At 53.3% G+C, this 115,343-nt stretch carries 88 protein-coding genes, 2 tRNA genes, 3 rRNA genes and 1 pseudogene (2 of these 94 running past the window's edge); 61 read left to right on the top strand and 33 right to left on the bottom strand.

Annotated elements, in window-relative coordinates:
• Nucleotides 1-642 carry the 3' portion of an IclR family transcriptional regulator YiaJ gene (yiaJ, locus tag SK50_RS02465; protein WP_015572751.1) on the top strand. 177 nt of this gene lie to the left of the window's left edge, so only the last 642 of its 819 coding nucleotides appear in the window; its start codon lies off the left edge, out of view; the stop codon is at nucleotides 640-642.
• A 3-nt stretch (nucleotides 643-645) separates the two neighbouring features.
• The gene (locus SK50_RS02470) at nucleotides 646-1,101 is read left to right on the top strand and encodes a 4Fe-4S dicluster domain-containing protein (protein ID WP_023295598.1); all 456 of its coding nucleotides are present in this window, start codon (nucleotides 646-648) and stop codon (nucleotides 1,099-1,101) included.
• Between the two features lie 7 nt (nucleotides 1,102-1,108).
• Here SK50_RS02470 and avtA read toward each other — a convergent pair whose 3' ends face one another.
• Both avtA and SK50_RS02480 read right to left on the bottom strand, forming a co-directional pair.
• Nucleotides 1,109-2,362 carry a valine--pyruvate transaminase gene (avtA, locus tag SK50_RS02475; RefSeq protein ID WP_015572749.1) on the bottom strand — a complete coding sequence of 418 codons (1,254 nt, stop codon included), beginning with the start codon at nucleotides 2,360-2,362 and terminating at the stop codon, nucleotides 1,109-1,111.
• Between the two features lie 624 nt (nucleotides 2,363-2,986).
• Nucleotides 2,987-5,017, bottom strand: a complete 2,031-nt coding sequence (locus SK50_RS02480) for an alpha-amylase (RefSeq protein WP_023304609.1) — start codon at nucleotides 5,015-5,017, stop codon at nucleotides 2,987-2,989.
• A gap of 314 nt (nucleotides 5,018-5,331) precedes the next feature.
• Here SK50_RS02480 and SK50_RS02485 point away from each other — a divergent pair, with 314 nt between their 5' ends.
• Nucleotides 5,332-6,156 carry a protein bax gene (locus SK50_RS02485; RefSeq protein WP_023295596.1) on the top strand — a complete coding sequence of 275 codons (825 nt, stop codon included), beginning with the start codon at nucleotides 5,332-5,334 and terminating at the stop codon, nucleotides 6,154-6,156.
• 35 nt (nucleotides 6,157-6,191) lie between these two features.
• Here SK50_RS02485 and xylR read toward each other — a convergent pair whose 3' ends face one another.
• From xylR to xylF, 4 genes are all read right to left on the bottom strand, one after another.
• Nucleotides 6,192-7,370, bottom strand: a complete 1,179-nt coding sequence (gene xylR, locus SK50_RS02490; protein ID WP_003860152.1) for a D-xylose utilization transcriptional activator XylR — start codon at nucleotides 7,368-7,370, stop codon at nucleotides 6,192-6,194.
• Nucleotides 7,371-7,403: 33 nt separating this feature from the next.
• Nucleotides 7,404-8,585 carry a xylose ABC transporter permease XylH gene (xylH, locus tag SK50_RS02495; RefSeq protein ID WP_003860151.1) on the bottom strand — a complete coding sequence of 394 codons (1,182 nt, stop codon included), beginning with the start codon at nucleotides 8,583-8,585 and terminating at the stop codon, nucleotides 7,404-7,406.
• Nucleotides 8,563-10,104 carry a xylose ABC transporter ATP-binding protein gene (locus tag SK50_RS02500; protein WP_045344796.1) on the bottom strand — a complete coding sequence of 514 codons (1,542 nt, stop codon included), beginning with the start codon at nucleotides 10,102-10,104 and terminating at the stop codon, nucleotides 8,563-8,565. Before SK50_RS02500 ends, xylH begins: the two co-directional genes overlap by 23 nt.
• A 72-nt stretch (nucleotides 10,105-10,176) precedes the next feature.
• Nucleotides 10,177-11,169, bottom strand: a complete 993-nt coding sequence (xylF, locus tag SK50_RS02505; protein WP_006808602.1) for a D-xylose ABC transporter substrate-binding protein — start codon at nucleotides 11,167-11,169, stop codon at nucleotides 10,177-10,179.
• A gap of 371 nt (nucleotides 11,170-11,540) precedes the next feature.
• Here xylF and xylA point away from each other — a divergent pair, with 371 nt between their 5' ends.
• Entirely contained in the window at nucleotides 11,541-12,863 is a 1,323-nt protein-coding gene (gene xylA, locus SK50_RS02510; RefSeq protein ID WP_026080557.1) for a xylose isomerase, read from the top strand.
• A gap of 59 nt (nucleotides 12,864-12,922) precedes the next feature.
• Complete coding sequence (gene xylB / locus SK50_RS02515) at nucleotides 12,923-14,377, top strand: xylulokinase (RefSeq protein ID WP_045344797.1); 1,455 nt, start codon at nucleotides 12,923-12,925, stop codon at nucleotides 14,375-14,377.
• Between the two features lie 52 nt (nucleotides 14,378-14,429).
• Here the strand turns inward: xylB and SK50_RS02520 are convergent, their stop codons facing one another.
• The gene (locus tag SK50_RS02520; RefSeq protein ID WP_045334698.1) at nucleotides 14,430-15,425 is read right to left on the bottom strand and encodes an acyltransferase; all 996 of its coding nucleotides are present in this window, start codon (nucleotides 15,423-15,425) and stop codon (nucleotides 14,430-14,432) included.
• A gap of 184 nt (nucleotides 15,426-15,609) precedes the next feature.
• Here SK50_RS02520 and SK50_RS02525 point away from each other — a divergent pair, with 184 nt between their 5' ends.
• From SK50_RS02525 to glyS, 3 genes are all read left to right on the top strand, one after another.
• Nucleotides 15,610-15,915 (top strand): YsaB family lipoprotein, encoded by a 306-nt coding sequence (locus SK50_RS02525; protein ID WP_017693801.1) that lies wholly within the window; start codon nucleotides 15,610-15,612, stop codon nucleotides 15,913-15,915.
• A gap of 160 nt (nucleotides 15,916-16,075) precedes the next feature.
• On the top strand, nucleotides 16,076-16,987 hold the full coding sequence (gene glyQ, locus SK50_RS02530) for a glycine--tRNA ligase subunit alpha (protein ID WP_003860141.1): 912 nt from the start codon (nucleotides 16,076-16,078) through the stop codon (nucleotides 16,985-16,987).
• 9 nt (nucleotides 16,988-16,996) lie between these two features.
• A complete protein-coding gene (gene glyS, locus SK50_RS02535; protein WP_015572740.1) occupies nucleotides 16,997-19,066 on the top strand; it encodes a glycine--tRNA ligase subunit beta in 2,070 nt (689 codons plus the stop codon).
• 142 nt (nucleotides 19,067-19,208) lie between these two features.
• Here glyS and fadA read toward each other — a convergent pair whose 3' ends face one another.
• Complete coding sequence (fadA, locus tag SK50_RS02540; RefSeq protein WP_000416981.1) at nucleotides 19,209-20,372, bottom strand: acetyl-CoA C-acyltransferase FadA; 1,164 nt, start codon at nucleotides 20,370-20,372, stop codon at nucleotides 19,209-19,211.
• 9 nt (nucleotides 20,373-20,381) lie between these two features.
• Complete coding sequence (gene fadB, locus SK50_RS02545) at nucleotides 20,382-22,571, bottom strand: fatty acid oxidation complex subunit alpha FadB (protein ID WP_048229067.1); 2,190 nt, start codon at nucleotides 22,569-22,571, stop codon at nucleotides 20,382-20,384.
• Nucleotides 22,572-22,761: 190 nt separating this feature from the next.
• On the opposite strand from fadB, the gene pepQ reads away from it, so the two are divergent.
• The 11 genes from pepQ to birA all read left to right on the top strand — a co-directional run bounded on the left by pepQ (nucleotide 22,762) and on the right by birA (nucleotide 34,296).
• On the top strand, nucleotides 22,762-24,093 hold the full coding sequence (pepQ, locus tag SK50_RS02550) for a Xaa-Pro dipeptidase (protein WP_017382602.1): 1,332 nt from the start codon (nucleotides 22,762-22,764) through the stop codon (nucleotides 24,091-24,093).
• Complete coding sequence (locus SK50_RS02555) at nucleotides 24,093-24,707, top strand: IMPACT family protein (RefSeq protein ID WP_015572737.1); 615 nt, start codon at nucleotides 24,093-24,095, stop codon at nucleotides 24,705-24,707. The genes pepQ and SK50_RS02555 overlap by 1 nt, the downstream gene beginning before the upstream one ends.
• Nucleotides 24,708-24,748: 41 nt before the next feature.
• Nucleotides 24,749-26,200 carry a Trk system potassium transporter TrkH gene (trkH, locus tag SK50_RS02560; RefSeq protein ID WP_006808591.1) on the top strand — a complete coding sequence of 484 codons (1,452 nt, stop codon included), beginning with the start codon at nucleotides 24,749-24,751 and terminating at the stop codon, nucleotides 26,198-26,200.
• Between the two features lie 10 nt (nucleotides 26,201-26,210).
• On the top strand, nucleotides 26,211-26,756 hold the full coding sequence (gene hemG, locus SK50_RS02565) for a menaquinone-dependent protoporphyrinogen IX dehydrogenase (RefSeq protein ID WP_017382603.1): 546 nt from the start codon (nucleotides 26,211-26,213) through the stop codon (nucleotides 26,754-26,756).
• Between the two features lie 355 nt (nucleotides 26,757-27,111).
• Nucleotides 27,112-28,653, top strand: a 16S ribosomal RNA gene (locus SK50_RS02570).
• A gap of 70 nt (nucleotides 28,654-28,723) precedes the next feature.
• Nucleotides 28,724-28,800, top strand: a tRNA-Ile gene (locus tag SK50_RS02575).
• A 38-nt stretch (nucleotides 28,801-28,838) separates the two neighbouring features.
• A tRNA-Ala gene (locus SK50_RS02580) sits at nucleotides 28,839-28,914 on the top strand.
• A gap of 170 nt (nucleotides 28,915-29,084) precedes the next feature.
• Nucleotides 29,085-31,989: ribosomal RNA gene (locus SK50_RS02585) — 23S ribosomal RNA — on the top strand.
• 69 nt (nucleotides 31,990-32,058) lie between these two features.
• Nucleotides 32,059-32,174 (top strand): 5S ribosomal RNA (rrf, locus tag SK50_RS02590).
• Together the 16S, 23S and 5S rRNA genes with 2 tRNA genes alongside form the textbook arrangement of a ribosomal RNA operon.
• A gap of 134 nt (nucleotides 32,175-32,308) precedes the next feature.
• A complete protein-coding gene (gene murB, locus SK50_RS02595; protein WP_032655483.1) occupies nucleotides 32,309-33,337 on the top strand; it encodes a UDP-N-acetylmuramate dehydrogenase in 1,029 nt (342 codons plus the stop codon).
• Nucleotides 33,334-34,296, top strand: a complete 963-nt coding sequence (gene birA, locus SK50_RS02600) for a bifunctional biotin--[acetyl-CoA-carboxylase] ligase/biotin operon repressor BirA (protein ID WP_017384195.1) — start codon at nucleotides 33,334-33,336, stop codon at nucleotides 34,294-34,296. Before murB ends, birA begins: the two co-directional genes overlap by 4 nt.
• Nucleotides 34,297-34,331: 35 nt before the next feature.
• Here the strand turns inward: birA and bcsG are convergent, their stop codons facing one another.
• From bcsG to bcsE, 3 genes are read right to left on the bottom strand one after another with little or no spacing between them, the layout of a single operon-like run.
• The gene (gene bcsG, locus SK50_RS02605; protein ID WP_048229068.1) at nucleotides 34,332-36,011 is read right to left on the bottom strand and encodes a cellulose biosynthesis protein BcsG; all 1,680 of its coding nucleotides are present in this window, start codon (nucleotides 36,009-36,011) and stop codon (nucleotides 34,332-34,334) included.
• On the bottom strand, nucleotides 36,004-36,198 hold the full coding sequence (gene bcsF, locus SK50_RS02610) for a cellulose biosynthesis protein BcsF (RefSeq protein WP_017384193.1): 195 nt from the start codon (nucleotides 36,196-36,198) through the stop codon (nucleotides 36,004-36,006). Before bcsF ends, bcsG begins: the two co-directional genes overlap by 8 nt.
• Nucleotides 36,195-37,757, bottom strand: coding sequence for a cellulose biosynthesis c-di-GMP-binding protein BcsE (gene bcsE / locus SK50_RS02615; RefSeq protein ID WP_048229070.1), 1,563 nt, complete (start codon nucleotides 37,755-37,757; stop codon nucleotides 36,195-36,197). The genes bcsF and bcsE overlap by 4 nt, the downstream gene beginning before the upstream one ends.
• Nucleotides 37,758-37,931: 174 nt before the next feature.
• On the opposite strand from bcsE, the gene bcsR reads away from it, so the two are divergent.
• From bcsR to SK50_RS02660, 9 genes are all read left to right on the top strand, one after another.
• On the top strand, nucleotides 37,932-38,120 hold the full coding sequence (bcsR, locus tag SK50_RS02620; protein ID WP_003861175.1) for a cellulose biosynthesis protein BcsR: 189 nt from the start codon (nucleotides 37,932-37,934) through the stop codon (nucleotides 38,118-38,120).
• Between the two features lie 11 nt (nucleotides 38,121-38,131).
• The gene (gene bcsQ, locus SK50_RS02625) at nucleotides 38,132-38,884 is read left to right on the top strand and encodes a cellulose biosynthesis protein BcsQ (protein WP_032669014.1); all 753 of its coding nucleotides are present in this window, start codon (nucleotides 38,132-38,134) and stop codon (nucleotides 38,882-38,884) included.
• Nucleotides 38,881-41,496 (top strand): UDP-forming cellulose synthase catalytic subunit, encoded by a 2,616-nt coding sequence (gene bcsA, locus SK50_RS02630; protein WP_023295581.1) that lies wholly within the window; start codon nucleotides 38,881-38,883, stop codon nucleotides 41,494-41,496. The genes bcsQ and bcsA overlap by 4 nt, the downstream gene beginning before the upstream one ends.
• 10 nt (nucleotides 41,497-41,506) lie before the next feature.
• Entirely contained in the window at nucleotides 41,507-43,930 is a 2,424-nt protein-coding gene (gene bcsB / locus SK50_RS02635) for a cellulose biosynthesis cyclic di-GMP-binding regulatory protein BcsB (RefSeq protein WP_071993128.1), read from the top strand.
• Between the two features lie 6 nt (nucleotides 43,931-43,936).
• On the top strand, nucleotides 43,937-45,043 hold the full coding sequence (gene bcsZ, locus SK50_RS02640) for a cellulose synthase complex periplasmic endoglucanase BcsZ (protein WP_045344805.1): 1,107 nt from the start codon (nucleotides 43,937-43,939) through the stop codon (nucleotides 45,041-45,043).
• Nucleotides 45,025-48,507, top strand: coding sequence for a cellulose synthase complex outer membrane protein BcsC (gene bcsC, locus SK50_RS02645; protein ID WP_048229071.1), 3,483 nt, complete (start codon nucleotides 45,025-45,027; stop codon nucleotides 48,505-48,507). The genes bcsZ and bcsC overlap by 19 nt, the downstream gene beginning before the upstream one ends.
• 120 nt (nucleotides 48,508-48,627) lie before the next feature.
• A complete protein-coding gene (gene hmsP / locus SK50_RS02650; RefSeq protein WP_048229072.1) occupies nucleotides 48,628-50,634 on the top strand; it encodes a biofilm formation regulator HmsP in 2,007 nt (668 codons plus the stop codon).
• Nucleotides 50,635-50,793: 159 nt separating this feature from the next.
• Nucleotides 50,794-52,080 (top strand): C4-dicarboxylate transporter DctC, encoded by a 1,287-nt coding sequence (gene dctA / locus SK50_RS02655; RefSeq protein ID WP_015571524.1) that lies wholly within the window; start codon nucleotides 50,794-50,796, stop codon nucleotides 52,078-52,080.
• Nucleotides 52,081-52,301: 221 nt separating this feature from the next.
• Nucleotides 52,302-53,792, top strand: a complete 1,491-nt coding sequence (locus SK50_RS02660; RefSeq protein ID WP_006808577.1) for a M16 family metallopeptidase — start codon at nucleotides 52,302-52,304, stop codon at nucleotides 53,790-53,792.
• A 62-nt stretch (nucleotides 53,793-53,854) separates the two neighbouring features.
• On the opposite strand, the gene SK50_RS02665 is transcribed toward SK50_RS02660, so the two are convergent.
• Nucleotides 53,855-54,784, bottom strand: a complete 930-nt coding sequence (locus SK50_RS02665) for a 2-dehydro-3-deoxygluconokinase (RefSeq protein WP_017384186.1) — start codon at nucleotides 54,782-54,784, stop codon at nucleotides 53,855-53,857.
• 230 nt (nucleotides 54,785-55,014) lie between these two features.
• Here SK50_RS02665 and pdeH point away from each other — a divergent pair, with 230 nt between their 5' ends.
• Together pdeH and SK50_RS02675 are read left to right on the top strand one after the other, a co-directional pair.
• Nucleotides 55,015-55,788 carry a cyclic-guanylate-specific phosphodiesterase gene (gene pdeH / locus SK50_RS02670; RefSeq protein WP_015571521.1) on the top strand — a complete coding sequence of 258 codons (774 nt, stop codon included), beginning with the start codon at nucleotides 55,015-55,017 and terminating at the stop codon, nucleotides 55,786-55,788.
• Nucleotides 55,789-55,853: 65 nt separating this feature from the next.
• Nucleotides 55,854-57,896 carry an AsmA family protein gene (locus SK50_RS02675; RefSeq protein ID WP_045344801.1) on the top strand — a complete coding sequence of 681 codons (2,043 nt, stop codon included), beginning with the start codon at nucleotides 55,854-55,856 and terminating at the stop codon, nucleotides 57,894-57,896.
• 509 nt (nucleotides 57,897-58,405) lie between these two features.
• On the opposite strand, the gene SK50_RS02680 is transcribed toward SK50_RS02675, so the two are convergent.
• The 3 genes from SK50_RS02680 to SK50_RS02690 all read right to left on the bottom strand — a co-directional run bounded on the left by SK50_RS02680 (nucleotide 58,406) and on the right by SK50_RS02690 (nucleotide 61,964).
• Entirely contained in the window at nucleotides 58,406-59,728 is a 1,323-nt protein-coding gene (locus SK50_RS02680) for an MFS transporter (protein WP_015571519.1), read from the bottom strand.
• 260 nt (nucleotides 59,729-59,988) lie between these two features.
• The gene (gene yhjD, locus SK50_RS02685; protein ID WP_023295574.1) at nucleotides 59,989-61,014 is read right to left on the bottom strand and encodes an inner membrane protein YhjD; all 1,026 of its coding nucleotides are present in this window, start codon (nucleotides 61,012-61,014) and stop codon (nucleotides 59,989-59,991) included.
• 50 nt (nucleotides 61,015-61,064) lie between these two features.
• A complete protein-coding gene (locus SK50_RS02690) occupies nucleotides 61,065-61,964 on the bottom strand; it encodes a LysR family transcriptional regulator (RefSeq protein ID WP_017384184.1) in 900 nt (299 codons plus the stop codon).
• A gap of 119 nt (nucleotides 61,965-62,083) precedes the next feature.
• Between SK50_RS02690 and SK50_RS02695 the strand changes: the two are divergent.
• Nucleotides 62,084-62,842, top strand: a pseudogene (locus SK50_RS02695) (SDR family NAD(P)-dependent oxidoreductase).
• A gap of 174 nt (nucleotides 62,843-63,016) precedes the next feature.
• Nucleotides 63,017-63,619 carry a response regulator transcription factor gene (locus tag SK50_RS02700; protein WP_045344679.1) on the top strand — a complete coding sequence of 201 codons (603 nt, stop codon included), beginning with the start codon at nucleotides 63,017-63,019 and terminating at the stop codon, nucleotides 63,617-63,619.
• On the opposite strand, the gene SK50_RS02705 is transcribed toward SK50_RS02700, so the two are convergent.
• Nucleotides 63,598-63,936, bottom strand: a complete 339-nt coding sequence (locus tag SK50_RS02705; protein WP_015571514.1) for a lysozyme — start codon at nucleotides 63,934-63,936, stop codon at nucleotides 63,598-63,600. The genes SK50_RS02700 and SK50_RS02705 overlap by 22 nt on opposite strands.
• A 71-nt stretch (nucleotides 63,937-64,007) precedes the next feature.
• Nucleotides 64,008-64,547, bottom strand: a complete 540-nt coding sequence (locus SK50_RS02710) for a GNAT family N-acetyltransferase (protein ID WP_017384181.1) — start codon at nucleotides 64,545-64,547, stop codon at nucleotides 64,008-64,010.
• 146 nt (nucleotides 64,548-64,693) lie between these two features.
• Between SK50_RS02710 and SK50_RS02715 the strand changes: the two genes are divergently transcribed.
• Nucleotides 64,694-66,280 (top strand): STY4199 family HEPN domain-containing protein, encoded by a 1,587-nt coding sequence (locus SK50_RS02715; RefSeq protein WP_017384180.1) that lies wholly within the window; start codon nucleotides 64,694-64,696, stop codon nucleotides 66,278-66,280.
• A 57-nt stretch (nucleotides 66,281-66,337) separates the two neighbouring features.
• Here the strand turns inward: SK50_RS02715 and SK50_RS02720 are convergent, their stop codons facing one another.
• The 4 genes from SK50_RS02720 to SK50_RS02735 all read right to left on the bottom strand — a co-directional run bounded on the left by SK50_RS02720 (nucleotide 66,338) and on the right by SK50_RS02735 (nucleotide 70,953).
• Nucleotides 66,338-67,987, bottom strand: a complete 1,650-nt coding sequence (locus SK50_RS02720; protein WP_015571511.1) for an alpha,alpha-trehalase — start codon at nucleotides 67,985-67,987, stop codon at nucleotides 66,338-66,340.
• Between the two features lie 241 nt (nucleotides 67,988-68,228).
• Entirely contained in the window at nucleotides 68,229-68,516 is a 288-nt protein-coding gene (locus SK50_RS02725) for a hypothetical protein (RefSeq protein ID WP_003861213.1), read from the bottom strand.
• A gap of 171 nt (nucleotides 68,517-68,687) precedes the next feature.
• Complete coding sequence (gorA, locus tag SK50_RS02730; protein ID WP_017384179.1) at nucleotides 68,688-70,040, bottom strand: glutathione-disulfide reductase; 1,353 nt, start codon at nucleotides 70,038-70,040, stop codon at nucleotides 68,688-68,690.
• Nucleotides 70,041-70,110: 70 nt separating this feature from the next.
• Nucleotides 70,111-70,953 carry a 23S rRNA (adenine(2030)-N(6))-methyltransferase RlmJ gene (locus SK50_RS02735; RefSeq protein WP_048229074.1) on the bottom strand — a complete coding sequence of 281 codons (843 nt, stop codon included), beginning with the start codon at nucleotides 70,951-70,953 and terminating at the stop codon, nucleotides 70,111-70,113.
• 208 nt (nucleotides 70,954-71,161) lie between these two features.
• Here SK50_RS02735 and prlC point away from each other — a divergent pair, with 208 nt between their 5' ends.
• Entirely contained in the window at nucleotides 71,162-73,204 is a 2,043-nt protein-coding gene (gene prlC / locus SK50_RS02740) for an oligopeptidase A (protein ID WP_048229077.1), read from the top strand.
• Nucleotides 73,205-73,211: 7 nt separating this feature from the next.
• The gene (gene rsmJ / locus SK50_RS02745; protein ID WP_017693818.1) at nucleotides 73,212-73,964 is read left to right on the top strand and encodes a 16S rRNA (guanine(1516)-N(2))-methyltransferase RsmJ; all 753 of its coding nucleotides are present in this window, start codon (nucleotides 73,212-73,214) and stop codon (nucleotides 73,962-73,964) included.
• A 91-nt stretch (nucleotides 73,965-74,055) separates the two neighbouring features.
• Here the strand turns inward: rsmJ and uspA are convergent, their stop codons facing one another.
• Nucleotides 74,056-74,493, bottom strand: a complete 438-nt coding sequence (uspA, locus tag SK50_RS02750) for a universal stress protein UspA (RefSeq protein ID WP_003861223.1) — start codon at nucleotides 74,491-74,493, stop codon at nucleotides 74,056-74,058.
• Between the two features lie 283 nt (nucleotides 74,494-74,776).
• On the opposite strand from uspA, the gene uspB reads away from it, so the two are divergent.
• The gene (uspB, locus tag SK50_RS02755; RefSeq protein ID WP_003861224.1) at nucleotides 74,777-75,112 is read left to right on the top strand and encodes a universal stress protein UspB; all 336 of its coding nucleotides are present in this window, start codon (nucleotides 74,777-74,779) and stop codon (nucleotides 75,110-75,112) included.
• Between the two features lie 54 nt (nucleotides 75,113-75,166).
• Here uspB and pitA read toward each other — a convergent pair whose 3' ends face one another.
• Nucleotides 75,167-76,666, bottom strand: coding sequence for an inorganic phosphate transporter PitA (gene pitA / locus SK50_RS02760; protein ID WP_003861225.1), 1,500 nt, complete (start codon nucleotides 76,664-76,666; stop codon nucleotides 75,167-75,169).
• A 228-nt stretch (nucleotides 76,667-76,894) separates the two neighbouring features.
• Here pitA and SK50_RS02765 point away from each other — a divergent pair, with 228 nt between their 5' ends.
• From SK50_RS02765 to SK50_RS02805, 8 genes are all read left to right on the top strand, one after another.
• On the top strand, nucleotides 76,895-78,097 hold the full coding sequence (locus SK50_RS02765; RefSeq protein WP_045344681.1) for a BaiN/RdsA family NAD(P)/FAD-dependent oxidoreductase: 1,203 nt from the start codon (nucleotides 76,895-76,897) through the stop codon (nucleotides 78,095-78,097).
• A gap of 142 nt (nucleotides 78,098-78,239) precedes the next feature.
• Nucleotides 78,240-79,082: a TnsA endonuclease N-terminal domain-containing protein gene (locus tag SK50_RS02770; RefSeq protein ID WP_000090707.1), complete on the top strand. Its 843-nt coding sequence runs from the start codon at nucleotides 78,240-78,242 to the stop codon at nucleotides 79,080-79,082.
• Nucleotides 79,069-81,192, top strand: coding sequence for a transposase (locus SK50_RS02775; protein ID WP_000351437.1), 2,124 nt, complete (start codon nucleotides 79,069-79,071; stop codon nucleotides 81,190-81,192). Before SK50_RS02770 ends, SK50_RS02775 begins: the two co-directional genes overlap by 14 nt.
• Nucleotides 81,192-82,640, top strand: a complete 1,449-nt coding sequence (locus tag SK50_RS02780) for an ATP-binding protein (RefSeq protein ID WP_048229078.1) — start codon at nucleotides 81,192-81,194, stop codon at nucleotides 82,638-82,640. The genes SK50_RS02775 and SK50_RS02780 overlap by 1 nt, the downstream gene beginning before the upstream one ends.
• A 40-nt stretch (nucleotides 82,641-82,680) precedes the next feature.
• Nucleotides 82,681-84,237, top strand: coding sequence for a TnsD family Tn7-like transposition protein (locus SK50_RS02785; RefSeq protein WP_001324699.1), 1,557 nt, complete (start codon nucleotides 82,681-82,683; stop codon nucleotides 84,235-84,237).
• Between the two features lie 11 nt (nucleotides 84,238-84,248).
• Nucleotides 84,249-85,175 (top strand): hypothetical protein, encoded by a 927-nt coding sequence (locus SK50_RS02790; protein ID WP_048229079.1) that lies wholly within the window; start codon nucleotides 84,249-84,251, stop codon nucleotides 85,173-85,175.
• Nucleotides 85,176-85,527: 352 nt separating this feature from the next.
• Nucleotides 85,528-85,827 carry a helix-turn-helix domain-containing protein gene (locus SK50_RS02795; RefSeq protein WP_001097216.1) on the top strand — a complete coding sequence of 100 codons (300 nt, stop codon included), beginning with the start codon at nucleotides 85,528-85,530 and terminating at the stop codon, nucleotides 85,825-85,827.
• Between the two features lie 563 nt (nucleotides 85,828-86,390).
• Complete coding sequence (locus tag SK50_RS02805; protein WP_001239419.1) at nucleotides 86,391-88,217, top strand: AAA family ATPase; 1,827 nt, start codon at nucleotides 86,391-86,393, stop codon at nucleotides 88,215-88,217.
• Nucleotides 88,218-88,385: 168 nt separating this feature from the next.
• On the opposite strand, the gene SK50_RS02810 is transcribed toward SK50_RS02805, so the two are convergent.
• The 4 genes from SK50_RS02810 to silR all read right to left on the bottom strand — a co-directional run bounded on the left by SK50_RS02810 (nucleotide 88,386) and on the right by silR (nucleotide 91,714).
• Complete coding sequence (locus tag SK50_RS02810) at nucleotides 88,386-88,736, bottom strand: CopM family metallochaperone (protein ID WP_000647571.1); 351 nt, start codon at nucleotides 88,734-88,736, stop codon at nucleotides 88,386-88,388.
• Between the two features lie 147 nt (nucleotides 88,737-88,883).
• Complete coding sequence (gene silE / locus SK50_RS02815; protein WP_000790485.1) at nucleotides 88,884-89,315, bottom strand: silver-binding protein SilE; 432 nt, start codon at nucleotides 89,313-89,315, stop codon at nucleotides 88,884-88,886.
• 244 nt (nucleotides 89,316-89,559) lie between these two features.
• The gene (silS, locus tag SK50_RS02820) at nucleotides 89,560-91,041 is read right to left on the bottom strand and encodes a copper/silver sensor histidine kinase SilS (RefSeq protein ID WP_001377740.1); all 1,482 of its coding nucleotides are present in this window, start codon (nucleotides 91,039-91,041) and stop codon (nucleotides 89,560-89,562) included.
• Nucleotides 91,034-91,714, bottom strand: coding sequence for a copper/silver response regulator transcription factor SilR (gene silR / locus SK50_RS02825; protein ID WP_000697968.1), 681 nt, complete (start codon nucleotides 91,712-91,714; stop codon nucleotides 91,034-91,036). Before silR ends, silS begins: the two co-directional genes overlap by 8 nt.
• A 189-nt stretch (nucleotides 91,715-91,903) precedes the next feature.
• Between silR and silC the strand changes: the two genes are divergently transcribed.
• From silC to SK50_RS02865, 7 genes are all read left to right on the top strand, one after another.
• Nucleotides 91,904-93,289 (top strand): Cu(+)/Ag(+) efflux RND transporter outer membrane channel SilC, encoded by a 1,386-nt coding sequence (silC, locus tag SK50_RS02835; protein ID WP_000475506.1) that lies wholly within the window; start codon nucleotides 91,904-91,906, stop codon nucleotides 93,287-93,289.
• A 27-nt stretch (nucleotides 93,290-93,316) separates the two neighbouring features.
• Nucleotides 93,317-93,670, top strand: a complete 354-nt coding sequence (gene cusF, locus SK50_RS02840; RefSeq protein WP_001246155.1) for a cation efflux system protein CusF — start codon at nucleotides 93,317-93,319, stop codon at nucleotides 93,668-93,670.
• Between the two features lie 113 nt (nucleotides 93,671-93,783).
• The gene (gene silB / locus SK50_RS02845) at nucleotides 93,784-95,076 is read left to right on the top strand and encodes a Cu(+)/Ag(+) efflux RND transporter periplasmic adaptor subunit SilB (protein ID WP_000157620.1); all 1,293 of its coding nucleotides are present in this window, start codon (nucleotides 93,784-93,786) and stop codon (nucleotides 95,074-95,076) included.
• Nucleotides 95,077-95,086: 10 nt separating this feature from the next.
• Entirely contained in the window at nucleotides 95,087-98,233 is a 3,147-nt protein-coding gene (gene silA, locus SK50_RS02850) for a Cu(+)/Ag(+) efflux RND transporter permease subunit SilA (RefSeq protein ID WP_000574029.1), read from the top strand.
• Between the two features lie 86 nt (nucleotides 98,234-98,319).
• Nucleotides 98,320-98,760 carry a DUF411 domain-containing protein gene (locus SK50_RS02855; RefSeq protein ID WP_000758228.1) on the top strand — a complete coding sequence of 147 codons (441 nt, stop codon included), beginning with the start codon at nucleotides 98,320-98,322 and terminating at the stop codon, nucleotides 98,758-98,760.
• Nucleotides 98,761-98,886: 126 nt separating this feature from the next.
• Nucleotides 98,887-101,334, top strand: coding sequence for an Ag(+)-translocating P-type ATPase SilP (gene silP / locus SK50_RS02860; protein WP_001353604.1), 2,448 nt, complete (start codon nucleotides 98,887-98,889; stop codon nucleotides 101,332-101,334).
• Nucleotides 101,335-101,374: 40 nt separating this feature from the next.
• Nucleotides 101,375-101,572, top strand: coding sequence for a DUF2933 domain-containing protein (locus tag SK50_RS02865; RefSeq protein ID WP_000843494.1), 198 nt, complete (start codon nucleotides 101,375-101,377; stop codon nucleotides 101,570-101,572).
• Between the two features lie 33 nt (nucleotides 101,573-101,605).
• Here SK50_RS02865 and SK50_RS02870 read toward each other — a convergent pair whose 3' ends face one another.
• On the bottom strand, nucleotides 101,606-102,343 hold the full coding sequence (locus SK50_RS02870; protein ID WP_000287501.1) for a peptidoglycan DD-metalloendopeptidase family protein: 738 nt from the start codon (nucleotides 102,341-102,343) through the stop codon (nucleotides 101,606-101,608).
• Between the two features lie 288 nt (nucleotides 102,344-102,631).
• Entirely contained in the window at nucleotides 102,632-103,081 is a 450-nt protein-coding gene (locus SK50_RS02875; RefSeq protein ID WP_048229081.1) for a copper resistance protein, read from the bottom strand.
• A gap of 234 nt (nucleotides 103,082-103,315) precedes the next feature.
• Here SK50_RS02875 and pcoA point away from each other — a divergent pair, with 234 nt between their 5' ends.
• From pcoA to SK50_RS02920, 8 genes are all read left to right on the top strand, one after another.
• Nucleotides 103,316-105,133, top strand: coding sequence for a multicopper oxidase PcoA (gene pcoA / locus SK50_RS02880; RefSeq protein WP_000925240.1), 1,818 nt, complete (start codon nucleotides 103,316-103,318; stop codon nucleotides 105,131-105,133).
• Between the two features lie 5 nt (nucleotides 105,134-105,138).
• Nucleotides 105,139-106,029 (top strand): copper resistance outer membrane transporter PcoB, encoded by an 891-nt coding sequence (pcoB, locus tag SK50_RS02885; protein ID WP_001378118.1) that lies wholly within the window; start codon nucleotides 105,139-105,141, stop codon nucleotides 106,027-106,029.
• 39 nt (nucleotides 106,030-106,068) lie between these two features.
• Nucleotides 106,069-106,449 carry a copper resistance system metallochaperone PcoC gene (gene pcoC / locus SK50_RS02890; protein ID WP_000025662.1) on the top strand — a complete coding sequence of 127 codons (381 nt, stop codon included), beginning with the start codon at nucleotides 106,069-106,071 and terminating at the stop codon, nucleotides 106,447-106,449.
• A 55-nt stretch (nucleotides 106,450-106,504) separates the two neighbouring features.
• On the top strand, nucleotides 106,505-107,383 hold the full coding sequence (gene pcoD, locus SK50_RS02895) for a copper resistance inner membrane protein PcoD (protein ID WP_229692861.1): 879 nt from the start codon (nucleotides 106,505-106,507) through the stop codon (nucleotides 107,381-107,383).
• A gap of 54 nt (nucleotides 107,384-107,437) precedes the next feature.
• Entirely contained in the window at nucleotides 107,438-108,118 is a 681-nt protein-coding gene (gene pcoR, locus SK50_RS02900; RefSeq protein ID WP_001188930.1) for a copper response regulator transcription factor PcoR, read from the top strand.
• Nucleotides 108,115-109,515, top strand: a complete 1,401-nt coding sequence (pcoS, locus tag SK50_RS02905) for a copper resistance membrane spanning protein PcoS (protein WP_001211180.1) — start codon at nucleotides 108,115-108,117, stop codon at nucleotides 109,513-109,515. Before pcoR ends, pcoS begins: the two co-directional genes overlap by 4 nt.
• A gap of 217 nt (nucleotides 109,516-109,732) precedes the next feature.
• A complete protein-coding gene (pcoE, locus tag SK50_RS02910) occupies nucleotides 109,733-110,167 on the top strand; it encodes a copper resistance system metallochaperone PcoE (protein ID WP_000723069.1) in 435 nt (144 codons plus the stop codon).
• A 428-nt stretch (nucleotides 110,168-110,595) separates the two neighbouring features.
• A complete protein-coding gene (locus SK50_RS02920) occupies nucleotides 110,596-111,621 on the top strand; it encodes a TerC/Alx family metal homeostasis membrane protein (protein ID WP_015571505.1) in 1,026 nt (341 codons plus the stop codon).
• Nucleotides 111,622-111,681: 60 nt separating this feature from the next.
• Here the strand turns inward: SK50_RS02920 and SK50_RS02925 are convergent, their stop codons facing one another.
• The 3 genes from SK50_RS02925 to SK50_RS02935 all read right to left on the bottom strand — a co-directional run bounded on the left by SK50_RS02925 (nucleotide 111,682) and on the right by SK50_RS02935 (nucleotide 114,159).
• Nucleotides 111,682-112,344: an HAD family hydrolase gene (locus SK50_RS02925; RefSeq protein WP_003861228.1), complete on the bottom strand. Its 663-nt coding sequence runs from the start codon at nucleotides 112,342-112,344 to the stop codon at nucleotides 111,682-111,684.
• Between the two features lie 106 nt (nucleotides 112,345-112,450).
• Nucleotides 112,451-113,245, bottom strand: coding sequence for an SDR family NAD(P)-dependent oxidoreductase (locus SK50_RS02930; RefSeq protein WP_032649780.1), 795 nt, complete (start codon nucleotides 113,243-113,245; stop codon nucleotides 112,451-112,453).
• Between the two features lie 32 nt (nucleotides 113,246-113,277).
• Nucleotides 113,278-114,159, bottom strand: a complete 882-nt coding sequence (locus tag SK50_RS02935) for a LysR family transcriptional regulator (protein WP_017693822.1) — start codon at nucleotides 114,157-114,159, stop codon at nucleotides 113,278-113,280.
• A 99-nt stretch (nucleotides 114,160-114,258) separates the two neighbouring features.
• Here SK50_RS02935 and SK50_RS02940 point away from each other — a divergent pair, with 99 nt between their 5' ends.
• Together SK50_RS02940 and arnB are read left to right on the top strand one after the other, a co-directional pair.
• The gene (locus tag SK50_RS02940) at nucleotides 114,259-114,765 is read left to right on the top strand and encodes a phenolic acid decarboxylase (protein ID WP_017384099.1); all 507 of its coding nucleotides are present in this window, start codon (nucleotides 114,259-114,261) and stop codon (nucleotides 114,763-114,765) included.
• Nucleotides 114,766-115,089: 324 nt separating this feature from the next.
• On the top strand, nucleotides 115,090-115,343 hold the 5' portion of the coding sequence (gene arnB / locus SK50_RS02945; protein ID WP_047642291.1) for a UDP-4-amino-4-deoxy-L-arabinose aminotransferase. The gene runs 886 nt beyond the window's last position; 254 of the gene's 1,140 nt are visible here — the first part of the coding sequence; the start codon lies at nucleotides 115,090-115,092; the stop codon falls past the right edge of the window.

Genomic DNA, 115,343 nt, shown 5'->3' on the forward strand with positions numbered 1-115,343 from the left:
GGGTTGCAGTCGTGCGGGTACGTGACGCCGGCACCGGCGGCAGGGAGCTATCGTCTGACCACCAAATTTATCGCCGTCGGGCAAAAGGCGCTTTCATCGCTCAATATTATTCACGTGGCGGCGCCGCACCTCGAGGCGCTGAACATTGCCACCGGCGAAACGGTCAACTTCTCCAGCCGTGAAGATGACCACGCGATCCTGATTTATAAGCTTGAGCCGACAACCGGTATGCTGCGCACGCGCGCATATATCGGCCAGCATATGCCGCTCTATTGTTCTGCGATGGGCAAAATCTATATGGCGTTTGGTCATCAGGATTACGTGGCGAGCTACTGGGAAAGCCACCAGGAACAGATCCAACCTTTGACCCGCAACACCATCACCGAACTGAGCGCGATGTATGATGAGCTGGCGGAAATTCGCGATCACAGTATGGCGATGGATAAAGAAGAGAACGAACTGGGTGTGTCATGTATCGCCGTGCCGGTCTTTGATATTCACGGGCGCGTGCCCTATGCCATCTCCATTTCGCTGTCGACGTCGCGCATGAAGCAGGTGGGTGAGAAAAACTTGCTAAAACCGCTGCGTGACACGGCGGAAGCTATCTCGAAAGAACTGGGGTTTAACGTGCGCGAGGCGTAACTGATGAACCGATTTATTCTGACGGATCCAGAAAAATGTATCGGGTGCCGCACCTGTGAGGTGGCGTGCATGATGTCGCATCAAAGCAGCGCCACGCCAGAAGCGCTTACGTCACGGATCCGCGTGGTTAAGGGGGGTACCTTCACCACGGCCGTGGGCTGCCACCAGTGTGAAGATGCGCCCTGCGCGAATGTCTGCCCGACGGGGGCCATTCACCGTGCTGCGGGAGCCTGGCTCGTTGAGCAGGCTCGCTGTATCGGCTGCAAAAGCTGTATGGTGGCGTGCCCGTTCGGGGCAATGCAGGTTCGGGTCGTGGAAGATCGCGTTCAGGCGCTGAAATGTGATTTGTGCGCGCATCGCGAGGGCGGTCCCGCCTGCGTCGAAGCCTGTCCCACCCACGCGCTGCGCTGCATAGACCCCGCCAGATTACGCGCGGAACGGCTGCGTAATCTGGCCTGAGGTTTTATTAACCGGCCTCGCGCCAGGCGTTCTCAATCTCTTCGGCGAGAATTTTCACACCCGCTTCGATTTTTTCCGGGTCCGGGACGTAGTTCATGCGCATGCACTGGTGCGTGTGCGGCCACGGCTTATCCAGCCCCGGGAAGAAGTAATCCCCTGGCACCATCAGTACGCCACGTTTTTTCAGACGCTGATAAAGCAGCTCTGTCGTAATGGGCAGATCCTTGAACCACAGCCACAGGAAAATTGCCCCTTCCGGTTTATGGATCAGGCAGCGTTCTTCGGGTAAGTAGCGGCGAAGGATGGCGATAGTTTCCTGAACGCGCTGAGAGTAAAACGGCTTAATCACCTCATTCGACAGGCGCAGCAGGTCGTTACGCCTGATCATCTCGCACATCATCGCCGGGCCGATGCCGCCAGGGGAAAGGCTGATAATGCCGTTCATGTTGGTAATGGCGGTGATGATTTTCTCGTTAGCAATGATAATGCCGCAACGACTGCCCGGCAGGCCCAGCTTGGAGAGGCTCATGCAGAGGATGATATTCGGGTTCCATAGCGGACGCGCTTCGCTGAAGATGATCCCCGGGAACGGTACGCCATAGGCGTTATCGATCACCAGCGGGATGCCGTGCTGATTCGCCAGCGCATCCAGCTTCATCAGCTCGTCGTCGGTGATCACGTTGCCCGTCGGGTTGGTGGGACGTGATACGCAGATCATGCCCGTCTCTTCACCGATATGCAGATGTTCAAAATCGACGTGATATTTGAACTGGCCCTCTGGCAGCAACTCGATATTCGGACGTGCGGAAACAAACAGGTCTTCTTCGAGGCCGGCATCGGCATAGCCGATATACTCCGGTGCCAGCGGGAACAGCACTTTTTTCGTGGTGCCGTCGGCGCGGCGTCCGGCGAACAGATTGAATAAGTAGAAAAACGCGCTCTGACTGCCGTTTGTCAGTGCAATATTCTGTGGTTCGATATCCCAACCCAGCGCTTCCCGCAGCATTGCCGCCAGAAGCGTCAGTAGTTCTGTTTTACCCTGAGGGCCGTCGTAATTACATAGCGCATCGGTTGCTTTACCGTTTTCCAGCATCTCTGCCAGCAGCGTCTGGAAGTAGGTGTTCATCTCCGGAATTTGAGCCGGGTTTCCGCCACCAAGCATGATAGCGCCTGGGGTGCGCAGCCCGTCGTTGAGGTCCTCCATCAGGCGGGTAATGCCTGAATGGCGGGTAAATTTGTCGCCGAATAGTGAAAACGTCATAGCAGGTGATCTGTCGGGCTTAATATGAAAGGCAGTAACCATAACGCCAGCACCGTGTTGGTGCAAATCGGCGAATGTGGTCGGATTTGTTGTTTTATGTGGTAGGTTTGTATTTGTGTGGTGAATTGTTCTGGTGAATGCCCCTCACCCTAACCCTCTCCCCCTGGGGCTGAGAGTTCCCCACAAAATAATGCCTGCACAGACGGCCCCCTCTCCCTTGAGGGAGAGGGCTGGGGTGAGGGGGAACATACGGCTCTGGTGGTCATTCCGTTCACGTTATGTTCCTTGCTACTCTGTCACGACATAACCGGTGAACGTGCCAGGGTGGCTCAGTCGCCACCACCCTGGCGACCCGGGCTTCCGGCGGAAAATCGCCGCTTCGCGGTGCCTTCGGCTTATTCCTTCCGGCTTATCGGGGACGGGCGGAGGTAACATCCCTGTAAAGCCCGCCCTCTCGGCGCATCCCTGCGCCTCGCCCCGGCCTACAGGAAACGCCTCAGCGATTTACAGCCGGACCGAGGCATCGCTGAAAGCCCTCAGTTATTCTGAGGCAACGTTATAGCTTTTGCTTTCAAATTACTGGGGATCCCTCAGCCCCTGAGGAGAGGGTTAGGGTGAGGGGGTCTATTGATTACCCGCCCACACCACCATCACCTTATCGCCCTTGTGCTCGCGCACAAAGCCGTAGCCCTCTTTCATTGACAGCGTTGTTTGCTTGCCTTCACCCACCGCCGGATGACGGGCGCGGAACTGCCCCAGAAGCTGCCAGTGGGCGACAGTTAACGCCTGTTTACCCGTGACGTCCTGCCAGTTCATATCCGAACGGGTTCCCTGTAGCGGATCGGAGCCCGTCGGGCCGAATGGACGCTCTGATTCATCGCCGTAATAGATCTGGACGCTTCCCGGTGCCAGCAGCAGTAACTCAGCGGCGCGCTGGCCCCCTTCACGGAACAGACGCGTATCATGGGAGGAGAGATAGCTCAGCACATTAAAACTTTGCAGCTTTTCTGCCATTTGCTGCCAGGTCAAATCCATATCGGCCAGACAGTCCACCGCTTTCGCCGCCTGCTCCTGATAGTCAAAGTTGATCATCGCATCGAAACCGTGGCGGTAATAATCGCTCTGCATCACGCCGTGGCCCCAGGATTCACCGGTCATCCAGAATGGCGCATTGTCGAGTTTTTTGTCCGGGTTGGCGGCTTTCCACGCGGCCAGCGCCTGGCTGGCCTGGTTTTTCAGTTGCTGCCAGGCTTCAGGCTCAACGTGCTTAGCGGTATCGACCCGGAAGCCGTCGATGCCGTAGTCACGTACCCACTGGCTGAGCCAGTGGGTCAGGTAATCTCGCGGCGTGAAATTCGTCATCACTTTCGCGTTGGTGTCGGGCTTGTGTTGATAAAAGTTCGGCAAACCTGACGGGATCTTAGATTCCGTTTTCAGATCCGGCAGGAAGGCCAGCGACATGGTCAGATCGTCAAAGCCCGGGTTGTCATAATCACCGATATCGGTACGGATCCATTTTTTACCCCACCATTTTTCCCATGCGGCTTTGTCACTGAAGTTGATGTAATCGTTGAAGCTGTGCCAGCTTTGACCGGCGCCTGGCTTCCAGTCAGTCCAGCGCTCGCCGAGGGTTTTTTTCAGCTCATCGCCCTGCAAATAGAGCGCGCCAAACTGATACTCCTGCATATCTGCAAGCGTCGCATAACCCGCGTGGTTCATGACAATGTCAAACAGGACGCGGATACCGCGCCTGTGCGCGTCGTCGACAAGCTGGCGTAAATCATCTTCGCTGCCCATGTTGGCGTCGAGTTTCGTCCAGTCCTGAGTGTAATAGCCGTGATAGGCGTAGTGGGGGAAATCCCCTTTGGTGCCGCCGCCAACCCAGCCGTGGATTTGCTCCAGCGGTGAGCTTATCCAGAGCGCATTCACGCCCAGTTGCTGAAGGTAATCCAGTTTGCTGGTAAGCCCTTTCAGATCGCCGCCGTGGAAAGTACCAATCTCCTGCATACCGTCTTTATGGCGGCCATAGCTGTTGTCGTTGGTGGGGTCGCCATTTACGAAGCGATCGGTCAGCACGAAATAGACGGTGGCGTTTTGCCAGCTGAATGGCGCGGGTTTGTCCGTCTCGGCGCGCTCAAGCAGCAGCAGGCCATTGCTGTTGGCGGCTGGCTGAAGAATTACTTTGCCGTTTTGAACGGTCGCGGTCTGTTTGCTGTAAAAATCACGCACCACCGTGCCTTCCGGAAAGGTGTTAACGACATCGATCGTGAGCGGTTTGCCGTCCCACTTCGGGCACTGGCGGGTAACGTTTGCGACAGGCTGTGGCGCCGCACTTTGTACCGTCAACATCAGCGTCGGCGTTCCCGAGCGCGTATCAATACGCATCTGATAAACGCCGTCACGGAATAACCGCCACTGCGGTGGGGTCCCTTCGCAGGGTTTGAGCGACAGCATCTCGTTGAGTTTAATGGCACCTGTCGGCTGCCAGCACGCGTTATCAAGACTCAACGTCAGCGGGCGGGTACCCTTCGCAAGCGTTGCCTGGCTGGTAAAGACGCCGGTACCTTCAGCGCTAAACGCGTTAAATTCCGGCGATGACCAGTCGGCATGCGCGAATGCGGGTAACATCAGAACAGCTAATGCAGTGCGTTTCATTCCATTTTCCTGTCGCGGCATTTTTGACCAGTGTGCCACTCGGCTCAGGGGAAAAACTCCTCCTCTGAGGCTTTCTGCCAGGAGGACGCGAAGGGATGAGTGATCCCGCGCAAAATTAGGCAGTTATCTGCGATATCGCGCACATTTTTCCAGTGCTGGTGATTTAATGAGCATGTTCCGGATGACATAGTTTCGGAATTGGACTATTTGTATACGTGCTCTTGAGGACTATTTTTGGTATGATTTGAGATTCCGCTCTCAAATTTTTGAAGAAAATAAGGTGTTGGAATGTTTATATCCGACCAGGAGACCTAATGATATCGACTCCCATTCGACGATATGGGGCCGCGATACTCATGTTACTCACCATGGCATTTTCAGGTGAGGTGCTTGCAAAGACGCACGCGGATACAACGAGTAAGAAAGCCCACGTAATAAAGACGACAAGCAGTAAGGTTAGCAGTAAACAAGAGTATTCTCGCAATAGTGCAAAGAGTAGTTCACTTCCTGATTTGCGAAAATACCCTTCCGGGACACCAAGGAAAAAAGCGTTTCTCCGGACGGTAATGCCTTACATTAAAAGTCAAAATGCCGCGATTACTGCGGATCGTAACTGGCTGATCTCCAAACAGTACGATAGCCGCTGGTCGCCGTCTGAGCGCACTCGCCTGAAAGACATCGCCAAACGCTATAAAGTGAAGTGGAGCGGGAACACGCGTCGTGTGCCGTGGAACACTCTGTTAGAGCGTGTGGACATTATTCCAGGCAGTATGGTCGCGACAATGGCCGCCGCCGAAAGCGGTTGGGGCACCTCGAAGCTGGCGCGCAACAACAACAATCTGTTTGGCATGAAATGCGCAAAAGGTCGTTGTACTAATGCACCCGGCAAGGTGAAGGGCTATTCACAGTTTGAATCGGTGAAAGATTCCGTGAATGCCTATGTGGTGAACCTGAACACCCATCCGGCCTACTCCTCGTTCCGTAAGTCACGCGCTCAGCTGCGTAAGGCGGATCAGGAAGTAACGGCTACGGCGATGATCCACAAGCTGAAAGGTTATTCCACTCAGGGACAGCGTTATAACAATTACCTGTTCTCCATGTACCAGGATAACCAGCGTCTGATTGCCGCACATATGTAATGAAAAACGCCTTCCACTTGAAGGCGTTCTTTTTTCTAGAGCAGGACTTCACTGTACCGTTCCCGGTACTCCTTCGGCGTGGTGTCATACTCTTTTCTGAACACCGAATAGAAATACTGAAGCGACGGATAGCCGCACATCTGTGAAATCTCGTTGATCGACAGCGAGGTGGAGATCAGCAGACTGCGCGCTTTCTCCAGCTTTTCCGCATGGATCACGGCGTGAATCGTCTCACCGACTTCCTCTTTGAACCGCTTCTCCAGATTCGAACGTGAAATGCCGACCGAATCGAGCACCTGATCGACCTTAATCCCTTTGCAGGCATGATTGCGAATGTAGTGCATCGCCTGAATCACGGCCGGATCGTTTAAGGAGCGGTAGTCAGTTGAGCGACGCTCGACCACGCGAACGGGCGGAACCAGCAGACGCTGGAGCGGCAGGGATTCGTTGTCTAACAGTCTGTGCAGCAGCTTTGCGGCCTGATAGCCCATCTGACGGGTACCCTGAGCCACGGATGAGAGCGCCACGCGCGACAGATAGCGCGTAAGCTCTTCGTTATCAATACCAATCACGCACAGCTTTTCAGGCACCGGAATATGCAAATGTTCGCACACCTGTAATACGTGGCGGGCGCGGGCGTCCGTCACGGCGATAATCCCTGTCTGGGGCGGCAGAGTTTGCAGCCAGTCAGCCAGGCGATTTTGTGCGTGCTGCCAGTTTTCTGGCGCGGTTTCCAGCCCCTGATAAACGACGCCGCGATACTTCTCCTGGGCAACCAGCTGGCAGAAGGCATATTCACGCTCCATCGCCCAGCGCTTTCCGCTGGTGGCGGGCAATCCGTAAAACGCAAAACGATGTACGCCTTTCTCCTTTAAATGGAGGAAGGCGGTCTCGACCAGAGCATGGTTATCCGTGGCGATGTAGTGAACGGGGGGGTAATGTTCCGGTGTATGGTAAGAGCCGCCAACGCCCACGATAGGCACGTCGACGCCACTCAGCAACTGTTCAATCACGGGGTCGTCAAAGTCAGCGATGACCCCATCTCCCAGCCAGTCTTTGATGTTCTCCAGACGGGTACGAAAATCTTCTTCGATGAAAATATCCCATTCGGATTGCGACGCCTGCAAATATTCGCCAACCCCTTCAACCACCTGCCGGTCATAGGCTTTGTTGGCATTGAATAACAACGTAATGCGGTGACGCTTTTCAAACATGGCTCATTTCCCAAATTAGTCACGATAGTGTTATCAGGCGCGCCGCTTGGTGGCAGAGTCCATCCAGACTGCCAGCAAAAGAATGGCACCCTTGACGATATACTGCCAAAACGTCGGCACGTCCATCATACTCATCCCGTTATCCAGCGAAGCCATAATAAATGCGCCCATCACCGCCCCCGCCACGCTGCCAATGCCCCCGGCGAGGCTGGTCCCGCCAATCACGCAGGCGGCGATGGCGTCCAGCTCGGCAATGTTACCCGCAGACGGGGAGCCCGCCCCCAGTCGCGAACTGAGGATCAGCCCCGCGATGGCCACCATCAGGCCGTTGATGGCAAAGACGGCGAGTTTGGTGCGTTCTACGTTGATACCAGATAAACGCGCGGCTTCCAGATTGCCGCCGATGGCATAAATACGGCGACCGAATGCGGTACGTGTGGCCATAAACATCCCACCTAACAGCAACAGCGCCAGCAGCAGAACGGGCGTTGGGACGCCGCGATAATCGTTTAACAGCCAGATGGCCCCCAGCACAATCACCGCAGTAAGCGCCTGACGGCCGACAACCGAGGTTGAGGCAGGCGAGGCCAGCCCCAGCGCCTGGCGACGCATACGTCCTCGCCATTGCCACGCGACAAACGCCATCAGCCCAACCACGCCGATCGTAAAACCGACGCCATCAGAGAGGTAGCTTTGGCCAATCTGGGACATCGAGGCGCTGGTCGGGGAGACGGTGGTGCCGTTGGTGATCCCAATCAGAATGCCGCGGAAGGCCAGCATCCCCGCTAAGGTGACGATAAACGACGGGACTTTACGGTAGGCCACCCACCAGCCATTCCACGCCCCCAGCAGCAGACCCAGCACCAGCGTGACCGCAATCGTCAGCGGCAGCGGCCAGCCGAGCCAGACGTCAAAAATTGCCGCCACGCCGCCGAGCAGACCCATCATCGACCCTACCGACAGGTCAATTTCCGCTGAGATAATCACAAAGACCATCCCCACCGCCAGGATCCCGGTGATGGCGGTCTGACGCAGCAGGTTAGAGACGTTACGTGCGCTCAAATAGGAGCCATCGGTCATCCAGGTAAAGAACAACATGATCACGATAATGGCGGCAATCATTACAAAAACTTGCAGATTCAGCGATTTAAGTCCTGCGAACGCACCGGGCGTCGGAACAGCGACTTTGATATCAGACGGGTTGCTTTTCGACATGGCGTTCGCTCCTTAAGGCAGCTTCCATCACCTGCTCTTGCGTCAGGTTCTGGTTGTTCAGGTTGGCTTTGAGTTTCCCTTCATGCATGACCAGCACGCGGTCGCTCAGCCCCAGCACTTCAGGCAATTCGGACGAGATAACAATGACGGCAATCCCTTGCTGCACAAGCTGGTTGATCAGCTTGTAGATTTCATACTTCGCGCCGATATCGATCCCGCGGGTGGGTTCGTCCAGAATTAAAATGCGCGGATTAAGCAGCAGGCAGCGCGCCAGAATCGCTTTCTGCTGGTTGCCGCCGCTCAGGCGTCCTATCGCCAGCTCCGGCGAGGAGGTTTTCACCTTAAGCCGGGCAAGCGACTGGAGAATACACTGCTGTTCTGCGGCATCATCCAGGCTGCTCAGCGCGCCGGTAAACTGGCTGAGCGCCGCCAGCGTGATATTTTTTCCCACCGCCATTACCGGCACGATGCCGTCTTTTTTGCGGTCTTCTGGCACCATGGCAATGCCCTTAGCAATAGCCTGCTGGCAGTTGTCGATTTTTACCGGCTGACCGTCGATATAAATTTTGCCTTCCCAGCGCCCCGGCCAGACGCCAAAGAGACACTGCACGGCCTCGGTTCTTCCCGCACCCACTAAACCCGCAATGCCGAGAATTTCGCCGCGGTGCAGCGAGAAGGAGAGGTTATCCACGCGCTTGATATGGCGGTTAACGGGATGCCACGCCGTCAGGTTTTCCACGCGCAGGAGCTCTTCGCCGATGGTGTGCGGTTCGTTGGGATACAGCGCGGTGAGTTCGCGACCCACCATCATGGTGATGATGTCATCCTCGCTCATGCCTTCTGCTTCACGCGTGCCGATGTGCTGCCCGTCGCGGATGACGCAGATGGTGTCGGAAATGGCTTTCACCTCATTGAGCTTGTGCGAAATATAGATGCAGGCGATACCGTGGTTTTGCAGATCGCGGATGATATTGAGCAGTACGGCGGTTTCCTGTTCGGTGAGTGAGGCGGTTGGTTCGTCGAGGATCAGCAGGCGCACCTGTTTGTTCAGCGCCTTGGCGATCTCGACCAGCTGCTGCTGGCCTAAACCTAAGTCGCCCACGCGCGTATCCGGTGAGATAGCCAGGCTCACCTGAGCCAGCAGTTTTTCGCAGCGCAGCGTCATGGTGTCGTAATCCAGTACGCCGTGGCGTGAGAGTTCGGCACCGAGAAAGATATTTTCCAGCACGGTAAGGTGCTTCACCAGCGCCAGCTCCTGGTGAATGATAGCGATGCCTTTACGTTCGGTATCGCGAATGTGCGTGGCCTGGAGCACCTCACCGGCAAAAACGATTTCGCCCTCGTAGCTGCCGTGCGGGTAGATCCCGCACAACACTTTCATCAGCGTGGATTTTCCCGAGCCATTTTCGCCGCACAGCGACATCACTTCGCCGGGATTCAGCCGCAGGCTTACGTTATCGACTGCTTTCACCGCTCCGAAGGCTTTGGTGATGCTTTTCATTTCAAGTAAATAAGACATAACTGCTCCGCATAGCCCAACAGATGAACAGGGCAGGTCAATGCGCCCCTGCCGGGCAGGGGCTGCGCTGGATTACAGTTCACTCTTCTTATGGAAACCGTCTTTCACCACGGTGGCGTCAATATTCTCTTTGTTGACTTCGATAGGGGTAAGCAGGCGAGCAGGTACGTCTTTCAGGCCGTTATTTAACGTCGCGTCTGCTTTAGGTTGCTGGCCATTGCCCAGCTCAACGGCAATTTCGGCGGCCGTATTAGCAAGCTCGGTAATGGGCTTATACACCGTCATGGTCTGGGTACCCGCGATGATGCGTTTTACACCCGCAAGGTCGGCGTCCTGTCCGGAAATAGCGACTTTCCCGGCCAGTCCCTGCGCGCTCAGCGCCTGAATGGCGCCACCCGCAGTGGCATCGTTAGAGGCCACCACCGCATCGATTTTGTTGTTATTTGCGGTCAACGCGTTTTCCATAATTTTCAGCGCGTTTTCCGGTAACCAGCCGTCAGCCCACTGGTCGCCGACGACTTTAATTTTGCCCTCGTCGATATACGGCTTCAGCACTTTCATTTGTCCCTGGCGGAACAGTTTGGCGTTGTTATCCACAGGCGAGCCGCCCATCAGGAAATAATTACCCTGAGGCACTTTTGCGACCAGGCTTTTAGCCTGTAATTCGCCCACCTTTTCATTGTCGAACGAAATATAATAATCAATATCGGCATTATTAATCATGCGGTCATAAGCCAGGACTTTTATCCCTTCCTGTTTCGCTTCTTTCACCACGTTGCTTAATACCTGGCCGTTATACGGGATAATGACCAGCACATCGACGCCACGGTTGATCATATTCTCGATTTGCGACATTTGCGTCTCTTCGTTGCCGTTAGCGGACTGAACGAACACCTCCGCGCCGAGAGATTCCGCTTTTTTAACAAAGATATCGCGATCTTTTTGCCAGCGCTCCAGGCGTAAGTCATCAATCGCCATGCCGATTTTGACCTCTTTGGCATGTCCGGCAAAGCTTGCAAGCAGGAGAGTAGTGCAGAGCGTTAGGGTCAGGTTCTTTATCTTCATAATTATTAGGCCTTTTTGTAGGGGTATGTGTAGCTGAGATAAAAGAAACGTTCACTGCTGAGACGCAGCAAATTTTTAACGTGGAAAGGCCTGCTGGCAATTACAGATTTTTATCTTCTCATTACGATATTTGGTTTATTTCTGAATTTATGACCGCGATCGGATTTTAAAAAGCGTAACCTATTAATTACATTTGATTCTGGAATGCGCGCCGAAAAATAGTTTGTCTGCGCATTATTTTGCGAGCCAGCGCACAATTGCGCATTATCTCAATAGCAGTGTGAAATAACGTAATTGAGCAACCTCCAATGTCTATTCACTATTACTCCAGAAGCAAGACCACGCCGCATACCCTGATTATGGAGCTCAATATGCAAGCTTATTTCGACCAACTCGATCGCGTTCGTTTCGAAGGCACGAAAACGACCAATCCTTTAGCATTTCGTCACTACAACCCGGATGAGCTGGTGCTGGGTAAGCGCATGGAAGATCACTTGCGCTTTGCCGCCTGCTACTGGCACACCTTCTGCTGGAACGGTGCCGATATGTTCGGCGTGGGCTCTTTTGACCGTCCATGGCAACAGCCGGGCGAGGCCATTGAGCTGGCGAAGCGTAAAGCCGACGTCGCGTTCGAGTTCTTCCATAAGCTGAACGTGCCGTACTACTGTTTCCACGATGTGGACGTGTCGCCGGAAGGGGCATCGCTGAAAGAGTATCTGAACAATTTCGCGCAGATGGTCGACGTACTGGCTGAAAAACAGCAGCAAAGCGGCGTGAAGCTGCTCTGGGGTACGGCTAACTGCTTTACCAATCCTCGCTATGGCGCGGGTGCGGCAACCAACCCGGACCCGGAAGTCTTCAGCTGGGCGGCAACCCAGGTCGTGACCGCGATGAACGCCACGCATCAGCTGGGCGGTGAGAACTATGTACTCTGGGGCGGTCGTGAAGGCTATGAAACGCTGCTGAATACCGACCTGCGTCAGGAGCGTGAGCAGATTGGTCGCTTTATGCAGATGGTTGTGGACCACAAACACAAAATCGGTTTCCGCGGCACGCTGCTGATTGAGCCAAAACCACAGGAGCCAACCAAACATCAGTACGACTACGATGTCGCCACCGTGTATGGCTTCCTGAAGCAGTTTGGTCTGGAAAAAGAGATCAAAGTCAATATTGAGGCTAACCACGCTACCCTGGCGGGCCACTCGTTCCATCACGAAATTGCCTCTGCGATTGCACTGGGCATCTTCGGCTCTGTCGATGCTAACCGTGGTGATCCACAGCTGGGCTGGGATACCGACCAGTTCCCGAACAGCGTGGAAGAGAATGCGCTGGTGATGTACGAGATCATCAAAGCGGGCGGTTTCACCACCGGCGGCCTGAACTTCGACGCCAAAGTGCGTCGCCAGAGCACCGACAAATACGATCTGTTCTACGGGCATATTGGCGCGATGGACACCATGGCGCTGGCGCTGAAAGTGGCGGCCCGTATGATTGAAGACGGTGAGCTGGATAAGCGCGTGGCGAAGCGCTACAGCGGCTGGAACAGTGAGCTGGGCCAGCAAATTTTGAAAGGTCAGTTATCGCTTGCGGAGATCGCGAAGTACGCTGAACAGCATCAGCTTGCGCCGCAGCATCAGAGTGGCCATCAGGAGCTGCTGGAAAACCTGGTCAATCACTACCTGTTCGATAAATAACAGCATCCAGGCCCGGTAAGCGCAGCGCCACCGGGCATTTTCGTCAAAGGAGCCACCACATGTATATCGGGATCGATCTTGGCACGTCGGGGGTGAAAGCCATCCTGTTAAGCGAGCAGGGCGATGTATTAGCCACGCAGACTGAAAAGTTGCAGGTTTCACGTCCGTATCCGCTTTGGTCGGAACAAGATCCGGAGCAGTGGTGGCAGGCGACAGAGCGTGCGATGAAAGCCTTAGGCGAGCAGCATAGCCTGCGCGACGTGAAAGCGCTGGGCATTGCCGGGCAAATGCATGGCGCAACGTTGCTGGATAGTCAGCATCGCGTTCTGCGCCCGGCTATTCTCTGGAACGATGGCCGCTGTGCGGAAGAGTGCGCGATCCTTGAGGAGCGTGTGCCTGCATCCCGTGAAATTACGGGCAACCTGATGATGCCCGGTTTTACCGCGCCAAAACTCCTGTGGGTGCAGCGCCATGAGCCTGAGATTTTTCGTCAGGTGGCGAAGGTTCTGTTGCCGAAAGACTACCTGCGTTTTCGCATGACGGGGGATTTTGCCAGCGACATGTCTGACGCCGCGGGTACGATGTGGCTCGACGTGGCGAAACGGGACTGGAGCGAGGCGATGCTGGATGCCTGCCAGCTGACGCGCGACCATATGCCTGCGCTGTTTGAAGGCAGTGAAATCACGGGGGCTTTGCAGCCTTCTGTTGCTGAACGCTGGAACATGCCAGCCGTACCTGTCGTCGCCGGCGGCGGCGATAATGCGGCGGGTGCGGTCGGCGTGGGGATGGTCGAGGCAGGGCAGGCCATGCTCTCACTCGGTACCTCCGGCGTCTATTTTGCCGTCAGTGACGGGTATCGTAGTAACCCTGAAAGCGCCATACACAGTTTCTGCCACGCGTTGCCGGGTAAATGGCATTTGATGTCGGTGATGCTGAGCGCGGCTTCCTGCCTTGACTGGGCGGCAAAGCTAACCGGAATGGCGGACGTCCCGGCGCTTATAACAGCGGCACAGCAGGCAGATGATAATGCCGGTGCGGTCTGGTTTTTACCGTACCTTTCCGGCGAGCGGACGCCGCATAACAACCCGGAAGCGAAAGGGGTGTTCTTCGGCCTTACCCATCAGCACGGCCCGGCAGAGCTGGCGCGCGCGGTGCTTGAAGGCGTTGGCTATGCTCTGGCGGACGGAATGGATGTCGTGCATGACTGTGGACTGACGCCATCCAGCATTACGTTAATTGGCGGCGGTGCACGAAGCAGCTACTGGCGGCAAATGCTTTCCGATATCAGCGGGTTGCAGCTGGACTATCGTACGGGAGGCGATGTCGGCCCGGCGCTCGGTGCGGCACGGCTGGCGCAAATTGCGCTGAACGCGGATAAACCACTGCACCAGCTTTTGCCCCAGCTGCCGCTTGAACGGCAGCATCGTCCTGATGCGAAAAATCATGCTCGCTATGCTGAAAGACGAGACGTGTTCCGCAAAATCTATCAGCAGCTTTTGCCGCTAATGTCATAAACAGGAGCCGGGTGGCGCTAACGCTTACCCGGCCTACCAGCCTTCAACCGGGTTAGCTTACAAACCTGCGCGCATCGATTCTTTGCAGCAACATTGACAGCAGCAGGCTGACAACCAGCGTAACGGTAAATATCCAGACAATATCCAGCACCGGCCAGCTTTTAAGCTCAACGCCGCGGGTGCGCAGGGCGTGGATCACCAGCGCGTGAAAACCGTAAATGCCCAGCGAGTGGCGAGAGATAAACCCCAGCACCGGAAGCGGGCGGGCATTCAGGGTGTTTTTAACCAGCGTCAGCAGAGAGATCGCGCAGATAAAGACCATCGGCCCGCAGTAGAGATACCAGGTATCGGCAAAGTTGCCGCGCCATTGCAGCTCATGCAGCGTCCCGCGAGAGATAATAAACACACCGACGAGAAACGCGGCCGCGCATAGCCAGTTTATTCCTCGCTTTTGCGTCTCCATCATGCCAATGGCGCGCCCCAGCATGCCGTACAGCACGTAATAAAACGTATCCCCGGTGATATAAAGGTTAACGGGCAGCCATTCAAAGCCATCAATTTTCTGTGAAACGGTATTCGGGTTGGCCACGATCCCGATTATTACCATCAAGGCCAGCAGCATTTTACCGCTGACGTTTTTTACCTGAATTAACGGTGACACCAGATAGATAACGATTATCGCGAAGAAAAACCACAGATGATAGAACACCGGTTTTTGCAACAAATTGAGCAGGGAACGTTCAGCGTTAATTGAAGTGAACAGGATGATATAGAGCAGCGAAATGGCGCTGTAAAACAGCAGACAGGAGACAATACGGATGAAATGTCTTGGCTGCGCGCTACGCTCGCCAAAAAAGAGAAAACCGGAAATCATAAAGAACAGCGGGACGCTCACGCGGGAGGCCGAGTTCAGAATATTGGCGACATCCCAGTTAACAGGGCTGATACTGTGCGCGTTCGTGACATACCAGGTCGTTGTGTGGATCATCACCACCATCAGACAGGCTATTCCCCGCAGGTTATCAATCCAGTTAATTTTTGACTGCATCAGTTCCTCTGTATTCCTGATAAAAAAAGTGTGACTGCGATTGTGTAAAACTTTTCCCTTGGAAAATTCTGAGTTTAGCCAGGCTAACTTGTAGGGAGCTGGCGAGATTCGCAGAATGACGGACTTTAATCTATAAACGTGTTGCTACTAAAAATAACAGCCACTGACCAGGGCGGTAATAAAAATGATGATGAAGCGTGGGGTGTCACTCTTTCTGCTGCTCTTATTAACAGGATGCAGTGCTTCTGAGGAGATACCTGTCCAAAAAGCGCAGCAGGGGAAAATGAGCCCGGAGCGTTCCCTGAATATGGAACAGCTGTGCAGGGATCAGGCGGCTCACCGCTATAATTCCGAAGCACAGAAAATTCATATAAACGGCTTCGAGCGCTTTCAGGGCAGCTATGAACTGAAAGGCTATACGGCGCGTAAAGAGGGCTTTGTCTGCTCTTTTGATGCAGACGGCCAGTTTTTACATCTCTCAATGCGTTAAATTGCTCGTATAAGCAGCAACCAGAGCCTTCGCAGGTTCTGGCTGTAGGGCTTATTCCCCAATTTTCCCTAAACAACCCCGTTTCGTACTGTATATCTTGCAGCCAGCGGGTATACTGATCCCTTCCATTTAAAACCACACGTATCCAGCACGAAATACTATGCAAAAGTTTGATACCAAGACCTTCCAGGGCCTGATCCTGACCTTACAGGATTACTGGGCTCGTCAGGGCTGCACCATTGTTCAACCTTTGGACATGGAAGTTGGCGCAGGCACCTCACACCCGATGACCAGCCTGCGCGCGTTAGGGCCAGAGCCAATGGCGACCGCCTATGTGCAGCCATCCCGTCGTCCGACCGATGGCCGTTACGGCGAAAACCCGAACCGTTTGCAGCACTACTATCAGTTCCAGGTGGTGATTAAGCCATCACCCGACAACATTCAGGAACTGTACCTCGGGTCACTGAAAGAGCTGGGTATGGATCCAACCATTCACGACATTCGTTTCGTGGAAGATAACTGGGAAAACCCAACGCTGGGTGCCTGGGGTCTGGGTTGGGAAGTGTGGCTGAACGGCATGGAAGTGACCCAGTTCACTTACTTCCAGCAGGTTGGCGGTCTGGAATGTAAACCGATTACCGGCGAAATCACCTATGGTCTGGAACGTCTGGCCATGTACATTCAGGGCGTAGACAGCGTTTACGACCTGGTCTGGAGCGACGGCCCGCTGGGTAAAACCACCTACGGCGACGTGTTCCATCAGAACGAAGTGGAGCAATCCACCTATAACTTCGAATACGCGGACGTGGACTTCCTGTTCACCTGCTTCGAGCAGTACGAGAAAGAAGCCCAGCAGCTGCTGGCGCTGGAGACTCCGCTGCCGCTGCCTGCCTACGAGCGTATTCTGAAGGCTGCCCACAGCTTCAACCTGCTGGATGCCCGCAAAGCGATCTCCGTGACTGAACGTCAGCGCTACATTCTGCGTATTCGTACCCTGACCAAAGCCGTTGCAGAAGCTTACTACGCGTCCCGTGAAGCCCTTGGCTTCCCGATGTGCAACCGAAACAAATAAGAGGCGGCCATGTCTGAGAAAACTTTCCTGGTGGAAATCGGCACTGAAGAGCTGCCACCAAAAGCCCTGCGCAGCCTGGCTGAATCTTTCGCTGCGAACGTCACTGCTGAGCTGGATAACGCTGGCCTGGCGCACGGTAAAATTGAGTGGTTTGCTGCGCCGCGTCGTCTGGCGCTGAAAGTGGCAAACCTGGCGGCGTCCCAGCCGGATCGCGAAGTTGAAAAACGTGGCCCGGCCATTGCTCAGGCGTTCGACGCGGAAGGCAAGCCGAGCAAAGCGGCAGAAGGCTGGGCGCGCGGCTGCGGCATCACCGTTGATCAGGCTGAGCGTCTGACCACCGACAAAGGTGAGTGGCTGCTGTACCGTGCCCATGTGAAAGGCGAAAGCGCCGAAGCGCTGCTGCCTGACATGATCGCGACCTCGCTGGCAAAATTGCCGATTCCTAAGCTGATGCGCTGGGGCGCGTCCGACGTACACTTTGTGCGTCCGGTTCACACCGTGACCCTGCTGCTGGGCGATACCGTTATCCCGGCGACCATTCTGGGCGTGGCGTCCGATCGCGTGATCCGCGGCCATCGCTTTATGGGCGAGTCGGAGTTCACTATCGACAATGCTGACCAGTACCCGCAGATCCTGCTGGAGCGCGGCAAGGTCATTGCTGACTACGAACAGCGTAAAGCCAAAATCAAAGCGGACGCAGAAGACGCGGCGCGCAAAATTGGCGGTAATGCCGATCTGAGCGACAGCCTGCTGGAAGAGGTGACTTCGCTGGTCGAATGGCCGGTTGTACTGACCGCGAAATTCGAAGAGAAATTCCTGGCCGTTCCGGCAGAAGCGCTGGTTTACACCATGAAGGGTGACCAGAAGTACTTCCCGGTTTACGCCAACGACGGCAAGCTGCTGCCAAACTTCATCTTCGTGGCGAACATCGAATCGAAAGATCCGAGCCAGATTATCTCCGGTAACGAGAAAGTGGTGCGTCCGCGTCTGGCGGATGCCGAGTTCTTCTTCAACACCGACCGTAAAAAACGTCTGGAAGATAACCTGCCGCGTCTGCAAACCGTACTGTTCCAGCAGCAGCTGGGTACGCTGCGCGACAAAACCGACCGTATCGCGGAGCTGTCCGGCTGGATTGCCCGTGAAATTGGCGCCGACGTTAATCACGCTACCCGTGCGGGCCTGCTCTCCAAGTGCGACCTGATGACCAACATGGTGTTCGAATTTACCGACACCCAGGGCGTGATGGGCATGCACTACGCGCGTCACGATGGCGAAGCGGAAGACGTGGCGGTAGCCCTGAACGAGCAGTATCAGCCGCGCTTTGCCGGTGACGATCTGCCGTCTAACCCGGTTGCCTGCGCCGTGGCGATTGCCGATAAGATGGACACCCTGGCGGGTATCTTCGGTATCGGTCAGCATCCGAAAGGCGATAAAGACCCGTTCGCGCTGCGTCGTGCTGCGCTGGGCGTGCTGCGAATCATCGTAGAGAAGAACCTTAACCTCGATCTGCAAACGCTGACCGAAGAAGCGGTACGTCTGTATGGCGATAAGCTGACCAACGCGAAGGTTGTGGATGATGTTATCGACTTTATGCTCGGTCGTTTCCGCGCGTGGTATCAGGACGAAGGTTACTCCGTTGATACCATTCAGGCGGTGCTGGCGCGTCGTCCGACCCGTCCGGCAGATTTCGATGCGCGTATGAAAGCGGTATCCCACTTCCGTACGCTGGAAGCGGCGTCTGCGCTGGCCGCGGCCAACAAGCGTGTATCCAACATCCTCGCGAAATCCGACGAAACGCTGAACGAGCGCGTCAACGCTGCAACCCTGAAAGAGCCGGAAGAGATTTCTCTGGCGATGCAGGTTGTGGTGCTGCGCGACAAGCTGGAGCCGTATTTCGCGGAAGGTCGCTACCAGGAAGCGCTGGTGGAGCTGGCAGAGCTGCGTGACGTCATCGACGCCTTCTTCGAGAAGGTGATGGTGAACGTGGAAGATAAAGAGCTGCGGATTAACCGTCTCTCGATGCTTGAGAAACTGCGTGAGCTGTTCCTGCGCGTGGCGGATATTTCGCTGCTGCAATAACGTAAAAAACCCGCCCCTGACAGGCGGGAAGAACGGCAACTAAACTTTTTCTCTTCGTAGGCCGGGAAAGCGTAGCGCCTCCCGGCAAAAGCCCGATGGCGCGATGCTTATCGGGCCTACGTTACTTTGAGATACTTTTTCTTTACACCCTCTCAAACACCGTCGCGATACCCTGACCCAACCCGATACACATCGTTGCCAGTCCGAACTGGGCATCTTTGCGTTCCATCAGGTTAATCAGCGTGGTACTGATACGCGCCCCGGAACAGCCCAGCGGGTGACCGAGGGCGATCGCGCCGCCGTTGAGGTTAATCTTCTCGTCGATCTGATCCATCAGTCCCAGATCTTTAATGCACGGCAGGATCTGCGCGGCGAACGCTTCGTTCATCTCAAAGAGGTCGATATCACTTGCGCTCAGCCCCGCTTTTTTCAGCGCCAGTTTTGATGCCGGAACCGGGCCGTAGCCCATGATGGAAGGATCGCAGCCCACGACCGCCATCGAACGCACGCGGGCGCGTGGCGTCAGGCCTAATTCGCGGGCGCGGCTTTCGCTCATTACCAGCATCGCGGCGGCACCGTCGGACAGGGCAGACGAGGTGCCCGCCGTTACCGTGCCGGTGACCGGATCAAATGCCGGACGCAGGGTAGAAAGCGCTTCGACCGTGGTTTCCGGGCGGATAACTTCGTCGTAGCTGAACTGCTTCAGTACGCCGTCTGCGTCGTGACCGCCGGTTGGGATGATCTCATTCTTAAAGGCACCAGACTGCGTGGCGGCCCAGGCGCGGGCATGCGAGCGTGCGGCAAACGCATCCTGCATCTCACGGCTGATGCCGTGCAGACGGGAGAGCATCTCGGCGGTCAGGCCCATCATACCGGCGGCTTTCGCCACGTTGCGGCTCATGCCAGGATGGAAATCGACCCCGTGGCTCATTGGCACGTGGCCCATGTGCTCCACGCCGCCCACCAGACAGGCCTGCGCATCGCCGGTCATGATCATCCGCGCCGCGTCGTGCAGCGCCTGCATCGACGAACCGCAAAGACGGTTGACGGTGACGGCCGGAACCGAATGCGGGATCTCCGCCAGCAGGGACGCGTTACGGGCAATGTTGAAGCCCTGCTCCAGCGTCTGCTGCACGCAGCCCCAGTAGATATCGTCCAGCGCTGCTGGGTCCAGCGCCGGGTTACGCGCCAGCAGGCTACGCATCAGGTGCGCGGAGAGATCTTCCGCGCGCACGTTACGGAACGCACCGCCTTTTGAACGGCCCATCGGGGTGCGAATCGCATCAACAATGACAACCTTTTCCATTGTGACTCCTTAAGCCGTTTTCAGTTCGCCAACCGGACGGGCTGGCTCAACTGCTGGGTAGTAGGGTTCGTTATGGCGCGCTTTGTTACGCAGCCCTTCCGGCACCTCATAAAGCGGGCCGAGGTGCTGGTACTGCTGAGCCATATCGAGATAGCGGGCGCTGCCGAGCGTATCCAGCCAGCGGAACGCGCCTCCGTGGAACGGAGGGAAGCCGAGGCCGTACACCAGCGCCATATCCGCTTCTGCCGGGCTGGCGATAATGCCTTCTTCGAGGCAGCGCACCACTTCGTTGACCATTGGGATCATCATCCGTGCGATGATCTCATCGTCGGTGAAGTCGCGTTTTGGCTGACTGACGTTGGCCAGCAGGCCATCCACCGCCGGATCTTCTTCTTTCTTCGGTTTGCCTTTGCTGTCTTCTTTATAGCGCCAGAAGCCCAGACCGTTTTTCTGCCCGAAGCGGTTGGCGTCGAACAGGGCATCAATGGCGTCGCGATAATCTTTCTGCATGCGCTGCGGGAAGCCCGCCGCCATCACCGCCTGCGCGTGATGGGCAGTGTCGATGCCGACAACGTCCAGCAGATACGCCGGGCCCATCGGCCAGCCGAACTGTTTTTCCATCACTTTGTCGATTTTGCGGAAGTCTGCGCCGTCGCGCAGCAGCTGGCTGAAACCGGCGAAGTACGGGAACAGCACGCGGTTAACGAAGAAGCCCGGGCAGTCGTTAACCACGATCGGCGTTTTGCCCATCTTGCTCGCCCACGCCACCACTTTGGCGATGGTTTCGTCGGAGGTTTTTTCCCCTCGGATCACTTCGACCAGCGGCATGCGGTGCACCGGGTTAAAGAAGTGCATCCCGCAGAAGTTTTCCGGACGCTTCAGCACGCTCGCCAGTTCGCTGATAGGAATGGTGGAGGTGTTAGAGGCCAGCACGGTTTCCGGACGCACCTTGTCTTCGGTTTCGGCCAGCACCGCTTTTTTCACTTTCGGGTTCTCGACGACCGCTTCAACCACCACGTCCATACGGTCGAAACCGCTGTATTCCAGCACTGGCTGGATGGTGGAGATCACGCCTGCAAGCTTCAGACCATCAATTTTGCCGCGCTCAAGCTGTTTATTCAGCAGCTTGGCCGCTTCGGTCATGCCCAGCGTCAGGGATTTCTCGTTGATGTCCTTCATCACCACCGGCACGCCTTTCCAGGCAGACTGGTAGGCGATGCCGCCCCCCATAATGCCCGCGCCGAGTACCGCCGCGTGTTTTGGCGTTTCAACGTTTTTGGTGAGTTGTTTGGCTTTGCCTTTCACGAACTGATCGTTAAGGAAGATACCAACCAGCGCGCGGGCTTCGTTGGTGTGCGCCAGCGGGACAAAGCTCTGGTTTTCAAGCTTCAGAGCGTCATCACGGCCCAGACGGGCTGCCGCTTCAATGGTTTTCACCGCCGTGATCGGCGCCGGGTAGTGTTTACCCGCCGTCTGCATCACCATGCCTTTGGCGATGGTGAAGCTCATGGTGGCTTCAATTTTGCTGAGCTTTAATGGCTCCAGCTTTGGCTGACGTTTGGCTTTCCAGTCGAGATCGCCGTTAATCGTCTGACGCAGAATGGCGATAGCACCCTCAATCAGTTTTTCAGGCTTAACCACGCCGTCCACCAGGCCGATTTTCTGCGCCTGTTCTGCGCCGACATCTTTACCCGCGGCAATGATCTCCAGCGCGCTGTCGGCACCCAGCATGCGCGGCATACGCACGGAACCGCCAAAGCCCGGCATGATGCCCAGCTTGGTTTCCGGCAGGCCGATGCGCAGGTCCGGCGTCGCCAGACGGTAGTCGGTCGCCAGCACGCACTCGCAGCCACCGCCCAGCGCGTAGCCGTTAACGGCGGAAAGGGTCGGGACAGGCAGATCTTCCAGACGATTAAAAACGCTGTTGGCAAAGTGCAGCCACTGGCTCAGCTGTTCTTCGGGCACCAGGAACAGCGACAGGAATTCGGTGATATCCGCGCCAACGATAAAGGCCGCTTTGTTGGAGCGCAGCAGCAGCCCTTTCAAATCTGATTGCTTTTCAAGTACATCCAGCGCCTGGCCAAGACTGGCCACCGTCGCGGTATCAAGCTTGTTCACTGAGCCGGGGGCATCGAACACCAGTTCGGCAATGCCATCTTCCAGCCAGTCTACGTACAGGGTGTCGCCTTTGTAGAGCATGTCGGTCTCCTGAATCCAGCAATTGGATCTGGTCATACCAGATGAAACGGAGTGTGGAATTTATGTTAATAAAATGCAAATTAGTCATTAAGAAATTGCTGCGCTGATCACGGTCGGTGGAAATCACGCAGCCGGAGTGAGGTGTGCTAAGATGCGATGACTTGAGGTCAAAAAAACGAAAGGAAGAATGATGGACTCACTGGCTTCGCTTTATAAAAATCATATCGTTACCCTACAGGAACGTACCCGCGATGTACTGGCCCGCTTCAAGCTGGATGCCCTGCTGATCCACTCCGGCGAGCTGATGAATACTTTTCTTGATGACCATGCTTATCCCTTCAAGGTTAACCCGCAGTTTAAAGCCTGGGTGCCTGTCACGCAGGTTCCAAATTGCTGGCTGCTGGTGGATGGCGTGAACAAGCCGAAACTGTGGTTCTACCTGCCGGTCGATTACTGGCACAACGTGGAGCCGCTGCCGACCTCATTCTGGACCGAAGAAATTGACGTGATTGCGCTGCCAAAAGCAGACGGTATTGGCAGCCAGCTGCCAGCGGCGCGCGGCAACATCGGCTACATTGGTCCGGTTCCTGAGCGTGCGCTGGGTCTGGATATTCCGGCAGATAAACTCAACCCGAAAGGCGTGCTGGATTATCTGCACTACTATCGCGCCTACAAGACCGACTACGAACTTTACTGCATGCGTGAAGCGCAAAAAACGGCGGTGAATGGCCACCGTGCGGCGCACGAAGCGTTCCAGTCCGGTATGAGCGAGTTCGATATTAATCAGGCCTACCTGACGGCGACCGGCCACCGCGATACCGACGTGCCGTACAGCAACATCGTGGCGCTGAATGAACATGCCTCGGTTCTGCACTACACCAAACTGGATCATCAGGTTCCGGCTGAGATGCGCAGCTTCCTGCTGGACGCGGGGGCTGAGTACAATGGTTATGCGGCAGACCTGACCCGTACCTGGGCGGCGAATGCGGACACCGATTTTGCGCAATTGATCAAAGACGTGAACGACGAACAGCTGGCGCTGATTGGCACCATGAAGGCCGGAACCAGCTACGTGGATTATCACATCCAGTTCCATCAGCGCATCGCTAAACTGCTGCGTAAGCATCAGATTGTCAAAGACATGAGCGAAGAGGCGATGGTTGAGAACGATCTGACCGGGCCATTTATGCCGCATGGTATCGGTCACCCGCTGGGTTTGCAGGTTCATGACGTCGCGGGCTTTATGCAGGATGATACCGGTACGCACCTGGCGGCACCGTCTAAATATCCTTATCTGCGCTGCACCCGCGTTCTGGCGCCGCGTATGGTATTGACCATCGAGCCGGGCATCTACTTTATTGAATCCCTGCTGGCACCGTGGCGCGAAGGGCAATTCAGCAAGCACTTCAACTGGGAGAAAATTGAAGCGCTGAAGCCGTATGGCGGCATTCGTATCGAGGATAACGTGGTTATTCACGAGAACAGCATTGAGAACATGACGCGAGATCTGAAGCTGGCCTGATGGAAAGCTGGCTGATACCGGCCGAGCCGGTCACCTTTGTTGAGGAAATCAAGAAAAGCCGCTTTATCACGCTGCTGGCGCATACCGACGGCGTGGAGGCGGCGAAGGCGTTCGTCGAGTCCGTCCGCGCGCAGCACCCCGATGCCCGCCATCACTGTGTGGCGTGGGTCGCAGGGCCGCCAGACGACTCACAGCAGCTCGGGTTTTCTGACGACGGTGAACCGGCGGGTACGGCCGGAAAACCGATGCTATCCCAGTTAATGGGCAGCGGCGTGGGTGAAATCACCGCCGTTGTTGTCCGCTACTACGGGGGCATTTTGTTAGGCACCGGAGGGCTGGTTAAAGCCTACGGAGGTGGTGTCCAGCAGGCGCTTAATCTGCTGATAACAACCCGCAAAACGCCACTTACGGAATATACTTTGTTATGCGATTACGCCCAGCTATCGGGTATCGAAGCACTGCTTAAACAGTTTAACGGTGTCATCGCACACAGTGATTATCAGGCAATGGTGCAATTACGCGTGGCGCTTCCTCAGGCGGAACTGGCTGCTTTTTCAGCAAAACTCGCTGATTTTAGTCGCGGTTCATTGCAATTACTGCCGATTGAAGAATAATCCCCACCTCACAATTTTGAATACCTAAGGAAGCGGCAGAGATGCATTTTCGTGCCATTACCCGAATCGTTGGATTGCTGGTCATACTTTTCTCCGGGACAATGATCATTCCCGGACTGGTGGCGCTCATCTACCGGGACGGCGCGGGGCGTGCATTTACGCAAACCTTTTTTGTCGCGCTGACGATTGGCTCCCTGCTGTGGTGGCCAAACCGCCGTGAGAAAGGTGAACTGAAATCCCGGGAGGGGTTTCTGATTGTGGTCCTGTTCTGGACGGTACTGGGAAGCGTGGGTGCGCTGCCGTTTATCTTCTCCGAACAACCGAATCTCACCGTCACGGATGCGTTTTTTGAATCGTTCTCCGGATTAACGACCACCGGGGCTACCACGCTGGTGGGGCTGGATTCGCTCCCGCATGCGATTCTCTTTTACCGGCAGATGCTCCAGTGGTTCGGCGGTATGGGGATCATCGTCCTGGCGGTAGCTATCCTGCCGATTCTGGGCGTCGGGGGGATGCAGCTTTACCGGGCGGAGATGCCCGGCCCGCTGAAAGATAACAAGATGCGCCCGCGTATTGCGGAGACGGCGAAGACCCTGTGGCTTATCTATGTCCTGCTGACGGTGGCCTGCGCGCTGGCGCTGTGGTTTGCCGGGATGCCTGCGTTTGATGCCATCGGGCACAGCTTTGCGACTATTGCTATCGGCGGGTTCTCCACCCACGATGCCAGCGTCGGCTACTTCGACAGCCCGACAATCAATACCATCATTGCCATCTTTTTGCTGATCTCAGGCTGTAACTACGGTCTACACTTCTCGTTGCTTAGCGGACGGAGCCTGAAGGTGTACTGGCGCGACCCGGAGTTCCGGATGTTTATTGGCGTCCAGCTGACCCTGGTGGTTATCTGTACCCTGGTACTGTGGTTCCACGATGTTTATAACTCGGCGGTCACGACCCTGAACCAGGCCTTCTTCCAGGTGGTATCGATGGCGACAACCGCTGGTTTCACCACGGACAGTATTGCGCGTTGGCCACTGTTCCTGCCGGTGCTGCTGTTGTGCTCTGCGTTTATCGGCGGTTGCGCCGGGTCAACGGGCGGCGGTCTGAAGGTGATCCGCATTCTGCTGCTGTTCAAGCAGGGGAACCGTGAGCTGAAACGTCTGGTCCACCCGAATGCGGTTTACAGTATTAAGCTGGGGAACCGCGCGTTGCCGGAGCGCATCCTCGAAGCGGTGTGGGGATTCTTCTCCGCTTATGCGCTGGTCTTTATTGTCAGTATGCTGGCGATTATCGCCACGGGCGTGGATGATTTCTCTGCCTTCGCCTCTGTGGTGGCAACGTTAAACAACCTGGGGCCGGGGCTGGGCGTCGTGGCGGATAACTTCGCCAGTATGAACCCGGTGGCGAAGTGGATCTTAATCGCCAATATGCTGTTTGGGCGTCTTGAGGTCTTTACGCTGCTGGTGCTGTTTACCCCAACATTCTGGCGTGAGTAAGGAGACATTGGTGAAAACGTTAATTCTTTTCTCAACGCGTGACGGGCAAACGCGTGAGATTGCTTCATATCTGGCTTCCGAACTCAAAGAGCTGGGCATTTATTCTGATGTGGTGAACCTGAATCGCACAGAGCAGATTGCCTGGCAGGATTACGACCGCGTGGTCATTGGCGCTTCAATTCGTTACGGCCATTTCCATCCGGCGCTGGATCGCTTTGTGAAAAAGCATACGGCGGAGCTCGCTCAACTGCCTGGCGCGTTTTACTCGGTCAACCTGGTTGCCCGTAAAGCGGAGAAGCGTACGCCGCAGACCAACAGCTATACGCGCAAGTTTTTGCTAAGTTCGCCATGGCAGCCCGATATCTGTTCTGTCTTTGCTGGCGCGCTGCGTTACCCGCGTTACCGCTGGTATGACCGCTTTATGATCCGCCTGATCATGAAAATGACGGGCGGGGAAACGGATACGCGTAAAGAAGTGGTTTATACCGACTGGGCCCAGGTCGCCAGTTTTGCCCGTGAAATTGCGCGTTTAACGGACGATGCGCGGGATAAATAAGCGTTGAGTTTGAAAAGTGAGCGAACGAAATTTTTTTTGTATTTAGTGCTTGTCACTTCAGAAGAACTCCCTATAATGCGCCTCCACTGACACGGAACAACGGCACGCAAGCCGCCGGGTCAGCAGAGAAAAGCAAAACAAACGCTTGACTCTGAAGCGGGAAAGCGTAATATGCACACCCCGCGCCGCAGCGAAAACGAAGCGGCACTGCTCTTTAACAATTTATCAGACAATCTGTGTGGGCACTCAAAGTGACATGGATTCTTAATGTCCTCGGACACTAAATGAATACCAAGTCTCAACGAGTGAACACGTAATTCATTACGAAGTTTAATTCATTGAGCATCAAACTTTTAAATTGAAGAGTTTGATCATGGCTCAGATTGAACGCTGGCGGCAGGCCTAACACATGCAAGTCGAACGGTAACAGGAAGCAGCTTGCTGCTTCGCTGACGAGTGGCGGACGGGTGAGTAATGTCTGGGAAACTGCCTGATGGAGGGGGATAACTACTGGAAACGGTAGCTAATACCGCATAATGTCGCAAGACCAAAGAGGGGGACCTTCGGGCCTCTTGCCATCGGATGTGCCCAGATGGGATTAGCTAGTAGGTGGGGTAACGGCTCACCTAGGCGACGATCCCTAGCTGGTCTGAGAGGATGACCAGCCACACTGGAACTGAGACACGGTCCAGACTCCTACGGGAGGCAGCAGTGGGGAATATTGCACAATGGGCGCAAGCCTGATGCAGCCATGCCGCGTGTATGAAGAAGGCCTTCGGGTTGTAAAGTACTTTCAGCGGGGAGGAAGGCGATAAGGTTAATAACCTTGTCGATTGACGTTACCCGCAGAAGAAGCACCGGCTAACTCCGTGCCAGCAGCCGCGGTAATACGGAGGGTGCAAGCGTTAATCGGAATTACTGGGCGTAAAGCGCACGCAGGCGGTCTGTCAAGTCGGATGTGAAATCCCCGGGCTCAACCTGGGAACTGCATTCGAAACTGGCAGGCTAGAGTCTTGTAGAGGGGGGTAGAATTCCAGGTGTAGCGGTGAAATGCGTAGAGATCTGGAGGAATACCGGTGGCGAAGGCGGCCCCCTGGACAAAGACTGACGCTCAGGTGCGAAAGCGTGGGGAGCAAACAGGATTAGATACCCTGGTAGTCCACGCCGTAAACGATGTCGACTTGGAGGTTGTGCCCTTGAGGCGTGGCTTCCGGAGCTAACGCGTTAAGTCGACCGCCTGGGGAGTACGGCCGCAAGGTTAAAACTCAAATGAATTGACGGGGGCCCGCACAAGCGGTGGAGCATGTGGTTTAATTCGATGCAACGCGAAGAACCTTACCTACTCTTGACATCCAGAGAACTTTGCAGAGATGGTTTGGTGCCTTCGGGAACTCTGAGACAGGTGCTGCATGGCTGTCGTCAGCTCGTGTTGTGAAATGTTGGGTTAAGTCCCGCAACGAGCGCAACCCTTATCCTTTGTTGCCAGCGGTTAGGCCGGGAACTCAAAGGAGACTGCCAGTGATAAACTGGAGGAAGGTGGGGATGACGTCAAGTCATCATGGCCCTTACGAGTAGGGCTACACACGTGCTACAATGGCGCATACAAAGAGAAGCGACCTCGCGAGAGCAAGCGGACCTCATAAAGTGCGTCGTAGTCCGGATTGGAGTCTGCAACTCGACTCCATGAAGTCGGAATCGCTAGTAATCGTGGATCAGAATGCCACGGTGAATACGTTCCCGGGCCTTGTACACACCGCCCGTCACACCATGGGAGTGGGTTGCAAAAGAAGTAGGTAGCTTAACCTTCGGGAGGGCGCTTACCACTTTGTGATTCATGACTGGGGTGAAGTCGTAACAAGGTAACCGTAGGGGAACCTGCGGTTGGATCACCTCCTTACCTTAAAGAACCTGCCTTTGCAGTGCTCACACAGATTGTCTGATGAAAAACAGCAGTAAAAAACCTCTACAGGCTTGTAGCTCAGGTGGTTAGAGCGCACCCCTGATAAGGGTGAGGTCGGTGGTTCAAGTCCACTCAGGCCTACCAAATTTGCGAAGCAAATTTGAAGAGGTTGTTTATACGATGGGGCTATAGCTCAGCTGGGAGAGCGCCTGCCTTGCACGCAGGAGGTCTGCGGTTCGATCCCGCATAGCTCCACCATCTTTTACTGCGAACACAAGAAAACTTCAGAGTGAACCTGAAAAGGTGCACTGCGAAGTTTTGCTCTTTAAAAATCTGGATCAAGCTGAAAATTGAAACGACACACAGCTCATGTGTGTTCGAGTCTCTCAAATTTTCGCAATCAGAAGTGAAACATCTTCGGGTTGTGAGGTTAAGCGACTAAGCGTACACGGTGGATGCCCTGGCAGTCAGAGGCGATGAAGGACGTGCTAATCTGCGAAAAGCGCCGGCGAGGTGATATGAACCCTTGACCCGGCGATGTCCGAATGGGGAAACCCAGTGCAATTCGTTGCACTATCGTTAACTGAATACATAGGTTAACGAGGCGAACCGGGGGAACTGAAACATCTAAGTACCCCGAGGAAAAGAAATCAACCGAGATTCCCCCAGTAGCGGCGAGCGAACGGGGAGCAGCCCGGAGTCTGAATCAGCTTGTGTGTTAGTGGAACGGTCTGGAAAGTCCGACGGTACAGGGTGATAGTCCCGTACACGAAAGCACACTTGCTGTGAACTCGAAGAGTAGGGCGGGACACGTGGTATCCTGTCTGAATATGGGGGGACCATCCTCCAAGGCTAAATACTCCTGACTGACCGATAGTGAACCAGTACCGTGAGGGAAAGGCGAAAAGAACCCCGGCGAGGGGAGTGAAAAAGAACCTGAAACCGTGTACGTACAAACAGTGGGAGCCTCTTTATGGGGTGACTGCGTACCTTTTGTATAATGGGTCAGCGACTTATATTCTGTAGCAAGGTTAACCGTATAGGGGAGCCGAAGGGAAACCGAGTCTTAACTGGGCGTTAAGTTGCAGGGTATAGACCCGAAACCCGGTGATCTAGCCATGGGCAGGTTGAAGGTTGGGTAACACTAACTGGAGGACCGAACCGACTAATGTTGAAAAATTAGCGGATGACCTGTGGCTGGGGGTGAAAGGCCAATCAAACCGGGAGATAGCTGGTTCTCCCCGAAAGCTATTTAGGTAGCGCCTCGTGAACTCATCTTCGGGGGTAGAGCACTGTTTCGGCTAGGGGGCCATCCCGGCTTACCAACCCGATGCAAACTACGAATACCGAAGAATGTTATCACGGGAGACACACGGCGGGTGCTAACGTCCGTCGTGAAGAGGGAAACAACCCAGACCGCCAGCTAAGGTCCCAAAGTCATGGTTAAGTGGGAAACGATGTGGGAAGGCACAGACAGCCAGGATGTTGGCTTAGAAGCAGCCATCATTTAAAGAAAGCGTAATAGCTCACTGGTCGAGTCGGCCTGCGCGGAAGATGTAACGGGGCTAAACCATGCACCGAAGCTGCGGCAGCGACACTATGTGTTGTTGGGTAGGGGAGCGTTCTGTAAGCCGTTGAAGGTGTGCTGTGAGGCATGCTGGAGGTATCAGAAGTGCGAATGCTGACATAAGTAACGATAAAGCGGGTGAAAAGCCCGCTCGCCGGAAGACCAAGGGTTCCTGTCCAACGTTAATCGGGGCAGGGTGAGTCGACCCCTAAGGCGAGGCCGAAAGGCGTAGTCGATGGGAAACAGGTTAATATTCCTGTACTTGGTGTTACTGCGAAGGGGGGACGGAGAAGGCTATGTCAGCCGGGCGACGGTTGTCCCGGTTTAAGCATGTAGGCGGAGGTTCCAGGTAAATCCGGTACCTTGTTAACGCTGAGGTGTGATGACGAGGCACTACGGTGCTGAAGTGATAAATGCCCTGCTTCCAGGAAAAGCCTCTAAGCATCAGGTAACACGAAATCGTACCCCAAACCGACACAGGTGGTCAGGTAGAGAATACCAAGGCGCTTGAGAGAACTCGGGTGAAGGAACTAGGCAAAATGGTGCCGTAACTTCGGGAGAAGGCACGCTGATGTGTAGGTGAAGCCCCTGCGGGCGGAGCTGAAATCAGTCGAAGATACCAGCTGGCTGCAACTGTTTATTAAAAACACAGCACTGTGCAAACACGAAAGTGGACGTATACGGTGTGACGCCTGCCCGGTGCCGGAAGGTTAATTGATGGGGTTAGCGGCAACGCGAAGCTCTTGATCGAAGCCCCGGTAAACGGCGGCCGTAACTATAACGGTCCTAAGGTAGCGAAATTCCTTGTCGGGTAAGTTCCGACCTGCACGAATGGCGTAATGATGGCCAGGCTGTCTCCACCCGAGACTCAGTGAAATTGAACTCGCTGTGAAGATGCAGTGTACCCGCGGCAAGACGGAAAGACCCCGTGAACCTTTACTATAGCTTGACACTGAACACTGGTCCTTGATGTGTAGGATAGGTGGGAGGCTTTGAAGCGTGGACGCCAGTCTGCGTGGAGCCAACCTTGAAATACCACCCTTTAATGGCTGGTGTTCTAACGTAGACCCGTAATCCGGGTTGCGGACAGTGTCTGGTGGGTAGTTTGACTGGGGCGGTCTCCTCCCAAAGAGTAACGGAGGAGCACGAAGGTTGGCTAATCCTGGTCGGACATCAGGAGGTTAGTGCAATGGCATAAGCCAGCTTGACTGCGAGCGTGACGGCGCGAGCAGGTGCGAAAGCAGGTCATAGTGATCCGGTGGTTCTGAATGGAAGGGCCATCGCTCAACGGATAAAAGGTACTCCGGGGATAACAGGCTGATACCGCCCAAGAGTTCATATCGACGGCGGTGTTTGGCACCTCGATGTCGGCTCATCACATCCTGGGGCTGAAGTAGGTCCCAAGGGTATGGCTGTTCGCCATTTAAAGTGGTACGCGAGCTGGGTTTAGAACGTCGTGAGACAGTTCGGTCCCTATCTGCCGTGGGCGCTGGAGAATTGAGGGGGGCTGCTCCTAGTACGAGAGGACCGGAGTGGACGCATCACTGGTGTTCGGGTTGTCATGCCAATGGCACTGCCCGGTAGCTAAATGCGGAAGAGATAAGTGCTGAAAGCATCTAAGCACGAAACTTGCCCCGAGATGAGTTCTCCCTGAGACTTTAAGTCTCCTGAAGGAACGTTGAAGACGACGACGTTGATAGGTCGGGTGTGTAAGCGCAGCGATGCGTTGAGCTAACCGATACTAATGAACCGTGAGGCTTAACCTTACAACGCCGAAGCTGTTTTGGCGAAGAGACAGACACGATTTTCAGCCTGATACAGATTAACAGAATTTGCCTGGCGGCTTTAGCGCGGTGGTCCCACCTGACCCCATGCCGAACTCAGAAGTGAAACGCCGTAGCGCCGATGGTAGTGTGGGGTCTCCCCATGTGAGAGTAGGGAACTGCCAGGCATCAAACAAGTGAAGAGGCCATCCGGAAGGATGGCCTTTTTGCGTTTCTGCACCTGCTTCCTTTCCATAAACAAATCACCTATCCCCCCATATATACGGTAAACTATCCCGGTTTTTGCATCAGGATAGCGTCTATGAATCACTCCCTTAAGCCCTGGAATACCTTTGGTATTCAACGGAATGCTAATCAAATTGTACGTGCCGAGAGTGCTCAGCAGTTGCTGAATGCATGGCAAAACGCAACAGAAAACGGTGAACCCGTACTTATTCTGGGCGAAGGAAGTAATGTCCTGTTTCTCGATGATTTTGCGGGGACGGTAATCGTCAATCGCATCATGGGGATTGAGCGTAAAGAGAGCGCTGACAGCTGGCATTTACACGTGGGTGCTGGCGAGAACTGGCATCATCTGGTGCAATATACCCTTGAAAAAGGGATGCCAGGGCTGGAAAACCTGGCTCTGATCCCGGGCTGTGCAGGATCATCTCCTATTCAAAACATCGGTGCCTACGGCATCGAACTGAAACACGTCTGCGAATATGTCGACTGCATCGAACTCGCGACCGGAACGGCGAAGCGCCTGACCGCAGAGCAGTGCCGCTTTGGCTATCGCGACAGCATTTTCAAGCACGACTATCAGGATCGTTTCGTCATTGTGGCCGTTGGCCTGCGCCTGGCGAAAGCCTGGAAACCCGTTCTGACTTACGGCGATCTGACCCGTCTCGACCCGGCTACCGTCACACCGCGTGAGGTATTTGATTCCGTATGCCACATGCGAATGACCAAGCTCCCGGACCCGAAAGTAAACGGAAATGCGGGTAGTTTCTTCAAAAACCCGGTGATCAGCAGCGAAAATGCAAAAGCGTTTCTCGCCGGCTGGCCAACGGCCCCGCATTATCCTCAGGCGGATGGTAGCGTGAAGCTGGCCGCAGGCTGGCTTATCGATCAGTGTGAATTAAAAGGTACGACTCTTGGTGGCGCTGCTGTTCATCGTCAGCAGGCGCTGGTACTGATCAACCAGTCCAACGCGACAAGTGAGGATGTCGTCAACCTGGCGCATCATGTTCGCCAGCGCGTGGGCGAAAAATTCAACGTCTGGCTGGAGCCTGAAGTTCGCTTTATTGGCCGAACGGGCGAAGTGAATGCCGTGGAGACCATTGCGTGAAGGACAATACTATCCCGTTAACTCTCATCGGTATCCTTGCCGATGGCGAGTTTCATTCTGGCGAGCAGCTGGGCGAACAGCTGGGCATGAGCCGTGCTGCGATCAATAAGCATATTCAAACGCTCCGCGACTGGGGCGTGGATGTGTTTACGGTGCCGGGAAAAGGCTACAGCCTGCCGGAACCGATCCAGTTACTGAATGAAGAGGTCATCCGCAGCCAGATTGGGCACGGTAACGTCGCGGTATTGCCGGTCATTGATTCGACGAACCAGTATCTGCTGGATCGCCTGAGCGAGCTGAAATCCGGTGATGCCTGCGTTGCCGAGTATCAACAGGCAGGACGTGGCCGCCGGGGGCGTAAGTGGTTCTCACCATTTGGCGCCAACCTCTACCTTTCCATGTACTGGCGGCTTGAACAGGGGCCAGCTGCGGCCATCGGGCTGAGCCTGGTGATCGGCATTGTGATGGCAGAGGTGCTGCACGATCTGGGTGCCGATCAGGTGCGGGTAAAATGGCCCAACGATCTGTATCTCAACGATCGAAAGCTGGCGGGGATCCTGGTTGAACTGACGGGAAAAACAGGCGATGCCGCACAGATCGTCATTGGGGCGGGACTGAACATGGTGATGCGAAACGTGCAGAACGATGTCGTGAACCAGGCCTGGACCAACTTGCAGGAAGCGGGGATCACCATCGATCGCAATACGCTTGCCGTCCGCATGATCAATGAGTTGCGTAGTTCGCTGACGCTCTTTGAACAAGAGGGGTTAGCGCCATTCCTGTCCCGCTGGGAAAAGCTGGATAACTTTATTAACCGACCGGTGAAGCTGCTGATTGGGGATAAAGAGATTTACGGCACATCACGCGGCATTGACGCGCAGGGCGCGTTGCTTCTTGAACAGGATGGCGTGATTAAGCCCTGGGTGGGCGGTGAAATTTCGTTACGAAGTGCGGAGTAACCCTCTCCCCACAGGGGAGAGGGTGTAGCAGGTCATCACTGCGGATACGGCACCCAATCCCCGGCATTCAGTCGGACATAAGGCTTATTCTGATACTGGATCACCACCGCATTGGCGTTTTCCGATACCTCCGCCGTCTGCGGCAGCCCGCTGGTGAGCTGATCCCAGTTCATGCTATCTTCCACAAACAGCTTACCGTCTACAGCGCGAGCAACCAGTTCCGAGATAGCCAGATAGCTGCTTGGCTGGGTGATTTCAATGGGCGCTCCCTGATGCGGCGCCTTCATGCCAAAGAACTTAATCCCGGCCGGAACGTTAGTGATGGACGGGCTTGGGATATCGCGCAGACCAGACACCTGCATCCTGTCGCCTTTCAGCGCCCCTCCGTGTTCTGGTACTACCACCACCATCACTTTGCGACCTGATTTTTCCAGCTCGTTGAAGAACGCGTTCAGCTCGTCAAAGAACTTCTGAGCACGGGCCTTATAATCGGCCGTTTTACTCACGCCGGGATAATGGTTCCCGTCGTGCAGCGGCAGCGTGTTATAGAACGTCGCACTACGTGTCCCTTCCTCTTTGCCGACGGTATCTAACCAGCGCTGAAGCACGGCGGTATCGTCATACACTGGCGAGCCATCAAAGCCCAGCAACGTTACCGGCAGCCCTTTCTGGTCCATCAGCGGGGCCTGCATGCCACCCTGTTCACGCACTTCTTTCAGGAAGTTACCGAACTGACCGTTATGGCCCATCATCAGGTGCTGGGTAAAGCCCAGTTTTGCGAGGTTATCAAACAGATAACACTGGTTAGCTGCCGGCTGGTAGAGGTTCTTATGCGAAGGCTGTCCGCAGCTGGCGCGCAGCAGGCGGATAGCCGCCGGGCCGCTGTACGACGTGGCCGAGTTGAAGTCCTTAAACTGAATATCGAAATGCGACCACAGCGGGTGCGACATCAAACCAGCCGCGTCAACGTCAGCCCAGGACAGAGAACAGATGTTAATGACCAGCAGCTCAAACGGCTGAGCATCGGCAGGCAGCGCGTCCGGGAATTTCGTCTGACGCTTATCTTCCGCAGCGTAAAAACTGGAGAGCCACGCGTTCAGGTTAGTGGATGTCGGCGGTGCAGTCTGCGCAGGAATATCCCCAACCACAGGCGTATCCCCTGCTGTCGCAACGGTCGCGGCGGCGGAACCGCCCGTGGTGGTCACGGTTGTCGTCGGCTGACCGGCTGGCCACAGCGAGAAGCTCGGGCCCGTCAGCGTCAGGACGTTAAGCCAGATCATAATCGCGACGACAAACACCGTCACCCGGATCCACTGAGACAGGAACAGCCAGGCGACCAGCAGGACAAATACCGCGCCAATCATCTGCCAGTTAATAAAGCGCTCAACCAGATCGAGCATATAGTCCGCACTGAAACCTGCGACCTGGGAGCCCTGGCTCATGATGCTTTCAGGGCCGGGCAGCCAGGTATCATGCCAGAACAGGGCGAAACCGATGGGGATAGCGACCCAGTGACGTATACGGTGCAGCCTGAGGTTCGGGATTGGCATCAGCAGGAATGCCATAAACACCAGGTTAAGCAGAGGGTGGAAATTAAGATAGCCTGCCCACAGCAGACCAAACTTCACCAGAAAGTAGAAATTCCAGCCGGACAGGCCGCGCCAGTATTGCCAGAGTGGCGAGGGCGCCGAAGAGGTATAGGTAGAATTAGTCATGTTTTCGGTTTGCCTTGACGTTCGGAGCGCGAGTCAGTGTTCCGGCGGGTTTAATATAGCGAGGTTTGACGAACAGTAATCTGATCGTATCGCGAATACGGCGCAGGGAATGGCGTGCATAGTAGCCAAGCGGCAAAAAAATCAGCGCGCACAGAACAACCAGTTGGATGATATCGCTGATATTCATAATGGCGCGCTCTCCTTGTTCTCATCCAGTAAGCGTAGCGGCTCGGGTACCCGTCGCCAGACATGCCCGTCATGTTTCGCGTTCAGAACCGGTTTGGCGCCGCTTGTGACAGGCAACGGTTTGGCCCACTTTTCAGGTGGCAGGGCACGCATCTGGACAAGCTCAGCCGCGATCAGGTTATCTTCAAACCAGACAATACGGTTCGAGAAGATATCCGCGGTAGGAAGCGGGAAGATATGGTTAAGCGCAGTATCCAGATCGTTCACCCGGCAGAAGGAGAGGAACAGCACCAGGCGGTTATCGCCAATGGTCATGATGTCCCCGATACGGTTAGGGCGGCACAGAGTGAGCGCCTGCTCAACGCGAATACCCGGCACGGGGCGCAGGGCAACCATCACCCCTTTTCCGTCTGCCGGTAACAGCGTATTGCTCATCATGTTGCCCACCGCATCGCAGAAGGTGTCCCATTTCTGGTAGCCGCGCAGTTTCATCGGCTGCGTCATTGAAAGCAGGGTGCTGATATCTTCCGGAACATGTCGATTAAACTGCTGGCCCTGGATGCTTTCGATCAGCGTCAGACAGCGCGACAGGGGAGCATTCCACGGGATGACCATATTCGCGCCGCAGCCCAGTAATAAGCGCTCATCGGTGGCGCGCAGGCTGGTATTATTTTCACGCACCACAATTTTTAACGCACTGCCGCGCTGGCGACGTAATGTGTGTATGTGCCTTGCCAGCGTTTCGATTTGGTTATTCTGGATCAACGAGAAGATAATGGTCGCCGCCTGCGTGGTGCGCGCCTCATCAAATAAGGCTTCATTGGTATCGAACAGTGACCAGTGCTCAGACAGTGCAGGCGCACCTTCCAGTACCGCAATATGGCTCAGAACGCGTTTTTCATCACTGCGTGGCTGAACTACTGTTTCTTCCTGTTGAGCAAGATGCCACTCATCCCCGACATGTTTGAGGGTAAGTTGTTGTCGGGAGCTCACCCCTTTTTCATTGCACCAGAAAGCCACGTCGTAAAGATGGCTGTCGGTCTGGACACGAATACTGGCCAGGCCATAGAGGGAACGGTATTCACTCATTAAAAGTGAAAAAAGCTTGTCATTATTACTGCCTGGGTTAACAACCAATAAGGTGCAATTTTGATTTTTCGCCCATCTGTTGATTCTTTCCAGCCATTTCAGCAGTTTTTCAGACGGGATATTTTGCAGGCCGTTATTAGAGCATTTTAGAATCAGTAAATAGTGTTCAGGAACAATAGAACACTGAATATCGCGGGGTAAAAAGTATAGACTGTCAGCCTCCGCAGGCATGGAAAATAATCGTACTGTCTGGGGCCCACGGTCACTGTCGAGCCTGATGATTGACTTCGGCTCTTCGCCCATCGTAATGACGGCCACGCGGGAATCCTTCCCCTGCGCCGCTATCGTCTGGTTTACCAGACTGATGGCATCTTCATCACGATCCGTATTAACCCACCAGACTCCTCCGACTGGCATGTGGCGCAATTCGTCCCATAATGACTGGATGCCAATAGAAAATATGGAGTCCACGGTGTCCCTCTTTTCGTCGAATTTCTATGTCTCTCAGTTTACTAGCGAAAGCGTAGAAATAAACCTAACATTGAAATTAAAGAACATCAGATTTAGCATGTAAATGAAATTTAATGGGCAGGACGCCTCGATGCATCTGAATCTTATGATTTTACTCAAAGGGATGAAAAAAGAATGCAAAATAACGAACCCGCAACCCCAGTCGACTCAAGTCTGGGTTACACATTCCAGAACGATTTTTTGGCACTCACGCAGGCTTTTTCTTTGCCTGAAATAGATTACACCGATATTTCCCAGCGTGAACAGTTGGCGGCGGCTATTAAACGTTGGCCGTTATTAGCTGAGTTTGCCCAACAACAATAAGGAAGCCATTGATGGCTGTACTAGGATTACAGGGCGTCCGTGGTGGGGTGGGTACAACTTCCGTTACCGCGGCGCTGGCGTGGTCATTGCAGGTATTAGGTGAATCGGTACTGGTCATTGATGCCTGTTCCGATAATTTGCTGCGCATGTCATTCAATGTCGACTTTACGCATGCAAACGGCTGGGGACGCGCGCTTCTGGACGATAAAGACTGGCGGGATGCGGGTTTGCGTTATACCTCCCAGCTCGATTTGCTTCCCTTTGGTCAATTGAACGAAACCGAGCGCGGGAATGAAGCCGCGTACCAGCGCCTGTTCTCTCGCTTCATCACCGCATTGCAGAGCCTGAAAGAGAGCGGGCACTATCAGTGGATCCTGCTGGACCTGCCGCACGGTGCCGCGTCGCTGACCCGCCAGCTGCTGGCGCAGTGCGACCATGTGCTCTCCATCGCGAACGTAGATGCGAATTGTCATATCCGTCTGCATCAGCAACCGATGCCTGCTAATGCCCATATTCTGATCAACGATCTGCGCATTGGCAGCCAGATCCAGGACGATCTCTACCAGGTCTGGCTCCAGAGTCAGCGCCGCCTGTTGCCGATGGTGATCCATCGTGACGAAGCGATGGCGGAGTGCCTCGCGTCCAAACAACCCCTCGGGGAGTACCGTAGCGATTCACTGGCGGCGGAAGAGATCCTGACGCTGGCCAACTGGTGTCTGCTGCACTTTGCTAAACGGCCGGAGCCTGCCGGGAGTTCAGTATGAGCCGCCTGACTAACTGGCTGCTCATTCCGCCGGTCAGTTCGCGCTTAAGTGAACGCTACCGCCATTACCGTCATCACGGCGCCTCGTCGCTGAGCGCTGCGCTGGGCTGTTTGTGGATGATTCTGGCGTGGATGTTCATCCCCCTCGAACATCCCCGCTGGCAACGCATTCGTGCGCGCCACGGTGAACTCTATCCGCATATCAACCCTGACAAGCCGCGTCCGCTGGATCCCGCGCGCTACGCTATTCAGTCCATCTGGCTACTAACGACCTCAACGGGCGCGGAGAAAAAAACGTCCCGCTGGCGCAGCTTCGATCGCGTGCAGAACCTGCGTGAACACTACCACCAGTGGCTTGACAGGCTACCTGACCGGGTGGGCGACAAAACGGGTCATTTAGATAACCACAAAGAGCTCGGGCACCTACACCCGGGCTTGCGGCGTTTTATTCTCGGCGTGGTTGTGGTGTTCTCGCTGATTCTTGCGCTGGTCTGTATTACCCAGCCCTTTAACCCGCTGGCGCAGTTCACCTTCCTGATCCTGCTGTGGGGCGTGGCGCTGCTGGTGCGGCGCATACCAGGGCGTTTTTCTGCCCTGATGCTGATTGTGCTATCGCTGACCGTTTCCTGCCGCTACATTTGGTGGCGATATACCTCAACGCTGAACTGGGACGATCCGGTCAGCCTGGTGTGCGGCTTAGTGCTGCTGTTTGCTGAGACTTACGCCTGGATCGTGCTGGTGCTGGGTTACTTCCAGGTTATCTGGCCGCTAAATAGACAGCCGGTGCCGCTGCCAAAAGACACGACCCAGTGGCCTACGGTTGACCTCTTCGTGCCGACCTACAACGAAGACCTGTCGGTGGTAAAAAACACCATTTACGCCGCGCTGGGTATCGACTGGCCGAAGGATAAAATCAAAATCTGGATCCTCGATGACGGTGGCCGTGCCGAGTTCCGCCAGTTCGCGGACGAAGTGGGGGTAGAGTACATCGCCCGTACCACGCATGAACACGCGAAAGCCGGTAACATCAACAATGCGCTGAAATATGCCAAAGGGGAGTTCGTCTCTATTTTCGACTGCGACCACGTGCCAACGCGCTCGTTCCTGCAAATGACCATGGGCTGGTTCCTGAAGGAGAAAGAGCTGGCGATGATGCAGACGCCGCACCACTTCTTCTCGCCGGACCCGTTTGAACGTAACCTCGGCCGTTTTCGTAAAACCCCGAACGAGGGCACGCTGTTCTATGGACTCGTGCAGGACGGGAACGACATGTGGGACGCAACGTTCTTCTGCGGCTCCTGTGCGGTGATCCGCCGGAAACCGCTGGATGAAATTGGCGGGATCGCCGTCGAGACGGTCACGGAAGATGCGCACACCTCGCTGCGTCTGCACCGTCTTGGCTATACCTCCGCCTACATGCGCATTCCTCAGGCGGCGGGGCTGGCCACGGAATCCCTGTCGGCGCACATCGGCCAGCGTATTCGCTGGGCCCGCGGCATGGTGCAAATTTTCAGGCTCGATAACCCGCTGATGGGTAAAGGGCTGAAGCTGGCGCAACGGCTGTGCTACGTCAACGCCATGTTCCACTTCCTGTCCGGTATTCCACGGCTTATCTTCCTCACTGCGCCGCTGGCGTTCCTGCTCCTTCACGCTTACATCATCTATGCGCCTGCGCTGATGATTGCCCTGTTCGTTCTGCCGCACATGATCCACGCCAGCCTGACGAACTCGAAGATTCAGGGGAAATATCGCCACTCCTTCTGGAGTGAAATTTACGAAACGGTGCTGGCCTGGTACATCGCGCCGCCAACCATGGTGGCGCTGATTAACCCGCATAAAGGGAAATTCAACGTCACCGCGAAGGGCGGGCTGGTGGAAGAGGAGTATGTCGACTGGGTGATCTCCCGGCCCTATATCTTCCTGGTGCTGCTGAATATTGTGGGCGTGATTGTTGGGATCTGGCGCTACTTCTACGGCCCGGAAAACGAAATTCTGACGGTCTTCGTGAGTATGGCGTGGGTGTTTTATAACCTGATTATCCTCGGTGGCGCGGTGGCGGTATCGGTGGAGAGCAAACAGGTTCGCCGCGCGCATCGCGTCGAAATCAGCATGCCAGCGGCCATTGCCCGCGACGATGGACATCTCTTCTCCTGTACCGTACATGACTTTTCGGATGGCGGTCTGGGTATCAAGATCAACGGTCAGGCGAAGGTGCTGGAGGGGCAGAAGGTCAACCTACTGCTTAAGCGCGGCCAGCAGGAGTATGTCTTCCCGACGCAGGTGGTGCGTGTGAGAGGAAATGAAGTGGGTCTGCAACTGATGCCGCTGACCAAAAAGCAACACATTGATTTTGTGCAGTGTACGTTTGCCCGCGCGGATACGTGGGCTCTCTGGCAGGACAGCTTCCCTGAGGATAAGCCTCTGGAAAGCCTGCTGGATATTCTTAAGCTGGGGTTCCGTGGCTATCGTCACCTTGCAGAATTTGCCCCGTCGTCGGTGAAATTAATTTTCCGGTCACTTACTTCACTGGTTTCCTGGGTCGTGTCGTTCATTCCGCGTCGACCTGAGCGAGATGAAGCGAAGCAGGCGGACCCGGTTATGGCTCAACAATGATGATAACGCGATGAAAACAAAACTTTCCTGGTTATGTGCAGTGGCAATGGGGATGAGTGCGCTCCCTGCAACAGTGGCTAACGCAGCGCCTGATAACGCAGCGGCCACGCCCGCGCCAACGGTGCCTGTCGTCGCGCAAGCGACCGATCCGGTTGTGACGGCCGCGCCGGGGCAGACGGAAAACGTCGTCCCGAATCAGCCGACGACGGGGAATACGCTGCCCGCCGACAACCCGGTGGTTGGGCAGGTCATGCCTGGCGTGCCGGGAGCCAGTGCGCCGGTGGTTGCCGAAAATACGCCGTCGCGTGACGTTAAGCTGACGTTTGCCCAGATCGCGCCTCCTCCGGGCAGCATGGTTCTGCGCGGCATCAACCCAAATGGCGGTATCGAATTCGGTATGCGCAGCGATGAAGTCGTGTCGAAAGCGATGCTCAACCTGGAATACACCCCATCGCCGTCGTTGCTGCCGGTGCAGTCCCAGCTTAAGGTCTATCTGAATGACGAGCTGATGGACGTCCTGCCCGTCACCAAAGAGCAACTGGGTAAGAAAACCCTGGCTCAGGTGCCGATTAATCCGCTGTTTATCACCGACTTTAACCGCGTACGTCTGGAGTTTGTCGGCCACTACCGCGATGTCTGTGAAAACCCGGCCAGCAGCACCCTGTGGCTGGATGTCGGGCGTAACTCTTCGCTTCAGATGACCTATCAGCCGCTGGCGTTGAAAAACGATCTCTCCGCCTTCCCGGTGCCGTTCTTCGACCCGCGTGATAACCGTCCGCTGAACCTGCCGATGGTCTTTGCCGGCTCTCCCGATGTGACCGAACAGCTGGCGGCCTCTATCGTGGCATCCTGGTTTGGTTCCCGCTCCGGCTGGCGTGGTCAAAGTTTCCCGGTCATGTACGACAAAATGCCGGACAAAAACGCGATCGTGTTTGCCACCAACACCAAACGTCCGGCTTTCCTGCGTGACCATCCGGAGGTGAAAGCGCCCACCATCGAGATGATCAGCCATCCGGACAATCCGTACGTGAAGCTGTTGGTGATCTTCGGCCGTGATGACAAAGATCTGGTGCAGGCGGCGAAAGGCATTGCGCAGGGGAATATCCTGTTCCGCGGTAACAGCGTTGTGGTGGACGAGGTGAAACCGCTGCTGGCACGTAAGCCTTATGATGCGCCGAACTGGGTACGTACCGACCGGGCCATCACCTTTGGCGAACTGAAAACCTATGAAGAGCAATTGCAGTCAACCGGGCTTGAACCTTCTCCTGTCAGCCTGTCGCTGAACCTGCCGCCGGATCTCTATCTGCTGCGCACCAACGGCATTGATATCAATCTGAACTACCGTTACACCGCGCCGGCGACCAAAGACAGCTCGCGCATGGATATCAGCCTCAACAACCAGTTCCTGCAATCGTTCAGCCTGACCAGCAGCCAGGAGACAAACCGGTTGATGCTTCGTCTGCCTGTATTACAGGGGCTGCTGGATGGCAAAACCGATGTGTCGATCCCGGCGCTGAAGCTCGGTGCGGTGAACCAGCTGCGGTTTAACTTCCAGTATATGAACCCCATGCCGGGTGGATCGGTGGAAAACTGTATTACCTTCCAGCCGGTGCAAAACCACGTGGTGATTGGCGATGATTCCACGATCGACTTCTCGAAGTATTACCACTTTATTGCGATGCCGGATCTGCGTGCCTTTGCTAACGCCAGCTTCCCGTTCAGCCGCATGGCAGACCTCTCTGAATCGATTGTCGTGATGCCAAAAGCGGCCAACGAAGGCCAGGTTACCACGCTGCTGGACACCATGGGCACCGTCGGGGCGCAAACCGGCTTGCCGGCGATCAACGTGACGGTGACGGATGACGGGAGCCAGATCCAGAACAAAGATGCCGATATCATGGTCATCGGCAACATTCCGGACAAGCTGAAAGACGAGAAGCGCGTCGATCTGCTGGTGCAGGCGGCTCAGTCGTGGGTTAACACGCCGCTGCGTCAGACCGAGTTCCCGAGCATCATGCCGGACAGCGGCGATCGTCAGGCCAATATCAGGACGACCGTAAGCTCAACGGGTCCGATGGCCGCGATTGTCGGCTTCCAGTCGCCGTATAACGACCAGCGCAGCGTTATCGCCCTGCTGGCGGACAGCCCTCGCGGGTATGAGCTACTCAACACGGCCATGAACGACAGCGGTAAACGGGCGGCAATGTTCGGTTCCGTCTCGGTGATCCGTGAGTCGGGGGTAAACAGCCTGCGCGTGGGGGATGTCTACTACGTCGGTCATCTGCCGTGGTTCGAACGCCTGTGGTACGCCCTGTCTAACCACCCGGTGCTGCTGGCCGTGCTGGCTGCGCTCAGCGTTGTACTGCTGGCGTGGGTACTGTGGCGTCTGCTGCGAATCATCAGCCGTCGTCGTCTTAACCCGGACCATGAGTAAGCGGTGATGAAAATCTTTCGCGGGTGTGTAGTCGCAGCGTTGATGCTGGCGGCGGCGAATCTTCACGCCGCCTGTCGCTGGCCTGCCTGGGAGACGTTCAAGCAGGATTATATGAGCGAAAGTGGACGCGTCATTGATCCCAGTGACGCGCGCAAAATCACCACCTCCGAAGGGCAAAGCTACGGACTGTTCTTTGCCCTCGCGGCAAACGATCGCAAGGCGTTCGATCTGCTGCTGGCATGGACGCGCGATAACCTTGCCGAGGGAGATTTAGCCCAACATCTCCCGGCCTGGCTGTGGGGTAAAAAGGACGACGAAACCTGGGCGATTATCGACCCTAACTCCGCGTCTGATGCCGATATCTGGATTGCCTGGTCGCTGCTGGAAGCCGGGCGGCTGTGGAAAAATCCCGATTACACGCGCACGGGTAAGGCGTTGTTGACGCGCATTGCCAGTGAGGAAGTGGTGAAGGTGCCGGGGCTGGGTTCTATGCTGCTGCCGGGTAAAGTCGGTTTTGCCGAAGAGAGTGTCTGGCGCTTCAACCCCAGCTACCTGCCGCCGCAGCTTGCGAGCTATTTCACCCGTTTTGGCGCGCCGTGGACGACGCTCCGTGAAACCAACCTGCGTCTGCTGCTGGAGACCGCGCCTAAAGGATTTTCCCCGAACTGGGTGAAATACCAGAAAAAGGGCGGCTGGCAGCTGTCGCAGGATGCGTCCCTGATCGGCAGCTACGATGCGATTCGCGTCTATCTGTGGGTAGGGATGATGAACGATAACGATCCGCAGAAAGCCCGGCTACTGGCGCGTTTCAAGCCCATGGCGACCACCACAATCAAACAAGGCTTGCCGCCGGAGAAAGTGGACGTCGCGACCGGGAAACGCACCGGAGATGGGCCGGTAGGGTTTTCTGCCTCCCTCCTTCCGTTTTTACAAAACCGGGACGCGCAAGCGGTGCAACGCCAGCACGTCGCCGATCGTTTTCCCGATAACAATGCTTATTACAGCTACGTTCTGACCCTCTTTGGACAAGGGTGGGATCAGCATCGTTTTCGTTTCACCGTGCAAGGTGAATTACTACCGGACTGGGGCCAGGAATGCGCACGTTCACACTGAATCTACTCACCTTATCGCTTGGCCTGGCGCTAATGCCCCTGGCCCAGGCCGCCAACTCCCCGCAGCAGAGACAGCTGCTGGAACAGGTCCGTCTGGGGGAATCCACCCAGCGTGAGGATTTAGTGCGCCAGTCGCTCTATCGCCTTGAGCTGATCGACCCCAACAACCCGGACGTGATTGCCGCGCGCTTCCGCTACCTGTTACGACAGGGCGATACGGCGGGCGCGCAAAAAGAGCTGGATCGCCTGAAAGGAATGGCGCCCGATTCCAGTGCCTATCAGTCCTCCCGTACTACCATGCTGCTCTCCACGCCGGATGGTCGCCAGGCCCTCCAGCAGGCTCGCCTGCTTGCCACCACCGGGCACACCCAGGAAGCCATTGCCGCGTATGACAAACTGTTTGACGGTAAGCCGCCCAGTGGCGACATCGCGACGGAGTACTGGAACGTGGTGGCGAAAGAGCCAGCCCGCCGCAACCAGGCCATTAATCAGCTTAAGAAAATAAACGCCAGCAGTCCGGGCAACGTCCCGCTACAGTCCTCGCTGGCACAGCTTTTGTTCCAGAGCGGACGGCGTGATGAAGGGTTTGCGGTGTTACAGGAGATGGCCAAATCGAACAATGGCCGCAGTCAGGCGTCGGACATGTGGTACCAGCAGATCAAAGATCAGCCGGCCAGCAGCGCCAGCGTTACCGCGCTGCAACAATATCTGAGCGTGTTCAGCGATGGCGATAACGTGACGGCAGCGCGCGCCCAGCTTGAAGCGCAGCAAAAACAGCTCGCCGATCCGGCGTTCCGCGCCAAAGCCGAAGGGTTAGCCGCAGTGGATGCCGGGCAGGGCAGTAAAGCGGTAACGGAGTTGCAAAAAGCAGTCAGCGCTAACCACGCCGACAGTGAAGCCGTAGGCGCGCTGGGGCAGGCCTATTCTCAGAAAGGCGATCGCGCGCGTGCGGTTGCGCAGTTTGAAAAGGCGATCGCCCTCGATCCGCAGAGCGATAACCGGGGCAAATGGGACAGCCTGCTGAAGGTCAACCGATACTGGCTGCTGATCAAGCAGGGGGATAACGCCCTGAAAGCCAATAATACGGCCCAGGCCGAACGCTATTACCAGCAGGCGCGCAATATCGACAATACCGACAGCTACGCGGTTCTGGGCCTCGGTGATGCGGCGGCGGCGCGCAAAGATAATGACGCGGCCGAGCGCTATTACCGCCAGGCGTTGCGGATGGACAGCGGCAACAGCAACGCGGTGCGCGGTCTTGCCAATATTTATCGCGCGCAGTCTCCGGAGAAGGCGACGCAGTTTATTCAGTCGCTCTCTGCCAGCCAGCGCCGCAGCATTGATGATATTGAACGTAGCCTGACGAACGAGCAGCTGTCAGCCCAGGCCGAACAGCTGGAAAGCGAGGGGAAATATGCGCAGGCCGCAGAAATTCAGCGCCGACGCCTTGCGCTTTCCCCGGGCGACGTGTGGATCACCTACCGACTGTCACGCGATCTGTATAGCGCGGGTCAGCGCAGCCAGGCGGATAACCTGATGCGTCAGCTGGCAAGCCAGAAACCGGGCGATCCGGATCAGGTTTACGCCAGCGGGCTGTACCTGTCCGGTAACGATCAGGACCGGGCGGCGCTGGCGCATCTGAACACGCTGCCGCGCGACAAGTGGAACGGCAACATTCAGGCGCTGGCGGACCGCCTGCAAAGTAACCAGGTGCTGGAAACCGCCAACCGCCTGCGCGACAGTGGAAAAGAGCAGGAGGCGGAAACGTTGCTTCGCCAGCAGCCTCCGTCCACCCGTATCGACCTGACGCTGGCGGACTGGGCTGAACAGCGTGGCGATCATGAGGCCGCGAAAACCGCCTACAACACCGTCCTGCAACGCGAACCGCAGAACGAAGACGCGATCCTCGGCCTGACCGAGGTCTATCTTGCCCAGGACAACAAGGACGCGGCGCGCGCGGCGCTGGCGAAACTGCCCGCGGCACAGAACGGCGAACCGCTCTCCATCAATATGCAGCGCCGGCTTGCCATGGTGCAGGCTGGCCTGGGTGATCATGCCGCGGCAGAAAAGACCTTCAACGCCATTCTTCCGCAGGCCAAATCGCAGCCGCCTTCGATGGAAAGTGCGCTGGTGATGCGCGATGCCGCCCGTTTCCAGGCACAAAATGGTCAGCCTCAGCAGGCGCTGGACACCTGGAAAGATGCGATGGTCTCATCGGGCATCACAACGACCCGTCCGACCGATAACGACAGCTTTACTCGGCTCACGCGTAACGATGAGAAAGATGACTGGCTGAAGCGCGGCGTGCGCAGCGATGCAGGCGATCTTTATCGTCAGCAGGATCTGAACGTCACGCTGCAACACGACTACTGGGGCTCCAGCGGCACGGGAGGCTATTCCGACCTGAAAGCGCACACCACCATGCTCCAGGTTGATGCGCCGCTGTCGGACGGACGTATGTTCTTCCGTAGCGATCTGGTCAATATGAACGCCGGTTCCTTTGCCACCGATAACGGAACCTACGATCCGACATGGGGTACCTGCGCCGAAACGCCATGTCGCGGCAGCACGAACCAGTCGGCCAACGGCGCCAGCGTGGCCGTCGGCTGGCAGAACAAAACCTGGGCGTGGGATATCGGTACAACGCCGATGGGCTTCGACGTGGTCGATGTGGTGGGCAGCCTGAGCTATAGCAACGATTTAGGGCCGATTGGCTACACCCTGAACGCCCATCGCCGTCCGATTTCCAGCTCGGTGCTGGCCTTCGCCGGGCAAAAAGATCCCAATACCGACACCACCTGGGGCGGCGTGCGTGCCACCGGTGGCGGCGTGAGCATGAGCTACGACAAAGGCGAAGCTAACGGGATCTGGTCAAGCCTGAGTGCCGACAGCCTCACCGGGAAGAATGTCGAAGATAACTGGCGCGTCCGCTGGATGACCGGCTATTACTACAAGCTCATCAATCAGAACAACGAACGCCTGACGGTGGGCGTGTCCAACATGCTCTGGCATTACGATAAGGATTTAAGTGGCTATTCGCTGGGCCAGGGCGGTTACTACAGTCCCCAGGAGTATGTGTCGTTCGCCTTACCGGTGAACTGGCGTAAACGCACAGAGAACTGGTCATGGGAGCTGGGCGGCTCCGTCTCCTGGTCTCATTCAAAAACAAAAGATGTGATGCGTTATCCGTTACAGGGACTGATCCCGGACAATGAGCCAGGCCGTTATACCGATAAAGGTGTGATGGAAACCGGAAGTAGCTCGTCAGGCACGGGTTATACCGCAAGGGCGATTGTTGAACGCCGCGTGACGTCCAACTGGTTTGTCGGATTGGGCGTCGATATTCAGGAAGCAAAAGACTATACCCCGAGCCATGCGCTGCTCTACGTTCGGTATTCTGCCGCGGGCTGGCAGGGTGATATGGACTTACCACCGGAACCGCTGGTGCCTTATGCAGACTGGTGATCGGATTTTTTCTTAATCTAATTGTAAGTCTCTCTTAAAAGTGCAGCTATCGGGTATACTCGGGCGCACCAGGTTTACACCCTGGTGCGCCCTGCGCTTCGAGTTTTGTGGAGAGTCATTTTGCGTGTCAGCCGTTCCTTAACGATCAAACAGATGGCGATGGTGTCTGCCGTCACAATGCTGTTTGTCTTCATCTTCTGCGTCATTTTGCTGTTTCACTCCGTACAGCAGAATCGCTATAACACGGCTTCGCAACTGGAAAGTATTGCCCGCTCGGTGCGGGAACCCCTGTCAGCCTCGATCCTGAAAGGGGATATCCCCGAGGCGGAATCCATCCTGAAGCGCATTCAGCCCGCCGGTATCGTGAGCCGCGCGGATGTCGTGCTGCCGAACCAGTTCCAGGCGCTGCGGATGAGTTTTATCCCGGAGCGTCCCGTCCCGATGATGGTGATGCGCCTGTTTGAACTGCCGGTGCAAATTTCCCTGCCTCTCTATTCCCTGGAAAGACCGGCTAACCCGCAGCCGCTGGCCTACCTGGTGCTACAGGCCGACTCGTACCGCATGTATAAATTTGTTATGAGCTGGGTTGCTACGTTAGTGACTACTTACTTACTTTTGACACTAATGCTGAGCGTGGCGCTGACGTGGTGTATCAACCGGTTAATTGTGCATCCGTTGCGCCGCATAGCCCGGGAGCTGAACGACCTCTCTCCACAGGAGCACATGGGGCATCAGCTTCCCTTGCCGCGCCTGCATCACGACGATGAAATTGGCATGCTGGTCCGGAGTTACAATATCAACCAGCAGCGTGTACTGCGTCAGCAGGAAGAGCTCAGTAGCAACGCCACCCGTTTTCCGGTATCCGATCTGCCAAACAAAGCGTTTTTAATGGCCTTGCTGGAGCAGACCGTCGCCCACCAGCAGACCACCGCGCTAATGGTGATTGCCTGCGAAACCTTGCAGGACACGGCGGGCGTGCTGAAAGAGAGCCAGCGCGAGATGCTGTTGCTGACCCTGGTGGAAAAGGTGAAATCCGTTCTGGCACCGCGCATGGTGCTCACCCAGGTCAGCGGTTATGACCTGGTGGTGATCGCGCACGGTGTTAAAGAGCCGTGGCACGCCATTACGCTAGGTCAGCAAGTACTCACTGTCATTAATGAGCGGCTGCCCATTCAGGGTATCCAGCTTCGCCCGAGCGCCAGCATCGGTATTGCGATGTACTACGGGGGGCTGACCGCCGAGCAGCTTTATCGTCGGGCCTTCTCGGCCGCGTTTACCGCGCGCCGGAAAGGCAAAAACCAGATCCAGTTCTTTGATCCGGAGCAGATGGAAAAAGCCCAGCAACGCCTGACGGAAGAGAGCGACATTCTGACGGCGATGGACAATCGCCAGTTTGCGCTCTGGCTACAGCCGCAGGTCAATTTGCGCACGGGTGAAGTGACCAGCGCCGAAGCGTTGCTGCGTATGCAACAGCCGGACGGCACGTGGGAGCTGCCTGAGGGAATGATCGAACGTATCGAGTCCTGCGGCCTGATGGTCACCGTTGGCTACTGGGTGCTGGAAGAGTCTTGCCGCCAGCTTGCGGCCTGGCAACAACGGGGCATCACGCTGCCGCTGTCGGTGAATCTCTCTGCGCTACAGCTGATGCACCCGACCATGGTGCCGGAGATGCTCGAGTTGATCCACCGCTACCGCATTCAGCCCCACACGTTGATCCTGGAAGTCACCGAGAGCCGTTGTATCGACAATCCTGACGATGCTGTCGCCATTCTGAAACCGCTGCGTAATGCCGGGATCCGCATTGCGCTGGACGATTTTGGTATGGGGTATTCTGGCCTGCGTCAGCTCCAGCACATGAAAACGTTGCCGGTGGACGTCCTGAAAATCGACAAAACCTTTGTGGAAGGGCTGCCGGAGGATTGCAGCCTGGTACAGGCCATTATTCAGATGGCGCACAGCCTGAATCTGCATGTCATTGCCGAGGGTATTGAAACCGACGCCCAGCGTGATTGGCTGGCTGCGGCGGGCGTGGAGAGCGGACAGGGCTTCCTGTTTGACCGCGCCGTACCGACGGATATCTTTGAGCAACGCTATCTCGCCGACGCTGGCAATAACGCAAAAGTGTAATTTTGTTGCTGGCTTGTGCGAGCCAGCTCAAAGTTCTTAACATTTGTGTTTCAAATTTGAACCCCGTTTATTTCTGTCCTGTTATGTGGGTGTTATTTTAAAGCCGCAGGTTAACCATAACCTTACAAAGCCTGTAGTTTTTCTTTCCAGGGACACCCTATGAAAACCTCACTCTTCAAAAGTCTTTACTTCCAGGTCCTGACAGCCATCGCCATCGGTATTCTGCTCGGTCACTACTACCCGGAGCTGGGCGCACAGATGAAACCGCTTGGCGACGCGTTCGTTAAGCTCATCAAAATGATCATCGCGCCGGTCATTTTCTGTACCGTGGTGACCGGTATCGCTGGCATGGAAAGCATGAAGGCGGTCGGGCGTACGGGGGCGGTTGCCCTGCTGTACTTCGAGATTGTCAGTACCATCGCGCTGATTATCGGCCTGATAATTGTCAACGTGGTACAGCCTGGCGCGGGCATGAACGTCGACCCGGCCACGCTGGATGCGAAAGCGGTGGCGGTTTACGCTGAACAGGCGAAAGATCAGGGGATTGTTGCCTTCCTGCTGGACGTGATCCCGAGCAGCGTGATTGGCGCGTTCGCCAGCGGAAACATCCTCCAGGTGCTGCTGTTTGCCGTGCTTTTTGGCTTTGCCCTGCACCGTCTTGGCAGCAAAGGCCAGCTGATTTTTAACGTCATTGAAAGCTTCTCGCAGGTGATCTTCGGCATCATCAACATGATCATGCGTCTGGCCCCGATTGGCGCCTTTGGCGCGATGGCCTTCACCATCGGGAAATATGGCGTCGGCACGCTGGTACAGCTTGGCCAGCTGATCGTCTGTTTCTACATCACCTGTATTCTGTTTGTGGTGGTGGTGCTCGGCTCCATCGCCCGTGCGACCGGCTTCAGCATCTTCAAATTTATCCGTTATATTCGTGAAGAGCTGCTGATTGTCCTCGGCACATCCTCTTCGGAGTCCGCGCTGCCGCGTATGCTCGATAAAATGGAAAAGCTGGGCTGCCGTAAGTCAGTGGTGGGGCTGGTTATTCCTACGGGCTACTCCTTTAACCTGGACGGCACCTCGATATACCTGACGATGGCGGCGGTCTTTATTGCCCAGGCCACTAACAGCCACATGGATATCTTCCATCAGATTACGCTGCTGGTGGTGCTTCTGCTCTCTTCAAAAGGGGCGGCGGGCGTAACGGGCAGCGGATTTATCGTGCTGGCGGCCACCATTTCGGCGGTGGGCCATCTGCCGGTGGCGGGCCTGGCCCTGATCCTCGGTATTGACCGCTTTATGTCTGAAGCCCGTGCGTTAACCAACCTGGTCGGCAATGGCGTGGCGACGATTGTGGTGGCGAAGTGGGTGAAAGAGCTGGATCACAAGAAGCTTAACGATACGCTGAATAACCGCACATCTGAGGACAAAACCCCCGGTTTATCCTCTTAATCCCTCATAAATGCCCGTATTCCCTTGTGGGGATGCGGGCACCTGCGCATAATAACCGTTCATACCTGTCATAATTCGACAAGATTTTTTTGGGTATATTTCACTTCCGCCCGTGACGTTTAGCCGAACACGCTGTCTAATCGGAAGGTTTTCATCGTCATCTTTGAGTGCTCACGTCGCGAGACACTCTCTTTAACCAGGAATGTTGATCAGGGGTTCACATGCAGGGCACAAAAATTCGACTCTTAACCGGCGGTTTGCTGATGATGGCAGCAGCCAGTTATGTGCAGGCAGATGCGCTCCAGCCAGACCCGGCCTGGCAACAGGGAACACTGGCGAATGGTTTCCAGTGGCAGGTATTATCCACTCCGCAACGTCCGAGCGATCGCATTGAAATCCGTCTTTCTGTGAATACCGGCTCCCTCACTGAAAGCACCCAGCAGACCGGCTTAAGCCACTTTATTCCTCGACTGGCGCTCACCCAGAGCGGCAGTTTGCAGGCGGTTCAGGTGCGTTCTTTATGGCAACAGGCCATCGATCCGAAACGCCCGCTGCCCCCGGCTGTGGTCTCCTATGACTACACCATGTTTAACCTGAGCCTGCCCAACAACCGTAACGATCTGCTTAAAGAAGCACTGACCTATCTTTCGGATGCCACCGGCAAACTGGCGATTACGCCTGAGACCGTTAACTATGCGTTGAGCAACAGCGACATGGTGGCGACCTGGCCGACGGATACCAAAGAAGGCTGGTGGCGCTACCGCCTGAAAGGGTCAACGCTGCTTGGCCACGACCCGGCAGAGCCGCTGAAACAGCCGGTTGATGCCGCGCAGGTGAAATCTTTCTACCAGCAGTGGTACACCCCGGATGCCATGACCCTGATTGTGGTGGGCAACGTGGACAGCCGTGCGGTGATAGAACAGATCAACAAAGCATTTGGCGATCTGAAAGGGAAGCGTGAAACGCCCGCCCCTGTTCCTACCTTGTCGCCGCTGCGTCCTGAGACGGTCAGCATCATGACGGATACCGTGCGTCAGGATCGTCTTTCAATGATGTGGGATACGGCCTGGCAGCCGATCCGCGAGTCTTCTGCGCTGTTGCGTTACTGGCGTGCGGATCTCGCGCGTGAAGCGCTGTTCTGGCACGTTCAGCAGACGCTCAGCAAGAACAACGTGAAAGATATTGGCCTGGGATTTGACTGCCGTGTGCTGTTCCAGCGCGCCCAGTGCGCCATTAACGTGGAATCGCCGGGTGATAAGCTGAATGCCAATCTCGGCGTGGTGGCGAAAGAGTTGGCTAAAGTGCGGAAAGAGGGCCTGTCTGAAGAGGAATTTAACGCGCTGGTGGCGCAGAAATCCCTCGAATTGCAGAAACTGTTCGCCACCTATGCCCGCGCCGATACCGATATCTTAATCAGCCAGCGCATTCGCTCCTTGCAGAATCAGGTGGTGGATATCGCGCCGGAGCAGTATCAGAAACTCCGTCAGGACTTCCTGAACGGTCTGACCGTGGAGATGCTGAATCAGGATCTGCGTCAGCAGCTGTCGCAGGATATGGCGTTGATTCTGTTGCAGCCGAAAGGTGAGCCGGAATATGACATGAAAGAGTTGAAGGCCACCTGGAACGCCATCATGGCGACGCCGCCGCAGCCAGCGCAAACGGCAGCCGATGATTTACACCAGGATGCGAGCGATATTCCGCAGGGCCAGTAAGCTCTGCGTTCCCTCAGGGCTGAGGGAGAGGGTTAGGGTGCGGGCATCAGCCCGCACAGTCCTTAAGCAGGCATCGCCTCGCGCGGAATAATCGCTCCGCGATACTGAATCACCGTACTGGCCGTCAAATGACCGCGCTGCGCCGCCGCTTCCGGCGTCCCTCCCGTCAGACGTACCGCCAGATACCCCGCGCTGAAAGAATCTCCCGCCGCCGTGGTATCGATCACTTTCTCTTTCGCCAGCTTCACTGCCGGCACCTCTGTCACGGCTTCACCTGCAACCGCCACCAGGCAAGACTCCGCCCCGCGCTTGATCACCACTTCGCTGACCCCGGCAGCCTGCGTCCGGGCGATGACCTCATCAACCGGTTTTTCGCCCCACAGAGCATCTTCATCATCCAGCGTCAGGAAGGCGATATCGGTGCATTCGAGCATCTGCTGGTAGACCTGCTGCGTCTCTTCGCGGCTGGCCCACAAACGCGGACGGTAGTTGTTATCGAAAATCACCTTACCGCCATTGGCACGGCATTCGCGCAGCAGTGACAGCAGCTTTTCACGGCTCTCCTGGCTCAGGATCGCCAGGCTGATCCCGCTCAGGTAGAGGTAATCGAAGGTCGCCAGTTCTTCGCAAATGGCAGCGGCGGCCTCGCTTTCCAGCCAGAATTTGGCGGCCGCTTCATTACGCCAGTAATAGAAGGTGCGCTCGCCGGTGCTGTCGGTTTCGATGTAGTACAAACCCGGCAGGCGGTTTTCCATTCGCTGGATCAGCGAGGTCCCAACGTTTTCACCCTGCCAGGCTTCCAGCATCTGCTGGCTGAAGCTGTCCGTTCCCAGCGCGGTAACGTAGCTCACGCTCAGCGCGTCGGGGGCGACCTGACGGGCAATGTAAACGGAGGTGTTCAATGTATCGCCACCAAAACCGCGGCTGACTTCCGCGCCTTTCTGGGACAGCTCAATCATGCATTCGCCAATCACGGCAATTTTTTTAGACATAGTCGTGAACCTGAACAAAGAAATTAAGGGTAGTGTGCGCTGTGTGTTTTTTATGGTCAACTATATTAAAACGACGTTCCATTATTTTTTTTGAGCCAGCGCGTATTCCGGCATATTTCTGTCATCTTAATTTCATTTTCCCGGTGAATTGAACATAAAGTTCTCACCTGGCGGGCCGATAACTCAGTGACGAGTCCAGAAAGGCTATCCCATACAACAGGACATCCGAAATGAAGTCAGAGCAGGTTATCCAGCGGCTGAGCACTACGCCTGAGGCAAGTATTGAGAACTTGCAGGAGCATCGCTACTGGCTGCAATGTGAGCGAGCGTACACCTATCAGCCCATCTACCGTACCGATGGTCGGTTAATGGCGATTGAGGTGTTAACGGTCGTCACTCATCCATCGAATCCTTCACAGCGTATTGCACCGGACCGCTATTTTGCGGAGGTTGCCGTGCGTCAGCGTATCGACGTGCTGGAAGAGCAGCTGAGAATGCTGGCGACGAAGCAGGCGTTCTTCGAGCAGCACGGTATTCTGGCGTCGGTGAACGTGGATGGCCCAACCCTGATGGCGTTACGTCAGAACGCGACATTGCAGGCGCTGATTGCCACCTTGCCGTGGATGCGCTTCGAGCTGGTGGAACATGTTCAGCTGCCACAGGACTCCTCGTTTGCCTCGATGTGTGAGTTTGGCCCGCTGTGGCTGGATGATTTCGGTACCGGTATGGCCAACTTCTCCGCCCTGAGCGAAGTGCGTTATGACTACATCAAAGTGGCCCGCGATCTGTTTATCATGCTGCGCCAGACGCCGGAGGGACGGAACCTGTTTACGATGCTCCTGCAACTGATGAACCGCTATTGCCAGGGCGTCATTGTGGAAGGCGTAGAGACGCTGGAGGAGTGGCGCGACGTGCAAAATTCCCCGGCAGCGGCGGCACAGGGTTATTTCCTCTCTCGTCCTGTCCCCATGGATACCCTGGAAAAGGTGATAACTACCCTCTGATCTGCCCGCTTCCCTTTGTCTGAACTATAGTTTTAGAGGCAAGTTCATCAGGAAAGGGGACAACAATGACAAAAACAACCAGGGTGATTTCCTGGACAGCAGGGATTTTCTTGTTGCTGATCGTGGTCTTAATCATCATTATCGCCACGTTTGACTGGAACCGGCTCAAACCGACCATCAACCAGAAAGTCTCAACCGAGCTAAACCGCCCCTTCGCAATACGTGGCGATTTGGGTGTCGTGTGGGAGCGCCAGAAAGAGGAAACCGGCTGGCGAAGCTGGGTGCCATGGCCGCACGTTCACGCCGACGACATCATTCTTGGCAACCCGCCGGACATCCCCGAAGTGACCATGATCCACCTGCCGCGCGTGGAAGCCACGCTGGCGCCGTTAGCCCTGTTAACCAAAACGGTGTATCTGCCGTGGATCAAACTTCAGCAGCCCGACGCGCGGCTGATTCGCCTGTCAGAGAAAAACAATAACTGGACGTTTGATCTCGCCAGCAGCGGCGATAAAGATCAGAATGCGCAGCCCTCTTCGTGGTCTTTCCGCCTCGACAATATTCTGTTCGATCGGGGGAGGATCGCCATTGACGATAAGGTGAGTAAGGCTGACGTGGAGATCCTCGTCGATCCGCTGGGTAAGCCTCTGCCGTTTAGCGAAGTGACGGGCAGTAAAGCCAAAGGCGATGACAGCAAAGCGGGCGATTACGTCTTCGGCCTGACGGCGAAAGGGCGCTACAACGGCCAGCCGCTGACCGGTAAAGGCAAAATCGGCGGCATGCTGGCGCTCAGGAGTGAGGGCACGCCGTTCCCGGTGCAGGCGGATTTCCGCTCGGGCAACACCCGCGTGGCGTTCGTGGGCACGGTTAACGACCCGATGAACATGGGCGGCGTCGACCTCCAGCTTAAGTTTGCCGGGGATTCGCTGGGTGAACTGTACGATTTGACCGGCGTGCTGCTGCCGGATACCCCGCCGTTTGAAACGGACGGGCGCCTGGTTGCCAAAATCAACACCGAAAAATCGTCCGTCTTTGACTACCGGAATTTTAACGGGCGCATCGGCGACAGCGATATCCACGGCACGCTGACCTACACCACCGGTAAACCGCGCCCGAAACTGGAGGGGGACGTTGAATCCCGCCAGCTGCGTCTGGCCGATCTTGGTCCGCTGATTGGCGTAGATTCGGGCAAAGGCACGAAGTCTAAAGAGGTTAAAAAGGACGTTCAGCCTGCGGGTAAAGTGCTGCCCTATGACCGCTTCGAAACCGACAAATGGGACGTGATGGATGCGGATGTGCGCTTCAAAGGACGTAAAATTGAGCATGGCAGCACGCTGCCGCTGAGCAACCTCTCGACCCATATCATCCTGAAAAACGCCGACCTGCGCCTGCAACCGCTGAAGTTTGGCATGGCTGGGGGAACCATCTCATCGAATATCCACCTGGAGGGGGATAAAAAGCCGATGCAGGGAAGGGCGGAGATCCAGGCGCGTCGGCTGAAGCTGAAAGAGCTGATGCCGGACGTGGAGCTGATGCAGAAAACCCTCGGTGAGATGAACGGCGACGCGGATATTCGCGGCACGGGTAACTCGGTAGCGGCGCTGCTGGGTAGCGGAAACGGCAACCTGAAGCTGCTGATGAACGACGGGCTGGTGAGCCGTAACCTGATGGAGATCCTGGGGCTGAACGTCGGGAACTTTATCATCGGGCAAATCTTCGGTGACGACGAAGTACGCGTTAACTGCGCGGCGGCAAATCTGGATCTGGTCAACGGCGTGGCGCGTCCGCAGATCTTCGCTTTCGACACGGAAAACGCGGTTATCAACGTCACCGGTACCGCCAGCATGGCGTCCGAGCAGCTGGATTTAACCATCGATCCGGAAAGTAAAGGTATTCGTATCATCACCCTGCGCTCGCCGCTGTACGTTCGCGGGACCTTCAAAGATCCTCAGGCGGGCGTGAAGGCCGGGCCGTTGATTGCGCGTGGTGCGGTCGCCGCCGCGCTCGCTACGCTGGTCACCCCTGCGGCGGCGCTGCTGGCGTTGGTTTCGCCGTCAGAAGGCGAAGCGAATCAGTGTCGGACGATTTTGTCGCAGATGAAGAAGTAGTCCCGTTTCTCCCTCTCCCTGTGGGGAGAGGGGCTCCAGTAATTTGAAAGCAAAAGCTATAACGTTGCCTCAGAATAACTGAGGGCTTTCAGCGATGCCTCGGTCCGGCTGTAAATCGCTGAGGCGTTTCCTGTAGGCCGGGGCGAGGCGCAGGGATGCGCCGAGAGGGCGGGCTTTACAGGGATGTTACCTCCGCCCGTCCCCGATAAGCCGGAAGGAATAAGCCGAAGGCACCGCGAAGCGGCGATTTTCCGCCGGAAGCCCGGGTCGCCAGGGTGGTGGCGACTGAGCCACCCTGGCACGTTCACCGCTCATGTCGTGACAGAGTAGCAAGGAACATAAAGTGAACGGAATGACCACCTGAGCCGTATGTTCCCCCTCACCCCAGCCCTCTCCCTCAAGGGAGAGGGGGCCGTCTGTGCAGGCATTATTTTGTGGGGAGCCCTCAGCCCTGTGGGTGAGGGCTGAATCGTAGGCCGGGTAAGGCGTAGCCGCCACCCGGCATTCACTTACAGCGCCTGATGCTTCGTCTCATGCGTCAGCAGCAGCGCAATCAGCGTCAGCGCTGCCATTGCCGCCAGATAGACACCCACATAGAACAGGCCATAGTTCGCCTGAAGCCATGTGGCGATATACGGGGCCACCGAGGCGCCCAGAATCGACGAAACGTTATAGGAGAACGACGCGCCGGTGTAACGCACTTCAGTCGGGAACAGCTCCGGCAGCAGCGCGCCCATTGGGCCAAAAGTCAGCCCCATCAGGCTCAGGCCAATCAGCAGATACGCCATCACCAGCGCAGGGCTACCTGAACCCAGCAGCGGCGGGAAGACAAACAGCGCGAACAGAATAATCAGCGAGGTGATGACGATCATGCTTGAACGACGGCCAAATTTATCCGCCAGCAGGCCCGCGATGGGCACCATCACACCAAATCCGATGACCGCCATCATCAGCATCCACAGCACTTCGTTACGCGGCAGGCCCAGGCCGACCGGCGCGGCGGCGGTACTGAAGGTCATGGAGTAAACGGTCATGATGTAGAACAGCGTGTAGGTTGCCAGCATGATGAACGTGCCCAGCACGGTCACGCGGAGGTGTTTGGTCAGCAGCGTCCCCAGCGGAACTTTAACCTGCTTTTTCGCCGCGGCGACTTTAGCGAAGACCGGCGTCTCGTGCAGCGACACGCGAACGTACAGGCCAATCAGCACCAGCACGGCAGAGAAGACGAATGGAATACGCCAGCCCCAGTTCATGAACTGTTCATCAGTCAGCAGCCAGGAGAGGAGCAGGAAGGTGCCGTTAGCGAAGAAGAACCCAATCGGTGCGCCCAGCTGCGGGAAAGAGCCATACAGGGCTCGTTTGCGCGCCGGGGCGTTTTCGGTCGCCAGCAGTGCCGCGCCGCCCCATTCCCCGCCCAGCCCCAGACCCTGCCCAAAGCGCGCCAGCGCCAGCAGCACAGGCGCCAGAATGCCAATAGTTTCATAGGTCGGCAGCAGGCCGATGGCGACGGTGGAGATCCCCATCGTCAGCAGCGAGGCAACCAGCGTCACCTTACGGCCGACGCGATCGCCAAAATGCCCAAAGACCGCTGAACCAATCGGACGCGCAACGAAGGCGATAGCAAAGGTGGCTAAAGACTGTAGCGTGGCTGCCGTCGGGTCGCCCTGAGGGAAGAAAATATGCGGAAAGACAATGACCGCAGCGGTGGCGTAAATATAAAAGTCGAAGAACTCAATGGCGGTGCCAATCAGCGATGCGACGACGACTTTATTGCGCGAGTTGACCGGAACGTGTTCCGCCCCTTCGTTAAGTGTGGTGGCTGTTGCTTGCATAATATTTTCTTATTTTTGGACGAACGAAGGGCCATATTAGGCATAGCAAAAGCGACATTTCAATCTGTAACAAAGGCGTGGCGTGGTCATAAAAGCAACAAAAAGCGGATAATTTTCAGACCAGCGAAAACACTTCTATGAAATGCTTCACACTTTTTAAATATCAGTCATTAAAACTGGTTTTGCGTTAAATAAAAGTTACGGCCTGGATTTATATGCTGAAATGGCGAATCGGGCTGAAATATCAGCCCGACATGATATCAGCGGTGGGTTTTACCCGGCATGCGCGGGTCATCTTTATACTCTGCCGTGGCGATCCACGCGGCGCAGAACAGCGTCAGGCGAGCGAAGAAATAGAAGAAAGCCATCAGCCCCAGCACCGAACCAAAGGCCGCGCCGGAGGGAGACTTCACCAGGGACGGCAGCGTATAGGTCATCACAATCTTGATCACCTCAAAACCAATGGCGGCAATCAATGTCCCGCGCATCAGCGCCTTCTTGCGCGGACGATGGCGGGGCAAACGCCAGAAGATCCAGAAGAACAGAAGGTAGTTAGCAAAGATAGAAATGGCCAGCCCAATGCCGCGCCAGGCCGGTTTCAGCCATTCAATGTAATCCAGGTACAGCGCGGAGATAATCATCTGCTGCGCGGAACCGGCGACCGAGGTGATGGAGAGCGTAATGACCAGCGCCACCAGCAGCCCAATCAGCGAAATAAAGTCGCGCAAATACTTCACCCATATCTTCTCCTGATCCTGCGGTCTACGCTCCCAGACGTCACGCGACTGGGCGCGAATAGCCTCACGCAGGTTGCCCATCCAGTTCACCCCGGAATAGAGCGCAATCAGCAACCCGACGATACCCACGGTGGTACGCTGCTGCACGGCGGTGTTGATGGTGCTTTTGAGCGTTGCGGCGAGCGTCTGGTCGCTGACGTTGGTCAGGATCTTATTGAAGATGTCCTGCAACAGCGTCGGGTGAGACGCCAGCACAAAACCGGCGGCGGCAAATGACACCATCAGGATGGGGATCATCGACAGGAACGAGAAATAGGTAATCGCCGCGCCAAACTGATTTCCCATGCGGTCGTTAAAGCGCTCAGCGGCGCGTATCAGGTGAGCAATCGCGGGTATCTGCTGAATTTTTTCGGCTATGCCGGTCACGGTGCCCAGCGCTTTGCTGGCCGTTCCAGGCTCTTTCGGCGCTTCAGGCTCGTTATCCATCTTTTTGATGGGTTCATAATCTAAATGTTGAGTCGGTCGTTGCGGGTTATTTTCCGGCGTCACGCGCATTTTCCTTTTCGTTGAGCTGGATGTTACTGAATTATAGCTTGTGACTAGTCGACGTAACCTTTTGTGAGTTCGGTAAGCCACTCCATAAACACATGCACCCGGCGGGAGAGGTTACGGCGGTGGGGATAAATGAGGGAGACGGGCATCGGTTCAGCCCGGTATTGCGGCAGGATCTCAACGAGTTTTTTCGTGCGCAGGGCATCACGCACCCCGACGCGCGGAACCTGAATAATCCCAAGCCCGGCGATACAGGCGGCCTGGTAGGTTTCCGTGCTGTTAACCGTCAATACGCCTCCCGTTTTCACCCACTGGGTCGCGCTGCCGTTGTAATACTCAAAACCCTGCGGACGCGTGCCCAGCGTGGCGGAGTAGTGAATGAGGGCATGCGAAGCCAAATCGTCCAGCGTCTCAGGGTAGCCGAATCGCGTCAGATAATCCGGGCTGGCGCAGTTAATCACCGAGAGTTTCCCAAGCGGGCGGGCGATAAGCCCGGAGTCCTTTAAGTTTCCCACGCGAACCACACAGTCAAATCCTTCGCGGATGACATCGACCAGACGATCGCTGCTACTCAGCTCCAGCTCAATGCCGGGAAACTGTTGTAAAAATGCAGGCAGTTTCGGAATGACTACATTTCGCGCAATGGCAACGGGCATATCCACACGTAGCCGACCGCTGATGGTTGAAGGGTCGTGCAGGAACATGCCGTCCAGTTCGTCCAGATTCATCAGCAGATCTTTAGCGCGCTCGTAATAAACCATGCCGTCCTGCGTCAGGCTGACGCGGCGGGTAGTACGGTGCAGCAGCTGCGTGCCGAGTGCGTTTTCCAGTGCCTGGATCTGTCGCGATACGCTCCCCTTCGGCAGGCTTAACGTCTCCGCCGCGCGGGAAAAACTTTCCAGTTCCGCGACCCGAAGGAATAGCTGCATTGCGTGTATTTTATCCATAGATGTTGGTCATTGTTGTTATGAATGAAACAGTGAAGCGCTGACGGCACTATTTATTGATTTTCTACCATCTAATAAGCTCTTTCTCAATCTTCATCACAGCCGAAACGAGGTGAATTATGAGTGAACGTATTGCTTTAGTGACGGGCGGTAGCCGCGGCCTGGGGAAAAATGCCGTTTTGAAGCTGGCCGCGGAAGGGACAGGCATCATCCTGACCTAGAACAACAGCCAGCAGGAGGCGCAGGAAGTTGTGCGCGAAATCGAGGGAACAGGTGGAAAAGCGGCAGCATTGCAGCTTAACGTCGGCGATACGGCAAGCTTTTCGCGCTTTGCTCAGCAGGTGAAGGATACCCTCAAACACGTCTGGCAACGTGACACCTTTGACTATTTAGTGAACAACGCAGGTACAGGGTTATACGCACCCTATACCGAGACGACCGAGGCGCAGTTTGATGATGCGCTGAACATTCACTTCAAAGGGCCGTTTTTCCTCACGCAACAGCTGCTGCCGCTCATAAAAGACGGAGGGCGGATCCTGAACGTCTCCAGCGGACTGGCCCGTTTTACTCAGCCCGGTTCAGGCACCTACGCGGCAATGAAAGGGGCGATGGAAGTGCTGACCCGCTATCAGGCAAAAGAGCTTGGTGCGCGCGGAATTTCCGTCAATATCATCGCGCCCGGCGCGATTGAAACCGACTTTGGGGGCGGACGCGTGCGGGATAATGCGGAGCTTAACCAGCTGCTGGCCTCGCAGACAGCGCTGGGACGCGTGGGCCTGCCCGATGATATTGGTGACGCCATTGCGGCGTTGCTCAGTGACAAACTGGGCTGGATGAATGCGCAACGTATTGAAGTTTCAGGCGGTATGTTCCTGTAATGTTCAGTCTTAAGGGGGAGGGAACCCTCTTAAGGAAATCCTTAAAACAGGTATGTCTAAATGCTGGAAGATATAAAGAGAGCTGGGTGATTTGTAACCTCTCCATTCATTGAGTTTTTTCTTAAAAAATGCCTCTGTAGAATCCCCCTTCGCTATTCTCAGAGGAGTAAAACGATGCGAGTAATCATGTTTGACAGGCAGTCATTATTTATTCATGGAGCGATGTACAGTTTGCAGAAGTTAATTCCGAAAATAGAGATGACAGGGGCTCGTCAGACTGATGAATTATGGGCGCAATTATCCGTGTCACCCTCCGCTATCGTCATGATAGATGGGTATTTAATTCGTGATAATGGTGTGGCTTTACTGGAAGAGATTATGGATCGTTTTCCAGCGTCGCGCGTGGTGTTGGTGTTAACGAAAAAAGAGCGACGTTGGGTTGAGCAAATGTTTCAGCGCAACGTGGTGGCGATAGTTCCCCGCAATGCGAATCCCGAACGCTTTTCCGCAGTGCTGGATTCCGTATCGCGTGGAATGGTCTGTTTTCCCGGCGAGTGGCTGAAGCAGCACTCCTCTCAGGATGAACTGGCAGTGTTAAGCGAGCGCCAGCGTGAGGTATTGAAGTTACTGGCGGCCGGAGAGTCCAATAAAGAGATTGGTCGTAATCTCAACATCAGTGCGGCAACGGTAAAAGCCCATCTTGAGACGCTTTTCCGGCGTCTTGATGTCAAAAACCGGACGCAGGCCGCGATGTACTACACCCGGGCGACGGCCTGAAGTATCTTCTCAGGCAGAGGGGACTCTTCCCCAAAACTGAAGAGGGTTAATATCAGGGCGTCATGCTGCTGTTGGGTTAATGGGCGTTTGTTCATTTCCCGCAGCAGCGCCTCACATAATTGAATATCATTAAAAAGCAAATTCTCCGCCTCAATCGGCGTGATGAGACTGTTAAATTTTTCCCACTGGCGAATCACGTGACCATAACCAATAACCCATATACCCTTTTCGTCACGGTATTTCTCCAGGGAAAGACCCTGTTGTTTTTTAATTAATGCGATTGCAGCAGAAGATATCTGCATTGCATAACCCGTCATAAGCGTTTCCTCTTAGTGGCACGACTATAGAGGAAACGCCGCCGGGGAAATATCCGCCAAATGGCTGTTAATCAGGTTAAACTGAACGGGAATTCCTTTTTCAGTAAACCGAATAGCCAGTCGTTATGCCATTGCCCTGAAAGGAAATAACTCTCACGCAACTCACCTTCCAGTTGAAAACCTGTTTTTTCCAGCAGTCGCCTTGAGGCGATATTTCCCGCCGTCACGGTGGCGGTGAGCCGACGGATATTACCCTGAGTCAGCGCGAAATCACACACAGCCCGCAGAGATTCAAAGCCGTAACCTTTCCCCTGCGCAGAGGGCGCAAAGAGAAAACCGACTTCAGCACAATCTGCTTCCCGGTGCACATAGCCGGTTACGCCCAGCGGCGTCTGGCTGGCCGTTTCACGCACCACAAGGCAGAGCCAGTGCGAGCTGCCCGGCGTCCACGGCAACAGACGAGACTCAAAGGCTTCCCGAATGTCCGCCTCGCTACGCGCAGGGGCGACAAAACGCATCACCTCAGGATTTTGCTGTAGCGACAGAAAAAAGGGCCAGTCTTGCTCTTGCAGCGGCGAGCAGGTGAGACGCGCGGTGGTTAAGGCGGGCATGACGATCCTCCGGAGGCATTGCAAATGATTATAAGGTTGTCACTTTATTTCAACAGAAAGTCAGGTATGTTTAACCTCATATAAATAAAAAGAAAAACGACTTTTAATGCCGCTTTAGCGGTACTCATTGTCTCTCAAGGAAAACAATGATGATTAGCTCATCGCATCATACCCGCGAACAGTTTGAACACTGTCTGGCAGCGATCCGTCAGGCGTCTGTTGAAATTTTACTTCTGTTGAATGTACATGTTTCTGAAGGAAAAGATCCACGCTGGTTTCTGGAGCAACTGGATAGCGCCCGCCTGGGGCTGGGCGGGTGGGGCGCCGTAGCCAGGAAGCTGAATCTGAATGATGCGGAAATGACGGCCTTTACGCTGCAATTACGCTTGCTTCAGCAGCGTGTTCCCCAGTATGAAAGCGGGCAGGATGTCAGCGAAAATCAACTGATTGCGGCGATGCGCTTCGTCACCTCCCTTGAATATCTGCGTCTGCAACAGCCCCTCCTGACCTACGATACCGGGAGGGTGCCAGAGAAGGAGAGCCAGCTTCAGGCGCAGAAACAGGTGCGTGCCATTGAGCTGATGATTAAAGGGCTGATACAGCAGGCGTGGCCCGATCCGGTACGGCTGAATAATCATCTTAAGACCTTGTTTAACGCTGAACGCGTGCGTCGCTGGCTGAAAAACGGTGAGATTAATGATGTTCTGAGCGGCATGTTGTTCAGCGAACTGGCCCAGCTGCTGGTGGATAAAAAAGAATTTAGCCGCTACTACGCGCCGCTGTTTAACGCTCCGGACATGCTGACGCTGCTGGTAGAGCCCCGCAAAACCCTGCAAACTTTCCTCGAAGATATTCGACAAATCCGCAACAGCATCACCGTGCAGCAGCCGTTAAGCGGGGCGCAAATCCAGCTGCTCGACTGCTATTACACGCAGATCACCCGCTCCGTTCAGCGCGCGTTTGAGGAAGGGCGGACACGCGTTAACCCGGCGGCGCTGATGGCGGTGGACGAAAGCGAGCTGCACGCGTTCTGGGAAAAGGCGCAAAAAATGGACCGCACCACAGGCGGCGATCTTTTTGAAGTGCGCGACAGTATAGAAAAACCGACTCAGCGCGCCGCGCGTACGCCAGAGCAGCGCGAACAGCTGATTTCCGGCGTGCTGTGGGGAGCGGTTGGCGTGATGGTTATCGCGATTGTCGTGGGGGGATTCTGGCTGGTGACCAGCAGTAAACCGCAGCCGGCTGTGGCCAGTACGGCATCTCCCGCGCAGGTGCAGGAGATGCGCGAAACGCCTTCCTCACGCGAGACGTTAACCCGCATGGGTGTTACCTGGGATGAGAATAATTTCCGCTCGGCCATCAATCGCAATGACACCCGCGTGGCGCTCCTGTTTTTGCAGGGCGGGATGGACTGGAAAATGTCATGGACGGAGGAGGCGTTGTCGGCAGGCTACGACGATGTACTGGAAGTAATGTTGCGCTACCGCCTGCAAATGACAGAGCAAAAGCCCTGCCGACGCTTTATTAATACGCTTAGCCATGCGATGGCGAACGGCGAATCGCTGACGCCTATGCGTAAGCAGTACCTGAAAGCATTCTGTACCGTTCCCGCGGTGGTGAAACGCCAGCAGCACGACGCCGATATGGCAACGCGCCGCGCGAAGACGCAGCCCGATGCCAGCACAAAAAAATGGCAGTCCATCCAGACTGCCATTTATGAGGTGATCCGCTGATTATTTTTCCCCCTCACCCTGCCCCTCAGGGGAGAGGGGCAGGGTGAGGGGTGAGGCTCAGGGCTCCCCATACAGCCCAATCAACCGTCGCACCACGCCATTCGTCCAGCCGAAGCCATCCTGCAACGGATACTCACCCCCGCCACCTTCGCGTGGCGTGCTGCTGGCGATGTGGTACTTCTCAATCAGCTTATGATGGGTTTTGTAGTAATGGTTCACCGTGTGCAGCCAGCTCCAGGCGATCTCATCTCCCAGCGAGTCGTTGCCGTACTGCTTGAACCCCTGGATCGCCATCCACTGGAGCGGCGCCCAGCCGTTCGGCTTATCCCACTGCTCCCCGGTTTCATATTCGGTGGCGAGAATACCGCCCGGCGTGAGCAGACGGGCTTTAACGGCATCGGACAGCCGTTCAGCCTGCTCATGCGTCGCCATGCCCACATACAGCGGCACAATGCTGGCCGCAGAGAACAGCGCCAGGGCTTCACGCCGCCAGTCGTAATCACGATAACAGCCGTTCTCTTCGTCCCACAGATAGCGGTTCACCGCCGCGCGCCGGTCGCTGGCTTTCTGGCGGAACAGATCAGCCGTCTCTTTATCCCCTTTCGACGCGGAGATATTGGCGATAGCGCTCTCCAGTTTGAACAGGAATGCGTTCAAATCAATGGGGATAAATTGTGTCGTGCGGATGCTGGCCAGCCGCGCAGGATCGCGCAGCCAGCGGGATGAGTAATCCCATCCTGAGGCTGCGCCGGCGCGCAGGTCGCGATACACCTCGTTCGGCGGACGACCGGAATGACGGGCGGTTTCCACGTCCTCAATCCACGATTCATCTCGCGGCGTGTCGCGATCGTCCCAGTAGCGGTTGAGCAATGAGCCATCCGGCATGCGTACCGCACTGCGATAGGCCTGATTGAGCAGCAGCGATTCCGCCCCGTCCATCCAGAAGGCGTACTCCATCTTAAGATGCTCAAGATAGCGCTTCGCCCCGCGCACGCCGTCCTCTTCAAACAGCTCCACCATCAGGGCAAAAACGGGCGGCTGGGAGCGGCTGAGATAGTAGGTACGGTTGCCGTTCGGGATATGGCCGTAGCGCTCAATCAGCCAGGCGAAGTTATCGGCCATACATTTCAGCAGATCGTTACGACCGCTTTCAGCAAGCCCCAGCATGGAGAAGTAAGAGTCCCAGTAGTAGGTCTCACTGAATCGCCCGCCGGGCACAATATAGGCCTGCGGCAGCGCCAGCAGCGACGACCACGGGATGTGATCCTGCGGCTCACGCGTCAGCACCGGCCACAGATTATCAATATGTTCTTTCAGGGACAGGCCGGGGTCAGAGACGTACTCTTTGCTGTAGTCCTCCGGCAGCCAGAAGTGATTCTCCACAAAGCGCGCCAGGTCAAAATCACGGTGACGACGCACCTTGCGATAGCGGATCAAAATATCCAGCGGATCCATCTTCGGCGCGCAGTCGGGAAAGGTTTTGCTGTCCGCAAACAGCCGCGACGACTGGACGTGTTCAAACAGTTCAAGGTAGCGGTCTGCGGGCGTAAGGGCATCGGACGCCGGCAGTCCTTCAATCATTTCCGGTTCCGGCTCTGCCTCGATCATCTCATCCAGTTTTAACTCACAGGGATCGGTTTCGTAGCGCAGCTCTTCTGCAATCTCGAACTCGATATCCTCGGCAGTCTGTAGTTTCTGGTTGAACATGGTGTTCAGGACCTCCGGTTTTTGTCGTAACCAATACGGGTTTTTCCCGGCTATCTTTAAAGCGTAGACATTCGCTTCGGTTAATGCGGTGCGAAGTGTGCGGTAGATCACGCTTTCAAAATGGATTTAAACACGCTGAAAATCAGATATCCCTTTGATTATGAAATTATTAAATCAGAATCTTTGGAAACAGAGCAGGAATAAAATTCAGAGCATTCGGTATTCTGCATATAAGCACGGATTAATGTGCCTGACGCGCATTGCCCTGAAGGCTGTTGGCGGTTTGATTGGCTTTCTGGCTGGCGCCTTCGCTTTTATCCATCGCTTTGCTGGCCGCTTTTTCCGCATGGGCGGCGCTGTACGCAGCCAGATGGGAAATCACGATGGCGTAAATGCTCATTAACGACACCCACAGAATGCTGTTTTTCCACCACAGCAGGGTAGGAATAGTCAGTATCGCCCATACCAGCGCGAGAACAAGGTGCATTTTGGCCATCAGTTTTGCGGTGATCTTTACGTGCATTTTCATATCTCTAATCTTTTTCCGTAGTAACAGGCGAACGCGTAGCGCTTTCTAAGATTAGTTAATTCCACCCCGGGTGGCGGGTTATTTTGTTACCGTTTGTACAGCCGTTGGGTTTACCTGCCCAGGGCATAAAAAAACCGGCCAGCTGGCCGGTTTTGTTGCGGATCAGACCGATCAGCGCATGGTCACAAACTCTTCCGCCGCAGTCGGGTGGATCGCCACGGTGTTATCGAAGTCTTTCTTCGTTGCGCCCATCTTCAGCGCCACCGCGAAGCCTTGCAGGATCTCGTCCATGCCGAAACCAATGCCGTGGATGCCGACGATCTTCTCCTCCGGGCCCACGCAGACCAGCTTCATGCGGCATGGCTGACGGTGCGAGGTGACCGCGGTATACATCGCGGTAAACGCCGATTTATACACTTTCACCTGGTCATCGCCGTACTGCTCACGCGCCTGCGGCTCGGTTAAGCCGACTGTACCGATTGGCGGGTGGCTGAAGACCACGGTCGGGATGTTGCTGTAGTCCAGATGTTCGTCCGGCTTGTTATTAAACAGACGCTCGGAAAGACGACGCCCCGCCGCCACGGCAACCGGCGTCAGCTCTACGGCGCCGGTGTTATCACCGACGGCATAAATGCCCGGTACGCTGGTGTTCTGGAATTTATCAACGACAATGTAGCCTTTTTCATTGGTTTTCACCCCGGTTGCGGCCAGATTGAAGTTGTCGGTGGCCGGTTCACGACCAATCGCCCAGATCAGGCAATCAACGGTCTGGCTGCGACCATCTTCCAGCTCCAGAGTCAGGCTACCGTCCGCATTTTTCACCACCGCTTTTGGCACGGCGTTGGTGTGCAGGGTTGGGCCTTCGGCGTTCATCACCTCGACCAGCGTGTCGACGATCAGCGGGTCAAAGCTGCGCAGCGGCGCGTGTTTACGCACGAACAGGTGCGCTTCCGCTCCCAGGCCGTTAATCACGCCGGCCAGCTCAACCGCGATGTAACCTGCGCCCACAATGGCAACGCGTTCTGGCAGAGCAGGCAGCTCGAAGAAACCGTCGGAGTCGATACCGTATTCCGCGCCCGGAATGTTCGGGTGGCTCGGACGGCCACCGGTGGCGATCAGGATGTGATCGGCGGTGATCGTCTCGCCGTTCACTTCGATCGTCTTCGCATCCACGAAACGGGCGAAGCCGCGGATCACGTCGACGTTATTCTTGCCCAGTACGTTATCGTACGAGGTGTGAATACGGTCGATGTAGGCGGTACGGCTGGCGATCAGTTTATCCCAGTCGAAGTGGTTGATGGTGGTGTCAAAGCCGTAGTCCGGGCCATACATATGGATAGCTTCACGGATTTGCGCGGCATGCCACATCACTTTCTTCGGTACACAACCCACGTTCACGCAGGTGCCGCCGAGTTCTTTGGCTTCAATCAGCGCACACTTCTGGCCGTACATGGCTGCACGGTTGATGGAGGCGATGCCGCCGCTGCCGCCGCCGATTGCGATGTAGTCATAATGCTTAGTCATAGCGTTGTCCTTAATCGTGAATTGCCGCGATTGTATACCTGAAATCAATAGTTTCCACCGATGGCTGCGATTACTCCGGCACGATCCAGCTCACGGTGGCGTGACCCGTACCGGCTGGCACCAGCGTTTTGTGCAGCCACGGCAGCACGTTGTTCATCTGTGCTTCGAGCTTCCACGGCGGGTTAATGACGATCATGCCGGACGCGGTCATGCCGCGCTGGTCGCTGTCAGGGCGCACCGCCAGCTCAATTTGCAGGATTTTACGAATGCCGGTCGCTTCGAGGTCTTTGATCATGCGTTTAATTTGCGCGCGCAGCACTACCGGATACCACAGGTCATAGGTGCCGGTCGCAAAGCGTTTGTAACCTTCGTTAATGCCGGTCACCACCGCCTGATAGTCGGTTTTGATTTCGTACGGCGGGTCGATCAGCACCAGGCCGCGACGGGAAACCGGCGGCAGTTTGGCTTTCAGCTGCTGGTAGCCATCGGCTTTGTCCACGCGGGCGCGGTTATCTTTCTGAAACTCAGAACGCAGCAGCGGGAAGTCGCTCGGGTGCAGCTCTGTCAGCTGAAGGCTGTCCTGCTCGCGCAGCAGCTGGCGGGCAATCAGTGGTGAACCCGGGTAGTAACGCAGCTGGCCGTTGCGGTTGAAGTGATTCACCACGCCAATGTACGGCTCCAGCTCGGCAGGCAGATCGTCCTGCTGCCAGATACGCGCAATCCCTTCCAGATATTCACCGGTACGCTCGGCATGCTCGCCGCTCAGCTGATAACGGCCCGCGCCCGCGTGGGTGTCCAGATAAAGGAACGGTTTATCCTTTTCTTTAAGCGATTCAATGATCAGGCTCTGAACGGTATGTTTGAGGACGTCGGCGTGGTTGCCTGCGTGGAAGCTGTGGCGATAACTGAGCATGGGTAATGATATTCCGCTGAATTGACGATTTGCCACAGTTTACAGCAGAACGGCACAGATTACCCGCAGGCCCGGTAAGCGCAGCGCCACCGGGCGTTTTTCGACAACCTTCGGCATTGAAATCCTCTACACTTAACCCCATTACTGAAAACAATATGCACAGCGCCGGATGCGCGCTTCATTCATCTATTTCAACAGGACAGCGTTTATGACCAATCCATTACTGACGCCTTTTTCGTTGCCACCGTTTTCTAAAATCCTCCCTGAGCATGTGGTTCCGGCCGTTACCCAGTCGCTGGAAAACTGCCGCGCGGCGGTAGAAAGCGTGGTTGCGCAGGGCGCGCCGTACACCTGGGAGAATCTGTGTCAGCCGCTGGCCGAAATGGACGACGTGCTGGGGCGTATCTTCTCCCCGGTGAGTCACCTGAACTCGGTGAAAAACAGCCCGGAGCTGCGCGAAGCCTACGAACAAACCCTGCCGCTGCTCTCTGAGTACAGCACCTGGGTGGGTCAGCACGAAGGGCTTTACAAAGCTTACCGCGACCTGCGCGACGGCGACCACTATGCCGAACTGAACACGGCGCAGAAAAAATCGGTCGATAACGCCCTGCGTGATTTCGAACTGTCCGGGATTGGCCTGCCAAAAGAAAAACAGGTTCGCTACGGCGAAATCGCCGCGCGCCTGTCCGAGCTGGGCAACCAGTACAGCAACAACGTCCTCGACGCCACCATGGGCTGGACGAAGCTGATTACCGATGAATCTGAACTGGCGGGTATGCCGGAAAGCGCGCTGGCGGCGGCAAAAGCCCAGGCCGAAGCGAAAGAGCAGGAAGGCTTCCTGTTAACGCTGGATATCCCAAGCTATCTGCCGGTGATGACCTACTGCGACAACCAGGCCCTGCGCGAAGAGATGTACCGCGCCTACAGCACCCGCGCCTCCGATCAGGGGCCGAATGCCGGTAAGTGGGATAACAGCCCGGTGATGGCGGAGATCCTCGCCCTGCGCCACGAGCTGGCACAGCTGCTGGGCTTCGACAGCTACGCGGATAAATCCCTCGCCACCAAAATGGCCGAGAACCCACAGCAGGTGCTCGACTTCCTGACCGATCTGGCGAAACGCGCCCGTCCTCAGGGTGAAAAAGAACTGGCTCAGCTGCGCGCCTTTGCGAAAGCGGAGTTCGGCGTGGACGAGCTTCAGCCGTGGGATATCGCGTACTACAGCGAAAAACAGAAACAGCACCTCTACAGCATCAGCGACGAACAGCTGCGTCCGTACTTCCCGGAAAACAAAGCCGTTAACGGCCTGTTCGAGGTGGTGAAACGCATCTACGGCATTACCGCGAAAGAGCGTACCGACATCGACGTCTGGCATCCGGACGTGCGCTTCTTCGAGCTGTATGACGAGAAAAACGAGCTGCGCGGCAGCTTCTATCTGGATCTTTACGCGCGAGAAAACAAACGTGGCGGGGCGTGGATGGACGACTGCGTGGGCCAGATGCGTAAAGCGGATGGTTCCCTGCAAAAACCGGTCGCCTACCTGACCTGTAACTTCAACCGCCCGGTGAGCGGCAAACCTGCGCTGTTTACCCACGATGAAGTGATCACCCTGTTCCACGAGTTCGGTCACGGCCTGCACCACATGCTGACCCGCATCGAAACCGCTGGCGTCGCCGGTATCAGCGGTGTGCCATGGGATGCGGTCGAGCTGCCAAGCCAGTTTATGGAAAACTGGTGCTGGGAGCCGGACGCGCTGGCATTTATCTCCGGCCATTACGAAACGGGCGAACCGCTGCCGAAAGAACTGCTGGATAAAATGCTGGCGGCGAAAAACTACCAGGCGGCGATGTTCATCCTGCGTCAGCTGGAGTTCGGCCTGTTCGACTTCCGCCTGCACGCCGAGTTCAGCCCGGAGCAGGGGGCGAAAATCCTCGAAACCCTGGCTGAGATTAAAAAGCAGGTCGCGGTTATTCCAGGCCCGACCTGGGGACGCTTCCCGCACGCGTTCAGCCATATCTTCGCAGGCGGGTACGCCGCAGGCTACTACAGCTACCTGTGGGCCGACGTGCTGGCGGCGGATGCCTTCTCGCGCTTCGAAGAAGAGGGGATTTTCAACCGCGAAACAGGTCAGTCGTTCCTTGATAACATCCTGACGCGCGGCGGTTCAGAAGAGCCTATGGAGCTGTTCAAACGCTTCCGTGGCCGCGAGCCGCAGCTGGATGCGATGCTGGAGCATTACGGAATCAAAGGCTGATTGCTACGTGAAGATCTGCTTAGTAGATGAAACAGGCGCCGGGGACGGCGCCTTATCTGTTCTGGCGGCCCGCTGGGGGCTGGAACATGATGAAGACAACCTGATGGCGCTGGTGATGACGCCGGAACATCTGGAGCTGCGCAAGCTCGATGAGCCAAAGCTTGGCGGGATTTTTGTCGATTTTGTCGGCGGCGCGATGGCGCACCGGCGTAAGTTTGGCGGCGGTCGCGGTGAAGCGGTGGCCAAAGCGGTCGGCATTAAAGGCAGCTATCTGCCGGACGTGGTGGATGCCACGGCGGGGCTGGGGCGCGATGCCTTTGTGCTGGCGTCTGTCGGCTGTCGGGTGCGGATGCTGGAGCGTAATCCGGTTGTCGCCGCGCTGCTCGACGACGGGCTGACGCGGGGCTACGCGGACCCGGAAATCGGCCCGTGGTTACAGGAACGTTTGCAACTTATTCATGCCTCCAGCCTGACGGCGCTGACCGATATCACCCCGCGCCCGCAGGTGGTCTATCTCGACCCCATGTTCCCGCATAAGCAGAAAAGCGCGCTGGTTAAGAAAGAGATGCGGGTGTTTCAGTCTCTGGTGGGGCCAGATTTAGATGCCGATGGCCTGCTGGAGCCGGCTCGTCAGCTGGCGACGAAGCGGGTGGTGGTGAAGCGGCCGGACTATGCGCCGCCGCTGGCGGACGTTGCGACCACTAACGCGGTGACCACCAAAGGACACCGATTTGATATTTATTCGGGAACGCCAGAATAAAAAAGCCGGGTGGCGGCTTCGCCTTACCCGGCCTACATTCAGTGCCGCTTGTAGGCCCGGTAAGCGTTAGCGCCACCGGGCTTTTTTGCACTTACTCGTCTTCTTCGTCACGCAGTGGAACAATCAGCATATCCACGTGTACGGTGTTAATCAGCTGGCGCGCGGAAGACATCAGCTTGCTCCAGAAGTCCTGGTGATGACCGCATACCACCAGGTCCATATCGTATTTCTTAATCGCATCAACCAGCACCTGGCCCAGATCGCCGCTACCGCTTAAGGTTTCAGTGATTGGATAGCCCGCGTTGGTAGAAAGCTCGCTCAGCGCGTGGTGAGTCTCTTCGGAGATGCGTTTCTGCATATCGCCGAGATTCACGTCGATCAGACCGGTGTAGAGGTCGGAGTAATTCACATCAACGTGAATCAGCGAAACTTTCGCGTTGTAGGGACGTGCCATGGATACTGCTTTATCAACCAGCACTTTACTCTCCGGGGAGAGGTCTACCGCGATGAGAATGTGTTTGTAAGCCATAGTGTTACTCCTTCCTTAAGTTATCGATGACTAAATGGGAAAGCCGTCGTCTGATGCTTTCATTACGGCCCAGTTAAACATATTTTTCAAGCTTTGGTGTTGATAACGATTAACCTTGTGGCAAAAAAATTAACGGATCTCCTACACTATTTAATGAGCCGTTCGGATATTAAAACGCGAACCGGATCGACTTTTGGTCATTCTTTCACTGAACTGTCTGTCAGGGCATTGGGGTGCGGTAGCTCAGGAGCCTTGCTTCGTGGGCGGACGCCGGGGAGGATGTATGATTAGCACCGTCGCATTGTTTTGGGCGTTATGCGTGGTTTGCATAGTGAATATGGCGCGCTACTTCTCATCGTTACGTGCGCTGTTAGTGGTACTTCGTGGTTGCGATCCGTTGCTTTATCAGTATGTGGACGGTGGAGGGTTCTTCACCTCGCACGGACAGCCCAGCAAGCAGATGCGTCTGGTGGGGTATATCTACTACCAACGCTACCGCGATCACCACGATGAAGAGTTTATCCGTCGCTGCGAGCGCCTGCGTCGTCAGTTCATTTTGACCAGCGCCCTGTGTGGTCTGGTTGTGGTGAGTATGATTGCGCTGATGATTTGGCACTGAGCATAAAAAAAGCGGGCCAGTTTCCTGACCCGCTTTTTTGTCGCCTTCAGCCGATTAAATCAGCTTCAGCGAAATCCAGTACAGACCGCCAGACAGCAGGATGGACGCCGGGAGGGTGAACACCCAGGCCATCAGGATGTTGGTCACGGTTTTACGCTGCAAACCGCCGCCGTCAACAATCATGGTACCTGCCACGGACGAAGAGAGTACGTGGGTGGTGGAGACTGGCATACCGGTGTAGCTCGCCAGACCGATAGATACCGCTGCCGTCATCTGCGCGGACATACCCTGCGCATAGGTCATGCCTTTCTTACCGATCTTCTCGCCGATGGTGGTCGCCACACGACGCCAGCCAATCATCGTACCGATACCCAGCGCCAGCGCGACCGCCATGATGATCCAGATTGGCGCGTACTCAATGGTGTTGAGCATATCGCCTTTCAGTTTCTTCAGCAGACGTTGGTCGTCAGCATTAACCTCTGGCAGCTTCGCGACTTTATCCGTCACGTCGGAGATACAGAGCATGATGCGACGCAGTTGACCACGCTGTTCAACAGCCAGTTTGTCATAGCTTTCGATATCGGCCAGCATGCCTTTCGCACGTTCCAGCGCGTTAATCGCGTTTGCCGGATGGCAATGGAACTCGCCCGGTGCCGTCGTTGCGCCTGACTCCGGAGAAGGAATCAGCTGGTCCACGCCGGTCGCTTTCTTCAGCAAATCAGGATGCTGCTGGAAGTAAGTCTCAACGTTGTTCACCGCATCACGGGTACGGGTGATTTCGTAACCGGAGGCGTTCATGTTAACCACGAAGCCCGCCGGTGCGACGCCAATCAGAACCAGCATCACCAGGCCGATACCTTTCTGACCATCGTTCGCGCCATGAGAGAAGGCGACGCCGATAGCGGAAATGATCAGCGCGATACGCGTCCAGAACGGCGGCTTTTTCTTGCCGTCTTTCTTCTCACGCTCTGCTGGCGTCAGATGGATACGCGCACGTTTTTTCGTGTTGCTCCAGTAGCGACGCAGGATGAAAATCAAGCCACCCGCCACCACCAGACCGACGATAGGGGAGATGATCAGAGAGCCGAAAATACCGAGAACTTTCGGAATGTTCAGCGCATCAACGACGGAGGTCCCGGTCATCAGGGCATTGGTTAACCCGATACCGATAATCGCGCCGATGAGGGTGTGAGAGCTGGATGCCGGCAGGCCGAAATACCAGGTACCGAGGTTCCAGATAATCGCAGCAAGCAGCATTGAGAACACCATGGCCAGGCCATGACCGGAACTCACGTTAAGCAGCAGATCCGTAGGCAGCATATGCACAATGGCATACGCAACGCTCAGTCCGCCCAGGAGGACACCAAAAAAGTTAAATACCGCCGCCATCACGACCGCAAGCTGCGATCGCATTGCGCGAGTGTAGATAACCGTTGCTACTGCGTTTGCAGTGTCGTGGAAGCCGTTGATCGCTTCGTAAAACAGCACAAAAACCAGAGCAAGCAATAATAAAAGCCCGGTATGTAAATCCAGGCCGGCAAACAAATGTAGCATAGGACGTTACGCCATTTTGAGGACATGAACGCGGCGCATTATCCAGGACAAATGCGCAACGGGCAAAGTGAAATATAGACTTTTTTTGACATACCACCTGATTTGAGAAATGTGCCTGAAAGGATAATCTTTAAATATCAATGAAATGGCTTTGTAATATCTTTTTACGCTGGTGCGACCACTGAGGAAACTTTACAATCCGCGGCAGTTAACGAAGAGGATTTTGACGTGGAAAGGTTTGATGCCGTAGTAATTGGCGCCGGTGCGGCGGGTATGTTTTGTGCGGCGATGGCCGGACAAGCGGGTCGTCGCGTGCTGCTGCTGGATAACGGAAAAAAGCCTGGCCGCAAGATCCTGATGTCTGGCGGCGGGCGATGCAACTTTACTAATCTTTATGTCGAGCCTGCGGCCTATTTGAGCCAAAACCGTCATTTTTGCAAATCTGCGCTGGCGCGCTACACCCAGTGGGATTTTATCGAGCTGGTGGGTAAACACGGTATCGCGTGGCATGAGAAGACGCTGGGGCAGCTGTTCTGCGACGACTCCGCGCAGCAAATTGTCGATATGCTGGTGGCCGAGTGCGAAAAAGGCGGCGTAGTTATGCGCCTGCGCACCGAAGTGCTGGACGTCGCCCGTGACGAGGAGGGCTACACGCTGCAACTCAACGGTGAAACCGTCAGCGCCGATAACCTGGTGATCGCCAGCGGCGGCCTCTCGATGCCGGGTCTGGGCGCCTCACCGTTCGGCTATAAAATCGCCGAGCAGTTTGGCCTGAAGGTACTGCCCACCCGCGCCGGGCTGGTACCGTTCACGCTGCATAAGCCCCTGCTGGAACAGCTTCAGACGCTCTCCGGCGTGTCTGTGCCGTCGGTCATTACGGCCGAAGACGGCACGGTGTTCCGCGAAAATCTGCTCTTTACCCATCGCGGACTCTCGGGCCCGGCGGTATTGCAGATCTCCAGCTACTGGCAGCCGGGGGAGTTTGTCTCCGTAAACCTGGTGCCGGACTGCGATCTGGACGCCTTCCTCAACGAGCAACGCGCCGCGCACCCGAATCAAAGCCTGAAAAATACCCTGGCGATGCAGCTGCCGAAGCGTCTCGTGGAGTGCTTGCAGGTGTTAGGGCAAATTCCGGATGTCGCGCTCAAGCAGCTCAACAGCCGCGAGCAGGAAGCGCTGGTGGAGACGCTGACGAACTGGCGCGTACAGCCAAACGGCACCGAAGGCTACCGCACGGCGGAAGTGACGCTGGGCGGCGTGGATACAAACGAACTCTCATCCCGCACGATGGAAGCCCGCAACGTGCCGGGTCTTTATTTCATTGGTGAAGTGATGGACGTGACCGGCTGGCTCGGCGGGTATAACTTCCAGTGGGCGTGGGCCAGTGCCTGGGCATGCGCGCAGGCACTCGCTGATGTCCGAGGACAATAAAGTTGTACACAAAGCACTAAAGTTGTAACCATTCTCAAAAAACGACGCTAATGTTGTATACTTACTGAATGTGTGGTTATAGGGTTGGAGACTATAAAATGCACATATAGGTACGTATCAATGTCGTTTTTAGGGTACGATCATGGCTAGGGGTAGGCGTCTCAAATCCTATTTGGATTATGAAAATGCGCTAGGTGACGGCATAGGAGTGGGCTATGGCCAAAGTTATCAGCCCTGGCTTAGAGCTCAGGACGTTAAATCCCGTGGAAACCGTTCGATAGTCTTTGGCCTTAAGACGTTTCGAAACCATCATCTCCTTTCTTCTGTCGAAAGTAACTTTTTCTATCTGGCTGAGTTTAATGACTCGGTGATTGATATCCGGGAACAATTCCCACTCTTTCCTCTCCGGCTTACCCAACAAATAGCAAATCATCTACATTTTCAACATCCTATGGTGAGGGGAGTAAGAGGAGTACCTGTCGAAGTTCTGAATGTTATGACAACCGATTTTTTACTGACCTTGAGAACTCCTGAAGGCGGACTTCGATACAAAGCTATAGCAGTAAAACATAACGAGAGCATACCTGAACGCGAAGCCCAAAAACTTGAAATAGAGAGGATGTTTTGGCAGTTGATTGATGTTGAGTTTCAAATTTATGTTGGCTCGGAACTCAATAACGTCGTCGGTAAAAACATTTGCTGGGCTACTTCTGTATTAAGAGATGGTTCTGAATTTTATGATAAATATCCTCTTGATAAAATCCTATGGAAGCTTAAACCAGATGTTTATCCCATAGTAGGACTACGTGCAATGATTTCATCAATCTTTGGGGTAGATGCACAAGAAGCGATGATGTTATTGCAGGCAATGATTGGATTAAAAATGATAAATGTTGATTTATCATATCCAATACTCGAAACCGGTCTGATAAAGATAATTTCCAATGACCACTATATAGGACTGAACGCAAATGGATATTATTAGGAATTCAGTCTGGCTCTCTCAAGGCACTGATTTGCTTGCAGAGGGACTTTACCGTGTTTTGGATTTTGACAGAAAGGTCGATTTGTTAATTTTGTTTAAAATAAAATCAGAAAGAACGGGTAAGCCAATCCCTTTCTCATTTTCAATGTTTAAATATTATATTGAATCAAATAGCATAACTTGTAAAGATTATATATATCCTTCATATATGTTAGTAGATGAGAAAGAATTAACAGATAAAGACAGAGGAAGGCGAGATGAAAATTACAATATCATTAAAGATCTTGTAGATGACAGAATGTTTCTGTTCGACTATGCATTACATAAAAAGTCGCACCTTTTAATGGATTACTCAAGAAATAAAAAAATATCACAATATACTATCAGAACGCTTCTGGCGTTGTATTGGCGACATGGGCAGGATATTTATGCATTGCTACCCGCATTCTCGAACTGTGGCGCCGCTGGGAAAAGTAGAATCAAACATGAAATTAAACTTGGGAATTCCAAAAAAAACAGAGCATTACCTAATGAACGATCACGTGTTTTCATTCTTAATGAAAGAGATATAAATAATATTAGAAAATCTCTCATTACGTATCATTATAAAGTTAACGGAGATACGATAAAGAAAACATTAGAGAGACATATTGATTTGTATTTTAGGGATGAAATTAAAACAGCAAACCTAGAAAATAGAGCTCCATACGTTCCTTCTTTAAAACAATTTTCATACTGGAATAAAAAACTCTTCACTAAAGATTTCTCGATAAATAAGAAGAACACGAAAAAAGAAATAGACCTCAAAATGCGGGCGCTTTTAGGTAGTGTGGCTAATACAACTGTTTTGCCGGGTGATGTTTTCGAAATAGACTCAACTGTCGCTGATGTACATCTTATTTCGAGTTTAAACAGACGAAAAGTCATTGGGCGTCCTACTATTTATACAGTGGTGGATCGTGCAACAAGAATGATTGTTGGCCTTCATGTTTCTTTATACCATGCTTCATGGCGAGCCGCCCGACAAGCGTTAGCAAATTGCTTTATGCCAAAAAAAGAATATTGTAGATTATTTGGAATCTCTATTACTGATGATGATTGGCCTTGTTCTCACATTCCATTAACATTGATGTGTGACAACGGGGAGATGATTGGTCTTAAACCTCAGGAAGAGATGACCCCCCTGACAAAACTTGAGTTTGCGCCAGTCGGTAGAGGCGACAGAAAAAGCATTGTTGAACGCTGTTTCGGCATTCTGAATGATGAGGTTATTCATAGGCTTATTGGAACAACACGAAGGGGAAAGATTGTTAAAGGAGAGCCAACACCGCAATCCAGGGCTTGTTTAACGATTCAGGAGGTCACGTCTTTACTGATTCGGGAGATACTTGCACATAATCAGAGAACGTATGAGGAACTGGCTTATATCAATCCCTTACTGATTGAAAATGATCTCGTAATATCACCAAAAAATAGTTGGATGATAAGCTTAAAGCACGGGAGATTCAGCGCAAGAGCCGTTGGGGCCGACGAAGTGATCGCACGATTGTTAATCCCTGTGAACGCTAACATTACCGCCGGTGGGATTCAGTACAATAATCTTTTTTATGAATGTGATCCTGAAATTGCATCAGGTGTCAGAGTATTTGGAAGAACCACTTGTGAAGCAAGAATAGATGACAATTGCGTAGATTATATATATGTAAGATTTGACAAAAATAGCATTTTCAAAAAACATTACCTACTTAAGAAAAGAGATGTATTTAAAGGGAAAGCTCATCTTGATACAGATGTAATGGCTGATTGGGTAGATACTCAAAAAGAAATTAATTTATTTACTCTGGATTCGCTCAGCAATATCAATAATAAAGATGAATTTAACAGGAAAGGTAACGAAAGATTAAATGAAATATACGAATCTCGCCGGGTACATGGTAAAGATATTAAAAAGAACAGGAAAAATGAACTTGATTCATTAGGGCGAACTCATGTTGCTAATGGAAGATCTGAACCCCTACTTCCTTCATCCAGTAATGTTCTGCTTTTGCCTGGCCGGGAGGAGAAACAAAGATGGTTAAAAGGTAAGAAGAAGACTGAGGACGCAGAATAATGAATCTTATACGGCGCGTTTCAGCGATATATAAAGAACAGGAGTTACCTGAGTATCGTGGCAATCCCTTAATTGAAGCACTTCCTGAAGCGCTTACGGAAGATGAAGTACTTCTGGAAATGAGTTATTTCCCCGAAATTGACGAAAAAATCCGCTGGACTGCCCCGGCGAATGTTAGAGAGCAGTATGTCGAACGTATAAAGAAATTCCGTTGCCCTCAAACCAATCTTATCCAGGCTTATAAGATGATCTTACGGGCACTTAGGGAAAGCTATGCAGCTCGTAATCCTTTAAAAAGCGGAACAATTCAATATCTTCATTACTATGGAAATGAGCGTCCTGATATTGAGCCAGAAAGTGGATATTTTAAATCCCAGGCTGAAACTATTACGATAGTTGGAATGAGTGGTTCTGGAAAAACTACCATGATTGAGCAAGTCATGGATCATTTCCCTCAGATTATAGAACACAGCAGCTATAAAGGAGTTTTTCCCGGCTTCAGTAAGCAAATTGTATGGGTAAAGATTAATTGTCCATACAATTCAAGTGTGAGAGACCTTTGTGAAGAGATTTTACAAAAATTAGATGATGCAATTGGTATTGAACGAACTACACCTGAGATTAGAAATGGTGCTCTGGCTCGCCAGATTGCACAAAGAATTAAATCATCATTTTTGGGTATCCTTGTTATTGATGAAATGCAGAGGCTTAAATTTTCAAGAACCGGGGGTGAGAGTAAGTTGATTGATTTTTTACATGAAATTGTAGATTCCATGGGGGTATCTATGGTTTTTTGTGGAAATCATCCTTTTGACGAGACGCTGACAAAGAAAATGAGAATTGCCAGGCGGGCAGAGTCTGGTGGTTACATGAAAATTAAGAATGTTAGATACGATTCACAAGACTGGCAATCGTTTATTCATTATTTATGGCCATTACAATGGACAAATGTTGAAACTCCATTAAATGATGAGTTAAACGAAAAATTATTCATTTTATCTAAAGGCAATATTGGATTGGCTCAGATGATTTATCGGGGGGCACAATTAAAGGTTATCGGTAGCGGCAATGAAATCATCACTGGCGCAGTCTTGTCGGCCTCTGTACCGGTACTCGTGAGTCATACGGAGGAATATAAGGATACTCCACTCCCGGGGGCCGCGACTGAAGATGAGGAAGCTAAATGGCTCTCTGCATCTAATGCGGGTGATGCTTCGGCTAAAATCATGGCAGAGAAGTCCCTAAAGTCTTTGATCCCTGGGGATATAGACAGGCCACAGCACAAGGAATTCGTAGGAAAAATAGACGAGGTTTTGCGCAATTTCGACGAGAAAATACTGTCTCTTGACCACGATCTTGTTATCAACAGAACAGCTGAAAAGAAAAATACCTACGATGCTCTTCAGCGTTGCGGGCTTATAAATATAGATCCACTTAATAAATTGTAATGAGGTAACAGTTCGTAACGGTCAAAGAGAGGTGTGGGAAATGAGAATGTTGCCTGTTTTGCCTGATGAATCCTTGTTCAGCCGGTTTTGTCGGACAACTACCGTGTACGGTATGTCCCCATCTTCTCTGTTAACGATCATTTTCAACAAACCTGATATGAACGTCCATCCAATTCTCAATTCAGGATTAAAGGCTATTTCTCTTCATACATCCGAAAGTGCAGATCAGCTCTGGCATGAACAGACTTTACTCCCTCTTTTTGCCTGGGCACTACCAATCAGTCGTAATGAAATTATGGATTTCAACACGACCCCTGCCAGGCTTAATCGATTGTGCCGCCTTAGTAATTTTTCACTAGGGCAGCGCACACTATTGAAGTTTTGCCCGGTTTGCGCTCGTGAAGATACTTTTCATTATGGTGTTACTTATTGGCATCTGGCGCATCAGCTTCATGGGGTTACAACCTGCCATCGGCATCCGGTAGCGCTTGAAAGCATCCATGTCCCTTCTTCACCGCACATACGTATTGGACTGATGCCTCCTGTTTCGTATACAGAACAACTTAGCAATGAGATAGACTTCGATTTTGCTAAGTTTTGTTATGAGTCCCTAAATATAATCAGAAGAAAAGATATTACACACCCCAATTACATGGATGTACTTAAAAAGTTGAATTTATTATCATTGGATGGAAATTTAAAGAAAAATGTATTCTACGCACATGTTTATGCTAAGTGCCAGTTATTTGGGGAGGGTTCATCGGGACTTATACCAACATCCCTAACTGATTATCATTACTGGGAGCCTATACTCAAAGACAAATGTTGTCAGCATCCCACAAAGCATCTTTTGCTTTGTTATTGTTTGTTAAATACTTGCTGGCCAACGTATGCAGGAAGTCGTACTAATAAAAAGAAAGAAATCTTTAAAAGTCATAAGAAATACAGTTTTCATATAGTTGAAAATAATACTAGTGTTAGCAACCTTGGGAAGGAATTTAGTCGCAGCAGATGTTACATTAAAACACTTATTTATAAAAAATACCTGAGGGCGTTTAAGCGAAACACAAAAATTAATATATTCACTGAATTGCTTATCAAGTCTATGGCTGTAAGGGGGTTTAGTCTGGCATCCATAGCTGAGAAAAACTCATTATCGGAAGGAGCTGTATCCTCTGTAATTTCATCTTGTTACGGTTTATGCTCATGGCGTAAAAAATGTAAAAAAGATTCTTTAAGACGGCGTCATAAGCAGAAAATATTAAGATTTATACATAATCAATCCGTTTCTATAACACGAAAGTTAGTCAAAGAAAGTTGTTATGCAAGTTTCTATTGGCTAAATAAACATGAATGTGACTGGCTTAATTCCTGTCTTCCTAAAACAATACGATGCTATAAAAATAAAAGAGTAGACTGGAGCGAGAGAGATATTATCTCATCATCATTAATAAATGATGTTTTATCTCAGGGGCAGTACTCGATGTCACTTACAAGTCTAGATGCTTTACTGGGAGGGCATGGCTGGCTTTTGAAATACAGAGATAAACTACCAATGACAATGATACTTCTCAGAAAAATGGAACTAATTAAATAAGAGGGAGTTATATGGTTTACGAAAATGAATTGTGGCACAGTTTTCTTCTGCGTTCACAGATAATGTATAACTTATCCAATTGCAGGAACATAATATCAAAGCATGGCGCACTAAGGTACGATGCCTTTCCTCGTTTCGAACTGATTGATATGTACAAATTGCATAGCTTGCAGGATATATATGACATTCTTGCCACTAGAAATGGTTATATACTAACTTCCAATATAGTGTCGTTATCTTCTGGTGTTTACGGGTATTTTAACGCTGTTGAAGATGCCTGTCGGAAAAATTTTCACATAACTAATTCATATCCATTGGTAAACATCTCAAACATTCGTTACTGTCACAAATGTATTGTTGAAGATATACACTCTAAAGGCATTGGTTATCTGCGTCATAGATGGTTGTTTGAATCTAAATGTGCAGTTCATAGTACCAGTTTATATGAGGTTTGTTTTGATAACTATTTGAATGCAGTGAAAGGACTTAGTGACTTAATTATAAGTGGAATAAATCCTCATGGTTATTGTTCCCTTGTGGTTGACGTTTCAAACCCTTTCAAAAATCCAGTGTATATATTACCATGTGCACGTAATAAAATTTTAAAATGGATTTCGGACAATAAAAATATGCTGATTTACTTTCTCTTTGATCTCTTCAAATGTAAGTCGCATTCAAGTTTATCTAAGGTTATCGAAGTCAAGATAATGCATGATAGATATATGTCTGCGGTGTTCAAGATGTTAAGTGAAGTTAATTTTTGTAATTTCAACTCATTTATTTCTGATATTTTTGAGGACGTAAGTTATGCCTCTATCGGACTTGATGATTATTCTGTTAATGTGCATTTTCTCAGGCTAAGGGCTGCAGATTGTAAATTTTGCCAGTTGAATGGTAAATATTTTTGCTCACTTTACAATGTAAAACTTCTTCGCTAATTTCACTTCATTTATAAAATACTAAGAAAGCTAGTTAGATAAGGTTTTATATTTTGACTGGGGCAGGAATAAATTATCACTCATAGAGATTCCCTGGGGGTTACCACCTGTGTATGATGCCGGTTAGCAACAACGTCTAAAAGACCTGCGATCACGTGGGTCCCTCTCCAGCAAAGGGGCAAGGGGTGCTATATAACGGTGTACTGCTTACCCAATACGGCCTTGTATTTGAAAGATGCCGCATCTTGGCAGGATTCGTATTACAGCCTATAGTCTGTTAATGAGCATTACAGCCTATATGCTGTAAATCCCTGCGTTATGCTTGTTAACTCGTCGATACGGAAGGTCACTTATGAACACTCAATACGCTTTGAAGACTTTGAATCAGTTACGTCCTGTTTTAATCGGCTTTCGCAAAGCCAATGGACTGACGCAAAAAGATGTTTCTGAACGTTTGGGTATAACACAGCAAACTTATGCCCGACTAGAGGCCAACCCTGCAAGTGCGGGTTTTGAGCGTTTGTTTAGGGTGTTCAGCGTCCTTGGAGTGGAGATCGTACTTTCATCCAGGGAACCATTGTCAGATGCAAAGCCCGAATACGGAGCTATGCACAATTATTCTTCACTTCCAGCCAGGCGGGAGAAATGGTGACGCCTGGCGCTTCCCGGTCTAATTTTTCTTCAACAAGATTAACCCCTTAGCGGCCTGAAGTATCAGGTTGCGATAGAGCCTTTCATTTCTTCTGTTATGTTAAATACACCATTTTGAGCTATTTCGCTCGGCCTTAAATTATCTCTTCATTCTTCAGTGAAAATTTTATGTCGATCACATTATCGATGAATTTAGGAAATAATCCGTAAATGAAAATCTATCTTCTTTTAAATTCATCAGTGTCAGTAGCAAATATTACGCATAAAAGAATGGTTATTATTATCATTTAAATTATAAAGCTCATGAGTCAATTCCAAAAAATATAATAAGCATTGAAATCATTACCCGTGATTCTGGAGTTTTAACTTTGCCATGTAACCAACCACAAGTTAGTTTCCGGTGTTTTGAGGGGCAGTAAAGTTCTGAAAGCGCGACCAGATCATAATCCCGAAATGTCGTTAAGATATTCTGAATAACGGTTATCCCTGCTTGTTGGCAGGCATTTGAAAATATATTTTGTATTCAGGTTGCAGCAAAACGCTTTCTTACACACAGGACTTCATATGCGGCTCAGAAAATTAAAACTGAAAAACTTCAGAGGCTACAGAAACTCTACTGAAATCATTATTGATGAAAGCATGACGGGTATTGTCGGTCGTAATGACTTTGGGAAATCAACGCTTCTGGAAGCGCTGGCTATTTTTTTTGAAACAGAAGGAATGAAGGCTGACAAGAATGACATGAACTGTTTCAGCCTAAGAGAAGGGGACGGCCGTTTTGAAATAGCCTGTGAATTTGATGACCTGCCCGATTTTATCATGATCGACGACAGGGTGCAGACCACGCTCGCCTCAGAACATCTGCTGAATGAGGACGGCAATTTTGAAATCGTCAAAACGTTTAAAGCAACGACCTCAGGAAAACCGGAGCAGACCTGCATCCGCTGCATCCACCCGGATGAGGAGCCCCTGAGAAATTTACTGGGCATGAAAATTTCTGAGCTCAAGGCGGTGGGAAAAGAAGTTGAAAAAAATGTGGCGGATAAACGCACTGCATCGTTATGGCGTCAGGCCATCAGGGAAGCCGCAGCCCCCTATACCTGTTCGGAAATTATGCTGGATGTCGATAAAGAGTTCGGAACCGACACAAAATCATTATGGGGTAAGATCCTCGATTTGCTGCCCACGTATGCGATTTTCAAAGCCGACAGGGAAAGCAGCGACGGGGATTCCGAAGCTAAAAACCCCTTACAGCAGGCCGTAAAAGACGCTCAGGCTGCGCTGCAGGACAAAATTACAGCGCTGGAAAATGAGATTCAGGACAGCGTCCTGGATGTCGCACAGAGAACGCTGGATAAATTACGTGAAATGGCCCCCGAACTCGCCAGTGAACTGACTCCACGATTTAAGGAGAAACCCAAGTGGACCTTCAATTTCACCCTGGACGGGGAAAATGGCATCCCCATCAATAAGCGCGGCAGCGGGATAAGGAGGCTTATCCTGTTGAATTTTTTTCGGGCTGAGGCTGAAAAGAATGTCGCGGGGACGCCCAGAAATGTGATTTATGCCATAGAGGAGCCTGAAACGTCACAGCATCCGAACTATCAGATGATGCTGATGAAAGCGTTACTGGCACTGGCAGGCCAGCCGCACCGTCAGATTATCGTCACCACCCATGTCCCGGCGCTGGCCGGATTAATCCCTGTCGAAGGCGTACGTTATGTTACCCGAAATGAGGCGGGTGAACCCGTAGTAAAAATGCCGGATGACGCAGTGCTGAAGGAAGCCACTGAAAGCCTGGGGGTGCTGCCAGAGACCGGTATGGAAAGGGCGCAGGGGATTGTTCTGGTAGAGGGAAAGTCGGATGTTACTTTCCTGAGGCATGCGGCCAGTTCATTAAAACAGTCAGGTGCGCTGCCAGCCTCTCTGGAGGACGTGAAAATAGTGCCAGTCCTCATAGGAGGGTGTGGTAGCGTCAAACACTGGGTTACATTGAATCTGGCCAAAGATCTGGGGCTTCCCTGGTGCGTATTTCTGGACTCCGATATTGGGGGAGACCCTGCACAGGTTCTGTCCATCCAGAAGCGTAAAAAAGAAGTAGAGGAGGCCGGTAAGGTATTTTTCGCTACGCGCAAACGTGAGATAGAAAACTATCTGTGCCCGGATCTTATCGAGGAAATTACTGGTGTAGCCGTCACGTTTACGGACACCTGTGACGCTAAAAAAATAATCGGCCGGGCTGTGGGAATGAAACCCGATAATGTACTAGATAAATTCTGGCCTCAGATGACATCAGAAAGAATCATCTCAAGATCAACCTATCATGACGGAACGCAGGAGAGAAGCGAGCTGGTTGAGATCCTGAGCGACATTGTATCCATGACGAGATAATGTATTAAATAAGCATCTCAGGTGCATATATTCCGGTCCTCAACAAAGGACCGGAGTACAGAGTAGTAAAAACCCGAAATTAATCGGGTTTGAATTATATAAAGATTAACCGACTCCCGCGCCCAGGAACGATGTAAAATCACGCTTGTCGTGACATTTCTACAATGTTTACTTTTGACTATCAAGCCATTTATTCATCTGCTCAATTTCACCTTTTTGAGCTTTAATGATGTCCTGCGCGAGCTTTCTCATTTTCGGATCTTTTCCGTATTTGAGCTCGGTCTCAGCCATTGCTATTGCCCCTTCATGGTGCGCTACCATGCCTTTCGCAAAAGCCTTGTCGGGATCGGACTCATTTACGGCAGCCATCATTTTGTCATGCATGTCTTTCATGCCAGCCATATATTCCTGTGACGAAGCCGAGGTAGACATATCAGTCATTTTCATTTCTGAATGTTCTGCTGAAATCGCTGGCAGGGATAACATTAATACTGCAAATAAAGTGTTTCTGGCTTTCATAAAAAATATCCTTTTAGCGTTGATGCCCGTTAACTGTAGCAGAATCTGATAAAAATGCCCCCTGTAGGGGGCAAAGATGTTGCCATATATCCGGTTACGGAAAAATCTATCAAGGAAATAAGGACAGCACAGATACTTCCCTCGCCGTCAGCCTGCACTGAGCATGCGACGATGCGCTTCGGCCATGGCCTGATGTGGGCCAGACTGACCGTTATTCATAAATTCATGGGCAACTGCAGCTCTTTCATGCTCATTCATTGCCGCTAATGACTTCGACGGCCCGGTAGGGGAAACGGTCTGACTTCCCATCATCCTCTGATGACTTTCCACCATTTTCTGGTGCGCATCCGCCGACCCGTTCGTCATGGTTTCATGAGCAATAATGGCCTGTTCATGCTGGTCCATACCGGCCATACGAGGTGCAGTCCCCTGGATCCCGACAGGAGCCGCAGCAGACTGCATCTGGTGAGCAGGTGCCTGTGCATTGTTGACCCGCTCATGGATATTCACGGTTTCAGTGGCCCAGGCCGAAGAAATTAAGCCAAAGCCCAGCAAGGATGCTAATACGATATTTTTCATGATAACTCTCCATTTCTTAATTAGTGATGTCCGGGGGAGTACAACCGGTGTTTTCAGTTCCATAACTGAAACAGGTTCGGAAGTGTTTATTTCTCCGGGAGGGGACTGGATATTCATTTCCTGGCGTCCACTGACGCCGGATATTGATAAAGCAATCCAGCCTTCCTGATAAGTTGCACTAATTATATCGAATGGCTTCTGTTTGCTGCATGACAGGCTAATGACATCTTTGTCATTTAAATCTTTATTCCCAGCACTGGGTGTCCGGAATCATTTTCTCCAGTCTGGGCACGGATAAGATAAAACGCGTTGAGTGTACGTCCGATTCCACCTGCACTCTTCCGTGATGTGCTTCCACGATTGACTTCACAATCGCAAGGCCGATGCCGCTGCCTTCTCCTTTTCGTTGTCTGGACGGATCCACCCGATAAAAACGGTCAAACAACCTTGATAAATGCTCTTCAGGGATTGGTTTCCCCGGATTTTCAATCACAAGGTCAAAAAAGCTCTCCTGCTCTCTTATTGAGACGGTGATTGCCTGTCCCTCCGGGGTATAACGCAGGGCATTGGATAACAGATTATTGATCGCCCTTCTGAACATTTGTGGATCTCCCTCAACCAGGCAGGGCATCCCGTTAAATTTGAGCGTGATATTGCGTTCTTCGGCCCAGGCTTCGAAAAACTCGAAGACTTTCATGACTTCCGCTCTGAGGTCAAACATGACCCTGTCAGGTATCAGCTGATTATTATCTGCCTGTGCCAGGAACAGCATATCGCTGACCATTTTGGTCATCCGGTTATACTCTTCAAGACTGGAATAGAGGACATCCTCAAGTTCCCTCTGTGTTCGATCCTGACTCAGTGCGATTTCAGTCTGCGTCACCAGATTGGTGATGGGCGTTCTGATCTCATGCGCGATATCGGCAGAGAAATTGGCCTGGCGGGTAAAGACATCCTCAATCTTTCCAATCATATGATTGAACGAGATAACCAGTTGCTCCAGCTCAATGGGAACGCGTGTCGGTTCCAGTCGCGCATCAAGATTCTCGGAGGTGATGTTTTTAATGGCATTGCTGACATTACGAAGGGGCAGGTGCCCCTGACGGACAGCGATTCGAATGATCAGAACAATCAACAGGCTTATCACGACGGCAATCGCAATCAGGTTCTTTTTCAGCGCATCGAGGTAATGGAGATGGAAATTAATGGATAGGCCAGTCAGCATGACATAGTTCTGCTGTTTGCCCTGAAATATCGCCTGACCAGAGGAGGCGATAATCCTGTATGTTTCCATCTTCATTTTGGACCCGGTATCCATCGGTCCCGCAGGATCCTCCACCGTCCAGAGAAAGACATCCCGTGCGCGGCTGTGCTCGCTAAAATCTGCTGAATTCACTGCCGGGCGTAGTGCCGCCCCCTGAGCTGAGCTAAAGAGCACTTCCCCCCTGGGATTGAGGAGCAAAAGGGCAACGTTGCGGTAGCTGGCAATTGATTCCTTTATTTTGCTTATTTTTTTATCATCCGGATCCACCGGGGACTGCAGTATACGGTTCAGTGTGGTGCTGATTTGTTGAAGATCGCTGACATCCTGCTCGGCAAAATGATTTTCAACAGAATGCAGCATAAACCAGGTGAATGCGATAAAAGCCAGTATCGTGGACAGGCTGATAAAAAAGGTCAGCCGCAGAGCGAGTGAGAAAGGGCGTCTGGAAGGTTTGCTATGCATCCGGGACCTCCAGCATGTAGCCCACGCCCCGGACTGTCTGGATCAGCTTTGTCTCGTAATCGTTGTCTATTTTAGCGCGGAGTCGCTTTACTGCGACATCGATCGCATTAGTGTCGCTGTCAAAATTCATGTCCCAGACCTGAGAGGCAATCAGGGAGCGGGGAAGAACCTCTCCCTGATGGCGAATGAAGAATTCCAGCAGGCTGAACTCTTTACTGGTGAGCACAATGCGGTTTCCGGCGCGACTGACTTTTCTGGATACGAGATCAATCGAGAGGTCAGCCACCTTAAACTGGCTTTCCGTGATCATCGTGTTTCCCCGCCTCAGAAGGGTTCTCACCCGGGCGAGCAGTTCGGCAAACGCAAAGGGTTTAACCAGATAATCGTCCGCACCCAGTTCCAGTCCTTTGACCCTATGTTCGATCGTGCCGAGGGCTGTCAGCAGTAAGACCGGCATACCCTTTCCGGCAGTGCGCAGCATGCGGATGATATCCCAGCCGTTCACATCAGGTAGCATGATATCCAGAATGACTAAATCATACTCGGCTGTCATGGCGAGATGATATCCGGTAAGACCATTATCAGCGTGATCCACTACGAACCCTGCCTCTGTAAGCCCTTTGCTGAGATATTCACCTGTTTTAATTTCGTCTTCGACGATCAATATTTTCATCTTGCTCCCCGGCTGGCTGCTAATGTCATTCTATTGCGCCCACGATCGTTATCAACGGATTACAGCAAAAATGACAACATTGTCATTATCCTGTCACCCGGCAAACAGAGAGCGTTAGGTAAAGTACCCCTATCAATACTCTGGACTTCATTTGAACCATTTACCAGGTCTGCCTGGACGAGAAGCGTTATGTTCAAATTAAAATTACTCAGCATTAGCACGATATTCATCCTGGCAGGCTGCGTGTCGCTTGCGCCTGAATATCAGCGGCCCGCAGCACCGGTACCCCAGCAGTTTTCACTGTCCCATAACAGCCTGACGCCAGCGGTAAATGGCTATCAGGATACGGGCTGGCGTAACTTTTTTGTCGATCCCCAGGTTACCCGGTTGATCGGTGAAGCTCTGACTAATAACCGTGATTTGAGAATGGCTGCCCTGAAGGTTGAAGAGGCCCGAGCCCAGTTCAACGTCACGGATGCAGATCGTTATCCCCAGCTGAATGCCTCATCCGGGATAACATACAGCGGTGGTCTGAAAGGTGACAAGCCGACCACACAGGAGTACGACGCGAGACTGGAGCTCAGCTATGAGCTCGATTTTTTCGGCAAACTTAAGAACATGAGTGATGCTGATCGCCAGAACTACTTTGCCAGCGAAGAAGCCCGTCGGGCCGTACACATCCTGCTGGTATCCAACGTTTCACAAAGCTATTTCAGCCAGCAACTGGCGTACGAACAACTTCGTATTGCGCGGGAAACGCTGAAAAATTATCAACAGTCCTATGCTTTCGTTGAGCAGCAGCTCGTGACCGGGAGTACGAACGTTCTGGCACTTGAACAGGCGCGAGGACAAATCGAAAGTACCCGCGCCGAAATAGCCAAACGAGAAGGCGATCTGGCTCAGGCAAACAATGCCCTGCAACTGGTGCTGGGAACGTACCGCGCACTTCCGTCAGAAAAAGGGATGAAAGGCGGGGAGATAGCCCCAGTAAAATTGCCACCAAATCTGTCTTCACAAATTTTGCTGCAGCGACCGGATATTATGGAAGCGGAATATCAGCTGAAAGCGGCTGATGCCAATATTGGCGCAGCGCGAGCGGCCTTTTTCCCCTCAATTACCCTGACCAGTGGTCTTTCCGCAAGCAGTACGGAGCTGTCCAGCCTGTTTACGTCAGGAAGTGGAATGTGGAATTTTATCCCTAAAATTGAAATTCCTATATTTAATGCTGGCAGGAATAAAGCCAATCTGAAGCTGGCTGAAATTCGCCAGCAACAGTCGGTGGTTAATTACGAACAAAAAATTCAGTCAGCCTTTAAGGATGTTTCCGACACGCTTGCGCTGCGCGACAGCCTTAGCCAGCAACTTGAGTCACAGCAGCGTTATCTTGATTCACTTCAGATAACTCTCCAGCGTGCCAGAGGATTGTATGCAAGTGGTGCTGTCAGTTACATCGAAGTGCTGGATGCAGAACGTTCCCTCTTCGCTACCCAGCAAACCATTCTCGATCTTACCTATTCCCGGCAGGTTAACGAAATTAATCTGTTTACCGCGCTGGGTGGCGGTTGGGTAGAGTAAATTTATTTAATTAATCAGGAAATTAAAATGCGTAATTCACTTAAAGCCGTTTTATTTGGTGCCTTCTCTGTCATGTTTTCTGCCGGTCTTCATGCTGAAACACATCAGCATGGCGATATGAATACTGCCAGTGATGCTTCGGTACAGCAAGTTATCAAGGGCACCGGTGTCGTTAAAGACATTGATATGAATACTAAGAAAATCACCATTTCGCATGAAGCAATTCCAGCGGTGGGCTGGCCTGCAATGACCATGCGCTTTACTTTTGTTAATGCAGACGATGCTATTAATGCCCTGAAAACAGGCAACCATGTCGATTTCTCGTTTATTCAGCAGGGCAATATCTCCTTACTCAAAAGCATTAACGTGACGCAGTCCTGATTGGCTGTCCGGAGCGATTACATCCTGTGCGCCTGTACATTCACATAGGTATATGTGTGAGTTAACCGTCAGGCGCATATGCCAGGTGTTTTGATTTTTTAGCGGAAAATTGTATGGCTTCTTTAAAGATAAAATATGCTGCAATAATTATCAGCAGCCTCATAGCAGGGGGGCTGATATCGGTTACTGCCTGGCAGTATGTAAACTCAGCACAAAAGACAGAAAAAACAGAACAAAAGGCACCGGAACGAAAGGTGCTTTTCTGGTATGACCCAATGAAACCGGATACCAAATTTGATAAACCCGGAAAATCGCCCTTTATGGATATGGACCTGGTGCCAAAATATGCTGATGACAGTGGCGATAAAAGCAGTGGCGGGATCCGTATCGACCCAACCCAGGTTCAGAATCTGGGATTAAAAACGCAAAAAGTCACGCGAGGAATGCTGAATTATTCTCAGACAATCCCGGCTAATGTCAGCTATAACGAGTATCAGTTTGTTATTGTGCAGGCGCGTTCTGACGGGTTTGTCGAAAAAGTCTACCCCATGACGATTGGCGATCATGTGAAGAAGGGGACGCCACTTATCGATATTACCATTCCGGACTGGGTGGAAGCACAGAGTGAATTCCTTCTGTTATCCAGCACCGGTGGTACTTCCACGCAAATTAAAGGCGTTCTGGAACGGCTTCGCCTGGCAGGTATGCCGGAAGAGGATATTCAGAGACTGCGTTCTACCCGGAGCATTCAGACCCGTTTTACCATTAAAGCACCTATTGATGGTGTCATTACTGCATTTGACCTGCGCACCGGCATGAATATTTCGAAAGATAAGGTGGTGGCTCAGATTCAGGGAATGGACCCGGTCTGGATCAGCGCTGCAGTGCCAGAATCTATCGCCTATCTGCTGAAAGATACGTCGCAGTTTGAAATTTCGGTACCGGCTTATCCGGATAAAACATTCCATGTCGAAAAATGGAATATTCTTCCCAGCGTGGATCAGACAACCCGTACGCTTCAGGTCCGTCTCCAGGTTTCTAATAAGGATGAGTTTCTCAAGCCGGGCATGAATGCCTATCTGAAACTGAATACCAGAAGCCAGGAGATGCTGCTGATACCAAGCCAGGCCGTTATCGATACCGGCAAAGAACAGCGCGTGATTACTGTTGATGATGAAGGCAAGTTTGTGCCGAAACAGATCCACGTTCTGCATGAGTCACAGCAACAGTCCGGCATCGGCTCCGGCCTGAATGAAGGCGATACCGTGGTGGTCAGTGGCCTGTTCCTCATTGACTCTGAAGCCAATATTACGGGCGCACTGGAACGTATGCGCCACCCTGAAAAAACAGAAAGCAGTATGCCAGCAATGTCTGACCAGCCTGTAAATATGCATTCAGGGCACTGAGGAGACGACGATGATTGAATGGATTATCCGGCGCTCTGTCGCCAACCGTTTCCTGGTCATGATGGGGGCCCTGTTTCTCAGCATCTGGGGCACATGGACGATTATTAACACGCCTGTCGATGCCTTGCCTGACCTGTCAGATGTGCAGGTCATTATCAAAACCAGCTATCCCGGCCAGGCCCCGCAGATTGTAGAAAACCAGGTCACCTATCCACTTACCACCACCATGCTGTCCGTGCCTGGCGCAAAAACCGTGCGTGGTTTTTCACAGTTCGGTGATTCGTATGTGTATGTCATTTTTGAAGACGGCACCGATCTGTACTGGGCCCGTTCCCGCGTGCTGGAGTACCTGAACCAGGTACAGGGAAAACTGCCCGCCGGTGTGAGTTCTGAAATCGGTCCGGACGCCACGGGGGTGGGCTGGATATTTGAATATGCCCTTGTCGATCGCAGCGGAAAACACGACCTTTCAGAACTGCGTTCTCTGCAGGACTGGTTCCTGAAATTTGAGCTGAAAACCATCCCGAACGTGGCTGAGGTCGCTTCGGTTGGCGGCGTGGTGAAACAGTACCAGATTCAGGTCAATCCGGTAAAATTGTCTCAGTATGGTATCAGCCTGCCCGAAGTGAAACAGGCCCTTGAATCGTCTAACCAGGAGGCCGGTGGCTCATCCGTTGAAATGGCCGAAGCTGAGTATATGGTCCGTGCCAGCGGTTATCTTCAGAGCATTGATGATTTTAATAACATCGTCCTGAAAACAGGCGAGAACGGCGTGCCGGTTTATCTGCGGGATGTTGCCCGCGTGCAGACCGGGCCTGAAATGCGGCGTGGTATTGCCGAGCTGAACGGCCAGGGCGAAGTCGCTGGCGGCGTGGTGATCCTGCGGTCGGGTAAAAATGCACGCGACGTTATCACGGCAGTGAGGGATAAACTTGAGACGCTGAAGGCCAGCCTGCCGGAAGGCGTTGAAATCGTGACCACCTACGATCGCAGCCAGCTCATCGACCGGGCGATTGATAACCTCAGTTCCAAACTTCTGGAAGAGTTTATCGTGGTGGCCATCGTCTGTGCCCTGTTCCTGTGGCACGTACGTTCTGCCCTGGTGGCGATTATCTCTCTGCCGCTTGGTCTGTGTATCGCCTTTATCGTCATGCACTTCCAGGGACTGAACGCCAATATCATGTCGCTGGGAGGGATAGCGATTGCCGTCGGTGCGATGGTGGATGCCGCCATTGTGATGATTGAGAATGCGCATAAGCGGCTTGAGGAGTGGGATCATCAGCATCCGGGTGAGCAGATTGACAACGCCACCCGCTGGAAGGTGATTACCGATGCCTCCGTTGAAGTGGGACCCGCACTGTTTATCAGCCTGCTGATCATCACCCTGTCCTTTATTCCTATCTTTACCCTGGAAGGTCAGGAAGGACGTCTGTTTGGCCCGCTGGCATTCACGAAAACGTACTCCATGGCGGGCGCGGCCGCGCTGGCCATCATCGTCATTCCGATTCTGATGGGATTCTGGATCCGGGGGAAAATTCCTGCAGAGACCAGTAACCCCCTGAACCGGGTACTGATCAAAGCGTATCATCCATTGCTGTTGCGGGTTCTCCACTGGCCAAAAACAACCCTGCTGGTTGCGGCCTTGTCCATTTTCACCGTTATCTGGCCGCTGAGCCAGGTGGGCGGTGAGTTTCTGCCGAAGATTAACGAGGGCGACCTGTTGTATATGCCGTCGACCCTGCCGGGTGTCTCTCCGGCTGAAGCTGCAGCGCTCCTGCAGACGACGGACAAGTTAATCAAAAGCGTTCCTGAAGTGGCCTCTGTATTTGGCAAGACCGGTAAAGCAGAGACCGCCACGGATTCCGCACCGCTCGAAATGGTTGAAACCACGATCCAGCTCAAACCTGAGGATCAGTGGCGTCCAGGCATGACGATTGACAAGATTATTGAAGAACTCGACAGGACCGTCCGTTTACCGGGGCTGGCAAACCTCTGGGTGCCGCCAATCCGTAACCGTATTGATATGCTCTCAACCGGGATCAAAAGCCCGATAGGTATCAAGGTGTCCGGAACGGTTCTGTCCGATATCGATGCAACGGCGCAGAGTATCGAAGCGGTCGCCAAAACCGTACCCGGCGTAGTGTCTGCTCTCGCAGAGCGACTGGAAGGCGGGCGCTACATTGATGTGGATATCAACCGGGAAAAAGCCTCCCGCTACGGAATGACGGTGGGCGATGTGCAGCTGTTCATCTCATCAGCCATCGGCGGCGCGACGGTAGGGGAAACGGTTGAAGGCGTGGCCCGGTACCCGATTAATATCCGCTATCCGCAGGATTACCGGAACAGCCCGCAGGCCCTGAAACAGATGCCGATCCTGACCCCGATGAAGCAGCAGATCACGCTGGGCGATGTTGCGGATATTAAGGTCGTTTCCGGGCCGACTATGCTGAAAACGGAAAATGCCCGTCCAGCCAGCTGGATTTACATTGACGCGCGCGGCAGGGATATGGTGTCGGTGGTTAATGACATTAAAACGGCGATCAGTCAGAAAGTGAAACTGAGACCGGGTACCAGCGTGTCATTCTCCGGACAGTTTGAACTGCTTGAGCATGCCAACAAGAAACTGAAGCTGATGGTGCCGATGACGGTGATGATCATCTTCATCCTGTTGTATCTGGCATTCCGCCGGGTTGATGAAGCCCTGCTGATCCTGATGAGCCTGCCGTTCGCCCTGGTTGGCGGGATATGGTTCCTGTACTGGCAGGGCTTCCATATGTCTGTCGCAACCGGAACGGGGTTTATCGCTCTGGCCGGGGTGGCAGCAGAGTTTGGCGTGGTCATGCTGATGTATCTGCGTCATGCCATTGAAGCGCACCCGGAATTGTCCCGTAAAGAGACGTTCACACCGGAAGGCCTTGATGAAGCCCTCTATCATGGTGCCGTACTGCGTGTCCGGCCGAAAGCCATGACCGTGGCGGTGATCATTGCGGGTCTGCTGCCAATACTCTGGGGAACCGGTGCAGGTTCAGAAGTCATGAGCCGTATCGCGGCACCCATGATTGGTGGGATGATCACGGCTCCGCTGCTGTCCCTGTTCATTATTCCTGCCGCCTACAAATTAATCTGGCTGCGCAGACATAAAAAAAGCGTGTCCTGAACCTGAAAGGGCACCCCCTGTGGGTGTCCTTCTTTACTGATTCACCCTGACGTCAGGGTTTAAATCGATAATATACAGAGGTGAGTATGAAAAAAGTGGTTCTGATGGCGCTGGCTCTCGGCCTTTCACTGCCCGCGATGGCGAGTGAAAAAGTGATTGATATGTACAAATCTGAAAACTGTGGCTGTTGTTCCCTGTGGGGCAAGGCGATGGAAAAAGACGGGTTTGAAGTACGAACTCACGTCATGAATGATCAGGCGCTGTCAGCCCTGAAAGAAAAGCATGCTATTCCTGCAGGACTGCGAAGTTGTCATACCGCGGTTGCCGGTAATTTGATCATTGAAGGCCATGTGCCTGCGACAACGATACATAAGGCAATGCAGTCTGGTTCAGGTATATACGGTCTCGCCACCCCCGGTATGCCAGCAGGAAGTCCTGGAATGGAGATGGGAGCCCGAAAAGAGGCTTACGATGTTATCGCATTCTCACCGGATGGAAGTAAAAAAGTCTTCCAGCGAATCGAATAGTCAGCGGAACGGCTGATAACGGGACGCCGGTAGCAGGCACTCCTGTGCCGGCGATATTCGTGGTAATCGCATCCATGACATACCCTGAAGACAGAAGATGCTTCGGTATGCATAAGGAGAGTTACTGTGAAAAATGACAATGCAGTGCAACACAACAACCAGACTGCTTCTGAGCAGACATTATCCCCGGACGAGGGCCACGTATTGCATAAGGTGAGAGATCCCGTGTGCGGGATGGCCATCCTGCCCGACAGGGCGCACAGCAGCATTCGATACCAAGACCATCAACTTTATTTCTGCTCCGCCAGCTGTGAGAGTAAATTTAAAGCCCATCCCGATCGTTATCTTACCGAAGATGCCAGTGAACATTCCCATCACCATCACCACGATCATCACGAAGTCAGCCCTGATCAGATAAAACAGCCTCACCACCAGGCGGAAAAAGAGAATTCTGAAGGTGTGTGGACATGTCCGATGCACCCGGAGATACGCCGCAGTGGTCCCGGAAGCTGTCCTGTCTGTGGAATGGCACTGGAGCCGCTCGTAGCTACGGCATCCACGGGGCCGAGTGATGAACTTCACGACATGACAAGACGCTTCTGGCTGGGGTTGTTGCTGGCGTTTCCGGTTCTGGTACTCGAAATGGGATCTCATCTGTTTCCCGAGTTGAGGAATACAGTACCGCCACAGTACAACACATGGCTGCAGCTGCTTCTGGCCTCCCCTGTCGTGTTGTGGTGTGGCTGGCCATTCTTCGCCCGGGCCGGAATGTCGTTACGTAACCGCTCCCTGAATATGTTTACCCTTGTTGCAATGGGGACCGGCGTAGCCTGGGTTTACAGCGTCATTGCAACCGTCTTCCCCTCCTGGTTTCCTGCATCGTTCAGAAACATGGATGGCCTGGTGGCCGTTTATTTTGAAGCCGCAGCAGTTATTACGGTGCTTGTTCTGCTGGGACAGGTTCTTGAGCTGCGGGCACGGGAACAAACCTCAGGCGCCATTACTGCGCTTCTGAACCTTGCCCCCAAAACCGCCAGACGGCTGGATCATGACGGTCATGAAACGGATATTAATGCGGAAGATGTCCTGCCTGGCGATAAGCTCCGCATCAGACCTGGAGAGAGTATTCCGGTCGACGGTATCGTGATCGAAGGCAAAACAACCGTTGATGAATCGATGGTGACCGGGGAATCTATGCCGGTTACCAAAACGGAGGGTGACCCTGTCATCGGGGGGACCATTAATCAGACAGGGAGTCTCATCATCCGTGCAGAGAAAGTCGGTGATGAAACAATGCTCTCACGAATTGTTCAGATGGTCGCTGATGCACAGCGTTCGCGTGCCCCCATCCAGAGAATGGCTGACAGCGTTTCAGGCTGGTTTGTTCCTCTGGTGATACTTATCGCGGTTGTTGCTTTCGTGATCTGGTCTGTCTGGGGGCCCGAGCCCAGGATGGCGCACGGTCTCATTGCGGCTGTGTCGGTCCTGATTATTGCCTGTCCCTGCGCGCTGGGGCTGGCCACGCCGATGTCGATAATGGTGGGGGTGGGCAAAGGAGCCCAGGCCGGGGTGTTAATCAGGAATGCCGAAGCCCTTGAGCGTCTTGAAAAAGTGGACACGCTGGTTGTCGACAAAACAGGCACGCTCACGGAAGGTTCGCCTACGGTGACAGGGATTATCAGTCTCAATCCGGGTGGGGAAACATCTCTTTTGCGTGTAACAGCCGCAGTGGAAAAAGGCTCGCAGCATCCGCTGGGTATGGCAGTAGTTAAAGCAGCACAGGAAAAGGGGATCGCAATACCCGCAGTCACTCATTTCGATGCACCGTCGGGTAAAGGTGTCTCAGGCGATGTCGAAGGTCAACGGGTTGTTATTGGTAATGAACTGGCTATGCAGGAAAACAGTATAGTTATTGATAATCAAAAGGCCGTTGCGGATACGTTGCGGATGGAAGGCGCTACCGTTATCTATGTGGCCACAGACGGGGACCTTGCAGGCCTGATAGCTATCTCGGATCCCGTGAAAACAACCACGCCGGATGCGCTTAAAGCTTTGCGTCAGGCGGGGATCCGCATCGTTATGCTCACCGGGGATAACCAGCTTACTGCTGAAGCAGTCGCACGGAAACTGGGAATAGATGAGGTTGAAGCCGGAATTCTGCCGGATGGCAAAAAAGCAGTGATAACCCGACTGAAAGAGTCTGGCCATGTGGTTGCGATGGCCGGAGACGGTGTGAATGATGCCCCGGCGCTGGCAGCGGCTGACGTGGGTATAGCCATGGGAACGGGTACAGATGTGGCAATTGAAAGTGCCGGAGTCACCCTTCTCAAAGGCGACTTGATGATACTGAACAGGGCCCGTCATCTGTCAGAGATCACCATGAAAAATATCCGTCAGAATCTGTTTTTTGCATTTATCTACAACGCACTTGGCGTGCCTGTGGCTGCAGGTCTGCTTTATCCTGTGTATGGAATACTGCTGTCGCCAGTTATTGCGGCGGCGGCCATGGCTCTTTCCTCCGTCAGCGTCATTGTGAATGCGTTGCGTCTGAAAAGTGTCAGGCTCGGGAAATAACACTGAGTGAAGGGTCAGTTACGAACAGAAGGAGTCCAGTATGAAAAGTACCACCTATGCGCTTATTGCTGTCGCCGCGATCGCGGCATTTGCCCTCCTGCGCGAACACTGGTCACATGTGGCAGGTTACTGGCCATATCTGTTATTGCTGGTCTGCCCGCTAATGCATCTTTTCCACGGCCACGGAGGGCATGGAGATCATCAACATCACGGAAGTGAAAACGATAAAAAAAATTAATCCGGCAGACGGGGCCGCGTCGCGGTCCCGTTATCAGTCCAGGTATCGTTCGTAGTCTCTGGCATGCGCAAAGGCATGCTGTTCGAGTTTGTTATCAGCGGGTGCCGCTGCCCGGAACGCCAGAGAGTTAACAGGGTTGTTATTGATGACCAGCTCGTAATGCAGATGAGGACCGGATGAACGTCCGCTGTTACCGGATAACGCAATAGCACCTCCCCGTGTAACCCTGGCCCCTTTAGTAACGAGTATTTTATTGAGGTGGAGATAGCGAGTTTTAACACCGGCTTTTCCCGTTACTTCAACAAAATATCCCATGGTACTGTTGTATTCGGCCCGGGTGATTTTTCCGTCGATGACGCTGACTATTTTCGTGTTCATGGGCATGGAATAATCAATGCCATTATGGGGACTCACTTTTCCCGATACCGGGTTAAGTCTTGCAGGATTGAAAGGCGAACTGAGTCTTGCTGTGGCCGGTAACGGATAATCGAGACTGCCTTTCCCGGAAGTATCGGAAAGGTTATAGAACTTTTTATCTGATATACGATACGCCGTGTAATTAAATGAACCGGACGTAAATTTATAGGCCACGACACGTGATTTTCCCGCTTTCTTTTGCAGTACGAGTTTTAATGATTCATTTTTTTTCAAATGCCGCAGATTAAACCGGGAAGGCAAGGAGCGCTGAAGAGTAGCGATCTCGTTCGATTCCAGCCCCGAGCGGGTGGCTGAAAGGTAGGCATTTTCTTTTACGACATCGGTAGAATACATTTACTGGAATTCGCCGTTAGCATGAACACTGCGGCGTATGCTAGGGGTTTTCAGGAGGCGTGTCATCTGTCAGTTAATCGGGAGCACCGTTGATGGTCGTCATTTTTGTAACATATCTTGTTTCCCGTTTGCTCCTGAAGCTCTGGGAACTGTATGACCAGCCCGACGGTGATGATTAACGGGACTGAAACAGGTTACGGCAGAGCAATATGGGGCTCATGTCCTGCTACGTAACCCGTCAGTAAAGCCCTGCTGCGCACCTGACGCTAAGCACTAACCCGCCTGCAGTTACCTGGTCGAATACAGCCCGCGAAGCTTTCTTGCCTGCGTCTGATGTGCTTCCGCACCGGCATTATTGACCTGCTCATGCACGAGAGCGGCTTTTTCTCCGGCATTCAGTTCGTTAAAAGAAGAAGACGAGGTCTTTGAATTTGCATCACTGCCGGACAGCATTTTTTTATGTTCCTCAATCATTTTCTGATGCGCATAGGACGCGCTGTTGTTCATAAATGAATGAGCAACAATGGCCCTTTCATGTTCATTCATTTCAGAGAATGAGGGCGTGTTGTTTTTATTAACCCTGTCCGGTAAGTTTTCATGCGTCGAGGAATTCACATGACTGACGGCTGAGGCATTATTAACAAATCGATGTGCTTCATGGGCAATATTACTGGACTGAGCAAAAGCTGCCCCACAAAATAAAGCTGTAAACGCAGTGGTCGTGATTAATATATTCATGTGTAATTACCTTCTGAGGTACATAAAAGATGTCCTTATGATCATATATAAAAATAATCAACCTGTGGGGAAGATGACGTAAATGTAATACAGCTATGTACATTACACGATTGTAATGAATTTGTTTCTTAAGGTGTGCTAGATTCATTTCATTGTAAGTGGATGAACCAGTAATTTAATTTAAATCGGTTCTCGAATTCTGTCAGTAACCATACTTTAAATAAGGGAATGCGCATGCTGTTGAAAACGTCTCGACGAACTTTCCTGAAGGGGTTAACCCTCTCTGGCGTAGCCGGAAGTCTTGGCGTATGGAGTTTCAATGCGCGTTCCAGTCTGAGCCTGCCAGTTGCCGCATCCCTGCAGGGTACTCAGTTTGACCTGACCATTGGTGAAACGGCCGTCAATATCACGGGCAGTGAGCGTCAGGCCAAAACAATCAATGGAGGCCTGCCGGGGCCCGTTCTTCGCTGGAAAGAAGGTGACACCATTACCCTGAAGGTCAAAAACCGTCTTAATGAACAGACGTCCATTCACTGGCACGGCATTATTCTTCCGGCCAATATGGATGGTGTTCCGGGGCTGAGTTTTATGGGCATAGAGCCTGATGATACCTACGTTTACACCTTTAAGGTTAAGCAGAACGGGACTTACTGGTACCACAGCCATTCCGGTCTGCAGGAACAGGAGGGGGTATACGGTGCCATTATCATCGATGCCGGGGAGCCAGAACCGTTTACTTACGATCGTGAGCATGTGGTCATGTTGTCTGACTGGACCGATGAAAATCCTCACAGCCTGCTGAAAAAATTAAAAAAACAGTCGGATTACTACAATTTCAATAAACCAACCGTTGGCTCTTTTTTCCGCGACGTGAATACCAGGGGGCTGTCAGCCACCATTGCCGATCGGAAAATGTGGGCTGAAATGAAAATGAATCCGACTGACCTCGCGGATGTCAGTGGCTACACCTACACCTATCTCATGAACGGGCAGGCCCCGCTGAAAAACTGGACCGGACTGTTCCGTCCCGGTGAAAAGATACGCTTACGGTTTATCAACGGCTCGGCAATGACCTATTTCGATATCCGTATCCCCGGGCTGAAAATGACGGTCGTGGCTGCAGATGGCCAGTATGTAAACCCGGTTACCGTTGACGAATTCAGGATTGCCGTTGCCGAAACCTATGATGTCATTGTGGAGCCTCAGGGTGAGGCCTATACCATCTTCGCACAATCCATGGACAGGACCGGTTACGCTCGAGGGACACTGGCCACGAGAGAGGGGTTAAGTGCTGCCGTTCCCCCCCTCGATCCCCGTCCTCTGTTGACCATGGAAGATATGGGTATGGGGGGAATGGGACATGATATGGCAGGAATGGACCACAGCCAGATGGGAGGCATGGATAACAGCGGAGAGATGATGTCTATGGACGGTGCTGACCTTCCGGATAGCGGGACATCCTCCGCGCCCATGGATCACAGCAGCATGGCCGGTATGGATCATTCCCGGATGGCCGGAATGCCGGGTATGCAAAGTCATCCTGCGTCAGAAACGGATAACCCACTGGTTGATATGCAGGCGATGAGCGTCTCTCCGAAATTAAATGATCCGGGTATTGGTCTTCGAAATAACGGAAGAAAGGTTCTCACGTACGCGGATTTGAAAAGCCGCTTTGAGGATCCTGACGGACGTGAACCTGGCCGTACCATAGAACTGCATTTAACCGGCCACATGGAAAAGTTTGCCTGGTCATTTAACGGAATCAAGTTTTCAGATGCCGCACCGGTGCTGCTGAAATACGGTGAGCGGCTCAGGATCACGCTGATCAACGATACCATGATGACTCACCCCATTCACCTGCATGGTATGTGGAGCGATCTGGAAGATGAAAACGGTAATTTCATGGTTCGTAAACACACAATAGATGTTCCCCCTGGTACAAAACGCAGTTACAGAGTGACAGCAGATGCGCTTGGCCGCTGGGCGTATCACTGCCATTTGCTCTATCACATGGAAATGGGAATGTTTCGTGAAGTCCGGGTGGAGGAATGATGCGAATGAAGAGAAATTTGAAGGCCATACCTGTTCTGGTCGCCGGTTTGTTTACCTCACAGCTTTCTATTGCGGCGGGCTCCGTCTCTGCAGATCCCCACGCCGGGCACGACATGTCTGCCATGCAGATGCCAGCAGATGAGAATTTCACTGAGATGACGTCAATGGAGCCCATTGTAACTGAGAGCAGAACGCCAATTCCGCCTGTTACCGATGCCGACCGGAAGGCTGCATTCGGCAATTTACAGGGGCATGCGATTCACGACAGTGCGATTAATTATCTGGTTCTGCTGGATCAACTGGAATGGCAACGGTCGGATAACACCAACAATTTCAGCTGGAGTGTTAACAGCTGGATTGGAGGCGACACAGATCGGATTTGGCTAAAGAGTGAAGGTGAACGAAGCAATGGGGAAACGGAGGCGGCTGAAGCGCAGTTACTCTGGGGACATGCGGTTGGCCCATGGTGGGATTTGGTTGCGGGTGTCAGGCAGGATTTCAGACCTGCTTCTGCCCGGACCTGGGCTGCTGTCGGTTTTCAGGGGCTGGCACTCTATAATTTTGAGTCTGAAATTACGGGTTTTGTCAGTAATGGCGGAAAAGCAGCCCTTCGTCTGGGAGGAGAATACGACGTTTTACTGACTAACCGGCTCATACTCCAGCCATCCTATGAGGTGAATTTCTACAGTCAGGATGATGAATCGCGGGGTCGCGGCAGGGGACTGACTGACACAGAGCTGGGGCTCCGGCTGCGCTATGAAATACGCCGTGAGTTTGCACCCTATATAGGCGTTTCCTGGAATCAACTTTACGGGAAAACATCCGATATGGCGAAAAGAGAAGGTGAGAAAGACCATCAGGTAGTATTCCTGGCGGGAGCCAGAATCTGGTTTTAACGCACTGATATAAAACACTCAACTAAACAGGTAAATAAAATGTCGATTTTAAATAAAGCCATTCTTACAGGTGGCCTCGTTATGGGCGTTGCTTTCTCTGCTATGGCCCATCCGGAATTAAAAAGCTCTGTGCCACAGGCTGATTCAGCCGTAGCGGCCCCGGAAAAGATTCAGCTTAATTTCTCGGAAAATCTGACCGTGAAATTCTCAGGTGCAAAATTAACGATGACGGGTATGAAAGGCATGTCATCACATTCTCCGATGCCGGTCGCGGCAAAAGTGGCGCCAGGCGCTGACCCTAAATCGATGGTCATTATTCCGCGAGAGCCTTTACCCGCTGGCACTTATCGTGTTGACTGGCGCGCGGTTTCTTCAGATACGCACCCTATTACCGGTAATTACACCTTTACAGTGAAGTAATATTATGAACGACCTGATTATGATTGTTATTCGTTTTCTTCTTTATCTGGATTTGATGGTAATATTTGGATTGCCATTTTTTCAGATATATGGAATAAGCGGTGTCAGACATGAAACCTATAACCTGACTAATTTCAGGTCGTTTATAACTTTTGCTGTTGTTACAGGCATCATTCTTACTGGCATTAATATGCTCCTGGTATCTAATGCCATGAGTGGAGTAACTGACCTCAGAGAATTATCCATCCATGTTATCGAGATGGTGATAGAAGAAACTGATGTGGGTATTAGCTGGATTGTCAGGCTCTGTGCCCTGTTTACCACACTCGGTGCTTTGTTCCTTTACACTAATAAGAGAGTATTGTCCTGCCTGCTGATGACGATGAGTGGGGGCGTGGCGCTGGCTACACTTGCCTGGGGAGGACACGCCGTTATGCATGACGGTCTGCATTACTATCTCCATTTACTGAGCGATCTGACCCATCTCGGCGCTGCAGGTGCCTGGACAGGTGCTCTGGTTGCATTTGCTATCCTGCTGATGCGCAGAAACGAGCATAATGCACAGAGCGTCATTGTGATATCTGACTCCCTGGCAAAATTTGCCACGGCAGGAACGGTGATTGTTGTAGCCCTGATCCTGAGTGCGCTGGTCAACTATCTGTATATTGCTGAGGGTAACTTAACTCCCTTATTCAACAGTTCCTGGGGGAGGATATTGCTTGCCAAGACGGCTCTGTTTGTTCTGATGCTTCTTCTGGCTGCAGCAAACCGGTTTCACCTGGGTCCCCGGCTTGAAGTTATGGTCAGGGAAGGGAATTATGATCGCAGCGTTGCCCTGATGCGAAACAGCATCCTGACAGAATTCGTTGTTGCGATTATCATTCTGGGCGCCGTAGCGTGGCTCGGAATGCTTGCTCCGTCTCAGGTCAGCTAGGGGACAGCCAAAGCTCATGCGTGAGATTTTTACTTTCATATCAGCGAGTTGACCATGCAGCGTATTTTAATCGTTGAAGACGAACAAAAAACAGGTCGTTACCTGCAGCAGGGACTGGTTGAGGAAGGCTATCAGGCCGATCTCTTTAATAATGGCCGCGATGGTCTCGGGGCCGCGTCGAAGGGACAGTATGATTTGATAATACTGGACGTGATGCTGCCTTTCCTCGACGGGTGGCAAATCATCAGCGCACTGAGGGAGTCCGGGCACGAAGAACCGGTCCTGTTTTTAACCGCAAAGGACAACGTGCGGGACAAAGTGAAAGGACTGGAGCTTGGCGCAGATGACTACCTGATTAAGCCCTTTGATTTTACGGAGCTGGTTGCACGTGTAAGAACCCTACTGCGCCGGGCACGCTCGCAGGCCGCAACAGTCTGCACCATCGCCGATATGACCGTTGATATGGTGCGCCGGACCGTGATCCGTTCGGGGAAGAAGATCCATCTCACCGGTAAAGAATACGTTCTGCTTGAGTTGCTGCTGCAACGCACCGGAGAAGTGTTACCCAGGAGTCTTATCTCGTCCCTGGTCTGGAACATGAATTTTGACAGTGATACGAATGTGATTGATGTCGCCGTGAGACGTCTGAGAAGTAAAATTGATGATGACTTTGAGCCAAAACTGATCCATACCGTTCGCGGTGCCGGATATGTCCTGGAGATCAGAGAAGAGTGAGGTTCAAAATTTCCCTGACCACACGCCTGAGCCTGATTTTTTCTGCGGTGATGCTTACGGTATGGTGGTTATCAAGTTTTATCCTGATTAGCACCCTTAATGGCTATTTCGATAATCAGGACCGCGATTTTCTGACAGGTAAACTTCAGCTCACCGAAGAGTTTCTTAAAACAGAGACGTTCAGGAACAAAACGGATATTAAGTCATTATCAGAAAAAATAAACGATGCGATGGTGGGGCACAATGGCTTATTCATTTCTATAAAAAACATGGAAAATGAAAAAATTGTTGAACTCTATGCCAAAAATTCTGTTGTTCCAGCGGTCCTGCTTAATAAGTCGGGTGATATTCTCGACTATATGATCCAGACGGAAGAAAATAACACCGTGTACCGCAGTATCTCGCGGCGGGTTGCCGTGACGCCGGAACAGGGTAAAAGCAAACATGTCATCATTACGGTTGCCACGGATACTGGGTATCACACCCTGTTTATGGACAAACTCAGTACCTGGCTGTTCTGGTTCAATATCGGTCTGGTCTTTATTTCTGTTTTTCTGGGCTGGCTGACCACACGTATTGGTCTGAAACCGCTACGGGAAATGACCAGTCTGGCTTCCTCCATGACCGTACACAGCCTGGATCAGCGTCTAAATCCCGATCTGGCTCCGCCGGAAATCTCTGAGACCATGCAGGAGTTCAATAATATGTTTGATCGCCTGGAGGGGGCATTCCGGAAACTGTCAGATTTCTCGTCTGACATCGCGCATGAGCTGCGCACACCAGTCAGTAATCTGATGATGCAGACGCAGTTTGCACTGGCTAAGGAAAGGGATGTTTCGCATTACCGCGAAATTTTATTCGCTAACCTGGAAGAACTGAAAAGGTTGTCACGAATGACCAGTGACATGCTTTTTCTGGCACGTTCAGAGCATGGTCTGCTGCGGCTGGATAAACATGATGTGGATCTGGCAGCCGAACTGAATGAATTACGTGAGTTGTTCGAGCCCCTGGCAGACGAAACAGGAAAGACAATCACGGTTGAAGGAGAGGGCGTTGTTGCCGGAGACAGCGATATGCTCCGACGTGCTTTCAGTAACCTGCTTTCCAATGCAATCAAGTATTCTCCCGATAACACCTGTACAGCGATACACCTTGAGCGTGACAGTGACTGTGTGAACGTGATGATTACGAATACGATGTCCGGCCAGGTTCCCGCTAATCTGGAACGTTTGTTTGACCGGTTCTATCGCGCAGACTCATCAAGGTTCTACAACACGGAAGGCGCGGGGCTGGGATTATCAATTACAAGGTCGATCATTCATGCTCACGGCGGCGAGCTGTCAGCAGAACAGCAGGGGCGTGAAATTGTGTTCAAAGTGCGCCTGTTAATGGATTAATCCCGTTGTTCAGGAGAAACCTGGAAGGTGACAAAATTGTCATCATTCAGTCACGCGATAAACAGAGGCGGTTTTTTATAATTATTCATAAATCAGGAGCAGCGTGATAACACAATCACCTGGTTCCTGGAGTGATGATTAACCCGCCCTGAGATCAACTGCTTTCTCTGTTATAAGCCATTGATTGTTTGGGTATGTAAACACCGGAGACCCAACCATGAAAAAGATTCTCGTATCATTTGTTGCCATTATGGCTGCCGCTTCATCTGCCATGGCTGCAGAGACAATGAACATGCATGACCAGGTAAATAATGCACAGGCACCTGCCCACCAGATGCAGTCATCTGCTGAAAAAAGTGCAATTCAGGGAGACAGCATGACAATGATGGATATGAGCAGTCACGATCAGGCCGCAATGTCCCATGACATGATGCAAAACAGCAATTCTGCTGCCCACCAGGACATGGCTGAAATGCATAAAAAAATGATGAAAGCTAAACCCGGAGCTACCAACGAAACAGCAAAGTCATTTTCTGAAATGAGCGAGCATGAGAAGGCCGCAGCTGTACATGAGAAGGCGAATAATGGTCAGTCTTCCGTTGTTCACCAGCAGCAGGCTGATAAGCATCGCAGTCAGATCACCCAGAATTAACCCGCAGCTCCACTTGTTAGACCCTCATTTGACGCCGAAGTCACTGGCTTACGCTCCTGTCCGGGAGCGTTTTTTTTCCCATATATCAAACTTTAACTCTGAAGAGGTGGAAGTATCTGACCAACACTGTCACGTAACGCCAGATAACTACAAAAACACCTTTTTCCTCCTGTAAATTGCAGTTCCTGCAAGAACATCAAGGCATAATGTTGGAACAGCGTGTGATACACACTTAGCATCATGTTTTGTATGTGTTTTTTTAAAACTTTACAACTTTAAAGTCTTTTTCAGGTTAAAGGATACAACTTTAATGTCTCTACACAGCTGAAAAGAACGGTTAATATTTATTTTTTTAGCGTGCTGCGTCCTTATCGGGTCCACGCTTTTTATTGTGTGCATGGTGTTTTGTCTTCTTAAAAGGGTTGTCTATGTCTGCTGCTCATCTCGGTTTCCCGACGGAAACCGTTGTTGTCTTCGTGGTGATGGCCGTTGGGGCGATGTTTATCGACCTCTTCATGCACCGTCACGATAAACCGATCTCGCTGAAAAGCGCGGTCATGTGGTCCATCTTCTGGGTCATGATGGCGATGGCCTTCGCCGGATTCTTATACGTGCACCACGGCGCGGAGATGGCCAGTCTGTTCCTGACCGGCTATGCGCTGGAAGAGGTGCTCTCCGTCGACAACCTGTTTGTGATGATGGCGATCTTCGCCTGGTTTGGCGTGCCGGATAGATATCGTCACCGCGTGCTCTACTGGGGCGTACTCGGGGCGATTGTGTTCCGCGGTATTTTTGTTGCCATTGGCACCAGCCTGCTGAGCCTGGGACCGTATGTTGAGGTCATTTTTGCGCTGGTCGTCGGCTGGACGGCGGTGATGATGCTGAAACGCAATGAAGAGAGCGATGAAGTAGAAGATTACTCCAACCATCTGGCGTACCGCCTGGTGAAACGCTTCTACCCGGTGTGGCCAAAAATCAGCAGCCATGCGTTTATCCTGACCCAGAAAGAGGTGGATGCCGAACTGGAGAAACCTGAAAACAAGGATGTGATGGTAGGCCGCGTGAAGAAGGCGAAGCGCTACGCGACGCCGCTGCTGCTCTGCGTCGCGGTGGTGGAGCTGTCCGACGTGATGTTCGCCTTCGATTCCGTACCCGCAATCATTGCCGTCAGCCGTGAGCCGCTGATTATCTACAGCGCAATGATGTTCGCGATCCTCGGCCTGCGTACCCTCTACTTCGTGCTGGAAGCGCTGAAGCAGTATCTGGTGCATCTGGAGAAAGCGGTGGTGTTACTGCTGTTCTTCGTGGCGTTCAAGCTGGGGCTGAATGCGACCGACCACTTCTGGCATCACGGTTATAACATCGGCGCCACGGCAAGCCTGTTTGTGGTGCTGGGGGTACTGGCGCTGGGGATTATTGCGAGCGTGATGTTCCCGGGAAAACGTGAGGCCTGATGTACCGCTTTTCTCCCTCTCCCTGTGGGAGAGGGCCGGGGTGAGGGCACCGGGCCGCACCTAACCCTTAATTGGTGAATTTCGGCGCTTGCTCGGATGATGAAAATGCCGCCAGTGCGGATCCTGCGCCGCCGCCAGCAACTCGTGGTCGCCACGCGTGTCGCCCCAGGCGCGCAGGTGATACGCGTTCAAATCCCCATACACCTTCTCCAGCCTCGCCACCTTCTGGGCACAACGGCAGTTGTGGCCGGTGATCCGCCCGGTCAGCTTGCCGTCTTTCACTTCCAGCTGCGTGCCAATCAGCTTAATGCCGAGCTTATCGGCCCACGGCTGCAATACCAGCGCCGGGGAAGCAGAGCAAATCGTCACTTCCGCACCGGAATTGACCTCGTTGGCGACGGCCAGCACACCTTCCGGGCGCATCAGCTTGTTCCAGTATTTTTCACAGAAGGCTTCCGCCTGCTGACGTAACCAGTGCTCATCCACCCCCGTCAGGAAGGTTTTGATCAACACCTCTTTCAGCTCATCTCGCGTCAGCTTGCGGCGCACACAGTGCAGCGTAGGCAGGGCCATGCGCACCAGTCGGCCAGCAAAGTAGCGCTTGCCAAAGGCAAAGCGCAGGAACGGGATAAAACTGTCGTGGTGCGTCAACGTACCATCAAAGTCAAAGACAGAGAGCACGCTGGACTTCGCCACGGCTTCGTCGGCAATCATATTGGTCATAAATACGTCTTAGCTGAAATACACATTCTGTTCACTAGTTTACCTGCTTTACCTTCACAGTCCTTATATCAGGTCGCATTTTTTCCTGAACCTGTGGCCTGACGGGTCAAACAATGTCATCCACCACGCCGCCGTCAACGCGCAGCGCCGCGCCGGAAGTCGCGGAGGCCTGCATGGAACAGACATATACCACCATATTCGCCACTTCTTCCACCGTGGCGGCGCGCTGGATCACCGAGCTGGGGCGATTCGCCATCACGAACTCTTTCGCCAGCTGTTCCAGCGATTTACCGGTTCTTTCGATCTCGTCTTTCATCATCGCGGCAAAACCGTCCGACATTGTCGGGCCCGGCAGCACGCTGTTCACCGTCACGCCGCTGCCTGCCACGAACTTCGCCAGACCGCGCGCCAGCGAGAGCTGGGCGGTTTTTGTCACGCCATAGTGGATCATATCCGCAGGAATATTGCAGGCCGATTCTGACGAGATAAACACTACCCGACCCCAGCCCTTTTGTACCATGCCGGGCAGCAGGGCACGGGAGAGGCGCACCCCGGACATCACGTTGGTCTGCCAGTAGCGTTCCCAGGTCTCGTCGTCGGTGGAATAAAAATCCTGCTGGCCATAGATCCCGGCGTTATTCACCAGAATATCGACGTGCGTGGCAACCCTGAGCAGTTCGTCAACGCCCTCCTGCGAGCTCAGATCGGCGATGGCGGCACGGACCTGTACGCCAGGCACCACCTGCTGTAGCGCCTGAATGCCTTTGTTCACCGAGTCGACGCTGCGCCCGTTCACGATCACTTCCGCACCGCTCTCCGCCAGCCCGCGGGCGATGGCAAACCCAATACCGCCGGTGGACGCGGTCACCAGCGCTACTTTCCCCGTTAAATCAATTTTCATCATTCGCTCCTTGTCATCTTATGGTTCAAAACTTAAAGCGTAGCACTTGACGATGACGGCTCCTGTTTAAAAAGGCGCAACAGCGTCTCAACCTGCTCGTCCAGCGGGCTGAGGGAGCGTTTGACGATGAGGTGCAGCGGCGTGGCGCGACGTACGCCGTGGCTGAGCGGCAGCGTTTTAAGGATGCCCTGCTGGAGCGGGGTCTGAATGCGTTCTTCCGGTAACCAGCCGTATCCAACCTGATACATCACCGCTTCGATCGCGGCATCGATGGTGGAGAAGGTCCACGACTCCCCGGTAGGGTGAGCGGTGGGCTGGCTGTCTGCGATCTGAATGCGCGGCCACGGTCGTAGCATCTCGTCGTTAAGCGGTGTATCCAGCGCAAACAGCGGGTGAGCGTGATGCGCGACGGCAACAAAATCGATATTCATCAGCCATTCGCCCAGGCCGGTAATGTCCTGGCGGCGGGTTAAGACCATCACGTCGGCTTCATCATTGAGCGCATCCGCGCGGCTGTTTTCCAGCACCTCGGTAAGCCGCACCTGCGTTTGCGGGTACAGCTGCTGAAACTGGCGCAAAATCGCGAACAGCCGGCTGCGCGGAAAAATACTGTCTACCATCAGGTCGATACGGGTTCGCATCCCGCTGCGCAGGGTCGCAGCGCGCGTTTCAACATAGGCGAAGGCTTTCAGCAGCGGTTTAACCTGATTCAGCAACAGCTCACCCGCCGGTGTCAGCACGGCACGCCGTCCCTCTGTCATCAGGAGCGCCACGCCCAGCCGTTCCTGCAAAAGCGACAGGTTATAGCTGACCGAGGACTGGCTGCGGTGGGTCTCTTCCGCCGCCTTAGCGAAGCTGCCCGCCTCGATGACTCTCTCCAGCAAGGCCCATTGTTCGAGCGTCGTCTTGTGCATAATTAATCTAAATTTTGGATGAATTTGATTCAAACATAGCGTTATTCATTCATTTTTTGAAGGGGTACGATCGTCTCATCAAAACAAAGGAGACATCGTATGAGCACCTTCGATAAACATGATTTAAGCGGCTTCGTCGGTAAACATCTGGTATATACCTACGATAATGGCTGGAACTACGAAATTTACGTTAAAAACGAAAACACCCTGGACTACCGTATTCACAGTGGTCTGGTGGGCAACCGTTGGGTGAAAGATCAGCAGGCCTACATTGTCCGTGTTGGGGAGAGCATCTATAAAATTTCCTGGACGGAGCCAACCGGTACCGACGTGAGCCTGATCGTGAACCTGGGAGACAGCCTGTTCCACGGCACCATCTTCTTCCCGCGCTGGGTCATGAATAATCCGGAAAAAACCGTCTGCTTCCAGAACGATCACATTCCACTGATGAATAGCTACCGTGATGCCGGGCCAGCGTATCCAACCGAAGTGATTGATGAATTTGCCACCATCACCTTCGTGCGCGACTGCGGTGCGAATGACGACAGCGTTATTGCGTGCGCGGCCAGCGAGTTGCCAAAAAACTTTCCTGATAATTTAAAATAAGCGCGACAATTAACTAAAAAGAAAAGTTCCCGACTCATTTCATATTTATTGGAAATGGTCGGGGATTTTTTTATTTGTTGATGTTTGGTTTAGATAATTGACTTTAATACGGTGAGCGGAATCACATAATAAATAATTCATAATTACTTAACCTATTGTTTAATAATAAATTTATATCAATTCATTCCTCCTTTTTATCACCATCTTAATTTTTCCCTAAGAAATGAACGTTACCTTGAGATGAGTTTATGGTTCGTTGAAATAAACGCATCGGCATTTGGTTAATATCAAAAAGTTGCCATGCATAACTCAAGGAAATTAATAATGCGTGATTTTTTGCCTTTTTCCCGGCCCTCAATGGGCGCGGAGGAAATCGCCGCGGTACAGGAGGTATTAACCTCCGGCTGGATCACCACCGGGCCGAAAAATCAGATGCTTGAAGAGGCGTTCTGTACGCTGACGGGAAACCGTCATGCGATTGCCGTCTCCTCTGCCACGGCGGGGATGCACGTCACCCTGATGGCGATGGGGATTGGTCCCGGCGATGAGGTGATTACGCCCTCCCTGACCTGGGTATC

Source organism: Enterobacter sp. BWH64 (assembly GCF_001037645.1).
Lineage (GTDB): Bacteria > Pseudomonadota > Gammaproteobacteria > Enterobacterales > Enterobacteriaceae > Enterobacter > Enterobacter hormaechei_C.

Bases quoted from the DNA above. Each gene is read 5' to 3' on its own strand.
- SK50_RS02470 (WP_023295598.1), top strand. From the start codon at position 646: ATGAACCGATTTATTCTGACGGATCCAGAAAAATGTATCGGGTGCCGC.
- avtA (WP_015572749.1), bottom strand. From the start codon at position 2,362: ATGACGTTTTCACTATTCGGCGACAAATTTACCCGCCATTCAGGCATT.
- SK50_RS02480 (WP_023304609.1), bottom strand. From the start codon at position 5,017: ATGAAACGCACTGCATTAGCTGTTCTGATGTTACCCGCATTCGCGCAT.
- SK50_RS02485 (WP_023295596.1), top strand. From the start codon at position 5,332: ATGATATCGACTCCCATTCGACGATATGGGGCCGCGATACTCATGTTA.
- xylR (WP_003860152.1), bottom strand. From the start codon at position 7,370: ATGTTTGAAAAGCGTCACCGCATTACGTTGTTATTCAATGCCAACAAA.
- xylH (WP_003860151.1), bottom strand. From the start codon at position 8,585: ATGTCGAAAAGCAACCCGTCTGATATCAAAGTCGCTGTTCCGACGCCC.
- SK50_RS02500 (WP_045344796.1), bottom strand. From the start codon at position 10,104: ATGTCTTATTTACTTGAAATGAAAAGCATCACCAAAGCCTTCGGAGCG.
- xylF (WP_006808602.1), bottom strand. From the start codon at position 11,169: ATGAAGATAAAGAACCTGACCCTAACGCTCTGCACTACTCTCCTGCTT.
- xylA (WP_026080557.1), top strand. From the start codon at position 11,541: ATGCAAGCTTATTTCGACCAACTCGATCGCGTTCGTTTCGAAGGCACG.
- xylB (WP_045344797.1), top strand. From the start codon at position 12,923: ATGTATATCGGGATCGATCTTGGCACGTCGGGGGTGAAAGCCATCCTG.
- SK50_RS02520 (WP_045334698.1), bottom strand. From the start codon at position 15,425: ATGCAGTCAAAAATTAACTGGATTGATAACCTGCGGGGAATAGCCTGT.
- SK50_RS02525 (WP_017693801.1), top strand. From the start codon at position 15,610: ATGATGATGAAGCGTGGGGTGTCACTCTTTCTGCTGCTCTTATTAACA.
- glyQ (WP_003860141.1), top strand. From the start codon at position 16,076: ATGCAAAAGTTTGATACCAAGACCTTCCAGGGCCTGATCCTGACCTTA.
- glyS (WP_015572740.1), top strand. From the start codon at position 16,997: ATGTCTGAGAAAACTTTCCTGGTGGAAATCGGCACTGAAGAGCTGCCA.
- fadA (WP_000416981.1), bottom strand. From the start codon at position 20,372: ATGGAAAAGGTTGTCATTGTTGATGCGATTCGCACCCCGATGGGCCGT.
- fadB (WP_048229067.1), bottom strand. From the start codon at position 22,571: ATGCTCTACAAAGGCGACACCCTGTACGTAGACTGGCTGGAAGATGGC.
- pepQ (WP_017382602.1), top strand. From the start codon at position 22,762: ATGGACTCACTGGCTTCGCTTTATAAAAATCATATCGTTACCCTACAG.
- SK50_RS02555 (WP_015572737.1), top strand. From the start codon at position 24,093: ATGGAAAGCTGGCTGATACCGGCCGAGCCGGTCACCTTTGTTGAGGAA.
- trkH (WP_006808591.1), top strand. From the start codon at position 24,749: ATGCATTTTCGTGCCATTACCCGAATCGTTGGATTGCTGGTCATACTT.
- murB (WP_032655483.1), top strand. From the start codon at position 32,309: ATGAATCACTCCCTTAAGCCCTGGAATACCTTTGGTATTCAACGGAAT.
- bcsG (WP_048229068.1), bottom strand. From the start codon at position 36,011: ATGACTAATTCTACCTATACCTCTTCGGCGCCCTCGCCACTCTGGCAA.
- bcsF (WP_017384193.1), bottom strand. From the start codon at position 36,198: ATGAATATCAGCGATATCATCCAACTGGTTGTTCTGTGCGCGCTGATT.
- bcsR (WP_003861175.1), top strand. From the start codon at position 37,932: ATGCAAAATAACGAACCCGCAACCCCAGTCGACTCAAGTCTGGGTTAC.
- bcsQ (WP_032669014.1), top strand. From the start codon at position 38,132: ATGGCTGTACTAGGATTACAGGGCGTCCGTGGTGGGGTGGGTACAACT.
- bcsA (WP_023295581.1), top strand. From the start codon at position 38,881: ATGAGCCGCCTGACTAACTGGCTGCTCATTCCGCCGGTCAGTTCGCGC.
- bcsB (WP_071993128.1), top strand. From the start codon at position 41,507: ATGAAAACAAAACTTTCCTGGTTATGTGCAGTGGCAATGGGGATGAGT.
- bcsZ (WP_045344805.1), top strand. From the start codon at position 43,937: ATGAAAATCTTTCGCGGGTGTGTAGTCGCAGCGTTGATGCTGGCGGCG.
- bcsC (WP_048229071.1), top strand. From the start codon at position 45,025: ATGCGCACGTTCACACTGAATCTACTCACCTTATCGCTTGGCCTGGCG.
- dctA (WP_015571524.1), top strand. From the start codon at position 50,794: ATGAAAACCTCACTCTTCAAAAGTCTTTACTTCCAGGTCCTGACAGCC.
- SK50_RS02660 (WP_006808577.1), top strand. From the start codon at position 52,302: ATGCAGGGCACAAAAATTCGACTCTTAACCGGCGGTTTGCTGATGATG.
- SK50_RS02665 (WP_017384186.1), bottom strand. From the start codon at position 54,784: ATGTCTAAAAAAATTGCCGTGATTGGCGAATGCATGATTGAGCTGTCC.
- pdeH (WP_015571521.1), top strand. From the start codon at position 55,015: ATGAAGTCAGAGCAGGTTATCCAGCGGCTGAGCACTACGCCTGAGGCA.
- SK50_RS02675 (WP_045344801.1), top strand. From the start codon at position 55,854: ATGACAAAAACAACCAGGGTGATTTCCTGGACAGCAGGGATTTTCTTG.
- SK50_RS02680 (WP_015571519.1), bottom strand. From the start codon at position 59,728: ATGCAAGCAACAGCCACCACACTTAACGAAGGGGCGGAACACGTTCCG.
- SK50_RS02690 (WP_017384184.1), bottom strand. From the start codon at position 61,964: ATGGATAAAATACACGCAATGCAGCTATTCCTTCGGGTCGCGGAACTG.
- SK50_RS02700 (WP_045344679.1), top strand. From the start codon at position 63,017: ATGCGAGTAATCATGTTTGACAGGCAGTCATTATTTATTCATGGAGCG.
- SK50_RS02705 (WP_015571514.1), bottom strand. From the start codon at position 63,936: ATGACGGGTTATGCAATGCAGATATCTTCTGCTGCAATCGCATTAATT.
- SK50_RS02710 (WP_017384181.1), bottom strand. From the start codon at position 64,547: ATGCCCGCCTTAACCACCGCGCGTCTCACCTGCTCGCCGCTGCAAGAG.
- SK50_RS02715 (WP_017384180.1), top strand. From the start codon at position 64,694: ATGATGATTAGCTCATCGCATCATACCCGCGAACAGTTTGAACACTGT.
- SK50_RS02720 (WP_015571511.1), bottom strand. From the start codon at position 67,987: ATGTTCAACCAGAAACTACAGACTGCCGAGGATATCGAGTTCGAGATT.
- SK50_RS02725 (WP_003861213.1), bottom strand. From the start codon at position 68,516: ATGAAAATGCACGTAAAGATCACCGCAAAACTGATGGCCAAAATGCAC.
- gorA (WP_017384179.1), bottom strand. From the start codon at position 70,040: ATGACTAAGCATTATGACTACATCGCAATCGGCGGCGGCAGCGGCGGC.
- SK50_RS02735 (WP_048229074.1), bottom strand. From the start codon at position 70,953: ATGCTCAGTTATCGCCACAGCTTCCACGCAGGCAACCACGCCGACGTC.
- prlC (WP_048229077.1), top strand. From the start codon at position 71,162: ATGACCAATCCATTACTGACGCCTTTTTCGTTGCCACCGTTTTCTAAA.
- uspA (WP_003861223.1), bottom strand. From the start codon at position 74,493: ATGGCTTACAAACACATTCTCATCGCGGTAGACCTCTCCCCGGAGAGT.
- uspB (WP_003861224.1), top strand. From the start codon at position 74,777: ATGATTAGCACCGTCGCATTGTTTTGGGCGTTATGCGTGGTTTGCATA.
- pitA (WP_003861225.1), bottom strand. From the start codon at position 76,666: ATGCTACATTTGTTTGCCGGCCTGGATTTACATACCGGGCTTTTATTA.
- SK50_RS02770 (WP_000090707.1), top strand. From the start codon at position 78,240: ATGGCTAGGGGTAGGCGTCTCAAATCCTATTTGGATTATGAAAATGCG.
- SK50_RS02775 (WP_000351437.1), top strand. From the start codon at position 79,069: ATGGATATTATTAGGAATTCAGTCTGGCTCTCTCAAGGCACTGATTTG.
- SK50_RS02780 (WP_048229078.1), top strand. From the start codon at position 81,192: ATGAATCTTATACGGCGCGTTTCAGCGATATATAAAGAACAGGAGTTA.
- SK50_RS02785 (WP_001324699.1), top strand. From the start codon at position 82,681: ATGAGAATGTTGCCTGTTTTGCCTGATGAATCCTTGTTCAGCCGGTTT.
- SK50_RS02790 (WP_048229079.1), top strand. From the start codon at position 84,249: ATGGTTTACGAAAATGAATTGTGGCACAGTTTTCTTCTGCGTTCACAG.
- SK50_RS02795 (WP_001097216.1), top strand. From the start codon at position 85,528: ATGAACACTCAATACGCTTTGAAGACTTTGAATCAGTTACGTCCTGTT.
- SK50_RS02805 (WP_001239419.1), top strand. From the start codon at position 86,391: ATGCGGCTCAGAAAATTAAAACTGAAAAACTTCAGAGGCTACAGAAAC.
- SK50_RS02810 (WP_000647571.1), bottom strand. From the start codon at position 88,736: ATGAAAGCCAGAAACACTTTATTTGCAGTATTAATGTTATCCCTGCCA.
- silE (WP_000790485.1), bottom strand. From the start codon at position 89,315: ATGAAAAATATCGTATTAGCATCCTTGCTGGGCTTTGGCTTAATTTCT.
- silS (WP_001377740.1), bottom strand. From the start codon at position 91,041: ATGCATAGCAAACCTTCCAGACGCCCTTTCTCACTCGCTCTGCGGCTG.
- silR (WP_000697968.1), bottom strand. From the start codon at position 91,714: ATGAAAATATTGATCGTCGAAGACGAAATTAAAACAGGTGAATATCTC.
- silC (WP_000475506.1), top strand. From the start codon at position 91,904: ATGTTCAAATTAAAATTACTCAGCATTAGCACGATATTCATCCTGGCA.
- cusF (WP_001246155.1), top strand. From the start codon at position 93,317: ATGCGTAATTCACTTAAAGCCGTTTTATTTGGTGCCTTCTCTGTCATG.
- silB (WP_000157620.1), top strand. From the start codon at position 93,784: ATGGCTTCTTTAAAGATAAAATATGCTGCAATAATTATCAGCAGCCTC.
- silA (WP_000574029.1), top strand. From the start codon at position 95,087: ATGATTGAATGGATTATCCGGCGCTCTGTCGCCAACCGTTTCCTGGTC.
- SK50_RS02855 (WP_000758228.1), top strand. From the start codon at position 98,320: ATGAAAAAAGTGGTTCTGATGGCGCTGGCTCTCGGCCTTTCACTGCCC.
- SK50_RS02865 (WP_000843494.1), top strand. From the start codon at position 101,375: ATGAAAAGTACCACCTATGCGCTTATTGCTGTCGCCGCGATCGCGGCA.
- SK50_RS02870 (WP_000287501.1), bottom strand. From the start codon at position 102,343: ATGTATTCTACCGATGTCGTAAAAGAAAATGCCTACCTTTCAGCCACC.
- SK50_RS02875 (WP_048229081.1), bottom strand. From the start codon at position 103,081: ATGAATATATTAATCACGACCACTGCGTTTACAGCTTTATTTTGTGGG.
- pcoA (WP_000925240.1), top strand. From the start codon at position 103,316: ATGCTGTTGAAAACGTCTCGACGAACTTTCCTGAAGGGGTTAACCCTC.
- pcoB (WP_001378118.1), top strand. From the start codon at position 105,139: ATGAAGAGAAATTTGAAGGCCATACCTGTTCTGGTCGCCGGTTTGTTT.
- pcoC (WP_000025662.1), top strand. From the start codon at position 106,069: ATGTCGATTTTAAATAAAGCCATTCTTACAGGTGGCCTCGTTATGGGC.
- pcoD (WP_229692861.1), top strand. From the start codon at position 106,505: ATGGTAATATTTGGATTGCCATTTTTTCAGATATATGGAATAAGCGGT.
- pcoR (WP_001188930.1), top strand. From the start codon at position 107,438: ATGCAGCGTATTTTAATCGTTGAAGACGAACAAAAAACAGGTCGTTAC.
- pcoE (WP_000723069.1), top strand. From the start codon at position 109,733: ATGAAAAAGATTCTCGTATCATTTGTTGCCATTATGGCTGCCGCTTCA.
- SK50_RS02920 (WP_015571505.1), top strand. From the start codon at position 110,596: ATGTCTGCTGCTCATCTCGGTTTCCCGACGGAAACCGTTGTTGTCTTC.
- SK50_RS02925 (WP_003861228.1), bottom strand. From the start codon at position 112,344: ATGACCAATATGATTGCCGACGAAGCCGTGGCGAAGTCCAGCGTGCTC.
- SK50_RS02930 (WP_032649780.1), bottom strand. From the start codon at position 113,245: ATGAAAATTGATTTAACGGGGAAAGTAGCGCTGGTGACCGCGTCCACC.
- SK50_RS02935 (WP_017693822.1), bottom strand. From the start codon at position 114,159: ATGCACAAGACGACGCTCGAACAATGGGCCTTGCTGGAGAGAGTCATC.
- SK50_RS02940 (WP_017384099.1), top strand. From the start codon at position 114,259: ATGAGCACCTTCGATAAACATGATTTAAGCGGCTTCGTCGGTAAACAT.